General features: G+C 39.1%; 91 protein-coding genes (1 of these 91 running past the window's edge). 33 read left to right on the top strand and 58 right to left on the bottom strand.

Annotated elements, in window-relative coordinates:
- A protein-coding gene (locus NRL14_RS12685; RefSeq protein WP_149605699.1) for a mechanosensitive ion channel family protein crosses the window boundary here: on the top strand, positions 1-772 show its 3' portion. The gene continues 65 nt to the left of window position 1, outside the view; the window shows 772 of its 837 coding nt (coding positions 66-837); its start codon lies beyond the left edge, outside the window; it ends in the stop codon at positions 770-772.
- Positions 773-1,574: 802 nt separating this feature from the next.
- Here NRL14_RS12685 and tldD read toward each other — a convergent pair.
- The 9 genes from tldD to NRL14_RS12640 form a co-directional block, all read right to left on the bottom strand.
- Positions 1,575-3,014 carry a metalloprotease TldD gene (gene tldD, locus NRL14_RS12680; protein WP_007378598.1) on the bottom strand — a complete coding sequence of 480 codons (1,440 nt, stop codon included), beginning with the start codon at positions 3,012-3,014 and terminating at the stop codon, positions 1,575-1,577.
- Entirely contained in the window at positions 3,011-3,850 is an 840-nt protein-coding gene (locus tag NRL14_RS12675; RefSeq protein WP_149605697.1) for a carbon-nitrogen hydrolase family protein, read from the bottom strand. The genes tldD and NRL14_RS12675 overlap by 4 nt, the downstream gene beginning before the upstream one ends.
- On the bottom strand, positions 3,847-7,704 hold the full coding sequence (locus tag NRL14_RS12670; RefSeq protein ID WP_306724800.1) for a YhdP family protein: 3,858 nt from the start codon (positions 7,702-7,704) through the stop codon (positions 3,847-3,849). Before NRL14_RS12670 ends, NRL14_RS12675 begins: the two co-directional genes overlap by 4 nt.
- Positions 7,704-9,176: a ribonuclease G gene (gene rng / locus NRL14_RS12665; protein WP_007378601.1), complete on the bottom strand. Its 1,473-nt coding sequence runs from the start codon at positions 9,174-9,176 to the stop codon at positions 7,704-7,706. Before rng ends, NRL14_RS12670 begins: the two co-directional genes overlap by 1 nt.
- A 1-nt stretch (position 9,177) precedes the next feature.
- Positions 9,178-9,747: a nucleoside triphosphate pyrophosphatase gene (locus tag NRL14_RS12660; RefSeq protein WP_008137331.1), complete on the bottom strand. Its 570-nt coding sequence runs from the start codon at positions 9,745-9,747 to the stop codon at positions 9,178-9,180.
- Positions 9,748-10,227 (bottom strand): rod shape-determining protein MreD, encoded by a 480-nt coding sequence (mreD, locus tag NRL14_RS12655; protein WP_306724799.1) that lies wholly within the window; start codon positions 10,225-10,227, stop codon positions 9,748-9,750.
- Positions 10,220-11,062, bottom strand: a complete 843-nt coding sequence (gene mreC / locus NRL14_RS12650; RefSeq protein WP_188085246.1) for a rod shape-determining protein MreC — start codon at positions 11,060-11,062, stop codon at positions 10,220-10,222. The genes mreD and mreC overlap by 8 nt, the downstream gene beginning before the upstream one ends.
- A complete protein-coding gene (locus tag NRL14_RS12645) occupies positions 11,062-12,105 on the bottom strand; it encodes a rod shape-determining protein (RefSeq protein ID WP_002958401.1) in 1,044 nt (347 codons plus the stop codon). The genes mreC and NRL14_RS12645 overlap by 1 nt, the downstream gene beginning before the upstream one ends.
- A 135-nt stretch (positions 12,106-12,240) precedes the next feature.
- Positions 12,241-14,283: a formylglycine-generating enzyme family protein gene (locus NRL14_RS12640; RefSeq protein ID WP_033040854.1), complete on the bottom strand. Its 2,043-nt coding sequence runs from the start codon at positions 14,281-14,283 to the stop codon at positions 12,241-12,243.
- A gap of 919 nt (positions 14,284-15,202) precedes the next feature.
- Between NRL14_RS12640 and NRL14_RS12635 the strand changes: the two genes are divergently transcribed.
- Positions 15,203-16,111: a 1-aminocyclopropane-1-carboxylate deaminase/D-cysteine desulfhydrase gene (locus NRL14_RS12635; RefSeq protein WP_008137339.1), complete on the top strand. Its 909-nt coding sequence runs from the start codon at positions 15,203-15,205 to the stop codon at positions 16,109-16,111.
- Here the strand turns inward: NRL14_RS12635 and NRL14_RS12630 are convergent.
- From NRL14_RS12630 to NRL14_RS12615, 4 genes are all read right to left on the bottom strand, one after another.
- Positions 16,108-17,790, bottom strand: coding sequence for an EAL domain-containing protein (locus NRL14_RS12630; RefSeq protein WP_373462531.1), 1,683 nt, complete (start codon positions 17,788-17,790; stop codon positions 16,108-16,110). The genes NRL14_RS12635 and NRL14_RS12630 overlap by 4 nt on opposite strands.
- 449 nt (positions 17,791-18,239) lie before the next feature.
- Positions 18,240-20,618 (bottom strand): ATP-binding protein, encoded by a 2,379-nt coding sequence (locus tag NRL14_RS12625; RefSeq protein ID WP_306724798.1) that lies wholly within the window; start codon positions 20,616-20,618, stop codon positions 18,240-18,242.
- 368 nt (positions 20,619-20,986) lie between these two features.
- Positions 20,987-21,712 carry a single-stranded DNA-binding protein gene (ssb, locus tag NRL14_RS12620; RefSeq protein ID WP_306724797.1) on the bottom strand — a complete coding sequence of 242 codons (726 nt, stop codon included), beginning with the start codon at positions 21,710-21,712 and terminating at the stop codon, positions 20,987-20,989.
- 20 nt (positions 21,713-21,732) lie between these two features.
- Complete coding sequence (locus NRL14_RS12615) at positions 21,733-23,100, bottom strand: MFS transporter (protein WP_306724796.1); 1,368 nt, start codon at positions 23,098-23,100, stop codon at positions 21,733-21,735.
- Between the two features lie 162 nt (positions 23,101-23,262).
- Here NRL14_RS12615 and uvrA point away from each other — a divergent pair, with 162 nt between their 5' ends.
- Complete coding sequence (gene uvrA, locus NRL14_RS12610) at positions 23,263-26,088, top strand: excinuclease ABC subunit UvrA (RefSeq protein ID WP_306724795.1); 2,826 nt, start codon at positions 23,263-23,265, stop codon at positions 26,086-26,088.
- A gap of 90 nt (positions 26,089-26,178) precedes the next feature.
- On the opposite strand, the gene NRL14_RS12605 is transcribed toward uvrA, so the two are convergent.
- The 4 genes from NRL14_RS12605 to rpe all read right to left on the bottom strand — a co-directional run bounded on the left by NRL14_RS12605 (position 26,179) and on the right by rpe (position 28,907).
- On the bottom strand, positions 26,179-26,421 hold the full coding sequence (locus NRL14_RS12605; protein WP_033038496.1) for a hypothetical protein: 243 nt from the start codon (positions 26,419-26,421) through the stop codon (positions 26,179-26,181).
- A 100-nt stretch (positions 26,422-26,521) separates the two neighbouring features.
- A complete protein-coding gene (gene trpS / locus NRL14_RS12600) occupies positions 26,522-27,526 on the bottom strand; it encodes a tryptophan--tRNA ligase (RefSeq protein WP_007378668.1) in 1,005 nt (334 codons plus the stop codon).
- Between the two features lie 32 nt (positions 27,527-27,558).
- The gene (locus tag NRL14_RS12595) at positions 27,559-28,224 is read right to left on the bottom strand and encodes a phosphoglycolate phosphatase (RefSeq protein WP_306724794.1); all 666 of its coding nucleotides are present in this window, start codon (positions 28,222-28,224) and stop codon (positions 27,559-27,561) included.
- Positions 28,224-28,907: a ribulose-phosphate 3-epimerase gene (rpe, locus tag NRL14_RS12590; RefSeq protein ID WP_007378666.1), complete on the bottom strand. Its 684-nt coding sequence runs from the start codon at positions 28,905-28,907 to the stop codon at positions 28,224-28,226. Before rpe ends, NRL14_RS12595 begins: the two co-directional genes overlap by 1 nt.
- A 216-nt stretch (positions 28,908-29,123) precedes the next feature.
- Here rpe and NRL14_RS12585 point away from each other — a divergent pair, with 216 nt between their 5' ends.
- Both NRL14_RS12585 and NRL14_RS12580 read left to right on the top strand, forming a co-directional pair.
- Positions 29,124-29,423 (top strand): hypothetical protein, encoded by a 300-nt coding sequence (locus tag NRL14_RS12585; protein ID WP_306724793.1) that lies wholly within the window; start codon positions 29,124-29,126, stop codon positions 29,421-29,423.
- A 4-nt stretch (positions 29,424-29,427) separates the two neighbouring features.
- Positions 29,428-29,613, top strand: a complete 186-nt coding sequence (locus NRL14_RS12580; RefSeq protein WP_081824543.1) for a DUF2970 domain-containing protein — start codon at positions 29,428-29,430, stop codon at positions 29,611-29,613.
- Here NRL14_RS12580 and NRL14_RS12575 read toward each other — a convergent pair.
- The 9 genes from NRL14_RS12575 to NRL14_RS12535 all read right to left on the bottom strand — a co-directional run bounded on the left by NRL14_RS12575 (position 29,558) and on the right by NRL14_RS12535 (position 38,427).
- Positions 29,558-30,427: a Dam family site-specific DNA-(adenine-N6)-methyltransferase gene (locus NRL14_RS12575; RefSeq protein WP_306724792.1), complete on the bottom strand. Its 870-nt coding sequence runs from the start codon at positions 30,425-30,427 to the stop codon at positions 29,558-29,560. The genes NRL14_RS12580 and NRL14_RS12575 overlap by 56 nt on opposite strands.
- Before the next feature lie 53 nt (positions 30,428-30,480).
- Positions 30,481-31,779 (bottom strand): AAA family ATPase, encoded by a 1,299-nt coding sequence (locus tag NRL14_RS12570; RefSeq protein WP_033028837.1) that lies wholly within the window; start codon positions 31,777-31,779, stop codon positions 30,481-30,483.
- Positions 31,780-32,850 carry a 3-dehydroquinate synthase gene (gene aroB / locus NRL14_RS12565; RefSeq protein WP_033028836.1) on the bottom strand — a complete coding sequence of 357 codons (1,071 nt, stop codon included), beginning with the start codon at positions 32,848-32,850 and terminating at the stop codon, positions 31,780-31,782.
- A gap of 26 nt (positions 32,851-32,876) precedes the next feature.
- Complete coding sequence (aroK, locus tag NRL14_RS12560; RefSeq protein WP_006793103.1) at positions 32,877-33,395, bottom strand: shikimate kinase AroK; 519 nt, start codon at positions 33,393-33,395, stop codon at positions 32,877-32,879.
- A gap of 184 nt (positions 33,396-33,579) precedes the next feature.
- Positions 33,580-35,673, bottom strand: a complete 2,094-nt coding sequence (locus NRL14_RS12555) for a type IV pilus secretin PilQ (protein WP_149605685.1) — start codon at positions 35,671-35,673, stop codon at positions 33,580-33,582.
- Positions 35,660-36,196, bottom strand: a complete 537-nt coding sequence (locus NRL14_RS12550) for a pilus assembly protein PilP (RefSeq protein ID WP_007378658.1) — start codon at positions 36,194-36,196, stop codon at positions 35,660-35,662. Before NRL14_RS12550 ends, NRL14_RS12555 begins: the two co-directional genes overlap by 14 nt.
- Complete coding sequence (locus NRL14_RS12545) at positions 36,193-36,798, bottom strand: type 4a pilus biogenesis protein PilO (protein WP_007378657.1); 606 nt, start codon at positions 36,796-36,798, stop codon at positions 36,193-36,195. Before NRL14_RS12545 ends, NRL14_RS12550 begins: the two co-directional genes overlap by 4 nt.
- On the bottom strand, positions 36,788-37,360 hold the full coding sequence (locus tag NRL14_RS12540) for a PilN domain-containing protein (protein WP_007378656.1): 573 nt from the start codon (positions 37,358-37,360) through the stop codon (positions 36,788-36,790). The genes NRL14_RS12545 and NRL14_RS12540 overlap by 11 nt, the downstream gene beginning before the upstream one ends.
- On the bottom strand, positions 37,348-38,427 hold the full coding sequence (locus NRL14_RS12535) for a pilus assembly protein PilM (RefSeq protein ID WP_007378655.1): 1,080 nt from the start codon (positions 38,425-38,427) through the stop codon (positions 37,348-37,350). The genes NRL14_RS12540 and NRL14_RS12535 overlap by 13 nt, the downstream gene beginning before the upstream one ends.
- A gap of 131 nt (positions 38,428-38,558) precedes the next feature.
- On the opposite strand from NRL14_RS12535, the gene NRL14_RS12530 reads away from it, so the two are divergent.
- Positions 38,559-41,060, top strand: coding sequence for a penicillin-binding protein 1A (locus NRL14_RS12530; protein ID WP_306724791.1), 2,502 nt, complete (start codon positions 38,559-38,561; stop codon positions 41,058-41,060).
- Between the two features lie 44 nt (positions 41,061-41,104).
- Here NRL14_RS12530 and metL read toward each other — a convergent pair whose 3' ends face one another.
- Together metL and metB are read right to left on the bottom strand one after the other, a co-directional pair.
- Positions 41,105-43,450 carry a bifunctional aspartate kinase/homoserine dehydrogenase II gene (gene metL / locus NRL14_RS12525; RefSeq protein WP_306724790.1) on the bottom strand — a complete coding sequence of 782 codons (2,346 nt, stop codon included), beginning with the start codon at positions 43,448-43,450 and terminating at the stop codon, positions 41,105-41,107.
- 5 nt (positions 43,451-43,455) lie between these two features.
- Positions 43,456-44,703, bottom strand: coding sequence for a cystathionine gamma-synthase (metB, locus tag NRL14_RS12520; protein ID WP_306724789.1), 1,248 nt, complete (start codon positions 44,701-44,703; stop codon positions 43,456-43,458).
- A gap of 199 nt (positions 44,704-44,902) precedes the next feature.
- Between metB and metJ the strand changes: the two genes are divergently transcribed.
- Positions 44,903-45,223, top strand: a complete 321-nt coding sequence (metJ, locus tag NRL14_RS12515) for a met regulon transcriptional regulator MetJ (RefSeq protein WP_007378651.1) — start codon at positions 44,903-44,905, stop codon at positions 45,221-45,223.
- A gap of 72 nt (positions 45,224-45,295) precedes the next feature.
- Here the strand turns inward: metJ and NRL14_RS12510 are convergent, their stop codons facing one another.
- On the bottom strand, positions 45,296-46,537 hold the full coding sequence (locus NRL14_RS12510; protein ID WP_008137651.1) for a malic enzyme-like NAD(P)-binding protein: 1,242 nt from the start codon (positions 46,535-46,537) through the stop codon (positions 45,296-45,298).
- A gap of 523 nt (positions 46,538-47,060) precedes the next feature.
- Entirely contained in the window at positions 47,061-47,276 is a 216-nt protein-coding gene (gene rpmE, locus NRL14_RS12505) for a 50S ribosomal protein L31 (protein ID WP_007377245.1), read from the bottom strand.
- 232 nt (positions 47,277-47,508) lie between these two features.
- Between rpmE and priA the strand changes: the two genes are divergently transcribed.
- The 5 genes from priA to NRL14_RS12480 all read left to right on the top strand — a co-directional run bounded on the left by priA (position 47,509) and on the right by NRL14_RS12480 (position 52,618).
- The gene (gene priA / locus NRL14_RS12500) at positions 47,509-49,695 is read left to right on the top strand and encodes a primosomal protein N' (RefSeq protein WP_033028831.1); all 2,187 of its coding nucleotides are present in this window, start codon (positions 47,509-47,511) and stop codon (positions 49,693-49,695) included.
- Between the two features lie 20 nt (positions 49,696-49,715).
- The gene (locus NRL14_RS12495) at positions 49,716-50,243 is read left to right on the top strand and encodes an SPOR domain-containing protein (RefSeq protein WP_007377247.1); all 528 of its coding nucleotides are present in this window, start codon (positions 49,716-49,718) and stop codon (positions 50,241-50,243) included.
- A gap of 79 nt (positions 50,244-50,322) precedes the next feature.
- Positions 50,323-50,841, top strand: a complete 519-nt coding sequence (gene hslV, locus NRL14_RS12490) for an ATP-dependent protease subunit HslV (protein ID WP_002958366.1) — start codon at positions 50,323-50,325, stop codon at positions 50,839-50,841.
- Positions 50,842-50,852: 11 nt separating this feature from the next.
- Positions 50,853-52,181, top strand: coding sequence for an HslU--HslV peptidase ATPase subunit (hslU, locus tag NRL14_RS12485; RefSeq protein WP_007377248.1), 1,329 nt, complete (start codon positions 50,853-50,855; stop codon positions 52,179-52,181).
- Between the two features lie 62 nt (positions 52,182-52,243).
- Positions 52,244-52,618: a gamma-butyrobetaine hydroxylase-like domain-containing protein gene (locus NRL14_RS12480; protein ID WP_008137660.1), complete on the top strand. Its 375-nt coding sequence runs from the start codon at positions 52,244-52,246 to the stop codon at positions 52,616-52,618.
- A 30-nt stretch (positions 52,619-52,648) separates the two neighbouring features.
- On the opposite strand, the gene NRL14_RS12475 is transcribed toward NRL14_RS12480, so the two are convergent.
- The 3 genes from NRL14_RS12475 to NRL14_RS12465 form a co-directional block, all read right to left on the bottom strand.
- A complete protein-coding gene (locus NRL14_RS12475; RefSeq protein WP_008137662.1) occupies positions 52,649-54,529 on the bottom strand; it encodes a methyl-accepting chemotaxis protein in 1,881 nt (626 codons plus the stop codon).
- Between the two features lie 120 nt (positions 54,530-54,649).
- Positions 54,650-55,681: an MJ1255/VC2487 family glycosyltransferase gene (locus NRL14_RS12470; RefSeq protein ID WP_007377251.1), complete on the bottom strand. Its 1,032-nt coding sequence runs from the start codon at positions 55,679-55,681 to the stop codon at positions 54,650-54,652.
- Positions 55,678-56,217, bottom strand: a complete 540-nt coding sequence (locus NRL14_RS12465; protein ID WP_306724788.1) for a phosphatase PAP2 family protein — start codon at positions 56,215-56,217, stop codon at positions 55,678-55,680. The genes NRL14_RS12470 and NRL14_RS12465 overlap by 4 nt, the downstream gene beginning before the upstream one ends.
- A gap of 205 nt (positions 56,218-56,422) precedes the next feature.
- Here NRL14_RS12465 and rraA point away from each other — a divergent pair, with 205 nt between their 5' ends.
- Positions 56,423-56,920 carry a ribonuclease E activity regulator RraA gene (gene rraA / locus NRL14_RS12460; RefSeq protein ID WP_007377253.1) on the top strand — a complete coding sequence of 166 codons (498 nt, stop codon included), beginning with the start codon at positions 56,423-56,425 and terminating at the stop codon, positions 56,918-56,920.
- 1 nt (position 56,921) lies between these two features.
- The gene (locus NRL14_RS12455; protein ID WP_306724787.1) at positions 56,922-57,971 is read left to right on the top strand and encodes a formimidoylglutamase; all 1,050 of its coding nucleotides are present in this window, start codon (positions 56,922-56,924) and stop codon (positions 57,969-57,971) included.
- A 39-nt stretch (positions 57,972-58,010) separates the two neighbouring features.
- On the opposite strand, the gene NRL14_RS12450 is transcribed toward NRL14_RS12455, so the two are convergent.
- Positions 58,011-59,693 (bottom strand): GGDEF domain-containing phosphodiesterase, encoded by a 1,683-nt coding sequence (locus NRL14_RS12450; protein WP_306724803.1) that lies wholly within the window; start codon positions 59,691-59,693, stop codon positions 58,011-58,013.
- A gap of 119 nt (positions 59,694-59,812) precedes the next feature.
- Positions 59,813-61,060, bottom strand: a complete 1,248-nt coding sequence (gene hutI, locus NRL14_RS12445) for an imidazolonepropionase (protein ID WP_149613925.1) — start codon at positions 61,058-61,060, stop codon at positions 59,813-59,815.
- Between the two features lie 119 nt (positions 61,061-61,179).
- Between hutI and hutC the strand changes: the two genes are divergently transcribed.
- The 3 genes from hutC (at position 61,180) to hutH (ending at position 65,165) form a co-directional block, all read left to right on the top strand.
- On the top strand, positions 61,180-61,887 hold the full coding sequence (gene hutC, locus NRL14_RS12440; protein ID WP_007377257.1) for a histidine utilization repressor: 708 nt from the start codon (positions 61,180-61,182) through the stop codon (positions 61,885-61,887).
- A gap of 66 nt (positions 61,888-61,953) precedes the next feature.
- Entirely contained in the window at positions 61,954-63,627 is a 1,674-nt protein-coding gene (hutU, locus tag NRL14_RS12435; RefSeq protein ID WP_149613927.1) for a urocanate hydratase, read from the top strand.
- A 2-nt stretch (positions 63,628-63,629) separates the two neighbouring features.
- Positions 63,630-65,165 (top strand): histidine ammonia-lyase, encoded by a 1,536-nt coding sequence (gene hutH / locus NRL14_RS12430; protein WP_149613928.1) that lies wholly within the window; start codon positions 63,630-63,632, stop codon positions 65,163-65,165.
- On the opposite strand, the gene NRL14_RS12425 is transcribed toward hutH, so the two are convergent.
- Positions 65,162-65,932 carry an NADP-binding protein gene (locus tag NRL14_RS12425; RefSeq protein WP_306724786.1) on the bottom strand — a complete coding sequence of 257 codons (771 nt, stop codon included), beginning with the start codon at positions 65,930-65,932 and terminating at the stop codon, positions 65,162-65,164. The two genes, hutH and NRL14_RS12425, sit on opposite strands and share 4 nt — an antisense overlap.
- A 567-nt stretch (positions 65,933-66,499) precedes the next feature.
- Here NRL14_RS12425 and secA point away from each other — a divergent pair.
- The 3 genes from secA (at position 66,500) to NRL14_RS12410 (ending at position 70,797) form a co-directional block, all read left to right on the top strand.
- Positions 66,500-69,208, top strand: coding sequence for a preprotein translocase subunit SecA (secA, locus tag NRL14_RS12420; protein WP_306724785.1), 2,709 nt, complete (start codon positions 66,500-66,502; stop codon positions 69,206-69,208).
- A gap of 68 nt (positions 69,209-69,276) precedes the next feature.
- Entirely contained in the window at positions 69,277-69,675 is a 399-nt protein-coding gene (mutT, locus tag NRL14_RS12415; RefSeq protein ID WP_007377262.1) for an 8-oxo-dGTP diphosphatase MutT, read from the top strand.
- A gap of 21 nt (positions 69,676-69,696) precedes the next feature.
- A complete protein-coding gene (locus NRL14_RS12410; protein ID WP_033023715.1) occupies positions 69,697-70,797 on the top strand; it encodes a phosphotransferase enzyme family protein in 1,101 nt (366 codons plus the stop codon).
- A gap of 36 nt (positions 70,798-70,833) precedes the next feature.
- Here NRL14_RS12410 and NRL14_RS12405 read toward each other — a convergent pair whose 3' ends face one another.
- The 3 genes from NRL14_RS12405 to pmbA all read right to left on the bottom strand — a co-directional run bounded on the left by NRL14_RS12405 (position 70,834) and on the right by pmbA (position 75,235).
- Entirely contained in the window at positions 70,834-72,909 is a 2,076-nt protein-coding gene (locus NRL14_RS12405; protein ID WP_306724784.1) for a M13 family metallopeptidase, read from the bottom strand.
- A 418-nt stretch (positions 72,910-73,327) separates the two neighbouring features.
- A complete protein-coding gene (locus NRL14_RS12400) occupies positions 73,328-73,813 on the bottom strand; it encodes a DUF721 domain-containing protein (RefSeq protein WP_306724783.1) in 486 nt (161 codons plus the stop codon).
- A 72-nt stretch (positions 73,814-73,885) separates the two neighbouring features.
- Complete coding sequence (pmbA, locus tag NRL14_RS12395) at positions 73,886-75,235, bottom strand: metalloprotease PmbA (protein ID WP_306724782.1); 1,350 nt, start codon at positions 75,233-75,235, stop codon at positions 73,886-73,888.
- Between the two features lie 144 nt (positions 75,236-75,379).
- Here pmbA and yjgA point away from each other — a divergent pair, with 144 nt between their 5' ends.
- Positions 75,380-75,913 carry a ribosome biogenesis factor YjgA gene (gene yjgA / locus NRL14_RS12390; protein WP_002959930.1) on the top strand — a complete coding sequence of 178 codons (534 nt, stop codon included), beginning with the start codon at positions 75,380-75,382 and terminating at the stop codon, positions 75,911-75,913.
- A gap of 122 nt (positions 75,914-76,035) precedes the next feature.
- Entirely contained in the window at positions 76,036-77,409 is a 1,374-nt protein-coding gene (gene hemN / locus NRL14_RS12385) for an oxygen-independent coproporphyrinogen III oxidase (protein WP_306724781.1), read from the top strand.
- 76 nt (positions 77,410-77,485) lie between these two features.
- Here the strand turns inward: hemN and NRL14_RS12380 are convergent, their stop codons facing one another.
- The 3 genes from NRL14_RS12380 to NRL14_RS12370 all read right to left on the bottom strand — a co-directional run bounded on the left by NRL14_RS12380 (position 77,486) and on the right by NRL14_RS12370 (position 79,998).
- Positions 77,486-78,001, bottom strand: a complete 516-nt coding sequence (locus tag NRL14_RS12380; RefSeq protein WP_033028825.1) for a DUF2489 domain-containing protein — start codon at positions 77,999-78,001, stop codon at positions 77,486-77,488.
- A 16-nt stretch (positions 78,002-78,017) separates the two neighbouring features.
- Positions 78,018-78,611, bottom strand: a complete 594-nt coding sequence (yihI, locus tag NRL14_RS12375) for a Der GTPase-activating protein YihI (RefSeq protein WP_306724779.1) — start codon at positions 78,609-78,611, stop codon at positions 78,018-78,020.
- 754 nt (positions 78,612-79,365) lie between these two features.
- Complete coding sequence (locus NRL14_RS12370; RefSeq protein WP_007377271.1) at positions 79,366-79,998, bottom strand: cytochrome c; 633 nt, start codon at positions 79,996-79,998, stop codon at positions 79,366-79,368.
- Positions 79,999-80,279: 281 nt separating this feature from the next.
- Here NRL14_RS12370 and yihA point away from each other — a divergent pair, with 281 nt between their 5' ends.
- A complete protein-coding gene (yihA, locus tag NRL14_RS12365) occupies positions 80,280-80,948 on the top strand; it encodes a ribosome biogenesis GTP-binding protein YihA/YsxC (protein WP_008137691.1) in 669 nt (222 codons plus the stop codon).
- A gap of 9 nt (positions 80,949-80,957) precedes the next feature.
- On the opposite strand, the gene NRL14_RS12360 is transcribed toward yihA, so the two are convergent.
- From NRL14_RS12360 to polA, 3 genes are all read right to left on the bottom strand, one after another.
- A complete protein-coding gene (locus tag NRL14_RS12360) occupies positions 80,958-81,476 on the bottom strand; it encodes a DUF1285 domain-containing protein (protein ID WP_306724778.1) in 519 nt (172 codons plus the stop codon).
- Entirely contained in the window at positions 81,473-82,060 is a 588-nt protein-coding gene (locus NRL14_RS12355) for a YceI family protein (RefSeq protein WP_306724777.1), read from the bottom strand. The genes NRL14_RS12360 and NRL14_RS12355 overlap by 4 nt, the downstream gene beginning before the upstream one ends.
- Positions 82,061-82,544: 484 nt before the next feature.
- A complete protein-coding gene (gene polA / locus NRL14_RS12350; RefSeq protein WP_306724776.1) occupies positions 82,545-85,280 on the bottom strand; it encodes a DNA polymerase I in 2,736 nt (911 codons plus the stop codon).
- A 523-nt stretch (positions 85,281-85,803) separates the two neighbouring features.
- Between polA and elbB the strand changes: the two genes are divergently transcribed.
- The 3 genes from elbB (at position 85,804) to NRL14_RS12335 (ending at position 89,811) form a co-directional block, all read left to right on the top strand.
- Positions 85,804-86,451, top strand: coding sequence for an isoprenoid biosynthesis glyoxalase ElbB (elbB, locus tag NRL14_RS12345; RefSeq protein WP_149605663.1), 648 nt, complete (start codon positions 85,804-85,806; stop codon positions 86,449-86,451).
- Positions 86,452-86,683: 232 nt separating this feature from the next.
- Positions 86,684-87,079, top strand: coding sequence for a cytochrome c5 family protein (locus tag NRL14_RS12340; protein WP_007377277.1), 396 nt, complete (start codon positions 86,684-86,686; stop codon positions 87,077-87,079).
- A gap of 161 nt (positions 87,080-87,240) precedes the next feature.
- Positions 87,241-89,811: a diguanylate cyclase domain-containing protein gene (locus NRL14_RS12335; RefSeq protein WP_306724775.1), complete on the top strand. Its 2,571-nt coding sequence runs from the start codon at positions 87,241-87,243 to the stop codon at positions 89,809-89,811.
- 24 nt (positions 89,812-89,835) lie between these two features.
- On the opposite strand, the gene rep is transcribed toward NRL14_RS12335, so the two are convergent.
- A complete protein-coding gene (rep, locus tag NRL14_RS12330; RefSeq protein WP_306724774.1) occupies positions 89,836-91,857 on the bottom strand; it encodes a DNA helicase Rep in 2,022 nt (673 codons plus the stop codon).
- A gap of 161 nt (positions 91,858-92,018) precedes the next feature.
- Between rep and NRL14_RS12325 the strand changes: the two genes are divergently transcribed.
- Positions 92,019-92,288: an accessory factor UbiK family protein gene (locus NRL14_RS12325; protein ID WP_306724773.1), complete on the top strand. Its 270-nt coding sequence runs from the start codon at positions 92,019-92,021 to the stop codon at positions 92,286-92,288.
- A 54-nt stretch (positions 92,289-92,342) separates the two neighbouring features.
- Here NRL14_RS12325 and NRL14_RS12320 read toward each other — a convergent pair whose 3' ends face one another.
- From NRL14_RS12320 to ilvG, 8 genes are all read right to left on the bottom strand, one after another.
- A complete protein-coding gene (locus tag NRL14_RS12320) occupies positions 92,343-92,987 on the bottom strand; it encodes an NAD(P)H-binding protein (protein WP_306724772.1) in 645 nt (214 codons plus the stop codon).
- 4 nt (positions 92,988-92,991) lie between these two features.
- A complete protein-coding gene (gene can / locus NRL14_RS12315) occupies positions 92,992-93,654 on the bottom strand; it encodes a carbonate dehydratase (protein WP_007377282.1) in 663 nt (220 codons plus the stop codon).
- A gap of 30 nt (positions 93,655-93,684) precedes the next feature.
- The gene (locus NRL14_RS12310; protein WP_306724771.1) at positions 93,685-94,860 is read right to left on the bottom strand and encodes a methyltransferase; all 1,176 of its coding nucleotides are present in this window, start codon (positions 94,858-94,860) and stop codon (positions 93,685-93,687) included.
- Positions 94,861-94,922: 62 nt separating this feature from the next.
- The gene (locus NRL14_RS12305; protein WP_306724770.1) at positions 94,923-95,957 is read right to left on the bottom strand and encodes an ABC transporter substrate-binding protein; all 1,035 of its coding nucleotides are present in this window, start codon (positions 95,955-95,957) and stop codon (positions 94,923-94,925) included.
- A 96-nt stretch (positions 95,958-96,053) separates the two neighbouring features.
- Positions 96,054-97,607: a threonine ammonia-lyase, biosynthetic gene (gene ilvA / locus NRL14_RS12300; protein ID WP_306724769.1), complete on the bottom strand. Its 1,554-nt coding sequence runs from the start codon at positions 97,605-97,607 to the stop codon at positions 96,054-96,056.
- A 2-nt stretch (positions 97,608-97,609) separates the two neighbouring features.
- Positions 97,610-99,466 carry a dihydroxy-acid dehydratase gene (gene ilvD / locus NRL14_RS12295; RefSeq protein ID WP_077538866.1) on the bottom strand — a complete coding sequence of 619 codons (1,857 nt, stop codon included), beginning with the start codon at positions 99,464-99,466 and terminating at the stop codon, positions 97,610-97,612.
- Positions 99,467-99,569: 103 nt separating this feature from the next.
- Positions 99,570-99,815, bottom strand: coding sequence for an acetolactate synthase 2 small subunit (gene ilvM / locus NRL14_RS12290; protein WP_077536260.1), 246 nt, complete (start codon positions 99,813-99,815; stop codon positions 99,570-99,572).
- Positions 99,812-101,461: an acetolactate synthase 2 catalytic subunit gene (gene ilvG, locus NRL14_RS12285; RefSeq protein WP_077536262.1), complete on the bottom strand. Its 1,650-nt coding sequence runs from the start codon at positions 101,459-101,461 to the stop codon at positions 99,812-99,814. Before ilvG ends, ilvM begins: the two co-directional genes overlap by 4 nt.
- Before the next feature lie 538 nt (positions 101,462-101,999).
- Between ilvG and NRL14_RS12280 the strand changes: the two genes are divergently transcribed.
- From NRL14_RS12280 to NRL14_RS12255, 6 genes are all read left to right on the top strand, one after another.
- Positions 102,000-103,670, top strand: coding sequence for a phosphoethanolamine transferase (locus NRL14_RS12280; protein ID WP_149613941.1), 1,671 nt, complete (start codon positions 102,000-102,002; stop codon positions 103,668-103,670).
- Positions 103,667-104,038: a diacylglycerol kinase gene (locus NRL14_RS12275; protein WP_007377290.1), complete on the top strand. Its 372-nt coding sequence runs from the start codon at positions 103,667-103,669 to the stop codon at positions 104,036-104,038. The genes NRL14_RS12280 and NRL14_RS12275 overlap by 4 nt, the downstream gene beginning before the upstream one ends.
- The gene (locus NRL14_RS12270; RefSeq protein WP_149613942.1) at positions 104,029-105,975 is read left to right on the top strand and encodes an LTA synthase family protein; all 1,947 of its coding nucleotides are present in this window, start codon (positions 104,029-104,031) and stop codon (positions 105,973-105,975) included. Before NRL14_RS12275 ends, NRL14_RS12270 begins: the two co-directional genes overlap by 10 nt.
- A gap of 63 nt (positions 105,976-106,038) precedes the next feature.
- The gene (locus NRL14_RS12265; RefSeq protein WP_024591423.1) at positions 106,039-106,713 is read left to right on the top strand and encodes a response regulator transcription factor; all 675 of its coding nucleotides are present in this window, start codon (positions 106,039-106,041) and stop codon (positions 106,711-106,713) included.
- Entirely contained in the window at positions 106,694-108,130 is a 1,437-nt protein-coding gene (locus NRL14_RS12260; RefSeq protein ID WP_149605652.1) for a HAMP domain-containing sensor histidine kinase, read from the top strand. The genes NRL14_RS12265 and NRL14_RS12260 overlap by 20 nt, the downstream gene beginning before the upstream one ends.
- A 50-nt stretch (positions 108,131-108,180) precedes the next feature.
- Positions 108,181-109,059 carry a TraB/GumN family protein gene (locus tag NRL14_RS12255; protein ID WP_306724768.1) on the top strand — a complete coding sequence of 293 codons (879 nt, stop codon included), beginning with the start codon at positions 108,181-108,183 and terminating at the stop codon, positions 109,057-109,059.
- A 47-nt stretch (positions 109,060-109,106) separates the two neighbouring features.
- Here NRL14_RS12255 and NRL14_RS12250 read toward each other — a convergent pair whose 3' ends face one another.
- The 4 genes from NRL14_RS12250 to NRL14_RS12235 form a co-directional block, all read right to left on the bottom strand.
- Complete coding sequence (locus NRL14_RS12250) at positions 109,107-110,513, bottom strand: ATP-binding cassette domain-containing protein (RefSeq protein WP_306724802.1); 1,407 nt, start codon at positions 110,511-110,513, stop codon at positions 109,107-109,109.
- A gap of 414 nt (positions 110,514-110,927) precedes the next feature.
- On the bottom strand, positions 110,928-113,261 hold the full coding sequence (locus tag NRL14_RS12245; RefSeq protein ID WP_306724767.1) for a fatty acid cis/trans isomerase: 2,334 nt from the start codon (positions 113,259-113,261) through the stop codon (positions 110,928-110,930).
- On the bottom strand, positions 113,261-113,620 hold the full coding sequence (locus NRL14_RS12240; RefSeq protein ID WP_149613945.1) for a hypothetical protein: 360 nt from the start codon (positions 113,618-113,620) through the stop codon (positions 113,261-113,263). Before NRL14_RS12240 ends, NRL14_RS12245 begins: the two co-directional genes overlap by 1 nt.
- A gap of 86 nt (positions 113,621-113,706) precedes the next feature.
- Complete coding sequence (locus tag NRL14_RS12235; protein ID WP_149605649.1) at positions 113,707-114,501, bottom strand: VOC family protein; 795 nt, start codon at positions 114,499-114,501, stop codon at positions 113,707-113,709.
- Positions 114,502-115,343: the final 842 nt, after the last annotated feature.

Raw genomic sequence — 115,343 nt, 5'->3', positions numbered from 1 at the left:
GCTTAAGATACTTGTCGATAAGTTAGCAAAAAGTCGCGCCGAGAAAAAAGAAAAAGATATTCGCTACATCGCGCATAATATTAAGCACTTTATTAACTTTGTAATGGTGATATCACTTCTCTTTGTGTGGTCTACAGAGATTCAAAACTTTGCACTTTCTATTGCCGCCTTTGCTGTGGCGATTGTACTTGCAACGCGTGAATTTATTCAGTGTGTAATAGGCTTTTTTTACCTAGTAACAACACGCCCATTTAGAGTGGGTGATTGGATACAAGTTGGTGATTACTTTGGTGAAGTTGCTGAAACCGATTGGATAAAAACAACCATGCATGAAATTGATATACATACTTATCAATTTTCGAGAAAAACCATATATATACCAAATAATAAGCTGATTACCAGCTCGATTAAAAACTTAAACTTTGTAAAACGCTTTGTTACACATCATTTTATTATTGTCCGAAGAGAGAGCTTTAACCCGTACCCTATTCACGACACATTAACTGAACAGGCTAAGCTGTACTGCGAAGAGTTTCAAGAAGTAGCAAGCCGCTATAATTCGATGATTGAGCGTAAACTTGATGCAAAAATATCTGGTCCAGAGCCTGTAATTCACTTTGGTACAACCGATTTAGGTGAGTTTAAAGCAAGCTTTACCTTGTTTTGTCCTACAGAAAAAGCGCTTGAGATAGAGCACAAATTAACAGAGTGCTTTTTTGCGTTATGGTATAAAGAGACTGAAAAAACTAAAGGGGATGAGGGAGAAGTATAAACCTCACCTACACAGAGTAAAAATACAAATCGTAGGTGCGAATTTATTTCGCGCTCTATTACGTGAGCGTATATTTAAAAAGCGAGGTGTAAAACCTCACCTACCCAGACTAAGCAGGCAAATTGTAGGTGCGAATTTATTTCGTGATCTATTACGTGAGCGTATATTTAAAAAGCGAGGTGTAAAACCTCACCTACCCAAAGTAAGAATACAAATTGTAGGTGCGAATTTATTTCGCGCTCTATTTCTGAGCCTATATTTAAAAAGCGAGGTGTAAAACCTCACCTACACAGAGTAAAAATACAAATCGTAGGTGCGAATTTATTTCGCGCTCTATTTCTGAGTGTATATTTAAAAAGCGAGGTGTAAAACCTCACCTACCCAGACTAAGTAGGCAAATTGTAGGTGCGAATTTATTTCGTGATCTATTACGTGAGCGTATATTTAAAAAGCGAGGTGTAAAACCTCACCTACACAGAGTAAGCATGCAAATTGTAGGTGCGAATTTATTTCGCGCTCTATTACGTGAGCGTATATTTAAAAAGCGAGGTGTAAAACCTCACCTACCCAAAGTAAGAATGCAAATTGTAGGTGCGAATTTATTTCGCGCTCTATTTCTGAGCCTATATTTAAAAAGCGAGGTATAAAACCTCACCTACCCAAAGTAAGAATGCAAATCGTAGGTGCGAATTTATTTCGTGATCTATTACGTGAGCGTATATTTAAAAAGCGAGGTGTAAAACCTCACCTACAATAAACATCAAGCACGTAGGTGCGAATTCACTTCGCGCTTGAGTAATATTTAAGCTGTACCACCGACCGTTAACTGATCAATTTTAAGGCTTGGTTGGCCCACACCTACCGGTACGCTTTGACCATCTTTACCACACACACCCACACCTTTATCAAGTGCTAAGTCGTTACCAACCATAGATATTTGCTGCATTACTTCTGGGCCATTACCAATAAGCGTTGCGCCTTTAATTGGCTGAGTAATTTTACCGTTTTCGATTAAATACGCTTCTGATGCGCTAAATACAAACTTACCTGAGGTTATATCAACTTGTCCGCCGCCAAAGTTAGGCGCGAATACCCCTTTTTTAACACTACTGATAATATCGGCTTGGCTGTGCTCACCACCTAACATGTAGGTATTAGTCATGCGAGGCATTGGTAAATGTGCATACGACTCACGACGTGCGTTTCCGGTAGGATTTACACCCATTAAACGCGCGTTTAGCTTATCTTGCATATAGCCTTTTAAAATACCGTTTTCGATTAGCACGTTGTAAGCCGCTGGTGTACCTTCGTCATCTACGTTAAGTGAACCTCGACGGTCAGCCATTGTGCCATCATCAACAACAGTACACAGCTCAGATGCTACTTTTTGGCCCACTTTACCACTAAACGCAGACGCGCCTTTGCGGTTAAAGTCGCCTTCAAGGCCGTGCCCTACCGCTTCGTGTAAAAGCACGCCAGGCCAACCATTACCAAGTACAACTTCCATCGTGCCTGCAGGTGCATCAATAGCTTCAAGATTTACTTTAGCTTGGCGTACAGCTTCTTCTGCAAACTCCATCCAACGCGGTTTACCATCAACAAGTTCTTTAAAATAGCCATAATCTAAACGTGCACCACCGCCTGCGCCGCCGCGTTCACGGCGACCATTTTTTTCAAGCAGTACTGAACAGTTTAAGCGAATAAGTGGGCGAATATCGGTAGCAAACGTGCCATCACTTGCCGCGATTAATACTTCTTCGTATACCGCAGACATTGAGCTAATTACTTGCTCTGCATCGGGTGCTAATTCACGAATGTAGTTTTCAAGTTCGCGTAATAAATTAACCTTGTCGGTATCGCTCATACTCGAAATTGGTTGATGCGGTGCAAACTGCTCTTTAGCTTTAACATCGCTAAATACTTTAATTGCTCTATCTTCGCCAGCATCGGCAATGCTACGCGCTGCTGTTGCCGCTTTATTTAGCGCTTCAAGGTTTATTGCATCAGAGTAAGAAAAACCTGTTTTTTCGCCGCTTACAGCACGTACACCAACACCACGTTCAACGTTATAAGAACCTTCTTTAACTAAGCCGTCTTCAAGCACCCACGATTCGTGGTGGCTTGATTGAAAATATAAGTCAGCGTAATCCACTTTATGCTGATGTATGTAAGCGAGCGTTTTTTCGAGTTCTTCTCTATTTAGCAGGCTGTCGTGTAGTAAATGCTGTTCAACCGAATTCATAATAAATGCTCTCTAAATCGTTGATGAGATTGCACGGGCATATCTCGTCTAATTTTTTGTAACTGGTCTAAATCTGCGTGGCAGCTTATAAAACCGGTGCCTGTTGGCAATTCACTCAGGGTATTGCCCCAAGGCGAAATAATAATACTGTGGCCATATGTTTGTCGGCCATTTTCATGTGTACCGTGTTGAGCCGCTGCAACTACATAGCATTGTGTTTCTATTGCGCGAGCTGCTAATAGCGGTTGCCAGTGTGCTTGCCCTGTAACAACTGTAAATGCACTCGGGACTAAAATAATCTCCGCGCCTTGGCGAACTAGATCATTGAACAAGCCACTAAAGCGCAGATCATAACATACTGTTAAACCTATTTTACCAAATGGAGACTCAACCACCACCACATCGCTACCTGCTTGGGTAAAATCTGATTCTCGATAGCTACCTGTTTTATCATCTACGTTTACATCAAATAAATGTATTTTGTTGTACGTTGCAACAAGCTCGCCTTGATTATTATATAAGTGCGATGCTGCGTAATACTTATGTTCGTTAAATGGCTCAGGCATTGTGCCTGCATTTAACCAAATATTATGGTGTTGGCACAATTCACTAAGTTGTAATTTGTATTGCTCAACTTGCTTAGCAACAAGTAAAGTATCGTTACCAGTTTTACTAAACACTAAAAAAGCTTCTGGCAAGCAAACAAGTAATGGCCTTGTTGCTGGCAGAGTTTTAAGTGCGCGCTTTAAGCTTGCTATGTTGTCATCAGGGTTTAGCCCTGAGCACATTTGTAGAGCAACTATTGTGGGTGTGCTTATGCTTGCTGTTTTGTTCATTGCGCTACTGTTACTTGCGCATCTTTAAGTTTTAAATCGACTGATGCTTGTGGCTGATTTTGCGCAGCTTGAGGTAGCGTAACTTCACGACTTTTTCTGTCGAGTTCTTGAACAATAGGATCGTTCATTTTACCCGTTACTTTAAAATTGATCTCTGAGATGACGCGCGCAGAATGAATAACTTTATCAAGTGCTAACGCAGCAAGCCCTGTTACTGGATTAACCATCCATGCCACTATAACCGGAATGCTTGAGGTTACTTGTGGCGCTACAGCAAGGTCGTAATCTATATCTAGCGTATTTAAGTTTGCGTAGCCTTTAATTGTTAAATCGGCAGGCACACCGTCCATTTTAGTATCTTTAGTGTAAGCGATACCGTTTTCTAACTGCATAGAGCCTTGCATGCTGTTATAAAAAAAGCCCTTTGAAAATACATCTCTAAAATCAAGTTTTAGCTTACGTACTAATGAATCAAGACTCAGTAACGAAAATACGCGTGCACCACCATCGCTGATTTCAGTTAAATGACCTTCGCCTAAATCCCACTCAATTTGACCACTTAAAGTTTTCACATCAAAATCATAAGGTGCAGCTTGCCAAGTAAGATCATAATTTAGATCAGCTTTAGAATCCTTAATTGCAGAGGTTATATCAAACTCGCCAAACAGTGCGCCTATGTCATCACTTTTAAGCTCGCCATTTAGCGTTGTTAAGCCATTTTGCCACTGCCCTTTAGTGCGCAGTACATGATCTCCTTTATCGATTACAAGTTCTAATATTGATAAGCGCTCACCATCACCTAATAATGACGCACTCACTTTATCAAGCTGATAGCGGTCAATTTTGCAATCACTACATTCAAACTCAATGGCAGGTATTTTAGTAAGCCAGCTCAAGTCTTCCTCAGGAAGCACATCTGTTATTTCAAGTACTTGCTCATTGTGCGGTGCAAAATTAAGCCTTAAGTAATCGGCATTAATTCGTATGGGCTGGCTAGGCTGTGATGTAGGAATAAAAACTCCAGCTCTAAGTTCTTTAGCATTTAGCTTTAGGTATAGATCGTCTTTTGATGGTGCTAAACGCATTTCAAAATCATTAAAGATGATGTTACTCGCATCAAGCATACCTACATTTGCGACCACCTCATTAAGCGGTGGCATAATCCCTTTTGATTCTTTATCTGGATTTGCTTTACCTGCTTTAATTATTTGATCAATCAGATCAAACCAAGGCACTAGTTCACTCTGCTCAAGATTTATATTTACGCTTAAGTCTTTTTGGTTTAATCCTAAATCTTGTTTTCCGATCACAAAATGGGCATTACTAAACTGTGATTTCCCATTTTCTAAAATAGCATTAAAGTAAAACTGTTGATTAGCGTTTGCTGTAATGAGATTAGAAATATCATCACCTTGAACTACTGCATCAAGTGCCCACGCTTGTTCGCTATTTTTATTATAAGGTGCGGGTAAGTTACTCGTTAAGCCAAGTAGTTCTGAGTTTACCTGTGCACGGTAATTAAAGCCTTGTTCGGTAAAATTAAGTACTAAACCAATATCAACATCGCTTTGCCCACTTAAATAATTTTTTAATATACCTTGCCCACTATCAATTAGTGTATCGGCGTCAATTTTGGCGTTTATATCTATGTTTGCTTGGTAATTTTTAGCATCACTTTTACTGCTGTAATTAATATTTAGCGGCATACCCAACCACTTCGCAGTCGCATTTTTAAGTGTAATATTGTCGTTTGTAAAATTAAGCTCGCCAGTTAAGTTTTTAAGCTCAATGCCTGGCGTTGCTATAAATACTGGCAAGTCATTTAAATTAACTTTGCCGCTAACACTGGCTCCGCCTTTAAACTTAGAGCCTACTAAAAGCTCAATACTGGCATCGGCTTCGCCTTTGCCCTGTACGACTTTAAAAATTTCAGCAAGAGGTTTGGCAATAGGTGTCGCTGCAAAAAAATCATGTAACTTTTCCATCTCTGCTTTTTTATCAATTTGCACAATAAGTTCATCAGCATTCATTAAATCTGCAATGCTCACCTGTACACTATGACCAATATCTAAATTAACCAACTTGCCTTGCTGGCTATATATGTCCATCCGCTCATTAGCAAAATGTAGCTGCACATTAGCATTAGTGACCGCAGGCCAATCAAGGTCAAACTCATAGGTTGCATTGTCTATTTGTGCTAATACATCAAACTGACCACTACCATCAGTAAATGGGAAACCAGACAAAGGCCCTGCAAATAAGACCTGTGCTTTAGATACTTCTCCGCCTTTAATTGCACCATTTAAATAGCTAACGAGCTCAGGGCTCATTGCTTTTAGCGGGAAGTAATGCCCTGCAATACTGGCATCTGGTGCAAATGCTTCTGCATATAAATCTAAACGAGGCGTATCCCCGAGGCCCAGCTGCATTTCAGCAGCAAGTGTTATTTCATTATTATCAAACCAAATTTCATCACTACTGATGTGCCAACCTTCTTTTCGATTTACTAAATCTAAATCGATATTAATTTGATTATATTGGATATCATTACTAAAGTTTTCGCCAGTAACAAGCGTGCCATTTTCGCCAAATAAGCTAATACGTCCGCTTGCTTGATTTACAAGACCACTTACTCTTAACCCTTGAGCAGCCGGTACTGAATCGAGTTCTTGCCAACCAATATTGTCAGCCTCAAACCATAGCTGCCACTGCTCAACGCTTTCAAAATTTAAATATGCTTGTTTAATCAAACCACTTGGTTCACGCTCTAAAAAAGGGGCTAAACCATTAAAATTAGTTAATCCAGCTAAATTATTTAGTAGTTCTAAATCAACTTGCTGTAACCATACTTTGTTTTGCGCATCTAGCTTTGCTTCAAACTCTAAACTTGGCCAAGCCTTGCTGTTACTAGCAAATGTTAAACCTGTACTTTTTAAGCGCCAGCCATTTTGCTCTGGGTATAAATGAAATCCCCCTTCGCTTAAACTAACTTGTTGATTTTTTTCTTCATACTGCCAACGCACAAAGCTTGGTAACCATTGCACTTTTATATCGCTAAATAGCCCTTTTTCGAGCTTAAACCAAGCTTGTAAATTTATATCACTGTGTAATTGCTGCTTTTCACTTGTTATATATTGCGCTAACCAGTTAGATACATCTACTTTATTTGCTTGCACATACATATCACCAATCACCTTTTCCAAGGTCTTACCCGATAAAGCAATGCGCGCATCAAAATTACCAACTGAGATACCAGGCAATGCCAAGCTACCACTGCCGAGGTGTTTTTTATCTTCATTTTGCCAAGTAATATTTTTAAGCATTACTTTACGCTCTTTACCATCTTCAAGTATGAAGTTGACGCTTGAATTCTCAATTGCAAAATGCCCAGTTTCACCTAAAAAAAGACCTTCAATGAGTTCTTTTTGTTCAAAAGAAACTTCACCTTGCTCATTGCCATTAAATAAGTTGCCCACATTAACGCTGGTGTGAAAGCCACTAATAACAAAATAATTAGATTTTAACTGTAGCGTTTTTAAGCTTTCCCACAAATTAAGCTCTAAACTGGTTTTTGCGATGGTAAGAGAAATAGGAGCCGTTTCATTATCTTTAAAGGATAAATCTTCAAGAACCAAAGCGGGGCCACTACCCTGCCAACTTGCTGAAATAGAACCAATTGAAAGGCTGACATCAAATTTACTGTGTAAGTAAGTTTCAATATCGCCTTTATAGTCATTAGCATAAGGAAGTGTATATTTTAAAATAGAAACAATAACGGCCAGTAATACCAAAATTATGGCGCAGGTTTGCCATAACTTTCTAAAACAAAAAAAACAGACCGCTTTTGCTTTCATTACATCATTACCACATCAAACTGTTCTTGGCTGTATAAACTCTCGGTTTGAATATGTACTTGCTTACCAATAAAAAGCTCAAGTTCCGCTAGGTTATGATATTCGTCATTAAGTAAAGATTCACTCACTGCTGGGGCAGCGTATACCATAAATTTATCGGCTGCGTAAGCACGATTAACGCGCACTATCTCGCGTAATATTTCATAGCACACTGTTTCAACTGTTTTTTGCGAACCACGACCTGAACATGCAGGACATACATCACATAAAATATGTTCTAGACTTTCGCGCGTACGCTTACGGGTCATTTCCACTAAACCGAGTGCAGAAAGACCATTTATATTCGTTTTGGTGCAATCTTTCGATAACGCAGATTCAAGCGAATGTAATACGCGGCGTTTGTGGTCTTCGCTTACCATATCAATAAAATCGATAATAATAATGCCGCCTAAATTACGTAGTCTGAGTTGACGGGCGATAGCCGAAGTAGCTTCTACATTGGTATTAAAAATAGTTTCTTCTAAATTACGATGGCCAACAAAAGCTCCAGTGTTTACATCAACCGTGGTCATCGCTTCGGTTTGATCAATAATGATATAACCGCCCGATTTTAACGTTACTTTACGATGTAAGGCTTTTTGAATTTCATTTTCGACATCAAACAAATCAAATATTGGGCGCTCACCTGGATAATACTCAAGTACTTTAGAAAGCTGTGGTACAAACTCATCAGTAAATAACTTAAGCTCTTGATAAGTCAATTTTGAATCGACACGAATACGCTCCATGTCTTCACCTACATAATCACGAAGCGTTCTGAACGCAAGTGTTAAGTCTTCATGTAAGATGCTCGCTTTACTTGTTTTTTTTCTGCGAGATACTATTTTTTCCCATAACTTTCTTAAAAATTCAGCGTCGTGCCTTAGCTCAGCTTCGATTGCCCCTTCGGCTGCTGTACGCACAATAAAACTGCCATTTTCATCGCCATATTCCGCAACTATTTTTTTAAGGCGTGCACGCTCTTCTTCGGTTTCGATGCGTTGGCTAACTCCTACATGAGTAGCATCGGGCATAAATACTAAATAACGAGAAGGAATTGTTATATCTGTGGTGAGTCTTGCACCTTTAGTACCAAGCGGATCTTTAACCACTTGCACCATAATGTATTGACCTTGGCGAACTAACTCACGAATATCTTGTACTTTTTTTATCGGAGTGTCGTCAACGCCTTCTACAATTGATGCGCTGTTTACGATATCTGACGCATGCAAAAAGGCCGCTTTTTCAAGGCCTATATCAACAAAAGCAGCTTGCATTCCTGGTAATACACGACTTATTTTCCCTAAGTAAATATTACCAACAATACCGAGGTTGCCAATACGCTCAAGTTGAATTTCTTGTAATACACCGTTTTCTATTAAGGCAACACGGCTTTCGCTTGGTGTGACATTGATCAGTAATTCTGTACTCATGTTACCTTCTTAAGAATGCTTGTAATAATTGTTCGGTCTCATATAAAGGTAAGCCTACAACACAAAAATAGCTACCCGAAATATGAGTAACAAAGCGACCGCCTAAACCTTGTATTCCATAGCCACCGGCTTTATCTTGTGGTTCACCACTTAGCCAATATGCTTTTATTTCTTCATCGGTGAGGGTTTTAAACGTAACGTCAGTACTTACTACGCAACTAAGTATTTTATCTTTACTAGCAAATGCGATAGCCGTTAACACTTGATGTGTGTTACCTGATAAGCGCTTTAATGTTTGCGTAAAGTCAGCTTCATCACGAGGCTTACATAAAGACTCGTTATCAATAACAACCACTGTATCACTACCAAGCACCGGTCGGTCGGTATAGCCAAGCTCAACACCTAAGCTTGCCTTTAAACGCGCTAAACGCTCTACATAATTATGCGGCTGCTCATTAGGCAACTGGCTTTCGTCTGCATCAACACTAAATTGCGAAAACTCGATGCCTAACTGATTTAGTAATTCTTTACGGCGGGGAGAGGCTGATGCCAAATACACTGAGGTAGTCATTTACCTGATCCTAAAATGTCTGCGGTACTTACGAAGTAATGAAAATACCCAAAACCAACTCACCATACCGGTAAGCACTGGCCATAAATATTGTGGATTAAAATAAACACCGAGTAAAAAGTGATTTAACCAAAACTGCATTAAATGATAAAGCGTTAAAAACAAACCAATTAATAAGCTTTGCTGCCAAAGCGAAAAATTACGAATTTTTTGGAAATTGCTTGCAGTTACAAAAATACAAATCGAATAAGTCAGTGAATTCACACCAAGTGGCGAACCAGAAGCTAAATCAATTAATAAGCCAACCACCCATGCTGTAGCAATATTTAAACGATGCGGTAATGCAAGTGACCAATACATCAAAACAAGTAATACCCAATCAGGGCGAAATGGTTCAAACGAAAAAGGTAATGGCATTAACGCCATAACTAAGGAAAAAAATATGCTCAACCCTATTAACAATGAATAACGGCTAATCATTATTTAGACGCTCCTGCTTATTGCGCCACAAAATAACTAATAAACGAATACGATCTAGCTGAGCAATTGGCTCGGCATATACTTGAGCAAATGGCTGACCTTCATCTCGGTTAATTTCAGTTACAACAGCCACGGGGTAGCCTTCTGGGAATGTGCCGCCTAAACCTGACGTAACGAGTACATCGCCAATACGCACATCTAAGCTATGTGGCACATGCGAGAGTTTAACGACATTAATTTTACCAATGCCTTCGACCACGGTGCGCACATCATTACGTAAAATACGTACCGGCGTAGCATGCGTGGTGTCTGTCATTAGCAATACCCGTGATGTCGTCGATCCTACTTTAGTAAGTTGCCCTACCACTCCCATTTCATCAATAACGGCTTGCCCCTCACTGAGTTCATCGGTTGTACCACGATTAATTACCACTTGGTGACTATATGGATTTGAATGAACTGAAAGCACTTGCGCAATAATTTTACGATTAGACTGCTTTGCCGATGAGCCAAGTAAGGCACGTAGTTTTTGATTTTCTCTGGCTAAGAATTGATATTGCTGAAGTTGCTCACTTTGTAACATTTGCTTTTTTTTAAGCGCTTCGTTTTCAGTAAGAAGTTGATCCCGTGTATGCAGGCTTTTGGCACTAAAACTAAAAAGTTCGTATGGTAAATTAGCAACATAAATTAACGGGCTAACGAGGGTATTGAGGCTAGTACGAACAACCGTACCACCTTGTGTGTATCTATCACCAATTATGAGTACGATACTCAAAAACACTGCGACAAAAAGTCGCAGTTGTAAGGAGACGGCTCGTCCAAACATTAATTTCATTAATCGTAACTAAAAACATCACCACCATGAACATCGATCATTTCCAGCGCTTTACCACCGCCACGTGCAACACATGTAAGTGGATCATCGGCAACAACAACCGGAATACCCGTCTCTTCCATCAATAAACGGTCTAAATCTTTTAGCAATGCACCGCCGCCAGTCAATACCATTCCGTGCGCAGAAATATCTGACGCAAGCTCTGGTGGAGACTGTTCTAGTGCAACCATAACTGCACTTACAATACCCATTAATGGCTCTTGTAGCGCTTCTAAGATTTCGTGTGAGTTAAGTGTAAATGAACGCGGAACACCTTCTGCAAGGTTACGGCCACGTACTTCAATTTCGATTGGCTCGTCAGTTTTAAACGCAGAGCCAATTTGATGCTTAATGTTCTCAGCTGTTGCTTCACCAATTAAGCTACCAAAGTTACGGCGCACATAGTTAATAATCGCTTCGTCGAACTTATCGCCACCAATACGTACAGATGATGAGTAAACAACACCGTTAAGTGAAATAATAGCAACTTCAGTTGTACCGCCACCAATATCAACAACCATAGAACCGGTTGCTTCTGATACTGGTAAGCCTGCGCCAATCGCGGCTGCCATTGGCTCTTCAATTAAGTAAACTTCACGAGCACCGGCACCCATAGCAGATTCACGTATTGCACGTTTTTCTACTTGAGTAGCACCACACGGTACACAAATTAGTACACGTGGGCTTGGGCGCATAAAGTTATTGTTGTGCACTTGCTTGATAAAGTGCTGTAACATTTTTTCTGTTACATAAAAGTCAGCAATTACACCATCTTTCATTGGACGAATTGCTTTAATATTACCAGGCGTACGACCTAACATTTGCTTTGCTTCAGTTCCTACTGAGGCTACACTTTTAGGTCCACCAGCACGCTCTTGGCGAATAGCAACAACTGAAGGTTCGTTTAATACAATACCTTCTTCTTTTACATAAATTAGGGTATTGGCTGTACCCAAGTCGATCGATAGATCGTTAGAAAAAATACCACGGAGTTTTTTAAACATGAGGCTGGATGACCTTTGAAATACGTTCTTATGTTAGCTGCCTTACTTTAACATGCTTAGTTATGTGAGCAATATAAAGCGCAGCTGCCTTTGTAAATTTGTGAAAAAAAGGAAGCTAAGCTTCCTTCTTAAATTTTATCGTTCACGTACTAGACGAAAACCAATGTAATTAGATCTAAAATCAGGTGCTAAAATTAAGCGCGTTGAAGCACGAGCAAGACTTGGTGCAAAATTCCACGCCCCACCTCTTACTGCAATATCAGATTCACCTGATTCTTTATTGGTCCATTCCCATACATTACCTACGGTATCGTATAGTCCAAATGCATTCGGTGAAAAAGAACCAACTGGTGCAGCGCGCTTATTTGACCATTCACTACCACACCAACCACAGTTAGCTAAACCTTTACCAATTTCGTTACCCCAAGGGTATTCGGTTTCAGTACCGGCTCGTGCAGCATATTCCCATTCAACTTCATTAGGTAAACGAAATTGCTGCCCGGTTTGACCTGATAACCATTCTGCATACGCTTTAGCATCGTTATAGGTTAAGCATACAGCAGGAAAGTTACTATTTTGATCAAATCCTGGGTTGCGCCAATTTAAGTTTGCTTCCCATACTGGTTCGCCATTTAAATAATATGCGCACCCTTTATTTTGCTCTGCTTGTGTTTTGTAACCGGTATTTGCTACAAATTTTTCGTAGGCTCCAACGGTCACTTCTCGACTTTGCATCGTAAATGAATTGGCGATCACTTTTTCAACAACCGGACGCTCATTCGCTAAACCATTGCCGTTAATATCGCCCATTTTAAACTTGCCTGCTGGAATAACAACAACAGCGGTCTGAACATTTTCATTTAATACATTTATATTTTCATTAACCTGACGGGTAGTCACTTCTGTTTGCTCACGAGTGTATGTCGGTGCAGCAATCGACTCAGGCTTTTTTACTAAATTTACATGAATAGTCTGTGCTTTATTTAAATCTACACGTGCTTGGTAGGGTTTGTAACCCAACTTACGCACTTCTACATTATGAACTCCACGCGGTAAACTAGTTACTAAACGAGTGGAACCAAAACTAACACCATCAATAAAAACTTCGTCGTCGTACACATTAGAGCGAAGCGTTAACTCTACCTGTTTATTGTTATCATTTGTGGTAATAACACGATTATTGCTAGCAACAGGTTTCATTGTGTAATTACTTACTGACGGCTCATCTAAACGAGATACCTGAACTGTTGCGCTATTATCCGCGCTATTACTGAATGTTAACTGACTATCTGAAAAAGTAGTGCCATAAGCTGGCTGATACACAGCGGTAAGTGGTGTCCCATACTCAGAACAATAATGGTTATCAACACTTAGTAAGTTACATAAACGACTGCTGTTGACTTCACCACGCATTGTGACGCTTAAATTAACGTTGTAATTACCTTGCCCACTAAAGGCGCTGCTCACTACATGACTACTTAAAATTTGTACTTGAGCGCCCGCCATATTACGTTTTGGCTCTACTAAGCGCTCTTCCGTTAAGTTGGCAAAAATTTGGTCTACAAAACGTTTTGTTGCTTTTTGTAAGCCCATTTGTTGGCCGCGTTGTTCACAAGCTGCAAGTGTTTCGGTGCGTTTACAGTTAATTGTATGATTAACTTCTAGCGTACCCTCACGCGTAAACTCATTACGTAAACGTTCAACTCGCGCTGTTGTTAGTTGCTCTTTTAAACTCTCTAAGGTGTTTAGTAACGTATGCTTAGCAACACGGATCTGTTCAATGTCTTTACGGTGGGATGCAATTGCCGCCAACTGCATAGAAATATCGTCTTTATTTTGCTTGTGATCAACCACCGCTTTTTGATAACGCGACTGAGTTGTACTGATATCTAACGTAGGATCGTCAATTAAGCGACGATACATTTCGTTCATTGCGTCAAGTGCTTGGTTTTTTTCTTTATCTAATTCAGTTGAACGAGAACGAAGTAACTCCAGTTGAGTTTGTAACTGATTTTCTTCTTTAAGATGTTTATCAAGTATTCTTGTCGAGCTATCGTATTCTGTTTGTTTAATACTAATTTCTGACTCAATTCCAGTTACAGTTGCTGTATCTTGTGCAAATGCACTACTAGCTAACAAACTAGCTGAAATTAACAGAGATAAAGGAGTAATTCGCATATATTCCAGTCCCAAAAAGCGGCAATTATTTGGTCGTTATTATTTTTTATAATTAAAGCCTTATGCTATGTACTTGCAGCACAAAATACAAGCTTTGTTCAATTATTATCTGAGTTTACAACTATTCACGTGTACCACGCCAGTAAATAACCCGATCATTTCCCTTTAAGCGGCAAAATTATAAAATAGCCACAAGTTCACTTCCCGTCCTTTCAGTATTAACAAGACTTTTGTATTGCATTTAAAAATATGACTTTATAAATAACGCGACCTAACCTGAACTCTAGGTAAGGGACTTACCAGAGCCTGTTGATCTTTTAAGAATCAAACTTGTTCTATCTAGGGGCTATTTAATCGCGGCGCGAAATTTGTAACCTCGTAGGCTTAGTAACTGCTTCTGCGTTACTCTAATGACTTACGTCCATGTAAGAATAAATAAAAAATAAATTGCCCCTAAGACGATCCCAAAGGACAACGCAGTTGGCATTTATGCTGCTTATCGAATAGTTTTATGCGCTATTTTATTATCGTTAAATAAACCCTATATAAGCGGTTGGTATAACCACATAACATAGACTCTGCCTTGCCTAAAAACCAAATCTGCTGCTGAAAATTCAACCCCGAAAGGAAAATAGACCTTGGACCTTAAAACATAGAGCTATGATGATATTTAAATCTATTATCCAACGTTCATATACCTTTATAAAAATCACGATAAGGTTTTTAATGCTTAATTGCCCAAGCATAAACTAAGATATTTCTACATCCATGTATTGATACGCTACATGTGTAGATTACTTGCCTATGGTGCACCTTTAAAAATACAATGTAGCACTCTAAAATAATAGATTAACCCTAAGTAGGCTGCGGATTAATCATATATTTATTATCAATGCACTAAACAAAAACAGAAGATAAAATGTCTAAGCAATTAAAAATAAAAGAAAATAATTATATTCAAAAAATAGACTCTCAGCTTCTAAAAAACAAAAATATCTCTGTGAGTATTCAACGAGATGACTTAATACACCCATTAATAAGTGGTAATAAATGGCGTAAATTAAAATATAACCTAGCCAATATGCAGAAACTTGGAAAAACTGAATTACTGACTTTCGGAGGCGCCTTTTCAAATCATATTCATGCTTGTGCTGCTGCCGGAAAAGAATTTGGTTTAACTACGCACGCAATTATACGAGGCCCTGAGCTCGACAGTAATAACCCCACACTTGAATTTGCAAAGCAATGCGGAATGAAGCTGCACGTTGTTAATCGTATTGAATACCGACGACGAAACGATGATGATTACTTAAAGTCACTTCAAGCTCGCTTTCCTAATGCCTATATACTTCCTGAAGGTGGTACTAACTCTTTTGCTCTATTGGGCTGTGCTGAGTTAGCAAAAAGCCTTCCTAAGCATGACTACCTAATTTGTCCTACAGGTAGTGGCGGTACATTAGCGGGTCTAATTGAAGGCAGTGAAGAAACCACCCAAATAATAGGGGTTGCTGTATTAAAACAAGCAGATTACTTAAAAAAAGAGGTAGGTAAATTAAGTAATAAAGCCGATAAGCAAAATAATTGGCAACTACTCACTGATTTTCACGATGGAGGGTATGGTAAGTTCACACCCGAACTATGGCAGTTCTGTCAAAAAATGAGTGATGAACATCAACTTCCTTTGGAGCCAATTTATAGTGGTAAAATGATGTATGCACTTTGGCAATTAATTGAAAAAGATTTTTTCCCTACAGGTAGTAAAATTATGGCGATACATACAGGAGGAATGCAAGGTTTAAACGGGTTAAGGTATAGAGATCTGATTTAATGAAATACGGCCTGAGTGAGTTCCTCTAACGGCTCTGAAAAATAAAACCCTTGAGCCCCTGCTACCCCTAATTTTGTTAGCATTAATAGCTCTTTTTGAGTTTCAACACCCACCGCAAACACAGGTAAGTTTAATGTATTACTTATACTTATAATTGTTTTTATTTGATTTTGGTTTTGTGTTTTTTCATCCACTAGATGTACTAACTCATACGATAACTTTAACCCACACACCTCTTGGTGGTCAGCTAACTTCATTAAATTTTCACTACACTTTACATTATCGATGATAATTCGAGAGCCTCCTTTTTTCATTATTATAAATACGTCCTTTAAAGCCTCATGATGATTAAAAAACTCGACTTCACTTATTTCAAATTGTAACTTACTACTCAGTTTAAAATCATTAATTTGAACGCTAAACCAGCTCCAAAACTTTTTGTTTATCCAGCTGTCAGAACATAAATTAACACTTACGGTTAATTGCGAAGGCTCTGCTAATAGTAATTTTTTAACTTGAATTAAAACACCTTTATCTAATATTAAAGTATCTTGGCGGCTATACGTTTGATCGATAAAATAGCGAGCAGCAATCAAACCATGCTTACTGTGCCTAACTCTAAGCAATACTTCATGTTGTAAAATATCGCCACTTGAGAGTTCGAATAGAGGCTGAAAAAAAAGTATAAACTTATTCTTTTTAATATTATCGATAACTTGTTTACTAGAAAGTACTCGTGTTTGGCTTTGATTTAGAGGTAATCGATGACAATGCTTTAACAAGCTACGTTGGGATAAAACTAAAGCAGCTTTTGCAAGCTGATAAACAGTTGCTTGATCAGCTCTAAGCCGATAATCACATGCACCGACTTTAATGTCTTTTCTGGTGATATTTTTTTGATAGTTTCTGCATGCTAAAAAAATACTTTTATGTAAGTGTTGTACATATCGTTCAAGTTCTGAAAAAGGAACCTCTGATAATGTAATCGCTAAGTTACCGCAATTTAATAACCTTACTGAAACACCACTCAATTCAGAAAAGTTTTTCACCATTAACACTTCAAAGCTGGCTTCTTTATCAATATTGTTATCAAAATGGCAATTACATTGAACCAATACAAACAAGCTGTGACATACAGGTGCTGTTGTGTACAGCGAGCTTAATTCGAAATTTTTTAATACTTTAACAACCTGTGTATTGTGCTCTTTAACTGATGGAGTTGTGCTGGCGAGTAAGTTTTTCGAACGTGAAATATTGTTGACATGTAACGTGTTCCACCAACGATAAAACCAGCTAGCAGCTCCAAACATAACCAAGTTAAGCAATATAAATAAATAGCTTTCTATTATCCATACAGGAGGGTGGTATAGATTTAAGCTCAGCGTTTTATAGTTATAGACCTCTCGCTCTAACTTTATAATATGACCAAAGTGCGTAAGAGATGAATTCGGCTTAAGCATAAACCCTTCATTTTTTACGAGGGCTGCAAGTATCTTATTATTTGAAGAAGGGGCTATTTCAAGTTCAAAAACTTGTTTAACTAATAGCTGGCCTGAGTGATGTATTTTTTCATGTAATGCATCATTCAAAATAAAATTAAAACCCAAAATTATTAATGCAAGCAGGGCAAAATAGATGACTTTAAATTGATTAAAAATCCAGAACCTTTCCTTTTGCATAGCTTGCCCACTCGTTAAATTAATAACTAAAGTGTTGTTCAAGATCCCCATTAGCACAAGTCAATAAAGCAAGTTTAAATGTTCATTACTAATTTTAAAAAAGCTCTATATAAACGAGGAATTATGAATTTAAGCGATCTAAAGCAATAATTATCATTCCACTGACTCTCTATAGATCTACTAAATAGAGCATTGATCAATAATCCCGCCAGGCAAACAGTATATTTAACCTGAATCGTGACTAAATAATTTACTAACACATTGAACCATAATGTACTTAAATTTATTTTTCGTTAGCCAGCTACGGCTATCATATGCTCAGCATTTATGGGCCTAATTTGATCTATTTTAATATCACAAAATAAGACATAAACACTTAATTTATATTAAATTGAAGTCAACAAAATTAAACGACTATATATATTTTTAGATTCCTTAAATCTCTTTAATTACTGTGTTTTATCGAAATAATCTGAGTTGCTTTTTAAACACTGCTCAATAATACGATACAGCTCAGATGCTTTGGTCGGCTTGGCCACATGTGCATTCATGCCAACGGATAAATAGTATGCAATATCATTTTCCATAACATTAGCTGTTAAAGCGATGATTGGAATATTGGCAATCGTTTTATCGCTGTCATTTCGTATCATTTTACTCGCTTCAATACCATCCATAATTGGCATATGGATATCCATTAATATCAAGTCGAATTGTTGAGATTTATGGGCTTGAATACATTCAAACCCATTATCGACTAAATGAATTACCACACCTTTTTTCTCCAACATTGCGGTAATAACTAATTTGTTAATCTCGTTATCTTCGGCTACTAACACCTTTAAACCAATTAAAGATGGGTGATTAGCTGAATTTTTTGAATCTAAAATACTGGTTTGAATTGAATTGAAAGAATCTGCAATAACAATTTTCTTATTAACTTTTACTTTTACTGATGCGGTAAATTCACTGCCTAAATGTTGCGTACTTACGACAGAAATATCGCCTTCCATTAACTTACACAAACGTCTACTTATTGTTAAACCTAATCCTGTGCCGCCAAAGTTTCGGGTAGTAGAGCTATCTTCTTGCGTAAATGCATCAAATAAGTGAGATACGTTTTGAGGTGCGATACCAATGCCTGAATCTTTAACAATAAAGTGTATTAATATTGATTCATCATCGTTCAGTATTTGCTCTGCATGAATGCAAACAGACACCTTCCCGTGTGAAGTAAACTTTATTGCATTAGAGCATAAATTTAATAGCACTTGATTAATGCGAACAACATCTCCGACTAAATCAGGTGGAACATTTGACGCTACATTAACTATAAATTTAATGCCCTTGTCCTGAGCTTGGTTTTCAAACGTTGTTTTTATGTAATCTACAACAGCGTTAACCGAAAAAGGAAATTCTTCGAGATTAGTATTTCCTGATTCAATTTTAGAAAAGTCTAAGATATCGTTTATCACGATTAACAATTGATCCGAAGAGTATTTAATTTTATCTAGGTACTGCCTTTGTTTTAGTGGCAATTCACTTTCAAGTAAAATATTGGTGAGGCCTATAACTCCATTCATTGGGGTTCTTATCTCATGACTCATATTAGCCAAAAACTCTGATTTAACCAAAGCTAAATGCTCCGCTTCATCTTTTGCTGTTAATAACTCTTTGGTTCGTTGCTCAACACGAAATTCTAGTTTTAATTTTTCGCTATCTAACTCTTTTAACAGCTGTACGCGTTTGCTATTCAAAATTAAAAAAAACATTAAAAAACTACTTAGCGTTAATATAATAATAATTGCGCTATAAATAAGCATTTTGTTTTCTTCAAAATAGGTAGGTTCGTAATAGGAAAGCATCGACCCTTGGGGTAAACGTTGAGGATCTATTTTAAACTTTTTTAATTGTCTCCAATCATAATAGTGCGCACTGAGTTTTTCATCATCAATCGGTTTTAAGCTTTTATTTTCCTTAAAAAAAATGATTGATTCTGCGATGCGATTACCAATGGTTTCGCCCGATAATAAGTACCCGCCAACAATACCAGAACCTAATAACGCATGCCAATAACTAAAAATAGGAGCTTGGTTATCACTTGTTAGTAATTTTACAAACTGAAAAGGACTTAACTGCTTCCCCCTATACTTTCGAAAAATAGGAGTAAACAATACAATGGCATCAGATGGGGCATTATTTATTTTATTTATTAAGGTCTCGGTTGGCACATCAAACCATTTTTCTATCCTCAAATGAGGAAAATCATTACCAATAACCGGAAGAAGATTTTGATAAAAATTACGCCCCATGTCATTCGTCGTATCTAAAATAACAATGAGCTCTTTTGGGTTTATTAAATTAACTGCATCTTGAGTTGCCTGCTTGTAGTCTAATTTAGCATTTATTGTAACCGTATTGATACTCTCAGGTACTGTAAAATTAGCGCCTGGCTCTAGATATATTTTTGGTACATCTGGGAAAAAACCATAAAATTCAGTCAATAACGCTGCAGCTGATACCGATTGAGTAACAATGATATCAATTTTTCTGTTCTGATACTTTTGCTGTAAATACAGTTTCATCACTTTTTTTTGCTGTACTTCATCAAAGCGACCAACATCCATATTTTCAACAAATAGATCAAAGTCAAAAGCTTGTCTAGTTAATTCTGCACGTAATCCAACCTCAACACTTTTCTGCCATGGCATATCTTGATTTATAGAATTAATTAATAGAACTTGCGTAGTCTCGGATGATACTTGAGCATGCAAATTAGCACTAAAAAGCTGAAAAAATAGAAATACTGTTACGATATGAGTTTTCATATTTCCCATAGCTTCATTTAAAAAAGTCTGTAGAGGATAGATTGCAATCATTTATATATCAACTAATACAAATTACATAAAATAAAATGAGCAACTGATACGATTGGCAAATACTTCTACAACAGAGAAGAAACAAAGTAGATAAGTTATTTAGCTCGCAAGAATGAGTCATATTTTAATAATATTGATATAAACATTAGCTTCAGTTACGTGGCTAATTGTTTAGATAATAATGACATAGTGTTTTATAGATACACCATGTCATTTTTACATCTTTTTAAAAACAAAAAACCCAGTTTTTACACTGGGTTTAGTTTAATACTTCATTAAAAAGTGGTTTATATTTACACTTTTAGATTATACGTAAGCTAGAACGGAATATCGTCATCAAAATCAATGGTTGGTTCCATTGGGTTTGATGCGCCACCTTGCGGAGCACTTTGTGGTTTAGGAGCGAAACCACCTTGTTGCTGCGGTGCACTATTTTGTTGTGGTGCAAAGCCGCCTTGCGGTTGTTGGTATTGATTATTTTGTTGTGGTGCTGGCGCTGACTGAGGTTGCGCTGCAGGTGCTGCTTGCTGTTGTGGAGCATAACCACCTTGTAGCTGGTTATTTTGGCCTTGATTATTTTGACCATAGCCACCGCTTTGTTGAGCACTTTGCGCTTGATTACCTTGGTAACCACCACCTTGTTGCCCACCTTGCGGCTGATTACCTTGGTAACCACCACTTTGTTGATCGCCACCACGTGCGCCCAACATTTGCATTTGACCAGTAAAGCCATCTACAACTATTTCTGTAGTGTATTTTTCTTGGCCTTGTTGATCGGTCCATTTACGTGTTTGAAGCTTACCTTCAACATAAATTTGTGAACCTTTACGACAATATTCACCAACAATTTCAGCTAACTTGCCAAAAAATACAACACGGTGCCACTCAGTTTTATCAACCATTTGGCCAGTGTTTTTATCTTTATAGCTATCTGAAGTTGCTAGGGTAATATTTGCTACACCGTTGCCGTTAGGCATATAACGAACTTCAGGATCTTGCCCTAAATTACCAACCAAAATTACTTTGTTCACACCGCGTGCCATGGAACCATCTCCTATAAATGTTAGATTAAACCAGCTACTTTACGCGCTTGGTCTAGGTCAAATTCTTTATCATTAATCTTTAAATAGCTGCGACTTTCATCGCGAACCACAGTTGCTTCTATTACACCTGGTAAAGCAACTAACTGAGAAGCAAGTACTTGAGCATGCTCTTCAGAATCTAATTTGGTCATTAAACTAATAACTTTACTTTTGGGTGGGACTTGCATTTTCCACGCAATAATAAGCCATATTAACCCAACAAGTGCCGCTGCCGCAAACACAGCTTGCGTCGTTGTAGTTTGTGCTACATAGCCACCTAACATACCGCCCAAAAAGGCGCCTAAAAACTGACTAGATGAGTAGCCACCCATTGCTGAACCTTTTTGGCTTGCAGGTGCTATTCGCGATACAAGCGCAGGCATAGTGGCTTCTAAAAAGTTAAACGCCACAAAATAAAGCAGCATACACACAGCAATGCCTACTACACTATTAACCCATACCGACATTGCTAACATACTAATAGTTAACAAGGCTACTGAGCCAATGAACGCTTGTTTTTCTTTCTCTTTTTTAATGGCCACAATCATTATTGGTACCATTAATAAAAAGGCTAAAAACAACACTGGGATATATAAATACCAATGCTGGTCGGCAACCAAACCATCTTTAATTAATTGACTCGGCAGTACCACAAAAATTGTGGTTAGCGTTAAATGCAATAACAATACACCTGCATTTAATCGTGCTAACTGAGGGTGTTTAATTAATTTTTTAATGTCGCTAAAGCTTGCTAATGTATCGCCTTTGGGTGCTTTATTTACCGCCTTTGGCACTAGCATGGTCACTATAAATATACCAAAGACAGCTAAAATAGCAGTCAACCAAAATACACCCACAATACCCCACGAAGCTGCAACAATTGGTCCAAGTAACATAGCAAAGGCAAAGCTCATTCCTATGCTCATACCAATAACGGCCATTACCTTTGGTCGTTGCTCATCGCGGCTTAAATCTGAAGCAAACGCGAGTAGCGCACTGGCTATTGCGCCCATACCTTGTAGAGCGCGGCCTACGGTAACCATTTGTATAGAGTCAGCTAATGCAGCAACTACAGAGCCAATAGCAAATACAACTAAGCCACCAACAATAACCTTTTTACGGCCAATCTTATCGGATAATCGACCCATAGGTATTTGTAATACAGCTTGCGTTAAACCATACGCACCAATGGCAAAACCAATCCAAATAGGCGAAAAACCTTCAAGCGATTGTCCATAAATAGCCAATACAGGCATCAGCATAAACAAGCCGAGCATTCTAAATGCAAACACACTCGCCAGTGATACAGCGGCGCGTTTTTCTCGTGAATTAAGTGAAGATGCGGTCATTATCTGCGTGATCTTACTCTATGAAAAATTGAGGTTGGGATTCTACCATAAGCTTGGCAATAATTAATCGCCTATAAGTAAGGATTTTTCATTGATCAAGGATTAATATTGCTTCGTATTATGCGATACTGAGTAAATAATTTTGGCAATAAACGAGATAGCATGGAAAACATTGAAGTCCGAGGCGCCCGCACGCACAATTTAAAAGACATCAGCCTAACCATTCCACGTGATAAATTAATAGTTATTACTGGTCTATCTGGTTCGGGGAAGTCATCACTTGCATTTGATACACTTTATGCAGAAGGGCAGCGCCGGTATGTTGAATCACTCTCTGCGTATGCAAGACAATTTTTATCGCTTATGGAAAAGCCTGATGTAGATCACATTGAAGGCCTCTCTCCTGCAATTTCTATTGAGCAAAAGTCAACGTCTCATAACCCGCGTTCAACCGTAGGTACTATTACCGAAATTTACGATTACTTACGACTCATGTTTGCCCGCGTTGGCGAACCACGATGTCCTACACATGATTTACCACTTGCTGCGCAAACAGTGAGCCAAATGGTAGATACTGTTTTGGCTCTACCTGAGGGCAGTAAATTAATGCTGCTTGCGCCAATAGTAAAAGAGCGTAAAGGTGAGCATGTTAAGTTATTAGAACAGCTATCTAGCCAAGGTTATATTCGCGCCCGTATAGACGGTGAAGTATGTGACTTGTCTGATCCTCCAACGCTTGAGCTTCATAAAAAACATACAATAGAAGTTGTTGTAGACAGATTTAAAGTAAAAGATGGCTTACAACAACGCTTAGCAGAATCGTTCGAAACCGCACTTGAAATGTCTAATGGCGTTGCACATGTAGCATACATGGACGATAGCAGCGCTGAAGAGATTCTATTTTCAGCAAATTTTGCCTGCCCTACTTGTGGCTATGCAATGACTGAACTTGAGCCGCGTTTGTTTTCGTTTAATAACCCAGCTGGTGCGTGTCAAACCTGTGATGGTTTAGGTATACGTCAATATTTTGATCCTAATCGCGTAGTGCATAACCCGGAATTAAGCCTTGCTGGCGGTGCAATTAAAGGATGGGATAAACGCAGCTTTTATTACTATCAAATGCTGCAAGCGGTTGCGGATCATTACAATTTTGATTTAGATGTGCCTTATCAAGATTTAGACAGCGACTCGAAAAAAATTATATTAGACGGCTCTGGTAGCACTAAAATTGCGTTTAATTACCGTAACGACCGTGGCGATTTAATTACGCGTAACCATGAGTTTGAAGGCGTTTTAAATAACATGAATCGCCGCTACCGCGAGACAGAGTCAAACTCTGTACGCGAAGAACTTGCTAAATACCAAACAAGCCAAGCGTGTCCTAGCTGTCATGGCTCGCGTTTACGCGAAGAGTCTCGAAATGTATTTATTGGAAAAACCAACTTACCTGCAATCACGTGCATGAGTATTGGTGAAGCCATGGAATTCTTTGAAGGGTTAACGCTAACCGGACAAAAAGGCCAAATAGCTGAAAAAATACTAAAAGAAATTCGCGACCGCTTATCGTTTTTAATTAACGTTGGCCTAAATTACTTATCACTTGAGCGCAGCGCCGATACATTATCAGGTGGTGAAGCTCAGCGTATCCGCTTAGCCAGTCAAATTGGTGCCGGTCTTGTAGGTGTAATGTACGTACTAGATGAGCCATCTATTGGGCTACATCAACGCGATAACGACCGCTTACTACAAACACTGGTCCATTTACGCGACTTAGGTAACACCGTTATTGTGGTAGAGCACGATGAAGATGCAATTCGAGCCGCTGATCATATTATTGATATTGGTCCAGGCGCGGGTGTTCATGGTGGGCATATTATTGCACAAGGTACACGCGATGATATTTTAGCAAGCAAAGAGTCTGTTACGGGCCAATTTTTATCAGGCGTACGTAAAATAGAAATACCAAAAGAACGTCACCCAACGAACGACAAATGGCTAGAGCTATTTGGCGCAACGGGTAATAACCTTAAAAATGTGGATTTAAAAATCCCATTTGGTTTAATGACCTGTGTGACAGGTGTATCGGGCTCGGGGAAATCAACGCTAATAAACGACACTTTATTTAAACTTGCTCATACAGAGCTAAATGGCGCAACCACTGCCGAAGCGGCACCGTATAAATCAATTAGCGGTTTAGATCATTTTGATAAAGTAATCGATATTGATCAAAGCCCGATTGGTCGTACTCCGCGTTCAAACCCGGCAACCTACACAGGTATATTTACCGGTATTCGTGAGTTATTTGCAGGCACACAAGAAGCGCGTTCACGTGGCTACAAAGTAGGTCGCTTTAGCTTTAACGTTAAAGGCGGACGCTGTGAAGCGTGCCAAGGTGACGGCTTAATTAAAGTTGAAATGCACTTTTTACCTGATGTGTATGTACCGTGTGATGTGTGTAAGAGCAAACGCTATAACCGTGAAACGCTCGAAGTCCAATACAAAGGTAAAAACATACACCAAGTACTTGAGATGACTGTTGAAGACGCGCATGAGTATTTTGACAAAATACCGGCTATTGCCCGTAAGCTTAAAACGCTGATGGACGTTGGTTTGTCGTATGTGCGTTTAGGTCAAGCCGCTACTACTCTCTCTGGCGGTGAGGCGCAACGTGTAAAATTAGCGCGCGAGCTATCAAAGCGTGATACTGGTAAAACGCTCTACATATTAGATGAGCCAACAACAGGCTTACACTTTGCTGACATTGAACAGCTGCTTGTTGTACTTCATCGTCTGCGCGATCACGGCAATACAATTGTTGTTATTGAGCACAACCTCGATGTTATTAAAACAGCAGACTGGGTTATCGATTTAGGACCTGAAGGCGGTGCTGGCGGTGGTGAAATACTCATTGCAGGTACACCTGAAGAAGTAGCTGAGTGTGAGCGTTCACATACTGGGCATTACTTAAAACCTCTATTAAATAAATAGAGGTTCGGTTGTTACAAACCAATCGGCATTAAGGTTATTTAACTGTCGAGGTTACACTTAATTAAAAATAGCGAGAAGACTCACTTCCCGCTATTTTTTTTGCTCTAACTTTTCTTTTATCAACATAACAATCGAAAATGTTATTAAAGAAAAACAACATACTGCAATAAATAAATTAGCGACAAAAATGAGTAATACACTCGCCTTAAAACCAAGATAAGCAAATACGCTGCACAATAAGCCAATAACTAATTCAGTGAGTAGCATTTCCCACTCCATTGCATAGCTAGTCTTAATCGTTTTTGCAGCATAGTGCTTAACTTTAAAGCTCATGTAAATTCCTTTCAATACTGTAATGTTGCATAAAATGAATGTACTACAACATAAAATACCGCTAAGTAGCGGTATTTTATGGGGGTTCAATATTTATAATTTACCCGCGAGGTATAAAACCAAGTGCATCGTAAACTGATTTAAGTGTTTTCTCAGCACGTACACTTGCTTTTTCAGCACCTGATTTCATTATGCTATCAAGTAGGTTTTGATCATCTCTGATCTCTTTAAAGCGTGCTTGAATTGGCTCAATCATGTTGACAATTGCATCGGCAGTGTCTTTTTTCAGGTGGCCATACATTTTATCTTCATACTCAGGCACTAGGTCTTCAATTGAACGTTTAGTTGCAACACTCAGTAAAGTAAGCAAGTTTGATACGCCAGGCTTTTCTGTGCGATCAAAATAAATACGTGCTTGTTCATCTGAATCAGTTACTGCTTTTTTAAGCTTTTTCACAATTTGCTTAGGCTCATCTAATAACATGATGTAACCATTTGGGTTTTCGTCAGACTTAGACATCTTTTTAAGTGGATCTTGCAAGCTCATTACGCGTGCACCAAACTGTGGAATGTACGGCTCTGGTAATTTAAATACGTCGCCATATAAATTATTAAAGCGTGTGGCTATATCGCGAGTCAGCTCTAAATGCTGCTTTTGGTCATCCCCTACTGGTACTTGATCAGCTTGGTATAATAAAATATCCGCAGCCTGTAATACCGGATATGAAAATAAGCCCACGTTTACGTTATTTGCATGCTTAGATGACTTGTCTTTAAACTGAGTCATTCGATTAAGCTCACCCATTTGCGCGTAACAATTTAATACCCATGCTAACTGTGCGTGCTCAGGTACTTGTGATTGTACAAATAACGCAGATTTTTCAGGATCAATGCCACATGCCGCGTAAAGAGCAATACCATCTAACACTCGAGAGCGCAGTAATTCAGGCTCTTGGCGAACAGTAATAGCGTGTAAGTCTACTAACATAAAGAAACTTTCGTGGTCTTCCTGTAACTTTAGCCACTGGTTAATAGCGCCAACATAGTTGCCTATTGTCATACCACCGGTTGGCTGAATGCCACTTAAAACTACTGGTTTACTCATGATTTTCCTTTATTTTGCTTAATGAATAATATTTAACGCTGCGTTAGAACAGGTATTATATCTAAGAAGTTATCGCATAGGTACTGTGGATTGTAATCCTTAAGATTTTCACCTTGGCTATAGCCATAACCAAGTGCAATTACGTCTATATTAGCGGCTTTAGCTGCAAGTATATCGCTTTTAGAATCACCTATCATTATTGCTTTATTAGGCTCCGCATTTAGTTTTTTGCAGGCAAATAGCAATGGTTCTGGCGACGGTTTTTTTGCCATGTCGTCACCGCATACAATCACATCAAAATGACTCGTTAGTGCTAGTTTATCGAGTAGTTTTTCTGTAAATATTCGAGACTTATTAGTGATTAGTGCTTTTGGCATACCACGAAGTGCTGCAAGCCCAGTTTCCACGTGTTGGTACAGCACACTATACTCACCAACTTGTTGTCCATAGTGCTTATAAAACCGTGATATTGCTTTATCACTAAGTGACTCGTCTAAATGTTCACTCACTTGCATATCGCCACTCAAAGCACGCTTAACGAGTACTTCTATGCCATTACCTACCCAGCTTTCAACTAAGCGTTGGCTAACGATAGGAAAAGCGAGGTCACTCAAGGTTAGGTTAATAGCAATATACAAGTCGTAAACGCTATCAACCAAAGTACCATCTAAATCAAATAAGGCGACGTCGTACTTCATTATTTTACACTTCCAAGCTGCTCACGCATTTGATCAATCACCACTTTGTAATCAGGTTGGTTGAAAATAGCGGAGCCTGCCACAAACATATCTGCACCCGCTCGAGCCGCTGCTGCAATATTATCGACTTTAATACCGCCATCTACCTCTAAGCGAATATCACGACCCGATGCAACTATACGTTGCTTAGCTTGTCGTAATTTTTCAAGCGTATGAGGGATAAAACTTTGTCCGCCAAACCCAGGGTTTACCGACATTAGTAAAATGGTATCTAGCTTATCAATAACATGATCTAAGTAACTTAGACTCGTTGCAGGGTTAAACACTAAGCCTGCTTTACAGCCATGATCTTTAATTAACTGTATTGTACGATCAACGTGTTCACTGGCTTCTGGATGAAAAGTAATAATTGATGCGCCAGCCTCTGCAAACAGTGGAATAAGACTATCTACAGGTTTAACCATTAAATGTACGTCGATAGGTGCTGTTATACCGTAATCTCTGAGTGCTTTACACACCATTGGGCCAATTGTGAGATTAGGTACATAGTGATTATCCATCACATCAAAATGAACCACGTCAGCACCCGCATCGAGTACTTTATCAACATCTTCGCCTAGTTTTGCAAAATCAGCAGACAAAATAGAAGGGGCAATTAAATATTTTTGCTCTGGGTTAAACATGATTAACTCCATCAATAAATAGTATATTTCGTTAATGTAACTTAATTAATGAAGTTACCCAAGAACGGATAAAAGATAATGATGGATCCCTAAAATTAAAAAGAATAGTTAAGTTATTATTTTTAATAATTATTCACTATTATCTTAAATATTTAAGTTTGTTATTTAACCAACCTTTGGTATGATTAAAAAAGTAACAAATAATTAGGCCTACATATGCGAGCTTTTAAAACAGGGATATTAATTGCATCGGCATTATTGTTTATTGGGGCGTTTAATTTCTCTCCAAATTCTGAGCCAGAAATTAGCTCAGTAAATAATTGCCATTATCAAAATCTATCTGTGGTTTCTAAAAATACTGCAGAAGTGTGTATTAAGATAGAAGAGGATTCGTCTTGGGTTTCGTGGATTACTGGTGATAGTAGAAGTGCGCAGTTTCATTATTTAGATTTATTAGAACTACTTACCAGCTCAGATGATTCGAAAAAAGCGCCATCTTTAAATCCTCTATTTTAATATAATGCTGCAATTTTTTAGCGCGTTACAAAGTGTGCTAGCAGCATTTTTTGGCGTTCAATCAGAAAGCAAACGCAATTCAGACTTCAAAAAACACTCTCCATATTCAATAATTATAATTGCGATTGTGCTTTTTATAGTTTTTGTATTTTCGATTTACGCGATTGTTGCTCTAGTGGTAAATACATAGCCATTAACTCATCTACTTTATTACGAGAACCGCCTTTAGGGCTAATAGTCCGCTTTACTTGAATTTGATCCAATGATGCCTGGCTATAAATCTTTCGTGTCCATACTGTATCGTGGTTAGATATAAGTACTGGTGTATTATTTTCAAATGCTGCCCGCTCTGCCAAATTAGCTAAGTTAGCCTGATCATCTAAATTAAAGCCACCCTTTGCATAAGAGGTGAATGATGCAGTTTTACTTAAGGGTACATATGGCGGGTCGCAATAGATAACTGCATTCTCGGGTACCAATTTAAATACATCATCGTAATCTAAACAGGTGAAAGTTGCTTGCTGAGCTTTCGCGGCAAAAAAATACATTTCTTTTTCAGGAAAATAAGGCTTTTTATATTTACCGAAAGGCACATTAAAAATACCTTTTAAGTTGTATCTACACAACCCGTTATAACCATAGCGGTTCATGTACAAAAATAACATTGATCGCTCATATACATCGCGGCTTTGATTAAACTGTACACGATACTCATAGTAAGCGTCAGGATGGTTATTCAAATCAACAAATAGCTTTTTTGCATCACTAATAAACTCATCTGGTGAATTTCTTAGTTCTTTGTATAAGTTTATTAAATCTGCATTTATATCATTAAGAATATAATGTTTAAAATTACTATTTAAAAACACCGATCCAGCACCAACAAAAGGTTCAACCAAAGTGTCTGCATGCTTGCTTGCTTGGTTTAGTCGCGCGTTAATATCATCAACGAGGCTGTATTTTCCGCCAGCCCATTTAAGGAAGGCTCTACTCTTTTGCTGCATTGGCTCTTTACTTCAATCTGGTGTTACGCGATTTTACACTAAAGCGATTTAATTTACTGATCAACTAGTGCTATTTCTTGTTTTATTTTGCTAATTTTTTTATAAAAAGGTTTATTTTTTAAAATGTCAGAAGGCAATGTTTTCATTGCCAATTTTGCATCCTCTAAACTCGCAAAATTACCAAACGTAACTACCCACCAAATTTTGTTGTTTCTTTTAGTTTGATAAGTATAGGCCTCACCTTCCAGTTCATATTTAGTCATAAACTCAATACTAATTTGCTGCTGTGTTACGGCTAATAACTGAATTACAATGTGGTGAGTAGGCTGTTGTAAGTACCAATTCTTTTCAACATCTGATTGTTCATTCTTCACTTGCGGTTTAGGTGGCTCTTCAGCTATTTTTATATTTGTAGCTAACCGTTCCGTTTTTACGCTCGTTTTTTTTAAGCTTTGCATAATTGCGGGCACATCATTCTGGTGCTCTTTAAGCTTCGTCTCGTTTATTACATCTGGAAGTATTTGGGGGATAGGCGCTTCATTAGGAGGCATGAGTCGATTACTTACTTCGCTCACTGGAATGGCTAACGTTAGCAACTCAGGTTGCTCCTGCTGATGATATTGCTGCCACCATTGCGTCATATTTGATTTATACAATAAACCTATAATTAAGAACATTATTATCAACAGTAAAGTTAATAAGTGTAATCGCCACGATACTTTATCTTTAACTGTAAAATCTGCCACATGTTCAGTGGGTTGCCATGCCAACAATAAACTAGGATTCCCTCGAGCTTCAGACAAAAAAGTCTGGAAAACAGGATCCTCGTCATAAGGAAGAGCAGTGAAGTACCAACTCATAAGCTGCTTACTTTCTCGTAGACTTAAAGGCTCTAAATAAATTTCAACAACATCATTAAAAAACAGTTTTGATTGTGAAGCGACCATAATATACAAGGTACTTGGACTCATTTTAGCCAATGACTCAAGCTCAATGAGTATTTCTTCTGAGAGATGTCTACCACCGTCAAGCACCCACAAACAAGGCCCACATGTTTGCTGTTGAAGCAATTGATAATAGTTTTCAGATAAGCTTAAGTTATGATCCACCAAAGGAGCATTAAAGCTTTGTTCTAATAACTGACTCATAAGCTGAGTATCAGTCATTTTTCCTGTTACTTGTACAAAAGCTTTATTGAAGTCATTATATTTATCGGTAATGAAGGTTTCGAGCATATAACTTTTACCTAGCCCTGATGTGCCAAGTAAAACGATAAGGTTTTGCCCGTATTCAAATTGCAATGCGATTCTATCCACCAAAGCCGCACGGCTTGGTAAAATTTGTGACTGCATTTATTGCTCGATTAAGGCTCGAACTTGGTCGTCAGATACATCATCAACTAATGCGCATTGACCAAATTGGGTTGGTAAAATAAACCGAATTGTACCTTTTTTATTCTTTTTGTCTTTACGCATATGCGTTAAAAACTGCTCGCTTGTCATTTCTGTAGGTATTTTAGTTGGTAAGTTATATTGCGTAATAACATCAATAATACGTGCCACTTCATCAGCACTCAAGTCTTTGCGTGTATGAGCAAGTTGTGCGGCAAGCACCATTCCTGTTGCAACAGCTTCACCATGTAGCCAAATACCGTAACCCATCTGCGCTTCAATCGCATGGGCAAATGTATGACCCAGATTCAAAAGTGCCCTAAGGCCTTGCTCTTTTTCATCTTGAGCAACAATTAAAGCTTTAATTTCACAACATCTAAAAATAATATGCTGTAAACACGCTTCATTTAATTGCTGTAAGTCTTTTACGTTTTTTTCTAAATAACTAAATAATTCAGTATCATAAATCAATCCATATTTTATAACCTCAGCCATACCGGCAGCAAACTCTCTTGCTGGTAGCGTATGCAAAGATTTGGTATCAATAAAAACCGCTTGTGGCTGATAAAATGCCCCAATCATATTTTTACCTAAAGGATGATTTACAGCTGTTTTACCACCAACTGATGAGTCTACTTGCGATAACAATGTGGTTGGTATTTGAATAAATGGCACACCGCGTTGGTAACATGCAGCTACAAACCCAGTTAAGTCACCTATAACACCACCACCTAATGCAATTAAGCACGTATCACGACCGCAGTTATTTTGGAGTAAAAAAGCAGATATTTTTTCAAACCATTCTAGTGATTTGTATTGCTCACCGTCAGGTATGACAAAAGAGAGTGGTTTTAGCTCAGCTAACGAATCAAGTAGCCCTTGTAGATATAAAGGTGCAACTGTGTCATTAGTAATGATGATAGGCCGACAATCACCAATGTAGTGAATTAGGCGGCCATTATCTTGAAGTGCAGATTGACCAATATATATAGGATAACTTCGCTCGTCCAAATTAACAGTTAATTCAAGCATGCTCAGTCTTCCTTTATTATTGGTTTTTAAAAATCTAATTTCTCGATGATTTGGTTAGCAACAACTTTAGCGCTTTGCTCATCAGTGCGTACAACAAAATCAGCCACTTCTTTATATAACGGTTCGCGTTCTTCTGCTAAGCGCTCTAGTACATCACGAGGTGCTTCTTCAGTTTGCAGCAATGGGCGACGCTTGTCGCGTTGTGTGCGTGCAACTTGCTTTTCTATAGGTGTCTCTAGGTATACTACTATACCGCGAGCAGAAAGCTTGTTTCGAACTTCTTTACTCATTACTGAACCACCACCAGTTGCAAGTACAATACCTTGCATCTCAGTTAAGTCGCCAATAACAGATTCTTCACGAAGTCTAAAGCCTTCTTCACCTTCAAGATCAAACACCCAGGCAATATCTGCACCGGTACGGCGTTCGATTTCTTGATCAGAATCAACAAATTCAAGGTGTAATTGATCGGCAATGTGACGACCAATTGTGCTTTTTCCAGCCCCCATGGGGCCAATTAGAAATATATTACGTTTCTCAGCCATATCTTTTAGTACAAACGAACTCTAAAATTTGAAATAAAACCCCGCCTAACGACCTGGCCCCAAAATTAAGGAGGGGATTATCTCAGTAATTGCTGGGGTATTTCAAGTCAATTAGAATAAAAAGCCATATAACGAGCAATTAATCTGAATAATCGCCCATTGGTTAACAAAAATACGCCTAATTTTAGTCTATTTGTATTTTTGGTGTTACAAAAATAAGTAATTCTCTCTTTTCGTTAAACTCACTTGTACTCTTAAACAGCCTTCCTAAGTACGGAATATCACCAAGTAGAGGTACTTTTTTAGTCGAATTTATGATTTGCTGCTGAAAAATACCGCCGAGCACGATTGTTTGCCCATTTTCCACTAGCACTTGTGTCTGAATTTGCTGAGTATCAATTGCAACAGCTGGCCCAGTTCCTGTTTGAACTGTATCTCCTCGCGTATCTTGAGTAATAATTAAATCCAAAATAACTTTATTATCAGGAGTTATATGAGGGGTTACTTGTAAACTCAGTACTGCTTTTTTAAAGCTAACCGTTGTCGCACCACTAGAAGCTGACTCAACATAAGGGATTTCAGTACCTTGCTCTATTCGTGCTTGTTGTTGGTTTGCAGTAGTAATACGAGGGCTCGCAATAATCTCACCTTTGTTTTCTTCCTCAAGAGCTGTTAACTCTAAATCAATCAAAGTACCGTTAGCTAACTTGGCGATATGCATGCCGATACTTGCTGATGGGTTTGTCACGGGTAAATTCACGTTTAAACGATCAGAGATATCAGGAATGATACCATTTGATATTGTATTAGCGCCTTCAAGTGTACCTGATATGCCATCACTGCCCTGCTGGTCGCTAAACCCCCAGCGCACACCTAAATCTTCGGTTACATTATCACGCACGGTTACCATACGTGATTCGATTACAACCTGTCTAACCGCTATATCAAGTGTTTCGACCATGCGTCGCACGCTCTCAATACTTTTGGCCGTATCTTTGAGTAATAATGTATTAGTACGCTTATCAACAGATACGCTACCACGTTGAGTGATAATACTATTTGTATCTGTTTTTAATAAATCAGCAAACTCTTCTGCTTTTGCGTAGTTTAAACGAATGTATTCACTGTAAAGCGGTTCTAAGTTTTCTACGTTCTGCTTTGCTTGTAAATCTTTAGCTTCACGTGCAGCAAGCTCTTCTGATGGGGCAACCATCAAAATAGAACCATCCATACGCTTGTCTAAGCCTTTAATTTTAAGTACAACATCAAGCGCCTGATCCCAAGGCACGCCATCTAAGCGTAATGTAATATTGCCTGTCACCGAGTCACTAGTGACTAAATTAAAGTCATTATAGCCCGCTATGATTTGTAACACTGCACGAACAGAAATATCTTGAAAATTTAATGTCATTAGGCGGCCTTGGTAATCTTTACCACCATCTAAATATGCATTTTGCGTTTCGTCTTTTTCCACCGTTAAAGTAAGAATATTATCTATTTGTTGGTAGGTAAAAGTAAAAGCGGCATTTGGTTCAATAACAACGCGGCTTAATCCATCTTCTTTAAAAGTTTCAATGCTGCTTACTACGGTGCCAAAATCGAGCACATCTAACTCATACAGTAAGTCATCTAAAATATCTGTATGATGAAAATCAGCAATAATTTTACCACCACTTTCATGCACTTCTATTGCGGCTTGCGTATCTTGTAAGAACACCAGTATTTTTGCCTCGCCCTTCTCCCCCCGACGAAAGTCAATAGACTGAATCCGATTGATATAATTTCCAGACACTGCATCAGAGTTAGTTGCTTCATCATCAACGTCTTGCTCTGTTAATGGGTTATCAGAAACACGTAAAGACACTAAATTATTATTAACTTCCGTCTCATAGATTTTCAAACGAGTAAGATTTATTGTTACTTTTAATCCCTTATCAGTAAGTACATTAGTAACATTATTAATACCAGCTTGGTTTACCTGTACATTTTCAAGACCTTGCTCTAATTGTGCCGAATCAAACATCATTTCAATTCGTGCCGGGCTATTAAATACTTGTATTTTTGGTTCTTGCGTTAACTTTTCATCAAATACCAGCTGCAACTCGGTTTCACCCTTGAGTAATGGGTTATAACGAATATCATAGAGCAACGGCGCTGCAATAGCTGAATTGGCTATAACCAGAGCTAAAGTAGCAAATAGAGCTCGTTGAATACGGTTGTGCCAAAGTACACCCTTATGCATTTTGTTCTTACCTTTTTTGTTATTAACCTGCGCCATTGGTTGCCGCCTCTAACATTTCTAATTTAGTCAGGCGCTCTTTCCAACAACCAGACCCATCTGGGATTAATTCTATTAACTCAATATAATCATTATTTACTGATTGTACTTTGCCATCATAGCTACCTAAATAATTACCGACTGTAATACGATGTAAAGTATCGTCTGTAGCTGTAATGAGCGCCCAAGCTTGTCCACTTGATCCGATTGTTCCTTTCATAGATAAATTATCCAGTGGGTATTTTTCTAAGGTTTCACGTTGGCGTTCAGGATCCGGATGTAAACAATTTTTAACTTGAGTTAATTTGTTTTGGATTATTTCAGGCTGCGGGGCCACAAAAGGACTCCTTAGCTGCCCAGCGTTATATTCAAAATGCTCGAACTTTGTTAATTCAGGAATTGCTTCAACTCTAGCAGTCGTACTCGCTTTAACTTGATCTATAAACTCTTTTTGTTCTGAGGTATCGTCGTTACAACCACTTAGCAGGAGAGCAACTATAGGAATAAAGGAAAAATGCTTCACTTTACCTCCCCTTCTTCATAGCGATAAGTTTTTGCCACCACACTAAATGTTAACTGCTTTTCGCCTGAGGATGAAATAGAAAAGTCGTGTAAGCTCACAATACGCGGCAATTGAGCCACTTTTCCCACAAATTCACCAAACTCATGATAAGTACCTACAACCTCTATTTTAATAGGTAGCTCAGTATAAAATTCTTTTTCAACTTCTGGCAGCCAGCCAATCTTTAAAAAAGTTAAACCACTTGTAGTTCCCACATAAGATAAATCATCTAATAAACCGGGGGTTTCATTTGAGGTTGGTAAACGCTTTAATAATTGAGAAAATTTCTCCTCCATTTTAAGCATTTGTTCACGATAAATATCAAGCCTGCTGGCTACAGCATATTTGGTACGATAAGTTGTCCGTAATTCAACTTCTTTTGTAACCGCATTATGGTAACTATCAATTTCATCAGATACCAATAAGCTATAACTAAAAAACAGCACTAAAGCAGCAACAAATGTAGCGCAAATAACCTTAACAGCAATTGGCCATTCGCCAATATTATCAAGTTCAATTTCATTCCAATCAATATCACTAAACGCTTTTAAATCAAGGTTCATTTGGAACCTCACCAATTTTATCAAATGGTTTAACGTAAAACTCCATATTGAAATCACTAAGTAAACGAGAAGATTGATTGCCAGCAACAATGCCTTGCATTGTTGGGCGCTCTAATAAATATGAGTTTTGTACTTCTCTAAGCATGTTGGAGAGGCGGTTATTTGATTCACTGCGCCCTAATACATGAATTCTATTGCCTCGACGTTCTAACTTAGTTAAATAAACACCAGCGGGGACTATTTTAGCAACTTCATCCATTATTTGAGTGCCTAAGTTACGACTGCTCTGTAATTCTTCAATTAGGTGCATACGTTGTTGTAAGTTTTCTTTCCTATAATCTAAATCTCTAATATCACTAATTTTCTTATCTAATAGACTAATTTCTGAACTGAGGTAGTTATTTTTTAAATTCTGTCCATCCTTTAAAGCAGTATAGAACGAGTTCAATACATACATACTTGCAAAACAAACAATAACAACAGCAATTAAAATAGTAACAAATTTCTTTTTTGACTCTTCGCGTTGCAATTCACGCCAAGGTAATAAATTTATATGTGGCATGATGAAAAATTCCTTAATGCCAGTCCTGTCGCAATAGCAAACTGTGTTCTATGGCGTTGCATTACATTACGGTCTACCTTGGGAGAAATTTCCATATTCGTAAACGGTTCTACAACAATGGAGTGGATACCAAGTTCTTCTATTAATAAACGATCTAGCCCATTTATCATGGCCGTTCCACCGGTTAGAACAATATAATCAATTTGGTCTTTACCGCTGGTAGTCAAAAACATCTGTACCGCTCGACGTACTTGTTGAAGTAATGATGTTTGAAAAGGAGCAAGTACTTCAAAAGTGTAATTTGGCGGAAGATCACCCGATGTTTTTCCAATTTCAGCTTCATCGAACCCTTTATTATAGTAAGCAACAATACTATTGGTATATTGATCGCCGCCAAAAACTTGATCGCGGGTATATATTGTTTCACCGGCTTGTACAACACTCACCAACATCAACACAGCACCAATATCAACTACAGCAACACACTTATTAAAGGCATCGCTTGGTAACTGCTTGTAATAAACATCCATCGAGCGGCTCAATGCATAGCTTTCTACATCAACAACTTTCGCTTCTAAATTGGCAACTTCTAAAGCACCAACTCGCGCTTCGACACTTTCTGTGCGGGCTGCAGAAAGTAACACATTCATTTTACTTGGATCGGCTTCATTTGTTGATAATTTTTCAAAATCTAAGCTAACTTCATCAAGGGGGTATGGAATAAGGCTATCAGCCTCAATTTCAATTTGTGATTCAAGTTCAGCGTCAGTTAATGACACATCCATAAAAATAACTTTAGTAATAACTGTTTGGCCAGAGACGGCTACAGCAGCAGATTTTAGTGATTTTGGTAACTTTCTTTTTAATTTTGATATTACATTACCAATTGCTTCAATATCTTGAATAATACGTTCGCTCATTGCGCCCTTAGGCATTGGTTCAATCGCTAATGCTTCAAGACGAAATCCAGTTTCAATTTCACTTAAAAGTACCGCCTTGATAGAGTGCGATCCAATATCAATTCCTACCATCATTTTTGACGGCTTTTGAAATAGTTGACTTAGCATGTTTGAAACTTGGCCTTTGTTTTAATAATAAACAAGTTATAATTTTTATCTTAAAAAATATTATTCATTTTTTAATCAATATATACTAGCAGTCTCCATACATAATTGGGAGTCCATTTAGGGAAATATAAGTGATTTTATTAAAACGAACTTTACAATTTTTTATCATTTGCACATTACTTGGGCTGATTACTTTAATCAGTCTTTATTACTACGTTAAACCTGATATTCCAAGTGTGCAAGTTTTAAAAGATGTGCAATTACAAACTCCTATGCAAGTATTCACTAAAGATGGCCTTCTGATCAATCAATTTGGTGAAAAAAGACGGATCCCCGTAACGATTGACGAAATACCAAAACCTTTAATAAATGCATTTTTAGCAACTGAAGATAATCGTTTTTATGACCATGTGGGAATAGACCCTATTGGTATTGTTCGTTCTGCATTGGTTTTGATTTCAACAGGCGAAAAAAAGCAAGGTGCAAGTACAATAACAATGCAGCTAGCTCGAAACTTCTTCTTAACTCGTGAAAAAGCTTATATTCGTAAAGTTAAAGAAATTTTTATAGCGCTTCATATAGAAAATTTACTAACGAAAGACGAAATTCTTGAACTCTATTTAAACAAAATAGAACTAGGTAACCGTGCTTTTGGTATTGGCGCTGCTGCACAGGTATATTACGGAAAAGAATTAAAAGATCTTACACTTGCCCAAATGGCGATGATTGCCGGCTTACCCAAAGCGCCATCAGCCTTAAACCCGATCCGTAACCCAACTCGCGCAAAATCTCGTCGCAATGTTGTTCTTGGCCGCATGTTAACAGAAAACTACATAACACAAACACAATACAACGATGCCATCAGGCAACCTATTACAGCTTATTTTCACGGTGCAGAAATTGATCTGTATGCTCCTTATATTTCTGAAATGGTGCGTGCAGAAATGGTGGCACGTTACGGAATCGATAAAGCCTATAACTCAGGTTATAAAATATTTACTACTGTTGAGTCACAAGTTCAAAAAGCGGCACAAACAGCACTCATCAATAATTTACACAATTATGATATGCGCCATGGTTATAGAGGCTCTGTTAAAACGTTGTGGGATCCAGAAACACAGCCTGTATTTAGCAAGTCTCAAATACTCAGTGAGCTAAAATCTGTAAATGAGTTTGGCCAATTAAAAGCGGCCGTTGTAATCGCAGTGAATGACAAAACAGCTGATGTATTACTTAAAAGTGGCGAGCAAACCACACTAACTTGGGATAACCTAAAGTGGGCTCGTAAATACATTACGCGTTATCGCCAAGGCTTTGCACCTAAAGCAGCCAATGAAATACTCGCACCCGGCGAACAAATTTGGTTACGTAAAAATACCGACGGTAGCTATTTACTTAGCCAAATTCCTGAAGCATCTAGTGCCATCGTTTCTCTTGACCCACAAAATGGGCGCATTAAAGCGATTGTGGGTGGTTATAGTTTCGAACAAAGTCAATATAACCGAGCAGTACAAGCTAAGCGCCAAGTAGGCTCTAATATAAAACCTTTTATTTACTCTGCTGCACTGGAAAAAGGCTACACCTTAGCCTCAATATTAAACGATGCACCAATTAACCAATGGGATAAAAGCCAAGGTGTTGCATGGCGACCAAAAAACAGCCCCGCTGTTTATAATGGACCTATTCGTATTCGTCGTGCTTTAGCACAATCTAAAAACGTTATTTCGGTGCGCTTGTTACGCGGAGTTGGCCTACAGCGTACGGCAGAGCACCTACTAAAATTTGGCTTCAAAAATTCAGATATTAATCGCAGTGAATCACTTGCGCTTGGTAGCGCTTCTATTACGCCGCTTGAACTTGCACGCGGTATGAGTGCTTTTGCAAATGGCGGGCATTTAATAGAACCCTACTTCATTTCTGAAATTCAAGATGCTTATGGTGACGTGTTATTTAAAACAAACCCAACAGAAGCTTGTGACGATAGCGATAGTACGTTAAGCGTATTGAACAACGATGTAACAATGCAGAATTTCGAAACTGAAAAGCAACAAGAAAAAAAATGCGCACCACGGATTATCTCTAAACAGAATGCATTTTTAATTGCTGATGCAATGCATAGTGGTATTTGGGGCGGTGGTAGTTGGGCACATAAAACAGGCTGGAGCGGAACAGGCTGGCGTGCTCAAGCATTAAAGAGACGTGATCTCTCAGGTAAAACAGGCACGACTAATGACTCAGTAGATACTTGGTTTAGTGGCTTTAATCGTAATGTACTAACGTCTGTATGGGTTGGGTTTGATAACCCCGGTAACTCGTTAGGCCGCTCAACATATAATAACAACCTTGATAGCAGTCAAATCTCAGGGGCAGAGTCAGGGGCTAAAACGGCGCAACCAGCATGGATTGAGTTTATGAAAGTAGCACTTGAAGATGCACCAGAAGCGCCTATAGAACCACCCGAAGACTTAGTATCTATTCGTATTGATTTAGCAACAGGTTTACTGAGCCACAAAAACGATTACACAAGCCGCTTTGAATATTTTGACAAAGGTACAGCCCCAACTAAGTATGTACTTTCCCAACCTACCGATATATTTGAGGAAGATACAAAAACAGAAGAAGAGCTATTTTAAATAGCGTTAAATAAAAACGGCAGCCACTTTAGGCTGCCGTAATGCTACCTTAAATTTTGGACCAGCCAATACAAATCAGAATGTACACCCGCTGCAGTGACCTCTTTACCAGCACCAGGGCCTTGGATAACGAGCGCGTTATCGCTATACCACTTACTATTTATAACAAAAATATTATCTCCTGGCGTTAAACTAGCCAAAACATCACTTTGTAATACATACGCGATACCGACTTTCGCTATTACTTCATTTTCTGCGATTTCGAGCAAGCCTGTATAACGAAGCACCGAATTTTGTGCCTTAGCTCTCTTTGCATGCTCTTGAATAAAGCTATCTAACTGGGATTTTTTACTTAAAAAATCATCCCAACTCCCTTGCGCAAGTTCATCAGGCATTAATGCCGAAAGACTAATATCCTCAAGATTTAATTCAACCCCCAACTCTCTGGCTAAAATAAGCAATTTTCGCTGCATATCACGCCCAGATAAATCCTCGCGAGGATCGGGCTCCGTAAAACCCATTTTTTGCGCTTCAAGCACTAAATCTGAAAATATAATCGAACCATCATACTTACTACACAACCACGATAACGTCCCAGAAAACACGCCCTCAATACGTGTTATTTTATCGCCACTATTTTGTAAATCAGCAAGCGCAAAATTAATGGGTAAACCAGCCCCCACACTGGTGTTATAACGCCAATGTAAGTTGCGTTCAGAGATACTTGTACGTAGTGCTTTATACCAATTAGTAGGAGCTGTACCTGCATACTTATTAGCGCTTATTAAATGACAATCCATTTCTACAAAATCAGGATATAACCGGCTAAACTTTTCACTCGCTGTTATATCTACAATCACTTTATGTTCGTAATCAAGTTCATCAATTGCATTTAATAATGTTTGGTTTTGATAATCAGACGCTTCAAGTTGAAACTGGGTTTTCCATTGCGATACACCAATCCCATTAGGATTAAAAAGCATTTTTTGAGAGCGCACTAAGCCAACAAGCTTAATACTAAAGTCATCTGACAAGCGCTCAACTTGAGTAGATAACTGTTCAATAAACACCTCACCTACATTACCAAGTCCAGCGACTATTAAAGCAATTTCCTGCCCTTTGTTAATCAGCTTATCGTGTAATATGCTAAGTATATCGCTATCAATCACTTGATCAGTAAGTAATAAAATATAGCCGCTATCTTGGTGTGCAAATCGTGGTTCAATCGCATGTGCATTTAATAAATTAATCGCCAATAAGTGCAATTTACTAATATCTTGCTCAGGCGCTATCACAGCACACCCGTGTAAGCTCGATTCGTTAATATTAGCTCGACCTTCAAAATAGCTAATAACCTGATGCGTCGAAATAGCTGGCACAACTAAGTACGTCTCACCATTTTGACTAAAGTGATGCAAGCTATGCTGAATAAGCTGACTCACATGCGCAATATCTCCTTCACTTAAGTTTTCAACTATCAATAAATCAATATTTTGTAACGTTGTTATAAAGCGCTTTTGTTTGGCACTACCTTCTTTAACGATGTCAGTAGAGCTAGCTTGTGCATCAAAACTACTTCGTACTGATAATTTTATATCCGTATTTTTAAGAGGAGATAATGTTTTAGCATGCAATACGGGGTTACCTAGCCGTGCCAATAAATTGGCCTGTCCACGACACACCTTCGCGTATTTAATCGCTTTACTAACTTTACGAGGGTCGGTACTAAATACACCTTGTGTATCAGTCCAAATACAGACTTGTTTTGCATGACAATAATTAGCGAGTAAGGTCGCACTATAATCACTTCCATTACGACCAAGCGTTACAGTATCCCCTGCTGTATTAGCTGCAATAAATCCAGTTACAACGTTAATTTTATTATGCGCAATTAAGTTTGCGCACTGTTGAGTATTTTGTTCATGTAATAACTGCCCATCATTTAATGTAAATAAAGCACGCGCATCGTGAACACACGCATCAACATTAAGCTCCTGCAGGTAAGCAGCGAGTACGCGTGCTGACCATAACTCTCCATGAGCAAGCAATTGGGCTTCTTGTAGCTGCCCTGTTTGCGCTAACAGCGTTATTGTTGATAGCTCTTCATTCAATTTTTTTAGAGCGTTACACTTTGTATTAGCTTGTAATAACTGCTCTATTAAATCTATTTGATGATTATTTAACTGTAATAAAATATCAGCAATTACATGTGTATCTTGCTGCTGGTAACTTTGCCATAACTTAACTAGTGTATCGGTTGTTTTCCCAGCTGCTGATACCACAACGCAATCACCAGGTTGTGTGTGCTCTAATATAATACCCGCAACACTTTTGTAACGCTGTGCTGAACTTAAACTCGAACCGCCAAATTTATGTATATTTTTAGTCATGTTAGTTACCAAAGCGCGGGGTAAGCGGCACTTAACTTAGCATCACCGCTCGATGTTCCCGCACCTTTAGTTAATCGATTTGTATTGTTTTTTCTGCCAGGTTTTACAAGTGTAAATACACGTTCAAGATCTGCTAATAAATCTTCAATGTCTTCTATTCCGACAGAAACACGAATAAGCGTATCACCAACGCCGGCTTCTAAGCGCGCTGTTGCATCCATCCCTGCATGCGTCATGGTCGCAGGGTGGCATATTAAGCTCTCAACGCCGCCTAGCGACTCAGCTAAACTAAAGTTATGTAGACTAGTTAAAAATGCCGCTGCATCGTTTATGTCGCCTTTAATATCAAAGCTAACCATGCCACCAAAACCAAGCTGCTGTGCTTTCGCTAATTCATGTTGGGGGTGCGACTCAAGCCCAGGGTAATAAACTTGGCTAACGAACTCAGATTCTTCGAGATACTGAGCTATTGCTAATGCATTTTCTTGATGCTGCCTTAAGCGCACATTTAAAGTACGTAAACCACGAAGCGTTAAATAGCTATCAAAAGGTGCCCCTGTGATACCAATGTTATTAGCCCACCAAGCAAGCTCGTCACCGATCTCTTGTGTTGCAGCAATAACAGCACCGCCCACTACATCTGAGTGTCCGTTAATATATTTAGTGGTTGAATGCACCACAATATCTACACCAAACTTAATCGGATTTTGTAAAGCAGGCGATAAAAATGTATTGTCAGCGGCCACCAGTGCGCCACACTGCTTAGCAATATCAGTAACCGCTTTAATATCAGTTAAACGTAGTACAGGGTTACTTGGTGTTTCAATCCAAATGAGTTTTGGTTTAATTACTAATATTTTTTGAAGACTTTCTGGTTTTGTTAAATCTAAAACCTCAAGCTTTAGCAAGCCACGCCTTTGCAGGGACGTAAATAAACGGTAGCTTCCACCGTAGCAGTCGTGTGGGATCACTAACGTGTCATCGTAATTAAGCAGCTGAGTTGCTAAATGTACAGCCGCCATGCCTGTGGCTGTAATTATGCCGCGTACTCCCCCTTCGAGCTCAGCAAGGGTCTCAGCTAAGATATCGCGGTTAGGATTACCGCTACGGCCATAATCATATTGGCGTTTAGTATCAAAATCGGCAAACGAATAAGTAGTCGATAAATAGATTGGCGCGACCACTGCACCGTGGTGTTTATCGGCTTCAACGCCACTACGGACCGCAATGGTTGCTTTGTTTTTTTCGCTCATATTCGTCACCTGATTAATTTGGATGTTTAGACGTCTAAAAGAGTAGTTTATTCAATTTGAGAAGTCAAAACATTTAAACAGCTAGATGGCCAAACAACTAGTATTTGACTATCTTTTTTAAATCGATAGAATTTCACGCATATTCACACGCATTTTAGCGCATGTGAGCAATTAATAATCTGAGGCAACGATACATCTTATGGCTAAATGGAATGGTGAGTATATTCACCCATACGCAGAACACGGGAAAAAATCAGAACAAGTTAAGAAGATCACCGTTTCGATCCCACTGAATGTATTAAAGGTATTAACTGACGAACGTACTCGTCGTCAAATTAATAACCTGCGTCACGCAACAAACAGTGAGCTACTATGTGAAGCGTTTTTACATGCATTTACAGGTCAACCTTTACCTAATGACGATGACTTACGTAAAGATAACGCTGAAAAAGTACCAGAAGAAGTGAAAAAAATAATGCAAGAAATGGGGTTAGAAGTCCCTGTTTTAGATGACGAATAAATAGATAAAGTAAAATAAAAAAACCTCAGTAATTACTGAGGTTTTTTTATGATTAAATTTTACGGTATAGGTTTACTGCATATAGCTTTCTGGCAAATCAATTTGTGCCACACCCGACTCAACAGCAGCAAGAGCAACCGCTCTTGCTATACGTGGTAATAAACGTGGATCCATCGGTTTTGGAATAATATATTGAGCACCAAATTCCAGCTTATCAACACCAGCAGCTTTTAGGACCTCTGCTGGTACAGGCTCTTTTGCAATACTACGAATCGCTTCTACTGCTGCTATTTTCATTTCATCGTTAATTGCACTTGCGCGCACATCTAGTGCACCACGAAAAATAAACGGGAAACACAAAACATTATTCACTTGGTTTGGATAATCAGAACGCCCTGTCGCCATAATTAAATCGTTGCGCGCGCTGTGTGCAAGTGCGGGGTCAATTTCAGGGTCGGGGTTTGAGCACGCAAACACAACCGGCTTATCAGCCATCAGTTTTAAATCATCGGCTGCTAACAAATTAGGCCCAGATACACCAACAAATACATCAGCATCAGCAATAACATCTTGCAACGTACGCTTATCCGTATTGTTAGCGAATAGTTGTTTGTACTCGTTTAAATCATCACGACGAGTATGAATAACGCCTTTACGGTCAAGCATGTAAATGTGTTCACGCAGTGCACCACACTTAATTAACAGTTCCATACAGGCAACGGCAGCCGCACCAGCACCTAAACATACTATAATAGCCTCTTCTATCGATTTCTCTTGCACTTCAAGTGCATTCAACATACCAGCGGCTGTTACAATTGCAGTGCCGTGTTGATCGTCATGAAAAACCGGAATACTACAGCGCTCAATCAATGCCTTTTCAATTTCAAAACACTCTGGGGCTTTAATATCTTCAAGATTAATACCACCAAATGTATCGGCAATATTAGCAACCGTGTTAATAAAGTCTTCTGTTGTTTTATGCTTCACTTCGATATCAATAGAATCAAGGCCTGCAAAGCGCTTAAATAACAGCGCCTTGCCTTCCATTACAGGCTTTGATGCCAAAGGGCCTAAATTACCCAAGCCCAAAATTGCAGTACCATTAGTGATAACTGCAACCATATTACCTTTACCGGTATATTTATAAGCATTTGCAGGATCAGCAGCAATTTCACGCACAGGTTCAGCAACACCTGGGCTATATGCTAAAGCTAAATCTTGAACCGTTTCGGCAGGCTTGGTTAGCTCAATGCTGATTTTTCCTGGAACGGGATGAGAATGGTAATGTAGTGCTTGTTCACGAAAGTCTGACATAACGCGATTGTATCCTGCAATTTAAGTTAAAGTGAGAGGTGTTGTCTGGGTTACGATACCCTTATTATTTTTAAATTCCAAGCAATATCAGGTCTATCCTGTTATATGCTAGATTCATTAATTTTAAGAGGTTTTTCAGTAACTTTGCGAAGATATAGCGACATTTCATAAATAGAAATTCATATAAAAAGCATTTTTAGAGGTACTTTTAGCCGCGAGCCATTTTCTCTAAAAACGACTATCAAATTTTTAGTATAAATAACTATAAACAGCTTAATAGTCTACTTTAAAAACATTTATCTTCACGTTAGCTACATTTAACAACTTAGTTAAAAAATGAACACTTCAAAATATAGAGACTATTACGTACTTTGTCTGCAAAGGTTTATGCATACTCAGAATAAGAACAAGAAATAGTTATGCAAAGGAGATAACGTATAAATAGGCAGGAAAAGCACGTAAAGATAAATTTCAGGCACAAAAAAAGCACCCTAAGGTGCTTCTTTTAACTAAATAGCAAAAATTACTTCTTGCTACCAAGTGCACCGAAACGCTTGTTGAAACGATCAACACGTCCGCCAGTGTCTAAAACTTTTTGCTTACCAGTGTAAAACGGGTGACACGCAGAACATACGTCTAAGTGAATGTTTTTACAAAGAGTAGAGCTTGTTTCGAATTCATTTCCGCATGAACATGTTGCTGAAATTACTTCGTACTTAGGGTGAATACCTTCTTTCATAGAAACCTCTAGTTAAGGCCGCATCGCTCTCCAAACCCGTAGTTTGGTACCATACGTCGTTAAAACAAATTTGTTGGTGGCGGATTTTATCCAACAACTACCGAGCACACAAGGTTTAATTATAATTTTTTGCTAAAAAAGTAACCAAATAATAAAATGACTATAATTTGCTAGTAGGTTTTTAACTGTATATTTAGTACATTACACCATTAATTTTATTGGTTGAGTTGTTATGCGTTTTGTTGAAGTTGCTATTAAAGTCCCATTACCGCGCACCTTTGATTATAAAGTAGATGAACAGCTCTCAGGCTTGGTTTCTGATCTGAAGCCCGGAATGCGCGTTTTGGTACCCTTTGGTAATCAGCGTAAAGTGGCTGTTATATTAGCAGTAAAAAAGAGTACTGAAGTACCTGAGAGTAAAATTAAAAGCATTTTTGAAGTTATCGACGATACCCCAATATTATCTAGCGAACATTTAGATCTCCTTAGTTTTACAGCGCGTTATTATTGTTACCCACTCGGCGAAACGATTCATATAGCTCTGCCTAGTGCACTACGCCAAGGTGAATCACCAGACAAAACAAGCATTAACATGGTAATGCTTACCGAAAAAGGCGCTAAAGTACCGTCATTAAAAGCTAAAACTCAACTCAACTTATTAAAACAGTTATCACAATCAGGTAAGTCATCGTTAACCGAACTAAAAGCACTTGGCTTTAGTAAAAAAACAATAGATAGCCTCATTGCTAAAGAACTCATCACACAAACTATCGAACACGATAACCAATGGCAAAGCGTTGCGCCAACCGTCGGTAGTAAACCGGTACTTAATAAAGAACAAGCAGTGGCCTGTACAGCAATCAATCAAAGTACCGGTTTTAGCAGCTTTTTATTAGAAGGCGTAACGGGCAGTGGTAAAACTGAAGTGTATTTACAGTGCTTAGAAGAAGTATTAAAACGTGGCGAGCAAGCCCTCGTACTCGTGCCCGAAATCGGCCTAACACCGCAAACGGTAAACCGTTTTCGTCGCCGCTTCCCAGATACACCTGTTATGCTTTGGCACTCAGCACTTACCGACAACGAACGCCTACAAACATGGCGATTTTGTGAAAAAGGCAGTTGTGCGATAGTTATTGGCACACGTTCGAGTATTTTTCTGCCATTTTTAAAACTCGGTATGATTGTTGTTGATGAAGAACACGACTCGTCATTTAAACAACAAGATACCCTTCGTTACCATGCTCGTGATTTAGCCGCTTATAGAGCTTTCCAGCATAAAATTCCGCTTATATTAGGCAGCGCCACACCCGCGCTTGAAACGCTCCACAAAGCACTTAATAACAAATATCAGTTATTAAGCTTAACCGAGCGCGCGCAAACAGCCACCGACAACCAGTTTAAGTTACTCGATATGAAAGGTCAGCCCGACCAAGCAGGTATTGCACATGCTAGCCTTGCCACTATGCGACAGCATTTAAACCGCGGTAAACAGGTTATGGTGTTTTTAAATCGTCGAGGTTTCTCACCCACTCTTATTTGCCATGAGTGTGGCTGGCTAAGTGAATGTAAACGCTGCAGTACCAGCGCCACTTTTCACAAAGCGATTGGGCAAATGATCTGCCATCACTGTGGCGACCAGTACCCTGTTCCTCACCAATGCCCTGATTGTGGCAGCACGCAAATATTTCCTAACGGCAAAGGCACAGAGCAAATTGAAGAATTTTTATCAACCGAATTCCCTGATACACCCGTTACTCGCATAGACCGCGATTCAACTCGCCGTAAAGGTAGCCTTGAAAAAGCACTAGATGAAATAAACCTAGGCGGTGCACGCATTCTAGTAGGCACACAAATGCTTGCTAAAGGTCATCACTTTGCAGATGTAAGCCTCGTTATAATTTTAGACGTTGATAGCGGGTTATATTCATGCGATTTTAGAGCGACAGAGCATTTAGCACAGTTAGTTACTCAGGTAGCTGGTCGTGCAGGACGTTCAGGGGAGCCTGGCCAAGTATTATTACAAACACACTTTCCAGAGCACCCACTTTTACAAGACTTAGTTAATAACGGTTATCAGGATTTTGCCCGTTTTGCCCTTAGTGAGCGCGATGATGCGGACTTACCACCCATTACAAATATGGCCATTGTCCGTGCACAAGGACATAGTATTAAACTAGTCGTCGATTTTTTGACGGATTTGGTTCCTGTGAATGGGGTATCTGGTATACAATTGCTCGGTCCGATCCCTGCACCTCTTGAAAAAGTCGCAGGTATGTATCGCTTTCAATTACATATTCAAGCGCAAGATCGTCGCATATTACATCAGTACCTTGCGCAAATGGTTGATTATTTAAGCTCAAGCAAACTTGCACAAAAAGTGCGCTGGAGCTTAGACGTAGACCCTATAGACATGATTTAGGTTAAGGCCAAAATAACGCTATGGCACAGCACGATTACATTAACAAAAAACCAGCAAATAGAAAAAACACTAAAAAAGCACCCACTAAAAAACCATTTCCAATTTTTTTAGTGAGCATTGCTATTTTACTTGTAGGTGGTTTCGTTTACGGATTATGGTTTATTAAAAGTAATGCCGATCCAAAACTTGTCGAAAAGCAAGCTCACCCAACTGCGCCTGAAAAAGTAGAAGTTGTTATTCCACGCACGCCGGAATTTATTAAAGAAATTAGAAACCACGAAATTCAAGTTGAAGTAAAAGAGCTTGAACAAAAAGGTCCTTATGTTATGCAATGCGGTTCGTTCAGAACTCATGCACAAGCTGAATCGTTAAAAGCTAAAATCGCATTTGCAGGGCTCATTTCTGAGATAAAACAGGCTGAAGGCAGCAATGGTACTTGGTATAAAGTGCGCCTAGGTCCTTATAAAACCAAACGCCAAGCCGAAAGCGATAAAAACAAACTTAAACGTGTAAAAATAGTCGGCTGCGGAATTTGGGGCTGGACTTGAAAATAAACCATTCACCCATATAACCTCATCATAATCGTTTTTTACGAGTTGCCTCTGCAGCTCGATGATGAGGAATAACATGACTACTATCGTAAGTGTTCGCCGTGGCGACAAAGTTGTAATTGGCGGCGATGGCCAAGTGTCTCTTGGTAACACCGTAATGAAGGGCAACGCCCGTAAAGTTCGACGTCTTTATAATGGCAAAGTAATCGCTGGGTTTGCCGGTGGTACTGCTGATGCCTTCACTCTTTTCGAACGCTTTGAAAGCAAATTAGAAATGCACCAAGGAAACCTAACTAAAGCCGCAGTAGAAATGGCTAAAGATTGGCGAAGTGACCGTGCACTTCGAAAACTCGAAGCACTGCTCGCTGTAGCAGACGAAACAGCCTCTTTAATTATTACCGGTAACGGTGATGTGGTTCAGCCAGAAAATGACCTAATTGCAATTGGCAGTGGTGGTAACTTTGCCCAATCAGCAGCAACAGCCTTATTAGAAAATACCGACTTAAGCGCTCGTGAAATAGTAGAAAAAAGTTTAACTATTGCAGGCAACATCTGCGTATTTACTAATAACTTCCAAACAATCGAAGAATTATAATAGGAACTATTATGTCTGATATGACCCCAAGAGAAATTGTTCACGAGCTAGATCAGCATATTATAGGTCAGGCTAAAGCTAAAAAAGCAGTGGCTATCGCGCTTCGTAATCGCTGGCGTCGTATGCAATTAAATGAAGATTTACGCAGCGAAGTAACACCAAAAAATATTTTAATGATTGGTCCAACCGGCGTAGGTAAAACAGAAATTGCACGCCGTTTAGCAAAATTAGCGAATGCGCCATTCATTAAAGTAGAAGCGACTAAGTTCACTGAAGTTGGCTATGTTGGTAAAGAAGTTGAGACAATCATCCGCGATTTAGTCGATGTATCAATTAAAATGACTCGCGAACAGCAGACTAAAAAGTTTAAACATCGCGCCGAAGAAGCAGCAGAAGAGCGCATTTTAGATGCCCTTTTACCTCCTGCAAAAGACCAATTTGGCGAAAGCCAACGCGACGATAATTCATCAACACGCCAAACATTCCGTAAAAAGCTACGTGAAGGTCAGTTAGATGATAAAGAAATTGAAATCGATTTAGCACAAGCACAACCAAACGTAGAAATTATGGCGCCTCCTGGTATGGAAGATATGACCAACCAGCTACAAAGCATGTTTCAAAACATGGGCGGCGATAAGCGTACTAAACGTAAACTAAAAATCAAAGAAGCCTTCAAACTATTAACGGAAGAAGAAGCCGCTAAATTAGTAAATCCTGAAGAACTAAAAGAACAAGCTATTTTTGCAGTAGAGCAAAACGGTATTGTGTTTATTGATGAAATAGACAAAATTTGTAAGCGCGGCGATTCTTCAGGCCCTGATGTGAGCCGAGAAGGTGTTCAGCGCGACTTGCTACCGCTAATTGAAGGCTCAACAGTAAACACTAAACACGGCATGGTTAAAACTGACCATATGTTGTTTATTGCCTCTGGTGCGTTTCAGATGGCAAAGCCATCAGATATGATCCCAGAGCTACAAGGTCGCTTACCGATTCGAGTAGAACTTGAAGCACTCACTGCAGATGACTTTAAACGCATCCTTACAGAGCCTCATGCATCGCTTACTGAGCAACAACGCGAGCTACTTAAAACTGAACAGGTATCAATTGAGTTTAGTGATGATGCAATTGAGCGTATTGCTAAAGCCGCTTGGCAAGTTAACGAAAAAACCGAAAACATCGGTGCTCGTCGTCTTCATACTGTAATGGAAAGATTGATGGAAGAGATTTCATACGATGCTTCTGAAAAAGCAGGTTCGTCTTTAGTAATCGATGCCGCTTATGTTGAAAAACACTTAGGTGCACTTGTTGAAGATGAAGACTTAAGCCGCTTTATTCTATAAAACGAATATAAACGTTATACTAAAAGCCTCCATATTGGAGGCTTTTTAATGGGATATATTAAATGAAACACGTAACAAAAGTGCATTACCACAGTGTGAGTAAAAATCTAGATGTTTACTTTGATGATGACAGCCAAGCCGTCTTTAGCTGTGAATTTTTACGTGTTCACTCCCCTTCTGCTGAAGTGCAAGGCCATGGCTCTGGTCCAATGAAGCTAGTACTTAATAAGCAAGATGTAGGAATAAAAAGTATTGTACCTGTTGGACACTATGCCTTGCGCTTAGATTTTGATGATGGCCATAATAGCGGGTTATTTAGCTGGCACTATTTTGCAAAACTGCAAGAGCAGCACGATACATTGTGGGCTGAATATTTAGAGCGTGTAATTGAGCTCAAGCAAAGTAAAGACAGTGTACCAATAAAGTTTATTCCTTAAACTTTATTGGTTATTTTTTACAAGCTTTATTTATACCTTAAACTTATCAATCGCGCTAAATAACACACGAGCCTGCTCAGATACTTCTTCACTTGTTTGTGCATTGTTCGCGGCATGCCCTGATGCATCTTGAGCAATATCACGAATACGCACTACATTTTTATTAACCTCTGACGCCACTTGGCTTTGCTCGTCAATTGCGACGGCTATTTGAGTACTCATTTCCATTATAGTTTGTACATCTTCCGTAATTGCACCTAATAATTCTCCAGCTTTAATCGCTTGCGAGGCACTTTCATCGCCTTGTGAACGACACTGATGCATAATACTCACAACTTCTTGAGTGCGCTGTTGTAATGTATTAATAATCCCTTCAATCTCGCTAGTAGACTCTTGTGTACGTTGTGCAAGTGAGCGGACTTCATCTGCTACTACGGCAAAACCACGACCATACTCACCAGCTCGAGCAGCTTCAATTGCAGCATTAAGTGCGAGTAAATTTGTTTGCTCAGCAATACCACGGATCACATCAAGCACAGAACCAATTGTCTCCCCATCTTTTTCGAGCTGTGATACCACACTCGATGCATTCCCAAGGGATTCAGATAGGTCTCTAATATGCTTAACCGTTGAATCCACTTCATTACGCCCTTGCTGTGCACTTAAGTTGGTCGATTCCGCTTTTTTGGCTGCTGCTTCGGTATTATGAGAAATATCTTGAATAGTCGCCTGCATTTCAGTTGCCGCGGTTGCTACCATATCTGCTTCATGAAGTTGCTCTTGCATACCTGAACTTGTTGCTGCAGTGCTTTCTGATAAATGCTCAGTGGCTACATTAAGCGTATTTAAAGCCGTGTTGACTTCATTTATTAAGTTTCTAAAGTCACCAATGAGGCTATTAAAATCGATTGTCATGGTGGTAATTTCATCTTTACCTGTTTGCTCTATCATCACACTTAAATCATTATTACGACGAATGTCGTTAATGGTGTGATAAACACGCTCTATAGGTACAATGATTGAGTGACTGGTAAAGTAAACAAGCGCTAGAACAATCACACCTGCAATTACAAAAACCAAAATGGCTAAAAATTGTGCTTGCTCTACACTCTTTTCAACTTGTAGTTTTGTTTCTTTAACAATTTGAGTAACAATTACATCGCTTTTATTGACGCTTTCTCGCATCACACCTAACGCACCAGAATTAAGGTCTAAGCCTAATGCTGTTTGCGCTTGTACAAGTGTTTCAAACTCATTTTGATACATATCAATCAAAGGGGTTATTTTTGCTTTGTAGCTGCTTAGCAGATCAGTCGATGCTATCTGTTGCTTAAACGTATTTATGCCTTCATTAAATCGCTCTAAGTATTTAATATCAAATCTCAGCATAAAATCTTTTTCTGAGCGCCTAAGTTGCAACATAGATGATAAAAGCTTGTAGTCTTGCTGCTCTTTCAGCAGTACTTCGACTTCATGCACAGCAGCTCTGAGCTTACCATATAAGCCATCTTTAGGATTCAGCCCAATCTCTTTTTGTAATTTAACAACAGTATTAAAATCATTGTTATAACTATTAATTAGTTGCTCAAAATGCTCAACCTGAGCAGCAGAAATATCTTGTTGGCTCATTGATTGCTTTAATTTTGTAATTTTACTACTTAACTGCTTAAAATCAGTTTCAAATTCAGTTAACGCTTCTTCGTGCTTATAAAATAGAAAATTTTTCTCATGTTTACGCAGTGCTAGTGCATGTACATTAAGTTCTTCTGCTAATTGAATAGTCTTATTTAAGTTTAAGGTTGTACGTGATTCAAAAATGATCACACATAAAAGAATCACCATAGCTAAACCAACAACAACTGCGTTTAATTGCAAACGTCGTTTAATAGTTAAGTTTTGTAAAAAAATCATCGCAAACGCCTTTATTAAATATGCTTTAATATTATAGCTTATTGAGTCAAAGCAACTAATTAAATTAATAGATTTTTATTTTATATAGTTATTTAGTGTTGTTAATTTTAGTTTTCATCATTATAAATTCACACTTCCCCATAAACCTTTATGTAATGAGTGTGTATTATTCCATTGTTTTTTAAGCAGCCAAAAAATCAAAGGAGCGGGATCACTGGGGTAATTAATCTGTTTATTTTGTGGCGCAGTATTCCAATCATCAAGCGCTTGGGGATTTAAATAACTCATTACATGTGCCATACCCATTGCAAGTAGCGTTTGTGCATTAGCGCCTTGCTCAAACTGCCCGTCTAAAGGTTTTAATAATAATTTTTTTCCTAATTTTAATGCTTCACTAGCAAGCTCAAACCCTGCGTTTCCTATTACGCCACTTGTATTTGCTAAATCATTTAAAAAGCCAGTGCGTGAAGGGGAACGCAAATGTATATGTCCAATAGATTGATTACAGGCGTGCGGGTGATAACAATAAAACTCTTTTTCGGGGAAGTCTTTTAAATAATCTATAATGCTGTCTAAATTTTCGAAAGGTAAATACACCAATACTTTATTCATAACCGCCACTGGATTGCCATGTTGATGATTAGCGATAAAAGGGGGAATAATATTATGCGCGAAAGGCTGCCAATGAACACCTAAATACGTATTGGCTGGTGCGTAGTATTTAATAAGTGACTTACGTAAAATCCCGCGACTAAACATAGGCACACTACTGGACAAAAATGCGGCCTGATGGCTAATTCCAACAACCGGAATTCCAGCCCTTTTTGCAGCCCATGCAGAAACTGGCTCAAAGTCATTGAGTACAAAATCATACTGTTTTACATCGAGCGACTTTATATCTGCAAGCAATTTACAAGGGCGCGCGTTGCTAACTGTTCGATAGCTTTTTACTTGACCATTTTCTGTATCAAAAGATAACCCCCGAAAACTTTTATACTGCCCAAACTCTTGCATATCAAAGTAGTCTTTTTTAGCACGTCCTGAAAAAATATAATCAACATCAATTCCTAATTCCTTAAAACCACTTGCCATGACCCGAGCGCGAGTAATATGACCATTCCCAGTACCTTGAATACCATATAATATTTTCATTCAGGCACCACTAATGCTAAAGAAAATATCGCACATGAACTACCAACCACAGCACCTAGAATAATATCCGCGGGAAAATGAACCCCGAGTACAACTCGAGAAATTGCCACTCCCGAGGCCCAGCCAAATAATAGCCAAGTATATTCAGGAAAAAAATGGCTTAAGATCACCGCGACTAAAAATGCGGCTGCACTGTGCCCTGAAGGTAAACTAAATTTATCACTAGGTACTATGTAAGCGTTTGTAACTAAACAATCGCACGGCCGAACCCGAGCAAAACGATTTTTAGCTAAAAAGTAGATAGGTCTTTCTATCGCAAATCCGAGTAGCAAAGTTACTGGTAATAACTGATATGGTTCATTGTTACTTAACCACCATACAGCCCCACATATGAGTAGATAAAGGCCACCATCACCACTTTTTGATAGTCCAAATGCGATTACTTTCAGCCATGAAGGCGATTTACAATTAAACAGAGTTAAAAATAATTGCTCATCTATTTGAGCTACTTTTTTAAGCATATTATTACTATCCATCACTTACTCCTAGCTGCATAATATATGAACACTGTTTTAGCTTAGGTGTTGTAAATAACAATTGCGTGACGCTTTTAAGACACTATTGTTGCTTTTATTGATTCCCTTCTTATTTTGCCTAAATTTACTGCGATTAAGTCGTTGTTATTGCTTATGAGGAGGGTATACTGAGGTATAAATTAATGTACCTTTTGAGGATAAAATAATGGATTACAGCACTTCTGATTTATGCGACCACTTTGCTGATGTGGTTGACGTGCTAGAACCAATGTTCATCAACTTTGGTGGTCGCCACAGTTTTGGTGGTCGCATTAAAACGGTTAAATGTTTTGAAAATAATGAACTGATCCGCGAATTACTTTCTCAAGATGGTACTGGCTTAGTGCTTCTTATTGATGGCGGTGGTTCAACTCGTCGTGCGCTTATCGACATCGAAATAGCCGAACTTGCACTCGAAAATAACTGGAATGGCATTGTTGTATACGGCGCAGTACGTCATGTCGATGAGCTTGAAGAACTTGATTTAGGTATTCAAGCAATTGCCTCAATACCGGTTGCTGCCGACAGCGAAGGTGCTGGCGAAGACGCAATAGGTGTTAACTTTGCTGGTGTATCATTTTTTGATGACGACTTTATTTATGCTGACAGTACTGGCATTGTTTTATCTGCTGAAGAACTAGAATTGGAAATCGTAGAAGCATAACGTGACCAATCATTTAAAGGTATATGATGAAAGCGCGGTTAAAGCGATTTGCTCTATCCGCGCAAACGAAAAAAAAGCTTGGCAAGCAATGGCCTTGCTCGATACTCAAGTTAATGTGCAACAAGCACTTATTGATGCCGCACAGTTTGGTATTCGCTATGTATTACTCGGTATTTGCGAAGATATTGGCCCCAAAGCAAACCTAGGAAATGGCGGTGCAGACGAAGCGTGGCCGGCTTTTTTAACGCGTTTTTTAAACCAACCTCATAATCAATTTATTGCTACACAAAAAGTACTTTTATTAGGTGAAGTCAATGTTGATGATCTAATGGCAAAAAGTAAGCAGCTTGATAATCAACAGCCTAAACAGTTAAATCAATTACGAGATTTATGTCAGCAACTCGATGAACGAGTAGAAAATGTATTATCCCTTGTATTTAAAGCAGGTCTTGAGCCAATTATTATTGGCGGGGGGCATAATAACTGCTTAGGTATTATTCGTGCTTTAAGTAAATATAAAAATACACCGGTTAATGCCATAAATTTTGATCCTCATGCCGACTTTAGAGACTGTGAAGGCCGTCACAGTGGCAACGGTTTCCGGTATGCGTACAACGAACAGCTCTTAAATAATTATCACGTGATTGGTTTACACGAACTGAAAAACAATCAAGCTATTCTTGAAGCTATGGCTAACGCTAATTTTAAATTTAATAGCTACCAATCGATAAAAGTGAGACGGGATATTACACTCACTCAAGCCGTTAATAATGCACTAAATAGCTTTGATAACTTACCACTTGGAGTTGAAGTAGATTTAGACAGCATTTCTTACATGCCAGTAAGTGCCTATACGTGCAGTGGATTTAACGTGGACGACAGTGAGCACTTTGTGCATTTAGCCGCTAAAAACCGTCAGTCTCAGTATTTACATTTATGTGAAGCTGCACCAAATCAGCATCCAAATAACATTGAGAATGGCATGCAACACTGTGGGCAAGTAATTAGCGCGCTAGTGAATACCTATTTACAAGCTAAAGAAGGCCTTTAGTAAACGCCTTACTTTTATTGAAATAAAAAATACTGCTATTTACCGTGAAGTAGGAGGAATATATTCCCCTTGTGTTAACTGCCACTGCTTTAGCCAGCTCATTAAACCAATACTACTCAATGGATGACCAAAGTAATAACCTTGTGCAGCATAAGCATTTAAACTTTTAACAAATCTCAGTTGCTCAAACGTTTCTACGCCCTCAAAAATAACTTTAGTCTTTTGCTGGTTATGCATTTCAACCATGCCACTAATTAAACTGCGTATATTATTTTGATTGCTAAAATCAGCAGTTAACGACGGTGCAACTTTAATATACTCAACAGCTAAATTGGGTAATTTAGACAGTAGTACTGGATTATCACCGAGCCCATCAACACAGACTTTTAATCCAATGTTATTGAGCCTAGCAATCATCGCCCTACCTTTATTATCTAAATTGGTAAAAATGTGTAACGGGCATTCAACAATTAAATCCCCAGCCTCTAGTTGATGTTCACTTGTGATGCGGTCAACAAACTCAACAAACTCTTCGTTAAGCATTTCAGGACCAAATACATTAATACTAAGCGGTATTGCTATCCCTTCTATACGCAATGCCATTGCGAGTTCTGCCGCACGCTCTATCACAAAAGTAGCTAATGGATAAGCCAATCCTGCAATTCTAATATCATCAATAAATCTATTTGCAGATAAAATACCTTGCTTTGGATGCTGCCAACGTAACAACAGTTCTAAAAATTCTATTTTTCCATCATCATTACGAATAATTGGTTGAAAATAGAGCTCTAGTTCACTTGAAAAGTCGATATTAGCTAACTCTTTTAGGCGTGCTTGTTGCTCAAGTTGCTCTACCATCATTTGCTGATGATACGGGACCACCTTTCGTTGAGGGTGACTATCAAGCGCTAAATATGCGTAGGATATTAAATCATCAAAATTATTTTCTTGTGCCCCGCAATCCACATAACTTGCTCGTGCGTTAACCTCTACGGTACAGTTTGCAACATTGAAAGGTTTTAATGTTGCACCAAGAATGTGCTCTATAACGTGCTCATGAAGATGATTTTGAGTCGCCAAACTACAAATAAAGGCAAAGTTAAGTCCACCTAAATGCGCCAGTTTTTCTTGTGACCCTAAATCAACAATCTCATCGTTTTCTAATAGTTTTTTTATTCTATTTGCTGATTGAGTCAGTAATAAGTCACCGAAATCTCGCCCTATTTGCTGGTTAACTTGTTCAAAGCCCTCTAGGCGAATAATGACTAGTGCTGCCTTTATGGGTGTATCATCACACCAGGCATAATAGCCTTCTCGTAACTTTTTTCTGTCTGCAAAGCTAGAAAGTGGTGAATTTTCAATAAATATTTCTTGCGCTTTATCTTCGACAATCACTTCCTCAGCCAATTCATCTTCACTGATAAAACCAGCAACAGCTAAGAATAAAATAGCGATAACAATCCAAAATAAAGGGATTGCTAATAATAAATGTGCAGAAAAAAGTACAACAAATAACAAACTAGCAAACGAGCTGATGATGATCATAGTCCAATTACTACGCTCAAACGCCTGCCACAAATGAAAACAAAACCCAAAGGCAAGTAAAATAGCTAACCAAGCAGTACCCAGACTTAAAATTGCTAAACCAACAACAGCAATACATAGGTAGCTAAACTTCATACCGCTATTTTTTATAGTAAATAATGACGCGATCATTGCCATTAACAAGGCACCACTAAAAAATATCGGGAAGTTACTGTCGGTTAAAAAACTCAAATTAGCACCACTTGTACTCGCTAAAAAATTCAATAAAAGCATGTTTATTATGGACGAAATTAATACTAACTAAGTTTACCCAAAATCCATAAGTTTAACAGTCTATTTACGCCAAATTGGTAACTTAATTGTGACGGATGATTTATTTGCCAATGCGCAATGTCAGCTCTTGCGCCAACCTTTAAAACACCACGCTCATCTAACCCTAGAGCCTTAGCTGCATTTCGAGTAACACCAGCTAATGCTTGCTCAGGTGTTAATCTAAATAATGTGCACGCCATGTTCATCATCAAGTGCACTGAACATAGGGGAGATGTACCTGGGTTAAAATCACTAGCAATAGCTATCGGTACTTTATATTGATTAAGTAATTCAATAGGTGGGAATTTAGTTTCTCTTAAAAAATAAAAAGCGCCTGGCAATAACACCGCTACCGTCCCAACGTCTGCCATAGCTTTTACACCCTCTTCGTCAAGATGCTCTATATGATCCGCCGAAAGGCCATTGAACTGCGCCACCAGCTCAGCACCATGTTGATTAGATAACTGTTCAGCATGGCATTTTACTGGGAGGTTATGCTTTTTAGCTGCCTGGAAAACACGCTTGGTTTGCGAATAACTAAAGCCTACATTTTCACAAAATACATCGACTGCATCAGCAAGATTATTAGCCACTACCTGATCAAGCATGTCAGTACATACCAAATCAATATATTCATCAGCACGGCCTTTGTATTCAGGCGGTAGAGCATGCGCCCCTAAAAAAGTAGTTTTAATATCAATAGGGTGATGTTCACCTAATAAACGAGCGACTTCTAATATTTTTATCTCGTTTTCAGTATCTAGTCCATAGCCTGATTTTATTTCAACGGTTGTTACACCTTCTTTTAACAACGTATTTAAGCGATCTTTTGCATCAACAAATAGCTGTTCACGATCGGCTGCTCTTGTGGCTTTAACCGTACTTGCTATGCCACCACCTTGTGCTGCGATTTGCTCATAACTTACACCCTGCAAGCGCTGTTCAAACTCTTGCGATCTTGAACCTGCAAATACTAAGTGCGTATGACAGTCTATTAGGCCTGGCGTTAACCATTGTCCTTTTACACTCAATGTCGGCGTTGCAAACACATCAAAACTAGGCAATATTGATTGCTCTCCAATCCACGCAATTTTACCATTTTTAATGGCTATAGCAGCATTTTCAATTGCGCCATAAGGGGCATTTATATTGCTATCCATAGTGGCAATATTGGCATCAGTTAAAAGTAAGTCGATTTCTTCTAACTCATAATTTTGTGTTGTGCTTTGCATATTGCAGCCCTTTTTACACCGTGAATAATGAAAATATAGTCTAACAACCCATCTTGTATATACAAGATAATTGTGTCATCTTATTTATATAGTTTATTTTTAATGTAACCATAAATTTAATGACGACACCTAAATTTGCGCAAATAAAACAATTCATTGTCGATAAAATTCGCAGCGGTACGTGGCAAGAAAACCAACGTGTTCCCTCTGAAAACGAACTAAGTAGTCAATTTAGTGTAAGCAGGATGACAGCCCGCCGAGCACTAAGCGAACTAACCGAGGCTGGTATTTTAACCCGCAGCCAAGGGTTAGGTACATTTGTAGCTACATTTAAATCGCAGTCATCGTTACTTGAAATAAAAAATATTGCTGATGAAGTAAAAGAGCGTAACGGCAACTACACCTGTAGCGTACTCATACTCGAATCAATAAATGCAGTCGCACCTATTGCCATTGCACTTGGTGTTGAGGTTGACAGTGTTGTATATCGAAGTGTACTTGTGCATAACGAAAACGACAGCCCTTTGCAGCTAGAAGAGCGTTTTGTAAATCCTGCCCTTGCGACTGGCTACTTACAACAAGACTTTAGCATGCTTACACCTCATGAATATCTATCTAGTGTTGCCCCACTTACCCAAGCAAGGCATACCGTAGAGGCTATTATGCCAAACAGCGAAATGTGCCAATGGTTAAACTTATATAACGAAGAGCCATGCTTACAAGTTATTCGACGCACATGGTCTATTAACGGCATTGTAAGCTTTGCGCGCCTTGTATCACCAGGCAGTAAATATCGCTTAGGTGGTCACTTAACATTTAAAAAATAACAAACAATAGCGCTTACTGCGCTTTTTTTATAACAAATCACCTTGTATATACAACAGGAGCAAAACATGAACAACCGACTCGACACAAGTCGCGTAATACGTGCACCTCATGGCGATAAAATAAGTGCTAAAAGCTGGCAAACAGAAGCTGCTAAGCGCATGCTAATGAATAACTTAGACCCTGAAGTTGCAGAGCATCCTCATGCACTTGTTGTGTATGGTGGTATTGGCCGAGCGGCTCGTGATTGGCCAAGTTATGACAAAATTATAGAAACCCTCGATAGACTCGAAAGCGACGAAACCCTGCTTGTACAATCAGGAAAACCCGTTGGTGTATTTAAAACCCACTGTAATGCCCCTCGCGTGCTTATTGCTAACTCAAATCTTGTTCCACACTGGGCAAATTGGGAGCACTTTAATGAGCTCGATAAAAAAGGCTTGATGATGTACGGGCAAATGACGGCGGGTTCTTGGATTTATATTGGCTCGCAAGGCATAGTACAAGGAACTTACGAGACCTTTGTAGCTATGGCAAAGCAACACTTTGCAGGTAGCGCTAGTGGTAAGTGGGTATTAACAGGTGGTCTTGGTGGTATGGGCGGTGCGCAACCACTTGCAGCTACAATGGCTGGCTTTAGTGCACTGGTTGTTGAATGTGATGAAAGCCGTATCGATTTTCGTATAAAAACAGGCTACGTTGATGTAAAAGCAACAAGTCTTGAACACGCACTGCAATTAATAACCGATGCATGTGTTAAAGGTAAAGCCCTCTCAGTGGGTTTACTAGGTAACGCTGCCGATATTTTTAGTACACTGGTTAAAACAGGCATTACCCCTGATGTAGTTACAGATCAAACATCGGCTCACGATCCATTGAATGGTTACTTACCACAAAACTGGACAATGGATCACGCTGCAAAAATGCGTGAGCAAGATCCAAAAGCCGTAGTAAAAGCTGCTAAACAATCAATGGCAGTCCAAGTTAAAGCTATGCTGGCACTACAAAAAGCCGGAGCCGCCACTACTGATTACGGTAATAATATTCGTCAAATGGCGTTTGATGAGGGTGTTACCAACGCATTTGATTTTCCTGGATTTGTACCTGCCTATATTCGCCCTTTATTTTGTGAAGGTATTGGACCATTTAGATGGGTAGCATTATCAGGCGACCCTGAAGATATATATAAAACCGACGCCAAAGTAAAAGAACTTATTCCTGATGATGCACATTTGCATAACTGGCTTGATATGGCGCGGGAACGCATACAATTCCAAGGTTTACCTGCACGTATTTGCTGGGTTGGACTTAAAGATAGAGCGCGCCTTGCACTGGCCTTTAATGAAATGGTTAAAAATGGCGAACTTAAAGCCCCTATCGTTATTGGTCGCGATCACCTCGATTCTGGTTCAGTTGCCAGCCCTAACCGCGAAACAGAGAGCATGAAAGATGGCTCAGATGCAGTATCAGATTGGCCATTACTCAACGCACTGCTTAATACCGCAAGTGGCGCTACTTGGGTGTCACTTCATCATGGTGGCGGTGTAGGCATGGGATTTAGTCAGCACTCTGGTGTAGTTATTGTTGCCGATGGTACTGATGAAGCTAAAGAGCGTATTGCTCGCGTACTGTGGAATGACCCTGCAACGGGTGTAATGCGCCATGCTGATGCTGGATACGACATAGCAAAAAACTGCGCTAAAGAGCAAAATTTAGACCTACCTATGTTAAACGAGGAATGATCATGTTCGAACTTACTCTCACTCCCGGAACACTTGATTTAAACACACTAAGAAAAATTAATAATTCAGCGGTAAAGTTAAGCCTTGCAAAACATGCCGAGTCGCAAATAGCAGCAAGCGCGCAAACCGTTCAAAACGTTATTAATGAACACCGCACTGTATACGGAATTAACACCGGCTTTGGATTATTAGCCAATACCAAAATTGCCGATGACGAACTTGAATTATTACAGCGCTCCATTGTACTTTCACACGCTGCGGGTATTGGCGAATACATGGATGACAGCACAGTAAGGTTAATGATCACCTTAAAAGTAAATTCGCTTTCGCGCGGCTATTCGGGCATTCGTCTGCAAGTAATCAAATTTTTTATGCAGCTGCTTAGTAGCGAAGTATATCCATGCGTGCCTAAAAAAGGCTCCGTGGGGGCATCGGGAGATTTAGCCCCTCTTGCGCATATGTGCCTACCTTTATTAGCTGAAGGTCAAATGCGACATAAAGGAGAAATAATTAGCGCAGCACAAGGGTTAAAAATAGCGGGACTTGAACCCCTAACACTTGCAGCCAAAGAAGGCCTAGCATTATTAAATGGTACACAAGCGTCGACTGCGTTTGCACTTCAGGGGCTATTTAGAAGCGAGAACTTATATGCACAAAGCTGCGTTATCGGCTCAATAAGCATAGAAGCTGCAATGGGCAGTCGCGCGCCATTTGATGCACGTATTCATGATATTCGTGGTCAGCGCGGACAAATAGACACCGCTCAAGTATTTAGAGACCTACTCGATACGCACTCTCAGATTAGTGATTCCCACGTCAATTGTGAAAAAGTACAAGATCCATACTGCCTTCGCTGCCAACCTCAAGTGCTAGGTGCTTGCCTAACTCAGATACGCCAAGCTGCAGAAGTGTTGCTATGCGAGTCGAACGGTGTAACCGACAATCCGCTAGTTTTTGCCGATGTAGGCGACATAATATCGGGAGGAAACTTTCATGCAGAGCCCGTTGCAATGGCCGCCGATAACTTAGCTATCGCAATTGCCGAAATTGGCGCATTAGCAGAAAGGCGAATTGCATTACTTATCGATTCAAACCTATCCAAATTACCGCCATTTTTAGTTGAAAACGGCGGTGTAAATTCAGGATTTATGATTGCCCAAGTTACCGCAGCAGCGCTTGCGTCAGAAAACAAATCATTAGCGCATCCGGCTTCGGTCGATAGCTTGCCTACATCTGCAAATCAAGAAGATCATGTTTCTATGGCAACCTTTGCAGCAAGGCGCTTAGATGAAATGGCCAATAATACCCAAGGTGTTTTGGCAATAGAATGGTTAGCATCGGTTCAAGGGCTAGAATTTAGAAAGCCGCTTGAACCATCAAATAAAGTGCAAAGCGCTAAAGCGTTGTTACGCGAACATGTGAGTTATTATGATAAAGACCGCTACTTTGCTCCCGATATCGAAGCTGCTAATACATTACTAAGTGAAGGTAAGCTATGCGACTTCATAGAGAGCAGTCCCCTGCCTTCAGCATATTAAATACCGTGCTGATAGCTAAACCCTAAGGCTTCAATGGCTGAGCCTAATACTTTGCGCTCAGCCGAATCAGTTCCTGTAAACGTTGGCATTTCACCACCATGTTGCTGACACTTCATCGCGTAATATTCAGCTTTTTTGGGGTGCGCAGGATTAACCACATTATAAATATTTTGCCCTACTTGCCAGTGCTCTATCACCGCAAAAATAGCATTAATTACATCTTGTTGATGCACCATATTTACTACTTGCTCACTTGATGTATTGAGCTCTTTGCCTGCCACAAAACGCCCCGGCTCTCTATTAGGCCCTAGTAAGCCAGCTAAACGAAGTACTTTGCCATCTTGTTCAAGCACTTGCTCTTCAGCTTCATAGAGCTTTATTTGGCGCTCGTTTGTGCATGAAATATCGCTACTTTCGCTATACACACCAGGCTCTTGATCGTATACCCCGGTTGATGAGCACAATAAAAAGCCCTTTGCGTTTAACTCCCTTGAAAGCTTAAGCGCTGCGGTGAGTGCTTCAGGATAATTACTTTCACTGTGCCTGCTACGTGGTGGAATAGCACATACCCAATAAGCATCTTGTAAATCAATTTGATGTGTTAGTTGCCCATCTTCAAGTGCAAACTGACGCTCAAAATCAAACTCGTGTATATCTGTTCTATGCGTTCCTTGTACTTGCCAATCAGCTTTTTGCGCACTTACGCATAAAGCATGTCCTAACCAACCTGCACCTAATACTACCAATTTATTGCTTTTATTTTTCATTTTCACCTAAACCTTTATTTTATAAGGAAAACAAGTGTAAAAACCTAACTTTAATTCAAATTAAAACTAGATATGATTATAACCACTCTACTAAATCAAAAGCGTATGTGCACTGATGTAAAAAATTATTTTACAAAAACCAATCAATCATTTTTGAAGTATTGTTGTTGGTTAATCAAATAGATTAGGTGCAAAAATAGCGCGTTTAGAATTCATATCCATGCGTTAAATTTAAGCATGAATGCCCCCCCTTGTTTTTAATTTATTTAGCACCATATCTTTACAGTTCGCTACTATTTTTACTGTAATTGGGTAATACAAAGTTATTTTTACGAACCAGATCAAATTTTTCGATTTTATATACAGATCTTTTTATTGAGATAGTTTGTTGTTTGGCAGAGTCTGGTATAGTAGCGCACGTAATAAACAGTGCTTTTTAGCGGTTTAATACAAAATTGCTAATTAATATGTTCTAAGTGTTACTTAAAAGCATATATTAATTACCAATTATTAAAAATGGGTTAGCCGATACTCGGCTGACAAAGAATACATTGTAACGGTTTTATCATGATATCTAATTTATTTACCAAGCTTTTTGGTAGTCGCAATGACCGCACTATTAAAAACTTTAGAAAGACGGTCGCGCTAATTAATGCGCTAGAAACGCAACTTGAAGCGCTTTCTGATGAAGATTTAAAAGCTAAAACAGCCGAGTTTAGAGAACGTTACGATAACGGGCAAAGTCTAGACGATATTTTACCTGAAGCCTTTGGCGTGGTGCGTGAAGCGTCAAAACGCGTTAATGGCATGCGCCACTTTGACGTACAGCTATTAGGCGGCATGGTTTTACATGAAGGCCGCATCGCAGAGATGCGTACTGGTGAAGGTAAAACACTTACAGCGACTTTACCTGCTTATTTAAATGGTTTAACCGGTAAAGGCGTTCATGTAATTACCGTGAATGACTATCTTGCTAAGCGTGATGCCGAAACAAACCGTGCGTTGTTTGAATTTTTAGGCCTTACTGTAGGCTGTAACGTACCAGGTATGATGCCACAGCAGAAAAAGTTAGCGTACACTGCTGATATTACTTACGGTACAAATAACGAATTTGGTTTTGACTATCTTCGTGACAACATGGCTTTTAGCATTGATGAACGCGTACAGCGTCCATTATTCTATGCTGTAGTCGATGAAGTGGATTCAATCTTAATTGATGAAGCACGTACCCCCCTTATTATTTCAGGCCCAGCTGAGGATAGCTCTGAGCTATACACTGAAATAAACACCATCGTGCCTTTACTTGAACTTCAAGAAAAAGAAGACGAAGAAGGCATTGAAGGTGACGGCGATTACACGATTGATGAAAAGTCTAAGCAAGTTCATTTAACAGAACGTGGTCAAATTAAAGTAGAAGAGCTACTTACTGAGCGCGGCTTAATTGAAGAAGGCGATTCGCTTTATTCAGCAGCAAGCATTACGCTACTAAGCCATGTTTATGCCGCCCTTCGTGCTCATAAGCTATACCAAAAAGATGTTGATTACGTTGTAAAAGAAAACGAAGTAATCATTATCGATGAGCATACGGGTCGTTCAATGGAAGGTCGACGTTGGTCAGAAGGTTTACACCAAGCTGTTGAAGCTAAAGAAGGTGTGAAAATTCAAAATGAAAACCAAACGCTTGCCTCTATTACGTTCCAAAACTACTTCCGTTTATACGAAACATTAGCAGGTATGACAGGTACTGCCGATACTGAAGCATTTGAATTTCAGTCAATCTACGGCCTTGATACCGTTGTTATGCCAACTAACAAGCCGATGGTTCGTGACGATCGCGCCGATTTAGTTTACCTAACGCAAGAAGAAAAATACGAAGCTATTTTAATTGATATTAAAGATTGCCAAGAGCGCGGACAACCTGTGCTAGTTGGTACTATTTCAATTGAAAGCTCTGAGTATCTATCGCAGTTTTTACGCAAAGAAAAAATTAAGCACAACGTACTTAATGCTAAATTTCATGCGCAAGAAGCAGATATCGTTTCAGACGCTGGCCTACCAGGTACAGTAACAATTGCAACAAACATGGCCGGTCGTGGTACCGATATCGTGTTAGGTGGTAACTGGAACAGTGAAGTTGAAAAACTTGAAAACCCAACTGATGAACAAATAGCTGAAATTAAAGCCGCTTGGAAAATTCGCCATGATGCAGTAATTGATGCCGGCGGTTTACATATCATAGGTACTGAACGTCACGAATCTCGTCGTATAGACAACCAATTACGTGGTCGTTCTGGTCGTCAAGGTGATGCTGGTTCAAGCCGTTTTTACTTATCGATGGACGATGCGCTAATGCGTATATTTGCCGGTGAGCGCATGACGAACATGATGCGTAAATTAGGCATGCAACGCGGTGAAGCAATTGAACATCCATGGGTAAACCGTGCAATTGAAAATGCACAGCGTAAAGTAGAAGCACGTAACTTTGATGTACGTAAGCAACTACTTGAGTACGATGATGTAGCAAACGATCAACGTCGTGTTGTTTACTCTCAGCGTAACGAACTACTTGAAGAAGGTGATATTTCAGAAACTATTACTGCAATTCGTGGTGACGTACTTAGCAATACAATTGATCAGTACATTGCACCGCAAAGCCTTGCTGAAATGTGGGATATTCCTGGCCTTGAAGAGCGTTTAAAACAAGACTTCTTAATTGAGTTACCTATTACTCAGTGGTTAGCAGATGACAATAAACTATACGAAGAAAAACTTCGTGAGCGTATTGAGCAGGCGGTTGAGCAGTCATACAAGCAAAAAGAAGAGCAAGTTGGCGATTCTGTTTTACGTCAATTCGAAAAAGCGATTATGCTACAGAGCCTTGATCAGCATTGGAAAGATCACTTGGCTGCTATGGATCATTTACGCCAAGGTATTCATTTACGTGGTTACGCGCAAAAGAATCCTAAGCAAGAGTACAAGCGTGAATCGTTTGAGCTGTTCTCTGAAATGCTTGAAAACTTGAAAGTAGATGTTGTAAGCATTCTAAGTAAAGTACAAGTACGCGCAGAAGAAGATGTTGAAAAAGTAGAAGAGCAACACCGTAAAAGTGAAAATGCTCCTCGCGAATACAAACATGAAGAAGCTGAGCACGTAGGTGGCGAAGCGCCAGAAACAGCGACAGTAATGGCTCGTACAGAACCAAAAGTAGGTCGTAATGACCCTTGTCCTTGTAAATCAGGTCAAAAATTCAAACAGTGTTGCGGTAAATTAAAATAACCCAATATTGTCAGTAGCTTATTAAAAAGCGGCGCTAGCGTCGCTTTTTTTTATGGAGTTTTAAAGTAATGACTATAGAAATTGTACATGTAGCTGTTGGTGTTATTAAGAAAAATAACGCTATATTCATTTGTAAACGTGCAGATGAACAACATCAAGGCGGTTTATGGGAATTTCCTGGTGGTAAAGTCGAAGCTGGAGAAAGTGTGTTTGTTGCACTTAAACGCGAGCTTATTGAAGAAGTTGGACTAACCATTCACAGCTCTAGCCAATTGATGGTGATTGAACATGACTACGGCGATAAATGCGTTAAATTAGATGTACACGTAGTAAGTAACTTTAGCGGTGAGGCACATGGCGCTGAAGGGCAACCTAGCGAATGGGTAGCAATTACTGAATTAGAAAATTATGATTTTCCTGAAGCGAATGCTGAAATTATCGAAAAAATAGTTGCCCGATACGCATAAAAAAGAGCATAAGTGAGCACAATGAATATCTCAATACAAAATAAGCTAAGCGAACTGTTAGCACTGCCTCCTGAGTTAACTCAAGTTAGTGCGATTGGTAGCGGCCATATAAATAGTACATGGCTACTTACAAGTATTGATAAACAGTTTATTGTGCAAAAACTAAATACTGAGGTATTTAAAAACCCTGCTCAGTTAGTGAGTAATGCAAAACTAATTGAGCAGCATTTAAATGCTAAACAACTGCAAAATAATTACCCGCTTGAAATAATCAAACATATAGCTACACAAAACGACGAACACTTAATAAAAATTGATAATGCGTATTATCGCGTCCTTAACTATATTAGCGATAGCTACAGCGAAGACGTTGTTAAAAATACCCAGCAGAGCGAGCAAGCGGCTTACGCCTTTGCCGTATTTGCTCATGTATTACAAGATTTTGATGCGCAACAGCTACACACTGTAATTCCTGATTTTCATAACTTAGCGATGCGCTTTGAGCAATTAAATACCGCAATCACTAACAACGTAGTTAATAGAGTAAAGCACTGCGCTAGTGAAATAGAGTATTGCTTAACGCAGCAGCATTTAATTACTGAGCTTAGTCAGGTAGCTAAACACATACCGCTTAGAGTGTGTCATAACGATACAAAAATAAATAATATGCTGTTTTGTAATATAACTCACAAAGCAAAAGCAGTTATTGATTTAGACACCTGTATGGCAGGATTTTGGCTTTATGACTTTGGTGACATGGTACGTACATTTTGCTCCCCCGAAGCCGAGGATTCAACAGACTTACACAACGTTGTTATTCGAAAAGATATATTTTCAGCCATTGTTAAAGGCTATGTAACGCCATTAAAAAGTAGCATGAGCACAAAAGAACAAGACAGCCTGCTGCTAGGCGCTAAAATAATGCCACTCATGTTAAGTGTGCGCTTTTTAACTGATTACTTAAATAACGATGTGTACTTTAAAGTATCTCATGCAGAGCATAATTTAGAGCGAGCACAAAACCAACTCGCGCTTTATAAAAACATACTGAGTAACGAAGAATGGATGCACGCGTGCTTAGTCGATGAACAAATTCAAGATACAAAAAAACCAGTAAGCTAAAAACTTACTGGTTTTTTGTTATTTATAGCAATGCAATTACCAGATTTTTACGCGGTCTTCTGGTTTGATATACATTTTATCACCTTCTTTTACGTCAAACGCTTCGTAAAACTCAGGCATGTTCGACAAGATACCGATTACACGGTAGTGGCTTGGTGAATGAGGGTCTGTTAATAAACGATTACGTAACTCTTCATCGCGGTAGTTACGACGCCAGATTTGTGACCAACCCATAAAGAAACGTTGATCGCCTGTGTAACCATCTATCACGGGTGCTTTTTTATCACCTAAAGAGAGCATATACGCTTTATGCGCAACGGTTAATCCACCTAAGTCACCAATGTTTTCGCCAAGCGTTAGCTCACCATTAACACTTGCATCTTCAAATGGTTTATATTCGTTATACTGTGCAACTAAAGCCGCTGTACGCTCTTCAAATTGCTTAAGGTCAGTCTCACTCCACCAGTTACGTAAGTTACCGTCACCGTCGTATTTAGCACCTTGGTCGTCAAAACCGTGGCCAAGCTCATGCCCAATTACCGCGCCAATTGCGCCGTAGTTTACAGCATCATCCGCTTCTAAATTAAAGAATGGCGGTTGTAAAATAGCGGCTGGAAATACAATTTCGTTGTTTACTGGATTGTAATACGCATTTACTGTTTGCGGAGTCATGTGCCACTCAGAGCGATCAACTGGTTTACCCAATTTAGCAATCATGTCTGCGTATGCCCATTCGCTATAACGAATGTAATTGCCTACTAGCTCGTCTGAGTTAATCTCTAGCTCTGAGTAATCTTTCCACGTGTCTGGGTAACCAATTTTAGGTGTAAATTTGTCTAGTTTTTCTTTCGCTGCAAGCTTTGTTTCAGGGCTCATCCACTCAAGATTTTCGATAGCAACGCCATAACCTTTAATTACGTTATCAACTAGCTCTTCCATGCGTGCTTTAGCTTCTGGCGGGAAGTTATCTTTAACGTATACCTTACCTAAAATTTCACCAAGTACACTGTTAGATGCATCAACCGCTTGCTTCCAAAGAGGTGCTTGTTCTTCTACGCCACGAAGTGTTGTGCTGTAAAAGTCAAAGTTAAGGTTAACTAAATCTTCACTAAGTAGCTCTGCATAACCACTTACAAAATGAAATTTTAAGTAGTTTTTCCACGTCGCTAAATCAGTGTCTTTGTAAATAGTAGCAAGTGCTTCTAAGTAGCTTGGTTGACGTACAATAATGTCACTTGCACTCACGCCTGCATCTTTAAAGAATGCAGCTAAATCAAGGTCACCCATCAACTTGCTTGCATCTGCTACTGTCATCTTGTTATAAGATTTAGTTGCATCACGGCTTTGCACACGGCTCCACTGAGCATCAGCTAGTGTTTTTTCAAATGCAAGTACGCTCTTAGCTGCTTCTGCTGCATTTTTAACGCCTGACTTTGCTAAAACATCAGTGATATATTGCTCGTAAGAAGCGCGAATTTTAGTGAATTTTTCGTCATCTTTTAAGTAATAGTCACGATCTGGTAAACCAAGACCCGACTGAGATAAATACAATGCATACTCGCTTGAATTTTTAGCATCGTTATTTACAAACCAACCAAACGGTAAAGTACCGCCTTGTTTTTGAATTTTAGCCATTAAACCCACTAAATCAGCTTTAGATTTAACGCTATCAATTGTATCTAATGACGGTTGTAATGGCGTAATACCTAGCTCATTACGCGCATCTTTATTCATATAGCTTTTATAAAATGCACCAATTTTGTACTCATCACTGCCTTTTTTAGCGGCTTTGTTTGCGGCTGCACTTTCAAGGGCTATTTTCATCGCTTTTTGCGACTCATCATATAACTGCGAAAAAGAACCGTAGTTAGATTTATCACCTGGTATTTCAGTTTTAGCTAACCACTGACCATTTACATGGTAGTAAAAATCGTCTTGTGCGCGTACTGAACTATCCATATTGGCTAATTCAATACCAAGCTCTAGTGGCTTTTCAGCGGGTGCTGTTACTACCGGAGTATCGGTTACTTTAGCTTCTTGTTGTTTTTCACCACAACCTACCAAGCCAAGTGCAAGTGCAATACTTGCAGCAGCCATTGTTACTTTATTCATAATGATTCCGTTTGTTAGTTAGAATTAAATCATACCAATCTGCTTATGTATGGGGTCTATTTAACGTTAAGAAAATTACGCTAGAACTAGGCAAAAGTTTTTGTATCTAGTTGTGTTCTAAATAAAAAATTTTTAACGACGTTATAGTGCAATTTAATTCGTTAAATTGATCAAAGATTTATGCAGGTTGGTATCACATACCAACTCCATTAAATTCTTGAATATAGCAGGAGTAAAAATAGCACTGCCTGTACGCTTTTACTTAATGGAATGGGTATCAAGGGAGCTTTAAATAATAAAGCACACCACGCAGTATCATAAACCTCATTAGACCAACAATAAAATGGAATATGTAACAAAGTATTTTGAATGCGGTGAGCTGCCAAATTAGCCCCACCAATAACAAGATAGTGGGTAGTTAAGGCTTGCTTTTATTTTTTCCGTGAAGCGCTAAACGCTCTAGTTTTTCTTTTAATGAAGGGGGCGCAGACGATGCTATCGCGTTTAAGTAATCCGCTGTTTGCTCACTCATTTTACGTGAGTTGGTAACTGCAGGACTGCCCGACTTATTCGCTGTACTTAATCTTTGAGTTGCTTGAGGGTTTGCAGTTATTTTTATTTGTCCGAGCTCTGCCATTCCAGCTGCTCTAAAGTGTGAAAGCATATCCATTTTTAAATAATTAAGCCTAAGCACGATAGGTGCAGATACCGCCTCTATCATTAGCGTGCCGTCTCGGTAATTACTGACTCGGCATTTATCACCCAATTTAGGACCTAAAAAATCTTTAAGTAGTGTTTGCTGTGTATCAAGTGCTTGGCTTTTGCCTGCATAAGCCGATAAACGATTATTTAACCCCGCCATAATATCGGTTAGCGGTTTTGGTGCATATCTATCTTTAGCCATTTTACACCTCGTAAAAGCTCACTTAGACCCAGAGATAATACTCTGGGTCTAAGTATACACTGCGTATTAGTACTACGCGCCAGCTATTTGCATTTGCTCTATTAATACTGAGCCAGTTTGAATACCACCACGACGCTCTATGTCACCACCAATAGCAGATATGCCTTTAAACATATCTTTTAAATTACCAGCAATGGTAATTTCACTTACAGGATATTGGATTTCACCATTTTCAACCCAAAAACCAGCAGCACCACGAGAGTAGTCACCCGTTACGGTATTTACGCCCTGCCCCATTAGCTCTGTAACTAATAAGCCAGTGTCCATGGTTTTTAATAGTGCAGTTAAATCGTTATGAGTTTGCTCAACAAGCCAGTTATGTATACCGCCAGCATGTCCTGTTGGCGTCATGTTCATTTTACGCGCGGCATAACATGCTAATAAATACGTTTGTAACTCGCCGCCTTGAATAATTTCTCTATCGAATGTTTTAACACCTTCGCTATCAAACGGTGACGATGCCAACCCTTTTAAAATATGTGGGCGCTCAGCAATATTCACACAATTACTAAATACCTGAGTGCCTAAGCTATCAAGTAAAAAACTTGATTTACGATAAAGCGCGCCACCACCAATTGCCGACACCAAGTGACCAAACAATGAATTTGCAATATCGGCTCTAAAAATAACAGGCACTTTCATTGTGCCTAACTTTTGGCTGTTTAATTTAGCCAAAGTTTCAGCTGCCGCTTCAAGACCCACTGCCGCCGCATCATTTAAACCAGCCTGATCGCGTGCAACCGTATAAGCAGAGTCGCGCTGCATATGCTCGCCATCTTGACCTATTACCATAGTACTAATACTGTGACGAGTACGTGGAAAGCCTGCAATTAAACCGTGGCTGTTACCATAAACACGTAATCCCTGATGCGATGAAAAACTCGCACCATCAGAGTTAACAATGCGCTCGTCTGCATTTAATGCAGCTTGCTCAGCAGCATGACAAAGCTCAAGACCTTCCTCAGGACTTACATCCCAAGGATGGTATAAATCTAAATCTTTAGGATTAAATTCAAGTAACTCTTTATCAGCAACGCCGTTGAATGGATCATCCGATGTAAATTTGGCTATATCAATCGCTTTTTCGACTACCGTGCGCAATGTTTTTGGATTTAAATCAGCCGTCGACGCCGAACCTTTATTGTTACCAACATATACACTAATGCCTAAGCCGCCATCTTGGTTAAACTCAATGGTTTCTACTTCACCCATTCGTGTGCTAACCGATAAACCAGACGTGCTAGACATAGCAGCTTCTGCAGCTGTAGCACCTAATTTTTTAGCATGTTCGAGTACTTCTGATACCGCATCTTTAACTTGCGATATTTGAGAATAAATTGGATCGTTTTGTTGGCTTTTCATAAATTAAGTCCTGAGCCTTAGAGGCATAATGCACGCATTTCTTATATTTAAATGCTAACACACTCAATGCATCACATCAGCTAATATTCCTAAGTATCATATTCATGTATAATGGTAAAAGTTATTTTTATTTAAGAGCACCCCATGGCAAAGAAAAAAGGCAAGCCTGCTGAAATTGAAGAAGAAATTGAATATGTATCAAGAACGGAGCTTAAACGCGAAGCGCAAGAGTTTCATCAGTTAGGTACTGAAATTGCCAAAATGGGTAAAAAACAGCGCGAACGCCTGCCATTAAATGACGATTTAAAAGAAGCGATGGTTGTTGCTGATAAAATAAGTAACAAAAGCGACGCGTACCGCCGCCACTTAAACTACATCGCTAAAACACTGCGTACTGTAGAAAACATTGATGATATTAAAGCGATTATCGATGTAATGCTTAATAAAAATAACCAAGCTGAAGTATTGGTCAAAAAAATTGAGCAATTACGTTCAGATTTAATTGAGCAAGGTGATGACCTTATCAATGAGACTATTGAGCAGTTTCCATCTCTTGATCGTCAACAAATGCGCCAATTAGTTCGTAATGCAGCAAAAGAAGCGAAAGCTGAAAAGCCAGGTAAAGGTTATAAAGAATTATTTCAATACCTTAAAGATGCTCATACTATTACGTATTAATTAGGTCGTATTAAGTTATATTTTATTAAAAAAGGTGCTTCGGCACCTTTTTTGTTATAGATCAAACCGCTTTCCTGAGTACTTTTTTATAATCCCCCTAAATAAATACTTAGGTACGCGTGATGATTAAACTTCCACACTGGGATGAAACCCTAATAAACAAATATAATGTGTCTGGTCCGCGTTATACCTCTTATCCCACGGCTTTATCACTGCGTGACGGGTACCAGCAACAAGACCTACTAAGCGCTATAGAATCGTCAACAAGTCGCTCTCTTTCTTTATATATTCACATCCCGTTTTGTAGTCAGCTGTGCTACTACTGTGGCTGTAATAAAATAATTACCCGCCATCAATCTAAGGCAGATACGTATCTCGACTTTTTAGCAAAAGAAATTACTGCCCAAGCGCCTTTATTTAAGAACTACACGGTTGAGCAATTACATTTAGGTGGTGGTACTCCCACCTTTTTAACCGCAAAACAAATGACCCGTTTAATTAAGCTTTTAGAACAACACTTTAATTTTACACGCACAACAGAGCGCGGCATTGAAATAGACCCACGCTCACTTGCCGATAATATGCTTGTTGATTTAAGGATGCTTGGCTTTAACCGCGTCTCGTTTGGTATTCAAGACTTTAACGATGACGTACAACTTGCTGTTAATCGCCCGCAAAATGCAGATACGGTCAAGCAATTAATTACACAAGCTCGCCAGTTGGGGTTTCAATCTATTAATGCAGATATGATTTACGGACTACCACTGCAAACACCAGAGAGCTTTAGGCAAACTATAGAGCAACTTATTGAGCTAAGCCCTGATAGAGTATCAGTATTTAACTATGCGCATTTACCAGAGCGCTTTGCCGCACAGCGTAAGATTAAAGATACCGATTTACCCAGTGCACATAACAAGCTCACCATGTTTAAAAATACCTTGGAGCAAATGACGCAGGCAGGCTATCAATTTATTGGTATGGACCATTTTGCAAAAACTGATAATGAACTAGCTGTTGCGCAAAATGAAGGCAAGTTACATCGTAACTTTCAAGGTTATACAACCCATGGAAATTGTGATTTATTAGGTTTAGGCGTGTCATCAATTTCGCAAATTGGCACTGCCATTTTACAAAATCAAAAAGAATTAAAACATTATTACCACAGCATCGAAACACAAAGCGGCAGTGCTCTTAATAAAGGAATGCACTTAACACATGATGATGTAATTCGTGCTGATGCAATTAAACAGCTCATTTGCCAATTTGAATTAAATATACAAGACTTTAGTGAAAAACACGCGCTTATATTTAATGACTACTTTGAGAGTGCATTAGTAGCGCTTGCGCCACTTATAAAAGATGAACTAGTCACTATAATTGATAATAAGATTAGCGTAACACCACGCGGAAACTTATTCATTCGTATTATTTGTATGTGCTTCGATGCTCACTTACAAAAACAAATTAACGCAAAGCGCTTTTCAAGAGTGATTTAGCCTGAACTCTGGATAATAAATACATCGACACAAAAAAAGCAGACCTAGGTCTGCTTTTTGTATTTAAGTTGCAGCTTTAATTAAAAACGACTTTATCGCTGCCTGGAGCGGCTTTAAACTCGATGATAATTTTAGCGCAATCGGCTTTAACTTCATCTTTAAGTGTTTCTTCTGCGTGCCAGCGAGCCTTATCTAACTTAAAAATCTCTTTTTTAGAGTATTTTTTACGTGCATCGTGCGTCGGCATTTCTTTAACTACCTGGTACATTTGATGAATGCCAGGATACAGCGCCGTTAAATCACGCTCGCTCTCAAAGCCATATTGAGACATAAGTACCCAAATACGTAAACAGCCTTCAGAAAACTCACACTGCTCTTCATTCATTGCACGCGCAATTAAATGAATACTATCGGCTAGTTTTGCATTTCGCTCTAAGCGAGACTTTTCAAGCTTTTGCTTTTTCTCAGTCTGCGCCTTCGCAATTAACTTTTTTTGCGCATTTAACTTATACAATAACTGACCTGCATAAAATGCCAAGCCAGCTATAATAGCAGCGCCTAAAAGTAAGGCTAAAATTACCGCGGTACTCATTAATTACCCTTATTAATTACTTGTCTTCTTCATCATCTAGCCATTCATTTGCTAGATCATTTGATAAATACTGATCAAAGTCAGAATTTGACTTGTCTTCATCACTAAAGTCATCTTCAAGCTCTGGTTCATCTTCGTCTTCAAGACCTAACAATTCACATAAAACTTGATGACGAGCAATGCGGCTATTAAAATATTTAGCATCTTTGCCTGTTAGTAATTCACCACCTTCATGGCGCTCAACTAATTTAAGTAAACGCACATCGTTCTCAAGCGTTTCAAGCTCTTGCTCTGGTGTAAACTCTGGCTGTACAACTTTTTTAAGCTCTATAGTTGGCTTCAGGTTACGTTTCATTTTTACTTTTGGTTCAACAGCAGTTGCAACCAATGGTACTGGTTTTTTACTACCAATACGCTTATCTCTAGAACCTGATTGTGAATTTTGGCTATCACCATTTAATACATCCGGTGCATTACGCGAACCAGGCTTAGCGCCTTTGGTTTTTTTAACTCGTTGCTCTTTTAACGCACGCATCTCTTTAAGCTTATCTTGGCTTAAACGTACAGGTCCATTTGCTGGGCTTTTGCGTGACTTTTTCGTTCTACTCATATCTTGATCGTCTCACTTAAGAGGTTTTGAGCGAGGCGCAAATTAATGGGCATCGCAATGCTGGCATAGCCAGAAGAATTCAGTTTGCGCTTCAGAGGTTGGGCTTCTCTGTGTTATAGCGCCTAAACTAGCTTACTGCTAGTTATTAAACGGTGGGTATTGTAACAGGACAAATAAAAAGGCGGTAGAGAAAACATCTCTACCGCCTGCTAATCTGAGCGCCATTATCTGGACACTTCTCCCTTCGACTTTTTTTAGTCTTTATTATTTTTATTATTACCAGTCCGTATTGTTATTATTTTTACGTTCCTTGTAGCATTCCATTTTGTTTTTATTATTAAACTTCCATGAGTTTTTATTATTATCGGTCTTCCTGACTCTTTTTTATTATTTCCTTTAGTAGCACCAATCTTGTGCTATGTAGTCGTGCCGCGCTACTTTCCTTATAGCTATTTCCGTTTTTTTATTGTTTTTTTGCGACAGGGGTTAATCTACTCGTTAATAATTTTGTTACAACTAATTTATATCTTTTTTCTTACACTACATACATTAACAAATTTAACTTATTTTAAATTACAATGAGTTAATGAAAAAAAAATATTTAAAATAAGACTTTTCTCACACCACTGCATGGTCAATGTCTTACAAAGCATAACGGTAATATCGCTAATTTCGGACACAAAAAAAGCAGCTTAAGCTGCTTTTTTATACATATTGTAGTCTATTCATTAATTAAAAATAAATAAATACGACTTTAGTGTAAACCACCTAAGTATTGAGAAAGTACTTCAATGTCTTTATCTGTTAATTTTTTTGCAATATCGCCCATCATGCCATTTAGGTCATTATGACGAGTACCATCACGGAATTTTTCAAGTTGAGACTTGATGTATCCTGGATGCTGAAAAGAAATTTTTGGAAACTTAGCAAGTGACGAACCGTTACCACGTGGACCATGACATGCTGCACATGATGGAATTCCACGCTCTGCATCGCCTGCTTTAAAAAGCATTTCGCCAACATCAACGACATCTTTAGGTGTAGCACCTTCGGTCATGTTCATTGAAGAAAAATAAGCTGCTAGATCTTTCATGTCTTGCTCGCTAAGTGGCATAGCCATAGCGCTCATTACTGGATCCATACGCCCTTCTTTGCCGCCTGACGTCATACCTAATTTTAAATCCTGAAGTTGCTTAAGGATATAATCTGGATGTTGACCTGCAATTTTAGGGTAAATATTAACCGGCGCATTACCGTCTGGGCCGTGACAAGCCGCACACGTTGCTGATTTTTCTTTACCTGCGTTTACATCGCCATCAAATGCTGTTGCGTTGCTTGCTGACAACGCACCAAGCAATATTGTTAAAGATAGTGCTATTTTTTTCATGGTGAATTCTCTGTTTCCGACCCTGTATCATCTACAATCGTGATGCTGTAATACATATATTCTACACGATAATAAATTCTCTGGCACGTTTTCTACACATATTAAGCTTATAATTTACAGGGTTTTGACTTAGATTAAGCTTTAACATGTTTTAAATGTACCATAGGTACTGTTTTTAGGTGGTTAAATACGCTTTTTAATACATCCTTTATAGTATAAAATACGTGCCCTGAGTGAATTTGGTTTACTCAACGTTATTTTTTTAAGTTTTAGGAGAGCCTGTGCTCAAATCTCGTATCAAATATAATACTGCGTCTTTCGTAACAAGCGCTCCCGACATTACTAAATTACCTGCTGATACGGGAATTGAAGTTGCGTTTGCCGGTCGTTCCAATGCAGGTAAGTCGAGTGCATTAAATGCATTAACCGATCAAAAGCTAGCACGTACAAGTAAAACACCTGGGCGTACCCAGCTAATCAATACATTCGATTTAGCGGATGTTGACGATATGCGCCTTATCGATTTGCCAGGCTATGGCTTTGCTAAAGTACCAATCGAAATGAAAAAGAAATGGCAAAAGTCGTTAGGCGAATACCTACAAAAGCGTCAAAGCTTAAAAGGTATTGTTATTTTAATGGATATTCGTCATCCATTAAAAGACTTAGACCGTGATTTAATTAATTGGGCAATTGGTAGTGAAATTCCAGTATTAGCACTATTAACTAAAGCCGACAAACTAAAGCAAGGCCCTCGTAAATCACAAGTACTGCAAGTTCGCCGTGAATTAAGCACGCTTGATGGGGATATTACAGTTCATGCATTTTCATCATTAAAAGGCACGGGTTTACCAGAAGTAGCTAAAAAGCTAGATGAATGGTTTTTAGGACCTGTGATTGCTATACCACCTACTGATGAAGTAGTCACTGACGAAACTAACCCAGAAGCTTAAGATCTGGTGTTAGGATAAATAAAACTGCTCTTTGGCAGATTTAATAAAATAGCCGAGCTTATCAAACTCGGCTTTTTCAGCCCACTGATAAAATACACTGCGTGAAACTCGCGCACTACAACCATACGGTAGCTTTAAATAAGGCACCTTTGAACCTTTGTAGTCTTTTATATGCAAGGGCTGCTGAGCGCTAACCAGCCACTGCCTAGCTAGATTATCAATACAACACAACACCTGTCCTTGCGCTGTATTTTCAAAACGCCAATCAACAATAATAAACGGCGCATCATCAACCGTTATTGTTATTTTTTCGACAGGTGTTTTTAAATAAAATTGCTCACCTTCTTTACACAATACAGAAGCAAACAACTTCACCATGGCTGGGCGTGTTATTTCGCTGCCATCGTAAAACCATTTTCCCTCATGATTAATAACAATTGGCAGCTCCCCACAATGGTTAGGCTGCCAACTATCAAAAGGTTTGCTTGGCTCGCTTAATTGCTTGCTAAGCTCACTTAAAGAAATCACTGTTTTTTAAGTGTAATTGCAAACGTAACAGGTACTGCTGTTGCAATTGAAGGTAAACCCGCTAATTTTTGCAGTTGTTTAACGCCTTCAGTTATACCAAAATCACTACTATTAATAATAATAGGTGTTAATGATGATACGGTTAAATCGCCACTTTGCGTGCTATTAACGAGTACATCAATAGCCAATGATTTTTTATTACCATGAAAATCAAGTTCCGCTTCAATACCTTTCAATACATATTGACCAGATTTTTTAAGATTACTCAGCTCTTTAGTTAAATTTGCAGTTAAAACAGCATTGGGGAATTTAGCTGCTTCAAATAATATTGCTGTTAAACGCTCATTACGAATAGGAATTAGAGTTTCGGCTGATGTTAAATCAACATTAACGCTAAACTCACCTTTATCAGAAAGCATACCTTCAAGGTTAGTAAAATGGTGAGCTTCAGCAATCGAATCTTTTTTAATTGAAACAAAGCTTAGTTGGCTTTTATCATTCACTAGCTGCCAATCGGCCTGAGCAACATTAGAAATAACTAAACTTGATAAAGAAAAACCTGCAATAGCTAATGCTTTAAACATAACGCACTCCTTAGTAATAAAATGAAAATAATAATATTACTTTGATGGTATCACCTGCGATGTACCCAAACCACCTCGAAATGACGAATGAATAATACAATTGGTATAGCGCAATAAATAATTTTTTAGATAGGGTTTTCAGGTGTAAAACAAAAAACGGCCCACCAAACAAGTTGGTAGGCCGGTATAGCAAACTGGGGAGAAGCTATCAATTTGTTGCACCCTTTCAGATGCATCATCAACAGGATGTCCTACAGGATAGGACAAGCGGGACTTTAACAAAAGCACGCATTAAAATACAATCATATTCCTGTAAAACAGCTCGAATTGACGAACATATAACGATTTAATACAAATAGTTGCTTAAATTAACCTTATTTTAACTAAAGCTTGCACATAGCTAATTGAATCGCTGTTATTCGCCCTTTTACTTAAACATAAAAAAAGCGCCAAAAGGCGCTTTAATTAAAATGCTCAAATTGCATTAATGGGCTTGTTCCCAGTTGTCACCTTCGTCGGCTTCAACAATAAGTGGCACATCAAGCGCTGCAGCTTGCGACATCAGTTCACAAATATGTTTTGTATATTCTGGTGCGCAGTCTGTTTTAATTTCAAATACTAATTCATCGTGTACTTGCATTAGTAGCTTAATCGTATTTGGCGCCTGTTCGTGTACCCAACGGTTAACACTCAGCATTGCTTTTTTAATAATATCGGCGGCAGTACCTTGCATTGGTGCGTTTATAGCAGCACGTTCGGCTCCTTTCCTGCGCGCGCCATTACGTGCGTTTATTTCTGGTAAATGTAGGCGGCGACCAAATATTGTTTCAACATAGCCATTTTCAGCTGCTTTTTCGCGTGTTGTTTCCATGTACTCTAATACACCTGGAAAACGCTCAAAGTATTTATCTATGTAATGCTGCGCTTCATGGCGTGGCACGTCTAGTTGACGTGCTAAACCAAATGCCGACATACCATAAATTAAGCCAAAGTTTACTGCTTTCGCCTTGCGGCGCATATCGGTAGTTACATCATCAAGCTCTACACCAAATACTTCAGCGGCAGTTGCACTGTGTACATCTAAGCCGTTAGCAAATGCATTTAATAAACCTTTGTCTTGTGAAAGGTGCGCCATAATGCGCAGCTCAATTTGACTATAATCGGCAGCGACAATTTTATAACCATCTGCAGCTATAAACGCTTCACGAATTCGACGCCCTTCTTCTGAACGAATAGGAATATTTTGTAAATTAGGATCGGTTGAACTCAAGCGCCCCGTTGCAGTAATTGCCTGATGATAAGACGTATGTACACGCTGGGTTTTCTCATTCACCATTAATGGTAATTTATCGGTGTAAGTTGATTTAAGCTTTGATAAACCACGATGCTCTATAATTACTTTAGGTAGTGGATAATCATGAGCAAGCTCTTGCAATACTTCTTCTGCGGTAGAAGGTGCACCTTTAGGTGTTTTTTTGATGATAGGCAGGCCAAGCTTTTCAAACAACAATACTTGTAGTTGCTTAGGAGAGCTTAAATTAAATGGTTCGCCTGCTATTTCAAATGCTTCTTTTTCAAGTTCAATTAAACGCTCGCCTAATCGTTGGCTGTGCGCTGCAAGCATATTGCTATCTATTGCTACACCGGTTCGTTCAATATCAGAAATCACACTAACAAGTGGCATTTCTATATCTTCGAATACAGATTTTAGCTTTTCATCAGCCGCTATTTTTGGCCAAAGCACTTCATGTAGGCGCAAAGTAATATCGGCATCTTCTGCAGCATAAGGCGCAGCTTTTTCAAGTTCAATTTGGTTGAAGGTAAGTTGCTTTTTACCTTTGCCAGCAATATCTTCAAAGCTAATATTTTTATGGCCTAGATATTTAAGTGCTAGCGAGTCCATATCATGGCGTGTACCCACACTATTAAATACGTATGACTCAAGCATGGTGTCAAACTTAATACCATTTAGCGCAAAACCTGCATTCGCTAATACACTTTTGTCGTATTTAAGGTTTTGCCCTACTTTAGCTTTGTTTTCATCGGCCAAAATTGGACCTAGCTTTTGCATTACAAATTCAAGGCTTAGTTGATCAGGCGCACCTGGGTAGTCATGCGCTAGAGGTAAATACACAGCTTCACCCGCTTTTACGGCAAAACTCATACCCACTAATTGCGCTTTCATGTAATCAAGGCTGGTAGTTTCTGTATCAAATGCAAATAACTCGGCACTATTTAATTGCTCTATTAACGTATCAAATTGCGCTTGCGTTAAAATAGTTTCGTAATGAGCATCTTCTGCTTTTGGTAATTCAGTGGCTTCGGTAGGTACAGCTAGATGTGTTTCTGCATCTTTAGGGTTATCTAGCAACTCAGCTAACCAACGACGGAATTCGCACTCACCATATAGTGCAATTAATTCGTCTTTATTTGGCTCTTGTAGTTTGAACGTATCAAGATCTGATTCGACTTCAACATCGCACTTAATTGTTGCAAGCTCGTAGCTTAAAGGCAGATGATCGAGAGCTGCAGCTAACTTTTCACCTATTTTACCCTTGATCTCACTTGCGTGATCCATTACACCTTGCAACGAGCCATATTTTTCTAACCACTTAACCGCCGTTTTAGGCCCACAACCTTCAACACCAGGGATGTTATCGACCTTATCGCCCATTAATGCTAAGTAATCAATAATAAGTTCAGGACCTACACCAAACTTTTCAACCACAGTAAGGGGATCTGAAATACTGTCGGTCATCGTGTTTATGAGCGTAACGTGTTCATTTACAAGTTGCGCCATATCTTTATCACCAGTGGAGACGAGTACATGTCGTTTTTGCTCTGACGCTATACGTGCAAATGTGCCAATAACATCATCGGCTTCAACACCTTCGATGCTAATTAGCGGAAAACCCATCGCTTTGATAATACTGTGTATTGGTGCTATTTGTGTGCGTAAGTCATCCGGCATAGGCGGACGATTTGCCTTATACTCGCTATACATGTCGTTACGGAACGTTTTGCCTTTTGCATCAAATATAACCACCATGTGTGAGGGATCATATTGTCTGATCAAGCTTTTAAGCATGTTGATCACGCCGTAAATAGCGCCCGTAGCCTCACCTTTAGAATTAGTTAAATGCGGCGGAGAATGATAAGCACGAAATAAATATGACGAGCCATCAACTAAAATAAGTGGGTTTTCGGGGATCTGAGCCATGGTGAATTTGGATCCTAAATGCAAAAAATTAAGGTGATTGTAAGCATGCCATAAGGTAGGAAATAAAACGACTGTGAATTATCAATCATTGTCTCATTTCAACTTGAGCAAGCTGTGGATAAGTATGTAGATAACAGCCACAAAAAATTCTTCCAAAGCATAATACAATGCCTAGAAAATAATTTAACTACATGTTTTTATTTAAAAAAGATAATACGAGGTTCTTTTTTTATTCTTTTAGACCAATGTGGAAAAAGGTTTTTTAACGACTACATCCGCTGTTACTCACTTCGATTATAGTCATCCAACCCAATAACCGGACGAGTATTCTAGCATAATGGATCAAAGATCATAGCGATCCTTTATACTTTTTTTCATTAGCTATAATCACCAAAAGATATATACCGCATTACAACTTACCTAGCGTACAATTTTCACACTGAAATTAATTTAAATAGACAATTTAGTACATGTTAAACTTCAAACTATAAGCTTAATAAATTTAATTAAGGAATATAAAAGCATGAAAAAAGTAGCTGTAATATTAGCAGGAAGTGGCGTATACGATGGCAGTGAAATTAATGAAGTAGTTTTAACGCTATTACACATAGCCAAAAATGGCGGGGCTTATCAATGTTTTGCACCTGATATTGAGCAACTTCATACCATTAACCACTTAACAGGCGATGTTATGCCTGATAAACGCAATGTATTAACAGAAGCTGCTCGTATTGCACGGGGCGACATAAAATCCCTGATTGACCTAGATGTAGCTCAATTTGATGCGTTAATTGTACCTGGTGGTTTTGGTGCGGCTAAAAACTTATGCGACTTTGCAATTAAGGGCACAAAAGCAAATATCAATCAGGACGTACTTAATACTTGTAAAGCATTTGCTAAAGCAAAAAAACCTGCTGGGTATATGTGTATTGCACCCGCTTTGATCCCATTTATTTACGATAATGCCCAACTCACTATTGGTAACGATGTAGATACAGCACAAGCACTAAGCACATTAGGCGCCAAACATATTAACTGCGCAGTGGATGATGTAGTGATCGATGAAGCAAATAAGCTAGTTACCACTCCTGCTTACATGTTGGCACAATCGATTCTTGATGCGGATGTGGGGATCGCAAAACTAGTTACTAGCGTATTAACAATGAATTAATTTTGATCTTAAGATCTAAGAAGTTAATTATATGACTGATTACGCTTATTAAATTGCTCAACAAAAAACAATAAATAATTAAATTTTATTGCGTTAACGCAAAAAGTAGTCAGTTTTATTAATAAAAACGTCTCTTAGCATTTTATAAATTGGCTCAGAGAGTTATAATCGGTTTAATTTCCGTCATCTATATCGTGATTGATCACGTTCAAATCGAAGTGAGCAAGGCAAAATGAAAAAATTAACAGCTGCTGCATTATTATTGCTAGCAACCACCGCATACGCACAGCCATATGATAACTCTATGACTGAAGATGCAATTAAAAAACGTCTCGCGCCGGTTGGTGCTGTGTATCTTGAAGGTGATAAAGCAGCTGTTGCTGCAGTACCTACAGGCCCACGTTCTGGTGAGCAAGTATATCAGGGGGCATGTTTTGCATGTCATGGCACTGGTGCACTAGGCGCGCCAAAGTCAGCTGACGATTGGGCTCCACGCATAGCTAAAGGTAAAGACACTTTACTTGGGCATGCAATTAATGGTTTTAATGCAATGCCGCCAAAAGGCACTTGTATGGATTGTTCTGATGATGAGATAAGCGCTGCAATCGATTTTATGACATCTAAATAAGTATTTGTAAAATAAAAAAGGTTTACCTATGGGTAAGCCTTTTTTAATACCTTTTTAACGCTTTTAGCGCCTTAATTAGGGTAATATCCACTTGACGATCGCCGCTAAAAATGAAATTATAAGGCTAATAACTATACAATAATAATAGTCGGTTAACGTCATTGGAAGATAAACTCTCAGCATCGAGTAAGTTAGCGTATCAAAACAAGCGCCTTAAAGTGCTACTCGAAAAGTACAAACAATCCCATCACCTACAAAATGCGCTGATCCAACTATCAGAGCAAGCTAGTACTGTTGCTGAGTTAACTCTGTTATATCCCGCTATCCATGACATTTTACAAAAATATGTGCCTAGTAAAAGTTTTTATGTCGTTTTATCGAACCAAGACACACAATCATTAGAGCTTTCTTACTTTTCAGATGAAAAAGATGGAATTGCAGTTGCACTCAACCAAACAAACAGCTTTGATGAAGGCGCGACTGGCTATGTATTTAAACAAGGCAAAACAACCTGTTTTACTAAGCAGCAAATGCAAGACGCAGCTGCAAAAGGTTTATTTAAAGCATTAGGCACCCCCGCCGAGCATTGGGTTGGCGTACCTGTTTATCAGGAAAGAAATATCATTGGTGTGCTCGCTGCACAAAGTTACGATACTCGAAAAGGTTACAGTGACCAGCAAATACAATTGCTTGAGGTTATGTCACTTTACTTAGCAACAGCAATAGAGCGTGTTAAAAAACGAGAGCTATTAGAATCAGAAGTTAAAATTCGTACCCGTGCACTCACTCAGAGTAATGACGCATTAAACCTAGAAATAGAGCAACGAAAACGCGCACTTCAACGTCAACAAATTCTATTTAAAATTTCAGAATTAGCGACTCAAGCTAAAAACCTTAACGATGCTTACGTTAAAATACATGAAATAATAAAAACAATTACCTATGCAGAAAATTTATATATTGCACTTTATGATAAAGAATCTGGCTGGATCAGCTTTCCTTATTGTGTTGATGAATTTAAAGATAATACGCAACCAAGACGCTTTGCTAAAGGCTATAGTGAGCTAGTTATAAGCACCGAAGAAACACAACTTATACATCCGTGCAGAGCAAAAAAATTAATAGAGAAAGGCGTAGTACAACGAGCTAAACCAGTAAAAAAAGAGCAAATGGCCACCAGTTGGTTGGGTGCTCCACTAAAGACCTCGCAAGGAGTTATGGGTTTAATTGTTTGCCAAGCCTATTACAACAAACATATTTTTAACCAAGATGATTGCGAACTTATCACCTTTGTATCGCATCAAATTGCAGCTGTATTGCAAACCAAACTAGCTAACCAAGCAATAAAAAAAAGCCACCAAGAGCTAGAGTTTCGGGTGAGCGAAAAAACGAAAGAGTTACGTCAAACTAATTTACATTTACAAATGCAAATGGAAGAGCGAAAAAAAATAGAACAGCAGCTTTATCATGATGCACATCATGACTCTCTCACTAGTTTGCCTAATCGTAGTTTATTTTTAACACAACTAGAAAAAACGCTACAACATTTTCAACGCTTTCCTGAACATCATTTTGCTGTGTTATTTATAGATTTAGACAAATTTAAAGATATAAACGACCAGTTAGGACATCATGCCGGTGATCAATTTTTAATTAGTGTCGCAGAGCTATTTTCTCAGTGCATACGCGAGCACGATTTACTTGCTCGCTTAGGCGGGGATGAATTTGTTATTTTATTAACGCATTTAACCGAGCCACAGCAAGCGGAAGACGTTGCAAATCGTATTATTGATTTAATGAAGAAACCATTTAGTTTAAAAGGTACCTCTCTTCAAAGCGGCGCGAGTATAGGAATAACCTACTCAAAGCACGACTATACACACACAGACGAAATTATTCGCGATGCTGATGCAGCTATGTATTATGCAAAAAATTCGGGCCGAAATCGCTACGAGTTATTTCATCCACTCTTGTCACAATCAGTATCACAGCAAGAATTACATATATTGCATCATTTAGATGCATTACCAATGAGCTTTAGAAGCTCAGAAATTATTACCTTAGATGAGCAACATCAATCTGAATCATTATTTGAAGCATTTGGTGAACACCCAATACTTGGTTTTACTAGCTTTGGTATTTTGAAAAAGTTTGCATCCGACAAAGAACAGCATCTTGAGGTAGAATTACAGCTACTACAACGAGCTTATGCACAAGCGCTTGAAGCTAATGTAAGCATGGCACTTGTGCCCTGCTCTTGCTTGTTATTAGAGCCTCATGAATTTACTTTATTCACCGAAGTACTGAGCAAACAAATTGGCCAAAGCCAGCTTTGTCTATTATTTGATGAACAAGAAATTCGCCATGCATGTGCTACACAACTCGAAAATCTAAAAAAACTTCCCCATCTTGGCTACTCTATTGGATTAAACAATTTTGCTAGAGATAGATGTGAACTTAATTTATTAACCGACGTTAACTTCGACTATTTATTACTAAGTTCAACATTTAGCAAGCGTATTCTACAGCAGGAAAGCTATGATTTTCAGTTACAAGGTGTATTAGCAATAACTAAACTTAAAACAATAAAGGTAATAGCCAAGGGCCCTTCAATACTCAACTTTAGAACATTATTAGATAAACACGGTTTAGCTTTTTTTGTCGGTAAACAACATTCTCTTGTTTGCGCTGAGCAATCTCCAACAAGCACAACGCAATCACAGCTCAGCTAAGTAATTACCCTTTATAGTAGTTAATTACTCAGGTTTTTTATTAAACATAGCCCGTAAATTAGCGACTCTTGCTTGGCCTTTTTCCATGCGCTCTGCTTGCGTATTTGGCGCCTTTTTGTTTTCGAACGCGAGATCGTCCTGCGGTAACTCTTGTACAAATCGGCTTAACTCAGTTTGTGAGGTTTCACCAAATTGACGACGGATTTTTGCATAAGTAAGTGTTAACTCCTGCTGAGCGCGAGTAATACCAACATAAGCTAAGCGCCGCTCTTCATCTACGTTGTCCTCATCAATACTGACCTGATGCGGAAGTAAGCCCTCTTCCATACCCACCATAAATACGTATGGGTACTCTAAGCCCTTTGATGCATGTAGTGTTGATAAGTGCACTGCATCAGTTTCATCTTCTTCTTCGTTACGCTCAAGCATATCGCGAAGGGTTAGCTTACTAACAACCTCAGCCAATGTCATTGGTTCGTTATCGGCATCACCGGTCAACATATCGGTGATCCAGCGATATAGCTCGGATACATTTTTCATGCGCATTTCAGCGGCTTTTGCGCTAGGGGACGACTCGTACAAATACGCCTCGTAGTTAATATTACGCACCAAGTCTTTAACTGCTTCAAGCGTGTCGCTTCGTACCGCGTTATCAGATAGCTCAACAACCCAACGAGCAAATCCAGCAAGCGCATTAAAGCCACGCCCTTTTAGTCTGTAGCCTAAATCGTTATCAAAGCAAGTAGCAAACAAGCTCGCATGTTTTTCGTTAGCTAATGTGCCAAGCTTTTCAAGGGTAACCGTACCTATTTCACGTCGTGGTGTATTTACGATACGTAAAAATGCATTGTCATCATCTTGATTAACTAGCAAACGTAAATACGCCATAATATCTTTAATTTCTGAGCGAGCGAAAAACGACATACCGCCACTAATTTTATAAGGGATACGGTTACTCATTAGTGATTTTTCAAAGCCACGTGCTTGATGATTACCACGATATAAAATCGCGTAATCTTTATAGCTGGTTCGCTTCATAAACTTATGTGAGATTATTTCAGCAACTACGCGCTCAGATTCATGCTCTTCATCGCGGCACCCTATTACTTTAATCGGCTCACCATAACCTAGTTCACTAAATAACTTTTTCTCTATGTCATGTGGGTTATTGGCAATTAAAATGTTAGCCGCTTTTAGTATTCGCCCTGCACTTCGATAATTTTGCTCAAGCTTTATTAGTCTGAGCCCTGGGTAGTCTTTACCTAATAACACTAAGTTTTGCGGACGTGCACCACGCCAAGAATAAATTGATTGGTCGTCATCACCTACCACGGTAAAACGGGCACGCTCGCCTACTAGCAATTTAACAAGTTGATATTGGCTTGTATTGGTATCTTGATACTCATCCACCAGCAAATATTTAAAGCGTTGCTGCCAACGCTCACGGGAAGTGGCATTATTAGTGAGTAACAAGGTAGGGATCATAATTAAATCATCAAAATCCAGTGCGTTATATGCACGTAGCTGATTTTGATAGCGAGCATAAAGCTGTGCAAACAAGGCTTTTTGCGCATCGCGCGCTTCGCGTATTGCTTGCTCGGGCAGCACTAATTCATTTTTCCAACTACCAATTTCCATTTTAAGTAGTTTGAGTAAATCTTTGTCTTTTTTTAGCTCATCTTCGGTTAAATCACCCAGTAATTGATTGGTATCTTGGTCATCAAATAACGAAAAACCTGGCTTGAACCCCAGTGTGCTTAGCTCTTTTTTTATTATTTCTAAACCTAGCGTATGAAACGTTGATACCCATAACCCTTTAGCATCTTGCTTACCAAGCGTTTGCAGCACTCGCTCACGCATTTCTTTGGCTGCTTTATTGGTAAAAGTAACCGCCGCTATATTTCGCGCTTTGTACTCACATTTTTTCACCAAATAAGCAATTTTATTAGTAATAACACGGGTTTTACCAGAACCCGCGCCCGCGAGTACTAAGCATGGACCACTAATATATTTTACGGCTTCATCTTGTTTAGGATTGAGTTTCATAACGACCAAAGAAATTTAAAAGACGCGCAATTTTAACGTAACCATTACTGCGAGCATAGCAATTGCCTTAATTAATTAAGGCAAAGATGATCATGTGTTAAATACCGTGGGTATAAGGTAATATTAGTTATTATCATTTAGGCAATGCCGAAGGGAAAAATATGATCAACCCAGCAAAACTTGAAGAAATTGCTAAGCAAATTACTAGCAATATGCCACAAGGTGTAAAAAACCTAGCAGACACACTCGAAGGTAAAACAAAGCAAGTTTTACAAAACAAGCTTGCTGAGATGGACTTTGTGAGCCGTGAAGAATTTGATGTGCAAAGCCAAGTACTTATTCGTACTCGCGAAAAGCTAACTGAACTCGAAGCTAAAGTAGCATTACTTGAGCAACAACTTAGCACTGAGACTGAGACTGACGCTGAGTAATTAATTTGTTGTGCAAAAAAGGCAGCTTAGGCTGCCTTTTGCGTTTTACTAAGTTTATTCAAATAGCTCATCAAGTACGTAATAAGACAACTTAGCCTGCTGCTCTAAACTCACACTCAGCATTTTTTGCGCCACTTGCTCGCCAGTTATTGGTTTGTAACGCTTTAAAAACGCAAATTGTGTAATAACAGGAAAAATAATACTGCCTATTTTTTCTGCCACTCTAAACTGCTCACGATCACCTAATAGCAACGACGGTTGAAAAATACTTATTTTGTCAAAAGCGAGTGCTTTAATATGCTGTTCAAGCTCACCCTTCATTTTTAAATAAGGACTATTACTGTGCGTGTTCGCCCCGCTTGATGACACTAAACAATAATGCGTAACCCCATTACATGCCGCTAACTGCGCCGCTATAAACTGATAATCAAAATCAACTTTACGCTGAGCTTGTATCGATCCAGCTTGCTTACGGGTGGTGCCCAAACACGAAAACAATACGTCACCTTTAAACAGCTCAACGTATTGAGTTAATTTTTCAAAATCAATAACATGATTAACTAGCTTTGCGTGTAAAATAGGCAAAGCCCGACGGCTCAACGTAACCACTTTGGTATAATGCTCGCTATTCAGTAGCTTATGGAGCAACTCATTACCGACCAAACCTGTAGCACCAATTAATACCGCCGTTTTAGTCATGAATTTATTTACTCTCACCCACTTTATTAAGTACGTGTTGTACTGCTCTTTTATAGCTTTGCGTTTCTTCGCTCGCGCACGTCACTACAGATTCTAGATCATGAAGATGCCCGTTTTCTAAACCATACACCCAACCATGAACGCTTAGCTCTTGGCCACGCTCCCACGCATCTTGCACTATATTAGTACGGCATACATTACGTACTTGCTCTATTACATTTAGCTCAATAAGGCGGCTTAATCGTTCGCTTTCTGGCATTGCGTCAAGTTGTTCAAGGTGCTTTTCTTTTACATCCCCTACATGGCGTAGCCAGTTGTCAATAAAGCCAAACTTTGCATTGCTTAAAACGGCTTGTACGCCACCACAACCGTAATGCCCCACAACCATGATATGTTTTACTTTTAAAACCTCTACAGCGTACTGCATAACCGATAAACAGTTATGATCGGTATGTACAACCACGTTAGCAACGTTACGATGTACAAATAATTCGCCTGGTAGTAAATCAACTATTTGATTAGCAGGTACACGAGAGTCTGAGCAACCAATCCATAAATATTCAGGATTTTGTTGCATAGATAAAATTTTAAAAAACTCAGGGTCTGCTTCACTTGTACGAGCAGCCCAACGTTTATTGTTATCAAATAAATTTTTTAACTTTCTCATTGCATCTCTTATTAAGTCGAGGGCGGAAATTTAGTGGATATTAGCAAGAATCAAAATATTGCGAGGCGTTAACTGCTTTTCACAAAACGTTTTAACGCTTACTCGATAGCCTTGCTGTTGCAAATATAAAGCACGATCGAGCACAAGCCAAACCTCAATTGCCCTTCTGAACACATGTCGAACCAGTTCAACGCGATCAGTTATTTTTTTTCGAGCCTGCCCAATAGATAAATATTTATTGTAATCAGTATTTTGAGGTATGTTTAGTGTCTTTTTTTCTGCTGCCCATCCGCAAAATGATTTAAACGAATCTGAGAATATAGCTTTATTAACCGAAGGAACACTTGCGTAGTGTTGTTCGCCAGTAATCGACTTTCTTAGTGCATCAAAACCGAGTCGCCATTCTAGTTCTGTTTTGCGCACTTTTTCTAAACGAGAAGGCGCAGTAACAGTTTCTTGTAAAGCGAGCTTTAAATCGCGGTGTGTTAGGTTTAGTCCACTTTGTTTTGCAACCTCACTCATTGCAAGGTATTCATTAGCCGTAAATAAATGATAACAACAAGGTGAAAAACTAATCTGTTGTACTTTTGCTAAACTTGCTTGGCGCATAAATGTTTGGTGTAAACCTCCACATGCGTGAAGTGCTACAGCATGCATATCTGTATTAAAAAATTGAGTGATATCGTCTTTTAATACATTTGCTTGGCTAAAGTGCATTACCAAGCCTTGTTGCTGTACACTTTTTTGTCCTTGCTCGCATAAGCTTTGTTGCAGTTCAATACTATGCACATTACTTGCGCCATTAAACGCAAGCATTCGCCCTAAGTGCCCTTTACCGGCGCACCATTCTAAAACTGGTTGCTTAGTATTAGGTAGTGCAGATACAAAATCTTTTAACTGCTCAAATTTACGGCCTTTAATGCCGTTACTCAGCCAAAAAGGATAATCAACTTTCGCGTGTGCGGTGCTAGGTAATTCGCATAAATTAGCGAGCTCATCAAGTTGGTTTATATGATTGCTAAAAAATTGATATAGTTTATCTTGATCATTATCAAGTGCGATTACTTGATCATCCGTTAGATTATTGAGTGTGTCTTGCAGATCTCCCCAAGGAATCGCGTCAAAATCAAACGCAGTGCACTGCCAATAATGACGATTACGCATGAGTAATGAATCAAGTGCAAAAAATTGTTCCGCTAAAGTCATAACTGCTTAAAGTATAAAAAAGACAATTAATTATACCAGCTCGATGAACTCTCATTAAGTGGTTATTTTTTGCTGAATATTAAACGTAAATACAGAGGAATAGAAACAATACTAATAATCATCGCAGCAATTAACATCCACGATAACTGCACTTTTTCGGGTTCTTGATATTTATATATAAAATTCGCTTTCACCTCATCAAATTCATTTTGCTCAATTGCATATAGATCAGCAATTAAACGCCATTTTGCTATCGACATATGCCCTAAACTGGTCGTGGGTGGCGTTATATAATCCCTTAGTACTTCGGCCTCAAAAGCGAGCTGATGAAAACTTTTACTCGGTGCATATCTTTGCTGGGTTACCGCAATAGCTTCATCCATATTCATCATTGCATAGCGCCAGCCTTTTAGGCTTGCTTGATAAAACTTTTCCACCGTTTGCGGATTTTTTTTAAGCATACTTTCGCTGGTAAATAAAATATCTCCATATACATCCATACCATAACGCTGTGGGCATATAAGCCGGTGAGATACGCCTTGCTGAGTCATGTAGTACGGCTGGTTAGTAACATACACTTGCATAGCATCTAGCTTGTTTTCAATCCAAGCCTGATCTGGATTTTCGCCATCGTAAAGTTTGAGTTTATCGACATCAACGCCACTGCGTTTAAGCATAATAAGTAGTTCGGTGCCATCACTTTTGCTCACCGCAGTGATACGTTTATTAACAAAGTCACGTGGATGAAAAATATCAGACGTGTCTTTAACCATCCAGCAGTAAGGTGAAAACTGTAATAAGGCAGCCATAGCAACAAGAGGTTGTCCATTAATACGTTGCTGTAAAATGCCTGAATGTCCGACACCAAACTGTGCTTCTCCATTGGCAACAGGACCAAAAGTATCAGGCATCATTGGATTAGCTGGTTTTATAATTACATCAAGGCCAACTTCGTCATAAAAGCCTTTTTGTTTTGCCATATAATAACCAGCAAACTGAAATTGATGCGTCCATTTTAGCTGTAATGTGACAGATTCTTGCGCCACTATATGGCTACAAAAAAAGCACAATCCAATAATTAATCCCTTAAATAGCAACTAGGTATCCTCAAAAGTATGGCGACTACCTGTAACTATATGTAAAACTTGTGATAAAGCAAGCACCCTAGTTAGGTGCCTGCCTTTAAAGAAGGATTATACTGAGGCGAGTTTTTCGGCTTTTTCTGCTTGCGGTTTTGATGTTAAAAATTGGCTAAAACACGGGTTTTGTGTTTCATCTTGTACGCTATAACCTAAGCGATTTAAATGCTCGTTAAACACCTCATACTGACTTGGCTCAATAGCAAAACCTGCTAGCACATTCCCCATCGACCCACCGTGATTACGATAATGAAACAAGGTAATGTTCCAATTGCTGCCTAAGGTATCTAAAAAGCGTGCAAGCGCCCCAGGATACTCAGGAAATTCAAAGCGAAGTAAGCGTTCATGCAATTGCTCAGGTGCTTTTCCGCCGACCATATAACGTACATGTAATTTAGCGAGTTCGTTATCCGACAAATCGCAAAATTGATAATCGTTATTTGTTAAGTCTTGCTTTAGCTCATTAAGCTCTTGCTCACCTTGGCGCAGGGCAATACCTACAAATATTTGTGCTTCACCAGGTCCTGCATAACGGTAGTTAAACTCAGTAATAGCACGACCACCTAAAGAAGCGCAAAACTGTTTAAAGCTGCCTTTTTCTTCTTTGATTGTAACGGCTAATAACGCTTCATTTTTTTCACCCAGCGCAGTGCGCTCTGCAACATAACGCAGGCGATCAAAGTTTAAATTAGCACCCGATAAAACAGCAGCTAAGTGCAATCCTTTTAACCCCGATTGCTGACTCCATTTTTTAAGCCCAGCCGTTGCAAGTGCACCTGAAGGCTCTGCAATTGCACGCGTAGATACAAAAATATCCTGCATGGCTGCACATATTTCGTCGCTAGTTACTGTAACAACCTCATCGCAAAACTTTTGCGCTAAACGAAATGTTTCAGTGCCAATAATTTTAACCGCTACGCCATCAGCAAAACTACCAACGCGTTCAAGCTCTACTGGCTTACCGGCTTTAAGTGCAGCTTGTAAACACGCACTTTCGTCGGCTTCTACGCCAATTACTTTTATATCTGGACGCAGCGATTTAATATAAACCGCCATACCAGCAAGTAAGCCACCACCGCCAACAGGAATAAACACAGCATCAAGCTCGTTTAATTGCTGCATTAACTCGCGCGCAACAGTGCCTTGACCAACAATGACATCTGGATCATCAAATGGTGGGACAAATATACCGTTACGTTGCTCTGTAAGTTCAAGCGCATATGCTTTTGCTGCATCAAAATGATGCCCATGTAATACAACTTCACCGCCAAGCGCGCGTACGGCGCTTACTTTTATTTCAGGCGTTGTTACTGGCATTACAATGGTGGCTTGATGCCCTAAGTGAGATGCACTTAATGCAACCCCTTGAGCATGATTACCCGCAGAAGCGGTAATAACCACCGAACCTTTAGGTAATTTATTTAATTTGTTATACGCCCCGCGTAATTTAAATGAATACACGGGCTGTTGGTCTTCACGCTTTAACCAGACATGGTTACCTAGCTTTTTACTGAGTTCAGCCATTTTGCTAACCTCAGTAACTTTAGCCAAAGGCTCCATGTTTGCTTGAATAATAGCGCGAAAATAATCGAGCTCTTGAGAGACCATAATTAACTAAGCGCCTCCAATTTAGCTAAATCGCGAACAGCGCCTTTATCGGCACTCGTTGCAAGTAATGCATAGGCTTTTAAAGCAGACGACACATAACGTTCACGATCAACTGGTTTGTACGCCATTTTTCCGCGTGCTAATTGCTTTTGTTTACGTGCCTCAAGTTCTTCATCGCTTAGCGCTAACGTAATTTCGCGTGTTGCGATATCAATAATGATTTTGTCGCCATTTTCAACATAAGCAATTGCACCACCACTTGCAGCCTCTGGCGACACATGGCCAATTGATAAACCCGAAGTACCACCCGAAAAGCGACCATCTGTAATAAGTGCACACTTTTCAGCTAAGCCTTTCGATTTTAAGTAGCTTGTTGGATAAAGCATTTCTTGCATACCAGGCCCCCCTTTAGGGCCTTCATAGCGAATAACAACAACATCGCCGGCTTTTACTTCGTTATTTAAAATCCCTTCTACTGAATCGTCTTGTGATTCGTACACTACTGCAGTGCCTTCAAAATGTAGCATTTCGTCAACGACACCTGCACTTTTTACAACACAACCATCAACGGCTAAATTCCCCGAAAGCACAGCTAAACCACCATCTTGGCGAAAAGCGTGTTCTACACTACGAATACAACCATTAACACGGTCGTTATCGCCTTCATCCCAACGACACTCTTGGCTCATTGCTTTAGTGGTACGAATGCCCGCAGGACCCGCACGGTAAAATTTGCGCGCGACTTCGTTAGTAGGATCTGTTGCATCCCATTTTTTAACAAGCTCAGCCATAGTTGACCCAGCGACATGATTCACTGACATATCAACTAAACCCGCTTTACCAAGCTCGCGTACGACTGCCATCATGCCACCAGCACGGTGTACATCTTCAATATGGTACTCTGGTGTTGCTGGTGCAACTTTACATAAAAACGGTGTTTTACGAGAAAGCGCATCAATGTGCGACATATCAAAATCAACGCCCGCTTCTTGCGCTGCAGCAAGTAAATGTAATACCGTATTTGACGAGCCACCCATTGCAATATCAACAACCATTGCATTCATAAAGGCTGTTTTGTTAGCAATAGCACGTGGCAATACATCTTGATTATCTTTTTGATAATACTCACGACATAAATCAACAATACGAGCCCCTGCTTCAACATACAGTTGTTTACGGTCTTTATGAGTGGCAAGCGTGGTGCCGTTACCCGGAAGTGCTAAGCCTATTGCCTCTAACAAACAGTTCATTGAGTTTGCAGTAAACATACCCGAACACGAACCACATGTAGGACACGCAGAGCGCTCTACTTGCTCTGAATCTGCATCACTTACCGATTCATCAGCGCCTTTAACCATAGCATCGACTAAATCAAGTTTGATGTCGATGTTTGCAAGTTTAGTTTTACCCGCCTCCATTGGACCGCCTGACACAAATATTACCGGTATGTTCAAACGTAGCGCTGCAAGCATCATCCCAGGAGTGATTTTGTCGCAGTTTGAAATACAGATCATCGCATCGGCGCAGTGACCATTTACCATATACTCAACCGAGTCAGCAATTAAGTCGCGCGAAGGCAGCGAGTAAAGCATGCCGCCGTGTCCCATCGCAATGCCATCATCAATCGCAATGGTATTAAATTCTTTTGGAACGCCACCGGCTTGGGTTATTGTCTCACCCATAAGCTCACTAAGCTGATTAAGGTGTACATGCCCTGGTACAAATTGTGTAAACGAGTTAACTACAGCAATAATCGGTTTACCAAAATCAGAGTCTGTCATACCTGTTGCGCGCCATAATGCTCTTGCGCCTGCACGTTTACGTCCTTCAGTTGTTGTTGCACTTCTTAATTTAGCCATAGTTACCTCAGTTTTTGCCGCAATGTAAGCGGGCATTCCTCATTCTAAAATTGGTGAATAACCGAGTGACTCAGTTACTCGTAAATTATTTTTTAATGCGTAATTACACAGCCTGTTGGTGCTGTAAATTTTGTAAAGTGACTTCTTTAACATCCACCAGCTTGTTTAGCTGGCTTGTTAATAGGTGAATAGGTTTATCACTATCTACCGTCATGGCCACATTATACAAACCATCATCCATATTGAGCTGAAAATGCGTAAGGTCAAAACCACGATGACGCACCACTCGTAAAAAGCGCTCTACCGCTATACTTTGGCTCTTTAATGCAATAGTTAAGCTATGTTTCATTGTGCTTTCTCCGTCATCATTTCGTCGTTAGCAGCCCCAGGTGGTACAAGTGGCCAAACGTTTTCTTTATTATCAATACAGGCATGTACTATGTACGGGCCTTTACTGTTAACTAATGCTGTAATAGCATCATCAACTTGGTTCGCGTGGGTAATTGTTTGCCCAGGAATACCAAATACAGCAGCTAATTGAACAAAATCTGGATTATCCGAAAGGTCAGTTTCAGAGTAACGCCCTTCAAAAAATAGTTCCTGCCATTGGCGAACCATACCCAAGCGCTGATTATCTAAAATTAATATTTTTACAGGTAAATTATTACGGCGAATAGTGGCCAATTCTTGAATATTCATCATTATTGAGCCATCACCCGACACAGTAATAACAAAGTCATCAGGGCGTGCTACCTGCGCGCCAATAGCCGCAGGTAAACCAAAGCCCATTGTACCTGCACCACCACTGCTTAAATGATTACTCGGGTGAGTAAACTTCATGTGTTGTGCTACCCACATTTGGTGTTGACCAACATCGCAACACACAACACCCGTTTTTGGCATGCGTTGGCTCAATTGGTTTAACAAGTACGGTGCATATACCTTCTCACCTGGGTAGTCGTAACGCCACGCGTGCTTAATATTCATTTCTTTATTTGTGTCACACCAGGCTTTAGGTGTTACAAAGCACTCAAGTGCGGGTAACGACGTTTTTAAATCAGCAATTAATGAGGCTTTAGCAGGTTTTCGTTTACCAACTTCAGCGGCATCTATATCTAAATGGATTACTTTTGCTTTAGCTGCAAATTTAGCTAAGTTACCTGTTACGCGATCATCAAAGCGTGCACCTATACATACAAGTACATCACATTCTTGCACCGCAATATTAGCAGCTTGACCACCATGCATACCTAACATACCTAAGTAATGCTCGTAATCTGGTAACACACTGCCTAGCGCTTTAAGTGTTGATACAGCTGGCATCTGCGTTTTGTTTAAAAACTGCATTAACTCGTCTTGCGCATCAGCAGCTTGTACACCACCGCCTACATACGCTACAGGCTGTTTAGCCTCACTCAATAGTTGGTTAGCAATAGCAACTTGCTTTAAATCTAACTCTGGTAAGTATTCATCAGCTGCAAGCCAAGGCTTAAAAGGGACTTGCGCCATTTGAATATCTTTTGGGATATCGACAAGTACGGGACCTGGTCGGCCGCTTTGCGCTAAATGAATCGCTTCTTGTAATATCTCTGCTAAGTCTTCAGCTCGTTCTACCATGTAGCTATGTTTGGTACACGAAAGCGACATACCTAGTACATCTATTTCTTGAAATGCATCAGATCCAATGGCTGCAGTAGGCACTTGGCCGGTGATCGCTAACAACGGAACTGAGTCCATCATCGCATCAGCAAGGGCTGTTATTAAGTTAGTTGCACCTGGGCCCGATGTTGCAAAGCACACGCCTAATTTACGCGTACTGCGAGCATAACCAACAGCGGCAAACCCTGCACCTTGCTCATGGCGAGTAAGGTAGTGTTTGACTGGCGCACCATACAGCGCATCGTAAATTGGCATAATAGCTCCGCCTGGGTAGCCAAATACTTCATTTACGCCGTGTTTGGTCAATAAATCGATTGTTAGTTCTGCGCCTGTCATTAATAAACCCTCATTCCTCAGTGACAACCCAATTACATTTTACCCTTAAAACTAAAAAGCCCTCCGAACGGTTAAGTGCGGAGGGCTTTTTTAATGCTTAAGTTTTTAAAGCACTACGAAGCCCTCGCGGGAATAATCACCACGATAATAATCAGGACTAGGTTAAGTGCGTTTGTAAGCATGTAATTAATACCAAATTTTGTTCAATTATCGCGAAGGTTATTCCTTCGCTTTCTTTTTATATTAGTACCGCGCTAAGCCCTTTAAGTCAACACCAAAGTTAATCTAACAAAAAGACTAAAAGGCAATTTATCAGGTTTTAAAATTCACTATATAAGCTAGTAGTGGTTTTTTTATGCTCTAATTTTATTCTCAGAAATTCACTATTCTTATATCCCTTATTTAAGGTTTGATTAATTTTTGAGAATATTTTTATAAATAAAATTATTTATCACCTTCAGGTAATGCGTAGGTTCTCTTAAGCGACTCTTAAGTGTTGTTGCATAGCATGGCGTTGTTATTTTAAACGAGCCTAAATATGAACATAACTATTCAAACACCAGTACAAAAAAAGCCAAATCGTAGTAAGCGGTTTTACATTCACTGTAGTGCAAATGCCTTTGTAGTGATGATTGCCTGTTATTACTGTTTAGTTATAAACATTCCTTTTATTCAAGGTTCGTTTAGCGCCATAACCTCTCTTGCATCTTTTTCATGGCTATTTTTACTTTCAGTCCCGCTACTTTTGTTATGCCTTTTAATTATTTTCTTTTCGATAGTGTCGGTTAGGTGGTTACTAAAACCAATTAACTACCTTTTACTGATAATTTCGAGTGCCGTGCTTTACGGCTCATTAAATTACGGCGTCGTGTTTGACTATTCGATGATTCAAAACACGTTCGAAACAGACTCAAGTGAAGCGCTGAGCTATTTAAATCCGCAGCTCATAGGCTTTCTACTACTGTTTTGTGCGCTACCTGTTTTTATATTAAGCAAAGTAAAAATACATTTTACCCGCCCTCACCAAGAAGCGATTAGTCGTATAAAACTTATTGTAGCGTGCTGCTCATTAATTGCTTTAGTGGTCGTAAACTTTTACGCCGACTACGCAGCCACAGGCCGCAATAACCGCATTTTGAAAAAAGAAATTATTCCCTTTCAATACCTCTCTAGCAGTTATAAATATATGCGCGATCAGCTGCTGTATACCAATATGGAATTTAAAAATATAGATGCAACACCCACTCTTATTGCGCCTAACACCACCAGCGTAACAGTTATGGTTGTTGGCGAAACCGCACGAGCAGAAAACTTTGCTTATCAAGGTTATAAGCGCAACACCAACCCTTATACACAAAAGCATAATGTAACGTATTTTAATAATGTGGCGTCTTGTGGCACCGCTACTGCAGTGTCTGTGCCGTGTATGTTTTCACTGCAAACACAAAATAACTTTGATCGATTAGCAGCCGACAACCAACAAAACCTGGTTGACTTAGCACAACAAGCTGGCAGCGACGTACTGTGGGTTGATAACAACAGTGGCTGTAAAAACGTATGCACCCGTGTTGTTAATATTGATATCCCAACCACCCCATCAGCGCTTTGCGATGGGAAATATTGTTTTGATGAAGCACTCCTTGCTCCACTTAAACGCAAACTCGCTAATTTAAGCCAAGCTAACACCGTTATTGTCCTACATATGATGGGCTCACACGGGCCAACCTACTTTAAACGCTACCCAGAAAAATTTAAGCAATTTACGCCCACGTGCGACAGAAGCGACATTCAAAACTGCTCACTCGATGAATTAGTTAATACCTACGACAACACAATTGCGTACAGCGACTTTGTTAACGCCCAGGTAATTGAGCAATTAAAAGCACTGCCAAACAACATAGATAAACAGTTTTTATATGTCTCCGATCATGGCGAATCACTTGGCGAAGGTGGGGCTTATTTACATGGTTTTCCGTATAGCTTTGCACCTAGCACACAAACGCATGTTCCTCTTTATATGTGGGCTGATGAGCATAATCAGCGCATTACCAATACCTGCTTGGCTAATTTAGACACCACTGCTGCACGCTCACACAACAATATTTTTCACACCCTTTTAAATTTAATTGGCATTAAAAGCAAAACGTATCAGGCATCACTTGATTTACTTGCTAGCTGCCAAACAACACCAAGCGAAATAAAACTATGAGTAATAAAACCGTTATAAAACGCCAAGGCTTAATGCGCCTTATTTTTACCTTAAGCCATTCTTTTAACGGCTTAAAATGGATGAGTCGATTTGAAGCGGCGTTCCAACAAGAGCTAGCACTGTTTTCGTTACTCGGTGTGTTTGTGTGGCTACAAGAAATTGCACTAAAGGATAAATTACTGCTTATAGCCAGCCTGCTTTTTGTATTGTTTGCTGAGCTGGTAAATACAGCAGTTGAGGTTGTAGTTGATAGAATTGGCAGTGAATACCATGAGCTTTCGGGGCTAGCTAAAGATATAGCCTCTGCAAGCGTGTTTATAGCTATGCTAATTGCCGCTCTTATTTGGTGGGCTGTGTTATGGGCATAAAGCTAACTTTTATACCTAAAATACAAAATGCACTTGGCCCTGTATGGATTTTTGTTGTATTTGCTGTTTTAGCACTTAGCTTTTTAACACTTGCTCGCTTTGGTTTAAGTGTATGGCAAGTGGAGCGTGTATTTGGATCGCATGCGTGGTTGTCTATATTTATAGGTGGTTTAAGAGTTGATATAGCCACTCTAAGCTACATTATTGTGCCCGCATTACTACTTACCTTAATGATGCAAAGCGTAGGTTGGCAAAATAAAGTACGCGGCCTCATTAAAATTTATTTAGTGGGAATGTCTGCTTTACTTGTTTTTTTTGAAGTGATTACGCCTACGTTTATAAACGAGTACGATTTACGCCCAAACCGCTTATTTATAGAATATTTAATTTATCCTAAAGAAGTCTCAAAAATGATTTTTTCAGGCTATAAGTTAGAAGTATTTATTGCTGTTATAGCACTTATTTTAAGCTGTAAATTTGCAAGTAAAGTATTTAGCAATCAATGGCAAAGCAAGTCATCACTAACAGGCTTAAATCAATCAATTTTAGCGCTCGTTTTAGTATGCTTAACTATTTTGGGCGCCCGCAACTCATTAGGGCACAGACCACTTAACCCCGCCATGGTCTCGTTTTCTACTGATCACTTACTTAACGACTTAACCCTTAACTCACTTTATAGCGTCGCGTTTGCAGTTAAGCAACTTTCTAATGAGCAATCAAGCCAAGACTATTATGGCAAAATGCCTACCGATGAATTGCTTAGTATTGTGCGTAGTAACATGCAAAACACGCAAGGCACATTTAGTGATGTAACCGCCCCTACAAAAACGTTTCATGGCGCAAGTAATATAGGTAAACCCAAAAATCTAGTCATTATTTTACAAGAAAGTTTAGGTGCTCGTTATGTAGGCACGCTTGGCGGTTTACCACTTACACCTAATATAGACGCCCTTTATAAACAAGGCTGGGGATTTGATAATTTATACGCCACGGGTACACGTTCAGTGCGTGGAATTGAGGCGGTAATTACAGGGTTTACACCAACGCCTTCGCGTGCGGTTGTTAAGCTTGATAAATCACAACGCGACTTTTTTACCATTGCTGATTTTTTAGCGAAGCAAAATTACAACACGCAGTTCATTTATGGTGGCGAAAGCCATTTTGATAACATGCGCAGCTTCTTTTTAGGCAACGGTTTTAAAAGTATCGTAGATACAAATAACTTTAAAAAAATAGACTTTAATGGCTCGTGGGGCGCATCAGACGAAGACTTGTACGACCAAGCCAATATAGAACTTACTAAGCTTAAAAATCAAAACAAACCCTTTTTTAGCCTTATATTTTCAAGCTCTAATCATAGCCCGTATGACTTTCCTGACGATAAAATAACGCTGTACGATAAACAAAAACAAACTCGTAATAATGCTGCCAAGTATGCCGATTACGCACTAGGCACCTTTATCGAAAAAGCTAAAAAATCGAGCTACTGGGACGATACCGTGTTTATAGTTATTGCCGATCACGACTCACGCGTATCTGGGGCAAGTTTAGTACCGGTTGATCACTTTAAAATTCCGGCCGTTATTTTTGGTAAAGGTATTACTCAAAAACGAGATAGCCAACTAGCCAGCCAGATCGATATTCCTGTGACTCTACTGTCTTTAATTGGCGCAAGTGGTAAGCACCCTATGATAGGCCATGATTTATCAAAGCCAATTAGCGACAACAAACAACGCGCAATGATGCAATACGACAAAAACTTTGCCTACATGCACGATAATAAAGTGGTGGTGTTACAACCACAAAAACCAGCAACCACCTATACGTATAGCAATAACCAGCTTGTGCCATGTGAAAACGATGAGCAATTAGTTAAAAAAGCCCTAGCCCACGCGAACTTAGGTAATTTAGCCTACACAAATGGTTGGTATCATTAACCAAGTGACTTGATAATAAAGCCTTGTTAAAGTAACAAGGCTATTTTTATAAACCGAGTAAACATGAAAATCCTCGTTATTGAAGACTCTGAAGCACTAAGACGCAGCTTGCAAGTTGGCCTTAGCAACCTTGGTTTTACCGTAGATGAAACAGGTGATGGCTCAGAAGGGTTGAGTATGGCACTGAGTGGAAACTACGACCTCCTCGTACTTGATTTAATGCTACCGAGCGTTGATGGCATGAGTATTTTACAAGCACTGCGCAGCAGCAATAGCCAAAGCCGTGTGCTAATTTTATCGGCACGAAGTGAGCCTCAAGATAAAATTAGCGGCCTTATGAAAGGCGCTGACGATTATTTAACTAAGCCATTTTCGTTTGAAGAACTCCATGCTCGCGTCCTTGCATTACTTCGTCGCGGTTCACTGCAAAACCAACAAAATACCCTTACCGTAGGTGATTGCGTATTAGATCTGTCACTTAAAACTCTTCATTACAAGCAACATGCCATTGAGCTCACGCGTAATGAATACAAAATAATAGAATGCTTATTTAACGCTCCAGAGCGAGTATTAGGGCTCGAGCTTATAAGTGAAGCCGTGGTAGGTCAGTTTGATATGCTCTCTAAAAATGCGCTTGAAGCACACATCTCAACCATACGTAAAAAAGTAAGACAGTTTGATGGCGAGCTCCCGATAAAAAACAAACGTGGATTTGGTTATGTCGCAACAACAAAATAAAAGTCACTCAATAAAACGTAAACTCGTTAATAATATTAGCGCTGTGATCTCGGTTATTTTATTCACCATATTTTTAACCGTTGATTTAAGTGTTGATACTTGGGTGGAAGATCAGTTCAATCAGTCTTTAACTAACAAAGCTAACTACTTAAAAACCTTAGTTGAAGATGACAACAACGTGGTTGAATTTGATTTTGCTGGTGAGTTTATGTCGGAGTATGAAGCAGCCGATGCCACGGAGTTTTACCAGTTATGGCATGGCCGTGATGTGTTTGAGCGCTCGGACTCATTAGCGCTTTATGAAAATGCTAACCTGCCTTTTTTAGAAATGCCGATAAACGAATCTAAAATTATAGATTACGAGCTTCCTAACGGGCGTGATGGCCGCGCACTTATAAGTCACTTTGTAGCCCAAAAAGATGATAGAAATCCCACTCACTCTGCTGTTTTTAATACCATGACGCTTGCAATCGCAGCGCCCACCTCCGAACTTAATAAAGTACTGATTATTATTGATGTAGTCTTTATTTTAACCTGTGTGCTTGGTGTGTTTGGTGTGCGCTATTTAGTGACACGTATTGTAAATAAAGGCCTGCACCCTCTACACAATTTAAACGACCAAATTAAGTTACTCGATATTACCGGTGTTGCGCAAACAATAGAAAGCGACTTTAAAGTAGAAGAAATAGAACCTATACGTAACGAGCTAAATAAGTTTATTACCGTTAATCAGCAACTCTATAGTAATGAAAAACGCCTAACAAGCGACATTGCACACGAGCTTAAAACCCCAATAGCTGAACTCATAAGCCTCTCAGAGGTGGCTATTCGCTACCCTGACGATAAACGCATTAGCGACACCTATACCAGTGATGTACTTAATATTTCACAGCGTATGAAAACGATTGTTAGCAACCTCTTATTATTGCAGCGCTCAAGTAGCAGTACAATGCAATTGGATGCACAAAATATCATTCTAAATAACTTAGTAAATCAAATTATTGATGAGCTGACCTTTAAGCATCCAAGTATTAAAACGCGTTTAAATAACGAAATAAGTGACGAGATTACACTTAATGCTGACGAATTTAGTTTAAATACCATTTTATGTAACTTAATCGATAACGCACTATTTTATGGACTCCCTGAGGCACCAATTAAATTAACTGCCGTAAATAACAGCACAAACATGACTATCTCTGTTAGTAACAAAATAAATAAACCACTAAGTAGTGAACAGCTCACTGCTATTTTTGACCCGCTCTATCAGCTAGATTCATCTAGAACTAATAACCAGCGCCATGGTTTAGGATTATCAATTGTACAGAGCTTATGTAGCTTAAATGGCTTTACTATCACGGCCAGTAATACCGAAAGCAATACGTTAACGTTTATATTAACGTTACCTCTGAAGTAAATTTAGGTTAGTATTTACACTACTAACCTTCGAGATTTTAAGGACAAACCATGAATGCTCTTACCCGTATTAGCCACTTTTTTATTGTGGCATTACTTATAATATTTAGCCTTAACAGCTATGCAGCTCCGGCCTTATATAAAATAGAAAAAAATGGCGTTAGCTCTTACTTATTTGGCACCGTACACGTTGGTGATGCCAGCATGAAAGGCTTACCTAAAAATGTAACCGATGCGATTAGCGCAAGCAAAGAAGTCATTGTTGAAGTTGATATAAACAAACTTACTCCACTTGAAATGCAACAGCGTTCAATGCCATTTATGATGCTAAGTGACGGTAAAACATTGCAAACTGAGCTTTCAAAGCAAAATTATACCAAGCTAAAAGATTACTTTGCTAAAAAGTCGATTGATATTGCTATGTTTAATGGCTTAAAGCCTTGGGCTGTTATGGTGACTATGATGCAAATTGAATTTCAAAATGCAGGTTATTCAGATAAAACCGGCATAGACAAGCAAGTGCTTAGTTATGCTAAAGAGCATAATATTAAAATTGGTGAGCTTGAAACTCTAGAGCAACAACTACAAATGTTTGATGGTATGGCGCTATTAAGCAATGAAATGATTGAAGAAACCTTTGAGCAACTAGCCGATATTAATACTTACTTTATCAAGTTAGTTAATGCATGGAAAAGCGGTGACATGGACACACTAACCGATTACTACAACATGAGTTTTGATGACAGTAATTACGGTGAAATTAGCGAGCAAGTAATGCTAACTAACCGCAATAATAATTGGGTTAAACAACTCACACCGCGTTTAGCAAACGAGCAGCTATTTATTGCTGTAGGCGCTTTGCATTTACCTGAAAAACACGGGTTACTTAAACAGCTTCGAGATAAAGGCTTTAGCGTTATTCGTCTTTAAAATAAAAATGGGTTGAGTGAATTCTCGCTCAACCTTTCTCTAAGCTTTTAATGAAAGTCTTCCATTTTTAAGTAATTCTCTATTCCTTTAATTTTGTCTGCCGCATGATGATTTACATAAATCACAGTACTTGTATTGGCAGCACAAATTTTCTCTATTAGTAGCAGTACACGCTGCCTGTTTGCTTCATCTAAGCCCAAGCAAGGTTCATCTAAAATAAGTAACGTTGGATGTTTTACCATAGCCCGCACAATTAATAATATACGCTGATCGCCGTACGATAGCTGGGTGAATGAGGTATTTTGTTTATCACTTAAACCAATAAATGCCAGCCACTGTTGAGCAATATTAATTTGTGCGTCGCTCGGTTTTTGATATAAACCTATGCTGTCGTAAAATCCTGAAATAACAGTATTTAAAGCCGATATACTTACGCGGTAATCCATATGTAGCGCGTTAGATATAAAACCAATATGCTGTTTTATATCCCAAATACTCTCCCCGGTTCCGCGTTTAAAACCGAACACTTCAATGTCATTGTTATAACACTGTGGGTTATCACCTGTTATTAAATTTAATAGGCATGTTTTGCCTGAACCGTTCGCTCCACTAAGCTGCCAATGCTGATGCTTTTTTATAGTCCAATTGAGATTTTTGAATATACTTACATCACTATAACTAACTTTAGCATTACTCAATTTAACTAAGGCATTACCGGTGAATGCCTTTTGCTCTTGTTCGGTATCCGGAGATGGCACATCCAATGAGGTATGTTCTAAATGAAGTAGTTTTAGTAAATCACTCAATTGCTCACTGTCTGGCTTTGCCAAAGTATGTAACAAGCAACCTTGGTTTACATAGCCATAGTGAGTAATGAATGAAGGGATTTCGTCTAGGCGGTTTAGTACAAAAACAAAAGTAATTGTTTGGCTAAGCTCTATAAGTATTTTATTAAGTTGCTGGCACGATTGTACGTCGAGTCCATCAAATGGCTCGTCAAGCACGACTAAGTCAGCATTTGAGCTAAGTGCTTTAATTAATAAAAATTTTCGCGTTTCACCCGTTGAAAGTTTTCTAAAATGTCGAGTTAATAATTCATCAAACTTAAATAGCTTTATAAGCTGCTTACGTAAATCGATATTATAATTTTTATCTATAATAAGCTCTTTTACTAGGCTATTTTTTTCTTCTTCTAGCTCTTTATTCAATAGCTGTTTTTGCGCATCAGATGAAACAAGCAGTAGCTTTTTAAACGTACACAATCTTTGACCATTTTCATGCTTAGCCTCACCAACTAACGCCGCCGTTAATGCTGATTTACCTGCGCCATTGCCACCTAGAAGCAACCAATGCTCACCTTCGTTAACGTGCCAGTGTAAGTTGTGGATGCAGTAGCTGCTTTGACCTTGGCCTTGTAAAGAGCCACTGAATTGCTGAAATTGAATTGATTGCACAATAGACTGCACACTAACTTCCTATGTGAATATTAAAATCATAAATTAACGTATTTCAAAAGTACTTAGCAAGTGAGTTTTCGTCATTTAAAGCATTGAAAATAAAGGACGCTTAACAAGCGTCCGCAGCTATCTTTGTGGATTGGTATTATATAACACTCATAAAATAAAAAAGCCCAGCTTAAAAGCAGGGCTACTAAAATGAAGCTATCTAATTGCTCTGAACTCTGGATAATAAATCTATCCCAAACAATTATTTTCAACGCTAACTACGTTGAATTTACTTGCAATAGTCGAGCTATTGACGCATAACTCGCCTTGTTTTCACTGAAAATCTCTGGCTAGAGACAAATCCACTTAAATATTATTTAGGTTCAATATGTTAGTAAATATTTTAACCAGAGTTTAGATTAATTATCTGTTTTCTAAACGGTTATAATCAAACATTCCATATTCAACACCACGATATTTTTTAGCCGTGTCGTGCAAAATATCACTGTATTGCCAAAATTGTGGATGAGTCCGTCGGATACCAAACTTAGATTTTAGTGTTCTATAATCAGCTTCTATTTGCATCATAGGCAATTGCTCGACAAAAGCATTTACTTGCTGATCGTTATTTAAATACCAAATAGCTGCTGGATAATCACCTATAAAGCCAGGAACAATCGTTGCGGTATCTTCATCATAAGCACGTTGCCCATCTTCGTTTAATAAACTAGATATATTGTAGTGCGCATTATGATGGATAATCGTGTACGCCTTATGGCTATCATCAGTTTGCTTAACTAATACAAAAGATAATTGCGGTAATAAGTTAACAGCTTTTGCTGGCATAGAGTTAATTACACTTAGATCTTTAGGCACTTGAGTATAATCATATTGCTCATTTAACACAGGTGCTAACGCTTCTTTCATTAACTCATAAAGCTCGTGTTGAGGATCATCCGTTTTATACTCAATACCACTGGGTTGACTAAATTCGCGATTATTTTTAAAAAACTTAGCTAAGCTTGGCGGTGATTTTCGGTACCAGTATTTTTTAATTTGATTGCGTTTATTTTCAGGTAATAAAGCTAAAAAGTTTTGCTCTCCCTCTAAACGTAAAAAGTCCATATACAAACGCGTCACTAATTGATGGCCTATATTACCGTACACATCAAAACCAGCGACCAGTAAGTAATGAATACGCTCAAACAAAGCATAATCAAGTACCCACGTTGTTTTTGGCTCTTGTCCAATAAAACCTTTTACAACAGTCGCACTGTCAAAATGACGAAAAATAGTCAGTGCCGCATTTTTATTATGCCCGTCGCCTTTCCACAATAAATCAGTTGTTAGATGCTCCCCCCCCTTAAACAGATCATTAGCCAGATCAACTTTAGCTCGTAAATATTTTTGCTCTAGTGCTGAATATTTTACCCAGTTAGAAATTGGTAATGCGTTACTTTCCTCAGCAGCTGGTAGCTCTAATGCTTCTTCGTGGCGCATCAGCATTTGACCAACAGCTGGCGTGGCCACTTTAGCTGGATCAGCGAATGCAACCCAAAAGTGGTCATTAATTACATTCAAGGCAATTTGACCACGACACACAGGTCCTTTAATAAACCCCATGATGATCAGCTCTGCTTCATCAAGCATAAATTGATATTTAGAATTAATAGGGATTACTTCAAATGTTTTAAATGGATTAGATGCAGACTCAGCCTTATAACTTGGCATTTGCGCAACGGTATAATCTGGCGCAATAAATTGCTCATACAAACGCAGTAACTTAGCTTCATTAAGCTCAAGTGGTAAATGCGTCTTGGAAAGTATTGTTGTACGCTCTTGCATAAAACGATAATAAACGCGGCTAACTTTAGGGTCATCATATGGGCGGCGCGTATTTATTAGCTTTATTTTTTCACCCGGAGGTGTGCTTGAACGGACTAATTTAAAAAAGCTCTGTGGATTTTTAGGCGTAAAATAAATATGAGCTAAAAACCAATGCTCATAAATGTAACGAGCAGATAGCTGATACTTTAAACTATCTTGGTTTAAAAATGCTTCCCAACCCTTTATTTTATTTTGCTCGAATTTACTTGGCGGCGCAATATGCGACATTTTACCACCCGTTTTGAGCCATTGCTGTAAATGATTGAATTCATCCCGTGATACACCAGGCAAACCATAAGGCATGCCGCCATGAGGCTGCTCATCTGCTAATCGGTCAAACTCTCCCATGGTTGCGCAGGTTTGAGCGCGATTTAAAGAAAAGTCGAATTCATCATCTAGTACTTCATTTGTTGGTAGTTCATGGCTTTGCTTTAACACCAAGCTATTAAATAAAACACTTCCGGCTAAATTTGCTTCTTCAGTTTGCGCACGTTCATTAAGTACTGGGGTAAAGTTTTTTTCTCGCCATTGCTGAGTATTAGTTGCATCAAATAATAAGCGACTTGGAGTCGTTGCTAATAATCGAGTTCCATCATAAACCAGTTCTTTACTCAGCCCTCGGTCAATACCTTCTGGAGATGAAAGCTTAAGCTGGCAAGGTGCGTCATAACAACCATGGCAAACGACGCAGCGGGTATCGAGTACTGGTTTTACGTTTTGTAAAAAATCAGCGCCAGCTAAGGTAGAATGCGGAACAATACGCTCTTGCGCTTGCTCAGACCCAAATAAATCATCGTAGTGTGCATTACCTAAGTAAGCACAACCACTGAGAATAATTAGTACGAATATGCTTATTATTATTTTTTTCATTAGTCCTCGTCACCTAAATCGAAGGTGGGCATCATATCCATTTGAGGAGAAACGAATGTCTTTTGACCTTCAGTATTCAAAACAACACTTAAAAGAGGCCCATGCGTTAATGTTATTTGCGCATCATGTTCTTGGCTCAATATGTTTAAATACAAAGGGGCAGTAATAAGTAATTCATAACTATCAATGGTAATACCTACACTGCTATCTTCACTTGGATTTTGGCAAATTTGAGCAAGTAACTCATCATCAAGTCCAATTGATATTTCAAAATCAGGCTGCTCTAAATCTCTATCACTTAATGATTCATCTAATAGAAATAAAGGGAGGGTTAAATTGCTATCTTGTTCAAATTCCATTGCGTTCTCTGCACTTTCTGACGATTTAATTGGCGAGTATTATAACAAACTAGCGAGTAAATTAACGCTAAAGCTAATGTAACTATTTAAACGTCACCCATAACAGATTCGATCACAGAAAATACAGCACCTTGAGGGTCGCATATAACACTAAAGCGACCAACATCGGGGATGTCTGTTGCAGGAACACATACTTGCCCGCCTAAGTTAGCGGCTTTACTAACAATTACATCGCAACTCTCTACTGCAAAATAAATCATCCAATGAGCAGGGGTATCATCAGGCCATTCACTTGTCATTTCAAGCATACCGGCAATTGGTTGTCCATCGACTAAAAATAAAATGTAGTCCATCCCTTCCATAGGCTTTATTTCGCTTTCCCAGCCTAGTAAAGCACAGTAAAAGTCTCTACTTACTCTACTATCTCTTGTTGCTAACTCATGCCAATAAGGCGTATTTAATTCACCTAAACGCTTACAACCTTTATGCTCATTGCCTTGCCATAGTGCAACAGTGGCACCTACTGGATCTTTTAGCATAAGCATGCGACCTGCATTCATAACATCATGAGGGCCGGCGATAACTTCAGCACCTAGTTCTTTAGCTTTTAGCGCACAATCATCAACATTATCGACGGCAATGTAAGCCAGCCAATGACTTGGGATCCCTGCACTAATTTGCTCTTTAGGCATTTCGTACATTGCAGCGATATCCTCAGCTTGCTTTTGTAGCATGGTGTAGTATATGTTCTCTCCAATAGGTTGATCGTCATGTCCCCAATCAAATAATGATGTATAAAACGCCTTACCGTCTTTCCAATCGTGCGTACAAAGTTCTGACCAACAAAAAACACCATGTGGATGATTATCAATTTCACTCATTATTAAACCCTTATTATTCTAATTTTATTTAAACGAGCTCTGTCACATTTTATAAACTACTTAATTGAACAGATCATAAATTGAGATTAGAGCAATAACTAATCAGAGTCGATAAATAAAGGTATTATTCTAAAGTTAGAAAAACGTATTTTAAAAAAAGGGATATTGAGAATATGTTTTTATTATTTTATAGATCTGAGATATTGAGGAGTTTTATTGTGTTTTCATTATATTTTAAGCGTCGGGAGTCGCTACGCTTGCCCGATCTACATGATGGGTGTTGGATGAGTGTACATTAATTGTTCTACTTTCACTTTTCTGCAGACGTAAAAAAGCCCGGCTCTTTCGAATCGGGCTCTCTACAATTTGAGGTCGGTGCGCTACGCAGTAGGATGTCGTAGTGCCCACAGCGGTGGAGAGTCACAGTGCAAATGCTGCTGTATTAGCCGACTGAGATATTAAGAGGTTTTGTTGTAATTTCAGCGTCGGGAGTCGCTGCGCTCGCCCGACCTACGTGCTAGGTGTTGTGTAAGTGTGTGTTAATTGCGCACATTTTACTTTTCTGCAGACGTAAAAAAGCCCGACTCCTTCGAATCGGGCTTTCTACAATTTGAAGCCTGGTAATGTCCTACTTTCACATAGCAAATGCTACACTATCGTTGGCCGGGGCTCGCCTTCGAGCTGTTTTGTTTCACTACTGAGTTCGGCATGAGCTCTTGGCTATTTGTTAAATCCCAAACAGTAAAAAACCCGTCACATTGCTGTAACGGGTTTCTTTAATTTGAAGCCTGGTAATGTCCTACTTTCACATAGCAAATGCTACACTATCATCGGCGCTGTTT

Origin of the sequence: Pseudoalteromonas sp. 20-92 (genome assembly GCF_030847595.1) — a bacterium.
Lineage (GTDB): Bacteria > Pseudomonadota > Gammaproteobacteria > Enterobacterales > Alteromonadaceae > Pseudoalteromonas > Pseudoalteromonas fuliginea.
This window is presented reverse-complemented; position numbering and strand designations above follow the sequence as displayed.

Excerpts from the sequence above, each read along its gene's own strand:
- tldD (WP_007378598.1), bottom strand. The coding sequence starts at position 3,014 with ATGAATTCGGTTGAACAGCATTTACTACACGACAGCCTGCTAAATAGA.
- NRL14_RS12675 (WP_149605697.1), bottom strand. The coding sequence starts at position 3,850 with ATGAACAAAACAGCAAGCATAAGCACACCCACAATAGTTGCTCTACAA.
- NRL14_RS12670 (WP_306724800.1), bottom strand. The coding sequence starts at position 7,704 with ATGAAAGCAAAAGCGGTCTGTTTTTTTTGTTTTAGAAAGTTATGGCAA.
- rng (WP_007378601.1), bottom strand. The coding sequence starts at position 9,176 with ATGAGTACAGAATTACTGATCAATGTCACACCAAGCGAAAGCCGTGTT.
- NRL14_RS12660 (WP_008137331.1), bottom strand. The coding sequence starts at position 9,747 with ATGACTACCTCAGTGTATTTGGCATCAGCCTCTCCCCGCCGTAAAGAA.
- mreD (WP_306724799.1), bottom strand. The coding sequence starts at position 10,227 with ATGATTAGCCGTTATTCATTGTTAATAGGGTTGAGCATATTTTTTTCC.
- mreC (WP_188085246.1), bottom strand. The coding sequence starts at position 11,062 with ATGAAATTAATGTTTGGACGAGCCGTCTCCTTACAACTGCGACTTTTT.
- NRL14_RS12645 (WP_002958401.1), bottom strand. The coding sequence starts at position 12,105 with ATGTTTAAAAAACTCCGTGGTATTTTTTCTAACGATCTATCGATCGAC.
- NRL14_RS12640 (WP_033040854.1), bottom strand. The coding sequence starts at position 14,283 with ATGCGAATTACTCCTTTATCTCTGTTAATTTCAGCTAGTTTGTTAGCT.
- NRL14_RS12635 (WP_008137339.1), top strand. The coding sequence starts at position 15,203 with ATGTCTAAGCAATTAAAAATAAAAGAAAATAATTATATTCAAAAAATA.
- NRL14_RS12630 (WP_373462531.1), bottom strand. The coding sequence starts at position 17,790 with ATGCAAAAGGAAAGGTTCTGGATTTTTAATCAATTTAAAGTCATCTAT.
- NRL14_RS12625 (WP_306724798.1), bottom strand. The coding sequence starts at position 20,618 with ATGAAAACTCATATCGTAACAGTATTTCTATTTTTTCAGCTTTTTAGT.
- ssb (WP_306724797.1), bottom strand. The coding sequence starts at position 21,712 with ATGGCACGCGGTGTGAACAAAGTAATTTTGGTTGGTAATTTAGGGCAA.
- NRL14_RS12615 (WP_306724796.1), bottom strand. The coding sequence starts at position 23,100 with ATGACCGCATCTTCACTTAATTCACGAGAAAAACGCGCCGCTGTATCA.
- uvrA (WP_306724795.1), top strand. The coding sequence starts at position 23,263 with ATGGAAAACATTGAAGTCCGAGGCGCCCGCACGCACAATTTAAAAGAC.
- NRL14_RS12605 (WP_033038496.1), bottom strand. The coding sequence starts at position 26,421 with ATGAGCTTTAAAGTTAAGCACTATGCTGCAAAAACGATTAAGACTAGC.
- trpS (WP_007378668.1), bottom strand. The coding sequence starts at position 27,526 with ATGAGTAAACCAGTAGTTTTAAGTGGCATTCAGCCAACCGGTGGTATG.
- NRL14_RS12595 (WP_306724794.1), bottom strand. The coding sequence starts at position 28,224 with ATGAAGTACGACGTCGCCTTATTTGATTTAGATGGTACTTTGGTTGAT.
- rpe (WP_007378666.1), bottom strand. The coding sequence starts at position 28,907 with ATGTTTAACCCAGAGCAAAAATATTTAATTGCCCCTTCTATTTTGTCT.
- NRL14_RS12585 (WP_306724793.1), top strand. The coding sequence starts at position 29,124 with ATGCGAGCTTTTAAAACAGGGATATTAATTGCATCGGCATTATTGTTT.
- NRL14_RS12580 (WP_081824543.1), top strand. The coding sequence starts at position 29,428 with ATGCTGCAATTTTTTAGCGCGTTACAAAGTGTGCTAGCAGCATTTTTT.
- NRL14_RS12575 (WP_306724792.1), bottom strand. The coding sequence starts at position 30,427 with ATGCAGCAAAAGAGTAGAGCCTTCCTTAAATGGGCTGGCGGAAAATAC.
- NRL14_RS12570 (WP_033028837.1), bottom strand. The coding sequence starts at position 31,779 with ATGCAGTCACAAATTTTACCAAGCCGTGCGGCTTTGGTGGATAGAATC.
- aroB (WP_033028836.1), bottom strand. The coding sequence starts at position 32,850 with ATGCTTGAATTAACTGTTAATTTGGACGAGCGAAGTTATCCTATATAT.
- aroK (WP_006793103.1), bottom strand. The coding sequence starts at position 33,395 with ATGGCTGAGAAACGTAATATATTTCTAATTGGCCCCATGGGGGCTGGA.
- NRL14_RS12555 (WP_149605685.1), bottom strand. The coding sequence starts at position 35,673 with ATGGCGCAGGTTAATAACAAAAAAGGTAAGAACAAAATGCATAAGGGT.
- NRL14_RS12545 (WP_007378657.1), bottom strand. The coding sequence starts at position 36,798 with ATGAACCTTGATTTAAAAGCGTTTAGTGATATTGATTGGAATGAAATT.
- NRL14_RS12540 (WP_007378656.1), bottom strand. The coding sequence starts at position 37,360 with ATGCCACATATAAATTTATTACCTTGGCGTGAATTGCAACGCGAAGAG.
- NRL14_RS12535 (WP_007378655.1), bottom strand. The coding sequence starts at position 38,427 with ATGCTAAGTCAACTATTTCAAAAGCCGTCAAAAATGATGGTAGGAATT.
- metL (WP_306724790.1), bottom strand. The coding sequence starts at position 43,450 with ATGACTAAAAATATACATAAATTTGGCGGTTCGAGTTTAAGTTCAGCA.
- metB (WP_306724789.1), bottom strand. The coding sequence starts at position 44,703 with ATGAGCGAAAAAAACAAAGCAACCATTGCGGTCCGTAGTGGCGTTGAA.
- metJ (WP_007378651.1), top strand. The coding sequence starts at position 44,903 with ATGGCTAAATGGAATGGTGAGTATATTCACCCATACGCAGAACACGGG.
- NRL14_RS12510 (WP_008137651.1), bottom strand. The coding sequence starts at position 46,537 with ATGTCAGACTTTCGTGAACAAGCACTACATTACCATTCTCATCCCGTT.
- rpmE (WP_007377245.1), bottom strand. The coding sequence starts at position 47,276 with ATGAAAGAAGGTATTCACCCTAAGTACGAAGTAATTTCAGCAACATGT.
- priA (WP_033028831.1), top strand. The coding sequence starts at position 47,509 with ATGCGTTTTGTTGAAGTTGCTATTAAAGTCCCATTACCGCGCACCTTT.
- NRL14_RS12495 (WP_007377247.1), top strand. The coding sequence starts at position 49,716 with ATGGCACAGCACGATTACATTAACAAAAAACCAGCAAATAGAAAAAAC.
- hslV (WP_002958366.1), top strand. The coding sequence starts at position 50,323 with ATGACTACTATCGTAAGTGTTCGCCGTGGCGACAAAGTTGTAATTGGC.
- hslU (WP_007377248.1), top strand. The coding sequence starts at position 50,853 with ATGTCTGATATGACCCCAAGAGAAATTGTTCACGAGCTAGATCAGCAT.
- NRL14_RS12480 (WP_008137660.1), top strand. The coding sequence starts at position 52,244 with ATGAAACACGTAACAAAAGTGCATTACCACAGTGTGAGTAAAAATCTA.
- NRL14_RS12475 (WP_008137662.1), bottom strand. The coding sequence starts at position 54,529 with ATGATTTTTTTACAAAACTTAACTATTAAACGACGTTTGCAATTAAAC.
- NRL14_RS12470 (WP_007377251.1), bottom strand. The coding sequence starts at position 55,681 with ATGAAAATATTATATGGTATTCAAGGTACTGGGAATGGTCATATTACT.
- NRL14_RS12465 (WP_306724788.1), bottom strand. The coding sequence starts at position 56,217 with ATGGATAGTAATAATATGCTTAAAAAAGTAGCTCAAATAGATGAGCAA.
- rraA (WP_007377253.1), top strand. The coding sequence starts at position 56,423 with ATGGATTACAGCACTTCTGATTTATGCGACCACTTTGCTGATGTGGTT.
- NRL14_RS12450 (WP_306724803.1), bottom strand. The coding sequence starts at position 59,693 with ATGGCAATGATCGCGTCATTATTTACTATAAAAAATAGCGGTATGAAG.
- hutI (WP_149613925.1), bottom strand. The coding sequence starts at position 61,060 with ATGCAAAGCACAACACAAAATTATGAGTTAGAAGAAATCGACTTACTT.
- hutC (WP_007377257.1), top strand. The coding sequence starts at position 61,180 with ATGACGACACCTAAATTTGCGCAAATAAAACAATTCATTGTCGATAAA.
- hutU (WP_149613927.1), top strand. The coding sequence starts at position 61,954 with ATGAACAACCGACTCGACACAAGTCGCGTAATACGTGCACCTCATGGC.
- hutH (WP_149613928.1), top strand. The coding sequence starts at position 63,630 with ATGTTCGAACTTACTCTCACTCCCGGAACACTTGATTTAAACACACTA.
- NRL14_RS12425 (WP_306724786.1), bottom strand. The coding sequence starts at position 65,932 with ATGAAAAATAAAAGCAATAAATTGGTAGTATTAGGTGCAGGTTGGTTA.
- secA (WP_306724785.1), top strand. The coding sequence starts at position 66,500 with ATGATATCTAATTTATTTACCAAGCTTTTTGGTAGTCGCAATGACCGC.
- mutT (WP_007377262.1), top strand. The coding sequence starts at position 69,277 with ATGACTATAGAAATTGTACATGTAGCTGTTGGTGTTATTAAGAAAAAT.
- NRL14_RS12410 (WP_033023715.1), top strand. The coding sequence starts at position 69,697 with ATGAATATCTCAATACAAAATAAGCTAAGCGAACTGTTAGCACTGCCT.
- NRL14_RS12405 (WP_306724784.1), bottom strand. The coding sequence starts at position 72,909 with ATGAATAAAGTAACAATGGCTGCTGCAAGTATTGCACTTGCACTTGGC.
- NRL14_RS12400 (WP_306724783.1), bottom strand. The coding sequence starts at position 73,813 with ATGGCTAAAGATAGATATGCACCAAAACCGCTAACCGATATTATGGCG.
- pmbA (WP_306724782.1), bottom strand. The coding sequence starts at position 75,235 with ATGAAAAGCCAACAAAACGATCCAATTTATTCTCAAATATCGCAAGTT.
- yjgA (WP_002959930.1), top strand. The coding sequence starts at position 75,380 with ATGGCAAAGAAAAAAGGCAAGCCTGCTGAAATTGAAGAAGAAATTGAA.
- hemN (WP_306724781.1), top strand. The coding sequence starts at position 76,036 with ATGATTAAACTTCCACACTGGGATGAAACCCTAATAAACAAATATAAT.
- NRL14_RS12380 (WP_033028825.1), bottom strand. The coding sequence starts at position 78,001 with ATGAGTACCGCGGTAATTTTAGCCTTACTTTTAGGCGCTGCTATTATA.
- yihI (WP_306724779.1), bottom strand. The coding sequence starts at position 78,611 with ATGAGTAGAACGAAAAAGTCACGCAAAAGCCCAGCAAATGGACCTGTA.
- NRL14_RS12370 (WP_007377271.1), bottom strand. The coding sequence starts at position 79,998 with ATGAAAAAAATAGCACTATCTTTAACAATATTGCTTGGTGCGTTGTCA.
- NRL14_RS12355 (WP_306724777.1), bottom strand. The coding sequence starts at position 82,060 with ATGTTTAAAGCATTAGCTATTGCAGGTTTTTCTTTATCAAGTTTAGTT.
- polA (WP_306724776.1), bottom strand. The coding sequence starts at position 85,280 with ATGGCTCAGATCCCCGAAAACCCACTTATTTTAGTTGATGGCTCGTCA.
- elbB (WP_149605663.1), top strand. The coding sequence starts at position 85,804 with ATGAAAAAAGTAGCTGTAATATTAGCAGGAAGTGGCGTATACGATGGC.
- NRL14_RS12340 (WP_007377277.1), top strand. The coding sequence starts at position 86,684 with ATGAAAAAATTAACAGCTGCTGCATTATTATTGCTAGCAACCACCGCA.
- rep (WP_306724774.1), bottom strand. The coding sequence starts at position 91,857 with ATGAAACTCAATCCTAAACAAGATGAAGCCGTAAAATATATTAGTGGT.
- NRL14_RS12325 (WP_306724773.1), top strand. The coding sequence starts at position 92,019 with ATGATCAACCCAGCAAAACTTGAAGAAATTGCTAAGCAAATTACTAGC.
- NRL14_RS12320 (WP_306724772.1), bottom strand. The coding sequence starts at position 92,987 with ATGACTAAAACGGCGGTATTAATTGGTGCTACAGGTTTGGTCGGTAAT.
- can (WP_007377282.1), bottom strand. The coding sequence starts at position 93,654 with ATGAGAAAGTTAAAAAATTTATTTGATAACAATAAACGTTGGGCTGCT.
- NRL14_RS12310 (WP_306724771.1), bottom strand. The coding sequence starts at position 94,860 with ATGACTTTAGCGGAACAATTTTTTGCACTTGATTCATTACTCATGCGT.
- ilvA (WP_306724769.1), bottom strand. The coding sequence starts at position 97,607 with ATGGTCTCTCAAGAGCTCGATTATTTTCGCGCTATTATTCAAGCAAAC.
- ilvD (WP_077538866.1), bottom strand. The coding sequence starts at position 99,466 with ATGGCTAAATTAAGAAGTGCAACAACAACTGAAGGACGTAAACGTGCA.
- ilvM (WP_077536260.1), bottom strand. The coding sequence starts at position 99,815 with ATGAAACATAGCTTAACTATTGCATTAAAGAGCCAAAGTATAGCGGTA.
- ilvG (WP_077536262.1), bottom strand. The coding sequence starts at position 101,461 with ATGACAGGCGCAGAACTAACAATCGATTTATTGACCAAACACGGCGTA.
- NRL14_RS12280 (WP_149613941.1), top strand. The coding sequence starts at position 102,000 with ATGAACATAACTATTCAAACACCAGTACAAAAAAAGCCAAATCGTAGT.
- NRL14_RS12275 (WP_007377290.1), top strand. The coding sequence starts at position 103,667 with ATGAGTAATAAAACCGTTATAAAACGCCAAGGCTTAATGCGCCTTATT.
- NRL14_RS12270 (WP_149613942.1), top strand. The coding sequence starts at position 104,029 with ATGGGCATAAAGCTAACTTTTATACCTAAAATACAAAATGCACTTGGC.
- NRL14_RS12265 (WP_024591423.1), top strand. The coding sequence starts at position 106,039 with ATGAAAATCCTCGTTATTGAAGACTCTGAAGCACTAAGACGCAGCTTG.
- NRL14_RS12260 (WP_149605652.1), top strand. The coding sequence starts at position 106,694 with ATGTCGCAACAACAAAATAAAAGTCACTCAATAAAACGTAAACTCGTT.
- NRL14_RS12255 (WP_306724768.1), top strand. The coding sequence starts at position 108,181 with ATGAATGCTCTTACCCGTATTAGCCACTTTTTTATTGTGGCATTACTT.
- NRL14_RS12245 (WP_306724767.1), bottom strand. The coding sequence starts at position 113,261 with ATGAAAAAAATAATAATAAGCATATTCGTACTAATTATTCTCAGTGGT.
- NRL14_RS12240 (WP_149613945.1), bottom strand. The coding sequence starts at position 113,620 with ATGGAATTTGAACAAGATAGCAATTTAACCCTCCCTTTATTTCTATTA.
- NRL14_RS12235 (WP_149605649.1), bottom strand. The coding sequence starts at position 114,501 with ATGAGTGAAATTGATAATCATCCACATGGTGTTTTTTGTTGGTCAGAA.